Annotated in this window: 78 protein-coding genes and 2 tRNA genes; 65 read left to right on the top strand and 15 right to left on the bottom strand. The window is 48.7% G+C overall.

The window, feature by feature from the left end; all coding sequences use genetic code 11:
* Nucleotides 1-180: 180 nt before the first annotated feature.
* A complete protein-coding gene (gene pta / locus HMPREF9069_RS01785; RefSeq protein WP_035438058.1) occupies nucleotides 181-1,158 on the bottom strand; it encodes a phosphate acetyltransferase in 978 nt (325 codons plus the stop codon).
* A 220-nt stretch (nucleotides 1,159-1,378) separates the two neighbouring features.
* Between pta and glf the strand changes: the two genes are divergently transcribed.
* From glf to HMPREF9069_RS01760, 5 genes are all read left to right on the top strand, one after another.
* On the top strand, nucleotides 1,379-2,581 hold the full coding sequence (gene glf, locus HMPREF9069_RS01780) for a UDP-galactopyranose mutase (RefSeq protein ID WP_021625393.1): 1,203 nt from the start codon (nucleotides 1,379-1,381) through the stop codon (nucleotides 2,579-2,581).
* Nucleotides 2,582-2,634: 53 nt separating this feature from the next.
* Nucleotides 2,635-3,669 (top strand): glycosyltransferase family 2 protein, encoded by a 1,035-nt coding sequence (locus tag HMPREF9069_RS01775; RefSeq protein ID WP_021625392.1) that lies wholly within the window; start codon nucleotides 2,635-2,637, stop codon nucleotides 3,667-3,669.
* 146 nt (nucleotides 3,670-3,815) lie between these two features.
* Entirely contained in the window at nucleotides 3,816-4,001 is a 186-nt protein-coding gene (locus tag HMPREF9069_RS01770) for a ferredoxin (protein WP_035438055.1), read from the top strand.
* 109 nt (nucleotides 4,002-4,110) lie between these two features.
* A complete protein-coding gene (locus HMPREF9069_RS01765; protein ID WP_021625389.1) occupies nucleotides 4,111-4,728 on the top strand; it encodes a Maf family protein in 618 nt (205 codons plus the stop codon).
* 11 nt (nucleotides 4,729-4,739) lie between these two features.
* Nucleotides 4,740-5,756 carry a P1 family peptidase gene (locus HMPREF9069_RS01760; protein ID WP_051317752.1) on the top strand — a complete coding sequence of 339 codons (1,017 nt, stop codon included), beginning with the start codon at nucleotides 4,740-4,742 and terminating at the stop codon, nucleotides 5,754-5,756.
* A gap of 68 nt (nucleotides 5,757-5,824) precedes the next feature.
* On the opposite strand, the gene HMPREF9069_RS01755 is transcribed toward HMPREF9069_RS01760, so the two are convergent.
* Together HMPREF9069_RS01755 and HMPREF9069_RS01750 are read right to left on the bottom strand one after the other, a co-directional pair.
* Entirely contained in the window at nucleotides 5,825-7,369 is a 1,545-nt protein-coding gene (locus HMPREF9069_RS01755) for a flotillin family protein (protein WP_021625387.1), read from the bottom strand.
* 229 nt (nucleotides 7,370-7,598) lie between these two features.
* A complete protein-coding gene (locus HMPREF9069_RS01750; RefSeq protein ID WP_021625386.1) occupies nucleotides 7,599-8,006 on the bottom strand; it encodes a GNAT family N-acetyltransferase in 408 nt (135 codons plus the stop codon).
* Nucleotides 8,007-8,300: 294 nt separating this feature from the next.
* Between HMPREF9069_RS01750 and HMPREF9069_RS01745 the strand changes: the two genes are divergently transcribed.
* Both HMPREF9069_RS01745 and HMPREF9069_RS01740 read left to right on the top strand, forming a co-directional pair.
* Nucleotides 8,301-10,121: an NAD(P)-binding protein gene (locus HMPREF9069_RS01745; RefSeq protein WP_035438052.1), complete on the top strand. Its 1,821-nt coding sequence runs from the start codon at nucleotides 8,301-8,303 to the stop codon at nucleotides 10,119-10,121.
* Entirely contained in the window at nucleotides 10,115-11,845 is a 1,731-nt protein-coding gene (locus HMPREF9069_RS01740; protein ID WP_021625383.1) for a [FeFe] hydrogenase, group A, read from the top strand. The genes HMPREF9069_RS01745 and HMPREF9069_RS01740 overlap by 7 nt, the downstream gene beginning before the upstream one ends.
* 233 nt (nucleotides 11,846-12,078) lie before the next feature.
* Here HMPREF9069_RS01740 and HMPREF9069_RS09745 read toward each other — a convergent pair whose 3' ends face one another.
* From HMPREF9069_RS09745 to ppk1, 4 genes are all read right to left on the bottom strand, one after another.
* A complete protein-coding gene (locus HMPREF9069_RS09745) occupies nucleotides 12,079-12,261 on the bottom strand; it encodes an LD-carboxypeptidase (RefSeq protein WP_021625382.1) in 183 nt (60 codons plus the stop codon).
* A 60-nt stretch (nucleotides 12,262-12,321) separates the two neighbouring features.
* Nucleotides 12,322-12,759 carry a GNAT family N-acetyltransferase gene (locus HMPREF9069_RS01735; protein WP_021625381.1) on the bottom strand — a complete coding sequence of 146 codons (438 nt, stop codon included), beginning with the start codon at nucleotides 12,757-12,759 and terminating at the stop codon, nucleotides 12,322-12,324.
* 567 nt (nucleotides 12,760-13,326) lie between these two features.
* The gene (rlmD, locus tag HMPREF9069_RS01730) at nucleotides 13,327-14,658 is read right to left on the bottom strand and encodes a 23S rRNA (uracil(1939)-C(5))-methyltransferase RlmD (protein ID WP_021625379.1); all 1,332 of its coding nucleotides are present in this window, start codon (nucleotides 14,656-14,658) and stop codon (nucleotides 13,327-13,329) included.
* Nucleotides 14,655-17,093, bottom strand: a complete 2,439-nt coding sequence (gene ppk1 / locus HMPREF9069_RS01725) for a polyphosphate kinase 1 (protein WP_021625378.1) — start codon at nucleotides 17,091-17,093, stop codon at nucleotides 14,655-14,657. The genes rlmD and ppk1 overlap by 4 nt, the downstream gene beginning before the upstream one ends.
* 594 nt (nucleotides 17,094-17,687) lie before the next feature.
* Here ppk1 and arcA point away from each other — a divergent pair.
* The 5 genes from arcA (at nucleotide 17,688) to trpS (ending at nucleotide 23,655) form a co-directional block, all read left to right on the top strand.
* Nucleotides 17,688-18,941, top strand: a complete 1,254-nt coding sequence (arcA, locus tag HMPREF9069_RS01720; protein ID WP_035438049.1) for an arginine deiminase — start codon at nucleotides 17,688-17,690, stop codon at nucleotides 18,939-18,941.
* A 94-nt stretch (nucleotides 18,942-19,035) separates the two neighbouring features.
* On the top strand, nucleotides 19,036-20,028 hold the full coding sequence (argF, locus tag HMPREF9069_RS01715) for an ornithine carbamoyltransferase (RefSeq protein WP_021625375.1): 993 nt from the start codon (nucleotides 19,036-19,038) through the stop codon (nucleotides 20,026-20,028).
* Nucleotides 20,029-20,424: 396 nt separating this feature from the next.
* Nucleotides 20,425-21,894, top strand: a complete 1,470-nt coding sequence (locus HMPREF9069_RS01710) for a YfcC family protein (RefSeq protein ID WP_021625374.1) — start codon at nucleotides 20,425-20,427, stop codon at nucleotides 21,892-21,894.
* Between the two features lie 112 nt (nucleotides 21,895-22,006).
* A complete protein-coding gene (locus tag HMPREF9069_RS01705; RefSeq protein WP_021625373.1) occupies nucleotides 22,007-22,492 on the top strand; it encodes a hypothetical protein in 486 nt (161 codons plus the stop codon).
* 107 nt (nucleotides 22,493-22,599) lie between these two features.
* Nucleotides 22,600-23,655, top strand: a complete 1,056-nt coding sequence (gene trpS / locus HMPREF9069_RS01700; protein WP_021625372.1) for a tryptophan--tRNA ligase — start codon at nucleotides 22,600-22,602, stop codon at nucleotides 23,653-23,655.
* Between the two features lie 30 nt (nucleotides 23,656-23,685).
* On the opposite strand, the gene HMPREF9069_RS01695 is transcribed toward trpS, so the two are convergent.
* Nucleotides 23,686-24,261, bottom strand: coding sequence for a M48 family metallopeptidase (locus tag HMPREF9069_RS01695; RefSeq protein ID WP_021625371.1), 576 nt, complete (start codon nucleotides 24,259-24,261; stop codon nucleotides 23,686-23,688).
* A gap of 77 nt (nucleotides 24,262-24,338) precedes the next feature.
* Between HMPREF9069_RS01695 and HMPREF9069_RS08760 the strand changes: the two genes are divergently transcribed.
* Nucleotides 24,339-24,938 carry a 5-formyltetrahydrofolate cyclo-ligase family protein gene (locus HMPREF9069_RS08760; RefSeq protein WP_021625370.1) on the top strand — a complete coding sequence of 200 codons (600 nt, stop codon included), beginning with the start codon at nucleotides 24,339-24,341 and terminating at the stop codon, nucleotides 24,936-24,938.
* A 271-nt stretch (nucleotides 24,939-25,209) separates the two neighbouring features.
* Here HMPREF9069_RS08760 and aroQ read toward each other — a convergent pair whose 3' ends face one another.
* The 5 genes from aroQ to aroA all read right to left on the bottom strand — a co-directional run bounded on the left by aroQ (nucleotide 25,210) and on the right by aroA (nucleotide 31,283).
* Nucleotides 25,210-26,220 carry a type II 3-dehydroquinate dehydratase gene (gene aroQ / locus HMPREF9069_RS08975; RefSeq protein ID WP_084170277.1) on the bottom strand — a complete coding sequence of 337 codons (1,011 nt, stop codon included), beginning with the start codon at nucleotides 26,218-26,220 and terminating at the stop codon, nucleotides 25,210-25,212.
* 135 nt (nucleotides 26,221-26,355) lie between these two features.
* Entirely contained in the window at nucleotides 26,356-27,642 is a 1,287-nt protein-coding gene (locus tag HMPREF9069_RS01680; RefSeq protein ID WP_021625368.1) for a shikimate kinase, read from the bottom strand.
* Nucleotides 27,642-28,787, bottom strand: coding sequence for a bifunctional chorismate mutase/prephenate dehydratase (locus HMPREF9069_RS01675; RefSeq protein ID WP_021625367.1), 1,146 nt, complete (start codon nucleotides 28,785-28,787; stop codon nucleotides 27,642-27,644). The genes HMPREF9069_RS01680 and HMPREF9069_RS01675 overlap by 1 nt, the downstream gene beginning before the upstream one ends.
* Before the next feature lie 47 nt (nucleotides 28,788-28,834).
* Nucleotides 28,835-29,971: a chorismate synthase gene (gene aroC, locus HMPREF9069_RS01670; protein ID WP_021625366.1), complete on the bottom strand. Its 1,137-nt coding sequence runs from the start codon at nucleotides 29,969-29,971 to the stop codon at nucleotides 28,835-28,837.
* Entirely contained in the window at nucleotides 29,961-31,283 is a 1,323-nt protein-coding gene (gene aroA, locus HMPREF9069_RS01665; RefSeq protein ID WP_021625365.1) for a 3-phosphoshikimate 1-carboxyvinyltransferase, read from the bottom strand. The genes aroC and aroA overlap by 11 nt, the downstream gene beginning before the upstream one ends.
* 182 nt (nucleotides 31,284-31,465) lie before the next feature.
* Between aroA and aroF the strand changes: the two genes are divergently transcribed.
* Genes aroF through aroB form a run of 3 tightly spaced genes read left to right on the top strand, consistent with a single transcriptional unit; the run spans nucleotide 31,466 to nucleotide 34,523 of the window.
* Nucleotides 31,466-32,560 (top strand): 3-deoxy-7-phosphoheptulonate synthase, encoded by a 1,095-nt coding sequence (gene aroF, locus HMPREF9069_RS01660; protein ID WP_084170276.1) that lies wholly within the window; start codon nucleotides 31,466-31,468, stop codon nucleotides 32,558-32,560.
* On the top strand, nucleotides 32,547-33,443 hold the full coding sequence (locus tag HMPREF9069_RS01655) for a prephenate dehydrogenase (RefSeq protein ID WP_021625363.1): 897 nt from the start codon (nucleotides 32,547-32,549) through the stop codon (nucleotides 33,441-33,443). Before aroF ends, HMPREF9069_RS01655 begins: the two co-directional genes overlap by 14 nt.
* Before the next feature lie 12 nt (nucleotides 33,444-33,455).
* Entirely contained in the window at nucleotides 33,456-34,523 is a 1,068-nt protein-coding gene (aroB, locus tag HMPREF9069_RS01650; RefSeq protein ID WP_021625362.1) for a 3-dehydroquinate synthase, read from the top strand.
* Nucleotides 34,524-34,586: 63 nt separating this feature from the next.
* Here aroB and HMPREF9069_RS01645 read toward each other — a convergent pair.
* Nucleotides 34,587-34,663 (bottom strand) — tRNA-Arg (locus HMPREF9069_RS01645).
* A 67-nt stretch (nucleotides 34,664-34,730) separates the two neighbouring features.
* Between HMPREF9069_RS01645 and HMPREF9069_RS01640 the strand changes: the two genes are divergently transcribed.
* The 21 genes from HMPREF9069_RS01640 to rsfS all read left to right on the top strand — a co-directional run bounded on the left by HMPREF9069_RS01640 (nucleotide 34,731) and on the right by rsfS (nucleotide 59,041).
* Complete coding sequence (locus HMPREF9069_RS01640) at nucleotides 34,731-37,166, top strand: HAD-IC family P-type ATPase (RefSeq protein WP_232204022.1); 2,436 nt, start codon at nucleotides 34,731-34,733, stop codon at nucleotides 37,164-37,166.
* Nucleotides 37,102-39,846 (top strand): aconitate hydratase AcnA, encoded by a 2,745-nt coding sequence (gene acnA / locus HMPREF9069_RS01635; RefSeq protein WP_021625360.1) that lies wholly within the window; start codon nucleotides 37,102-37,104, stop codon nucleotides 39,844-39,846. The genes HMPREF9069_RS01640 and acnA overlap by 65 nt, the downstream gene beginning before the upstream one ends.
* 62 nt (nucleotides 39,847-39,908) lie before the next feature.
* Entirely contained in the window at nucleotides 39,909-40,937 is a 1,029-nt protein-coding gene (locus HMPREF9069_RS01630; protein WP_035438045.1) for a zinc ribbon domain-containing protein, read from the top strand.
* Between the two features lie 134 nt (nucleotides 40,938-41,071).
* Nucleotides 41,072-41,614: a peptidylprolyl isomerase gene (locus HMPREF9069_RS01625; protein ID WP_021625358.1), complete on the top strand. Its 543-nt coding sequence runs from the start codon at nucleotides 41,072-41,074 to the stop codon at nucleotides 41,612-41,614.
* A gap of 64 nt (nucleotides 41,615-41,678) precedes the next feature.
* Nucleotides 41,679-43,163, top strand: a complete 1,485-nt coding sequence (locus HMPREF9069_RS01620) for a tetratricopeptide repeat protein (RefSeq protein WP_021625357.1) — start codon at nucleotides 41,679-41,681, stop codon at nucleotides 43,161-43,163.
* 19 nt (nucleotides 43,164-43,182) lie between these two features.
* Nucleotides 43,183-44,235, top strand: coding sequence for a rod shape-determining protein (locus HMPREF9069_RS01615; protein ID WP_021625356.1), 1,053 nt, complete (start codon nucleotides 43,183-43,185; stop codon nucleotides 44,233-44,235).
* Between the two features lie 11 nt (nucleotides 44,236-44,246).
* Nucleotides 44,247-45,266: a rod shape-determining protein MreC gene (gene mreC / locus HMPREF9069_RS01610; RefSeq protein WP_021625355.1), complete on the top strand. Its 1,020-nt coding sequence runs from the start codon at nucleotides 44,247-44,249 to the stop codon at nucleotides 45,264-45,266.
* A gap of 6 nt (nucleotides 45,267-45,272) precedes the next feature.
* Nucleotides 45,273-45,848, top strand: coding sequence for a rod shape-determining protein MreD (gene mreD, locus HMPREF9069_RS01605; RefSeq protein ID WP_021625354.1), 576 nt, complete (start codon nucleotides 45,273-45,275; stop codon nucleotides 45,846-45,848).
* Between the two features lie 8 nt (nucleotides 45,849-45,856).
* The gene (gene mrdA, locus HMPREF9069_RS01600; protein ID WP_021625353.1) at nucleotides 45,857-47,887 is read left to right on the top strand and encodes a penicillin-binding protein 2; all 2,031 of its coding nucleotides are present in this window, start codon (nucleotides 45,857-45,859) and stop codon (nucleotides 47,885-47,887) included.
* A 1-nt stretch (nucleotide 47,888) separates the two neighbouring features.
* Nucleotides 47,889-49,097, top strand: a complete 1,209-nt coding sequence (locus HMPREF9069_RS01595; RefSeq protein ID WP_021625352.1) for an FtsW/RodA/SpoVE family cell cycle protein — start codon at nucleotides 47,889-47,891, stop codon at nucleotides 49,095-49,097.
* An 86-nt stretch (nucleotides 49,098-49,183) separates the two neighbouring features.
* Entirely contained in the window at nucleotides 49,184-50,173 is a 990-nt protein-coding gene (locus HMPREF9069_RS01590; protein ID WP_021625351.1) for a hypothetical protein, read from the top strand.
* 211 nt (nucleotides 50,174-50,384) lie between these two features.
* Nucleotides 50,385-50,693 carry a 50S ribosomal protein L21 gene (rplU, locus tag HMPREF9069_RS01585; RefSeq protein ID WP_035438120.1) on the top strand — a complete coding sequence of 103 codons (309 nt, stop codon included), beginning with the start codon at nucleotides 50,385-50,387 and terminating at the stop codon, nucleotides 50,691-50,693.
* A gap of 46 nt (nucleotides 50,694-50,739) precedes the next feature.
* A complete protein-coding gene (gene rpmA / locus HMPREF9069_RS01580; protein WP_021625348.1) occupies nucleotides 50,740-50,991 on the top strand; it encodes a 50S ribosomal protein L27 in 252 nt (83 codons plus the stop codon).
* A 368-nt stretch (nucleotides 50,992-51,359) separates the two neighbouring features.
* Nucleotides 51,360-51,929, top strand: a complete 570-nt coding sequence (locus HMPREF9069_RS01575; protein WP_035438041.1) for a tryptophan transporter — start codon at nucleotides 51,360-51,362, stop codon at nucleotides 51,927-51,929.
* 41 nt (nucleotides 51,930-51,970) lie between these two features.
* Complete coding sequence (locus HMPREF9069_RS01570) at nucleotides 51,971-53,788, top strand: ABC transporter ATP-binding protein (protein ID WP_084170274.1); 1,818 nt, start codon at nucleotides 51,971-51,973, stop codon at nucleotides 53,786-53,788.
* Nucleotides 53,789-54,535, top strand: coding sequence for an energy-coupling factor transporter transmembrane component T family protein (locus HMPREF9069_RS01565; protein WP_021625345.1), 747 nt, complete (start codon nucleotides 53,789-53,791; stop codon nucleotides 54,533-54,535). It begins immediately after the preceding gene.
* A gap of 117 nt (nucleotides 54,536-54,652) precedes the next feature.
* Nucleotides 54,653-56,023, top strand: a complete 1,371-nt coding sequence (gene obgE, locus HMPREF9069_RS01560) for a GTPase ObgE (protein ID WP_035438116.1) — start codon at nucleotides 54,653-54,655, stop codon at nucleotides 56,021-56,023.
* On the top strand, nucleotides 55,998-57,137 hold the full coding sequence (gene proB, locus HMPREF9069_RS01555; RefSeq protein WP_232204021.1) for a glutamate 5-kinase: 1,140 nt from the start codon (nucleotides 55,998-56,000) through the stop codon (nucleotides 57,135-57,137). The genes obgE and proB overlap by 26 nt, the downstream gene beginning before the upstream one ends.
* A gap of 118 nt (nucleotides 57,138-57,255) precedes the next feature.
* Nucleotides 57,256-57,990: a nicotinate-nucleotide adenylyltransferase gene (gene nadD, locus HMPREF9069_RS01550; protein ID WP_051317756.1), complete on the top strand. Its 735-nt coding sequence runs from the start codon at nucleotides 57,256-57,258 to the stop codon at nucleotides 57,988-57,990.
* Nucleotides 57,987-58,622 carry a bis(5'-nucleosyl)-tetraphosphatase (symmetrical) YqeK gene (yqeK, locus tag HMPREF9069_RS01545; protein WP_021625341.1) on the top strand — a complete coding sequence of 212 codons (636 nt, stop codon included), beginning with the start codon at nucleotides 57,987-57,989 and terminating at the stop codon, nucleotides 58,620-58,622. Before nadD ends, yqeK begins: the two co-directional genes overlap by 4 nt.
* Nucleotides 58,623-58,648: 26 nt before the next feature.
* On the top strand, nucleotides 58,649-59,041 hold the full coding sequence (gene rsfS / locus HMPREF9069_RS01540) for a ribosome silencing factor (protein WP_021625340.1): 393 nt from the start codon (nucleotides 58,649-58,651) through the stop codon (nucleotides 59,039-59,041).
* 9 nt (nucleotides 59,042-59,050) lie between these two features.
* On the opposite strand, the gene dinB is transcribed toward rsfS, so the two are convergent.
* A complete protein-coding gene (gene dinB, locus HMPREF9069_RS01535) occupies nucleotides 59,051-60,325 on the bottom strand; it encodes a DNA polymerase IV (protein WP_156894134.1) in 1,275 nt (424 codons plus the stop codon).
* A gap of 270 nt (nucleotides 60,326-60,595) precedes the next feature.
* Between dinB and rpsP the strand changes: the two genes are divergently transcribed.
* The 28 genes from rpsP (at nucleotide 60,596) to HMPREF9069_RS01395 (ending at nucleotide 88,232) form a co-directional block, all read left to right on the top strand.
* Nucleotides 60,596-60,913 (top strand): 30S ribosomal protein S16, encoded by a 318-nt coding sequence (gene rpsP / locus HMPREF9069_RS01530; protein WP_035098157.1) that lies wholly within the window; start codon nucleotides 60,596-60,598, stop codon nucleotides 60,911-60,913.
* Between the two features lie 3 nt (nucleotides 60,914-60,916).
* On the top strand, nucleotides 60,917-61,234 hold the full coding sequence (locus HMPREF9069_RS01525) for a KH domain-containing protein (RefSeq protein ID WP_021625337.1): 318 nt from the start codon (nucleotides 60,917-60,919) through the stop codon (nucleotides 61,232-61,234).
* Nucleotides 61,235-61,411: 177 nt separating this feature from the next.
* A complete protein-coding gene (locus HMPREF9069_RS01520) occupies nucleotides 61,412-61,747 on the top strand; it encodes a ribosome maturation factor RimM (RefSeq protein ID WP_232204020.1) in 336 nt (111 codons plus the stop codon).
* A 12-nt stretch (nucleotides 61,748-61,759) separates the two neighbouring features.
* Entirely contained in the window at nucleotides 61,760-62,467 is a 708-nt protein-coding gene (gene trmD / locus HMPREF9069_RS01515; RefSeq protein WP_035438107.1) for a tRNA (guanosine(37)-N1)-methyltransferase TrmD, read from the top strand.
* Nucleotide 62,468: 1 nt separating this feature from the next.
* Nucleotides 62,469-63,017 carry a signal peptidase I gene (gene lepB / locus HMPREF9069_RS01510; RefSeq protein WP_021625334.1) on the top strand — a complete coding sequence of 183 codons (549 nt, stop codon included), beginning with the start codon at nucleotides 62,469-62,471 and terminating at the stop codon, nucleotides 63,015-63,017.
* A gap of 92 nt (nucleotides 63,018-63,109) precedes the next feature.
* Nucleotides 63,110-64,015: a glycine--tRNA ligase subunit alpha gene (locus tag HMPREF9069_RS01505; protein WP_021625333.1), complete on the top strand. Its 906-nt coding sequence runs from the start codon at nucleotides 63,110-63,112 to the stop codon at nucleotides 64,013-64,015.
* A complete protein-coding gene (gene glyS, locus HMPREF9069_RS01500) occupies nucleotides 64,016-66,112 on the top strand; it encodes a glycine--tRNA ligase subunit beta (protein ID WP_021625332.1) in 2,097 nt (698 codons plus the stop codon).
* Nucleotides 66,113-66,180: 68 nt separating this feature from the next.
* Nucleotides 66,181-66,585, top strand: a complete 405-nt coding sequence (locus HMPREF9069_RS01495; RefSeq protein ID WP_021625331.1) for a kinase/pyrophosphorylase — start codon at nucleotides 66,181-66,183, stop codon at nucleotides 66,583-66,585.
* 184 nt (nucleotides 66,586-66,769) lie between these two features.
* Nucleotides 66,770-69,499, top strand: coding sequence for a pyruvate, phosphate dikinase (ppdK, locus tag HMPREF9069_RS01490; protein ID WP_021625330.1), 2,730 nt, complete (start codon nucleotides 66,770-66,772; stop codon nucleotides 69,497-69,499).
* Between the two features lie 213 nt (nucleotides 69,500-69,712).
* Nucleotides 69,713-70,057: a 50S ribosomal protein L19 gene (gene rplS / locus HMPREF9069_RS01485; protein ID WP_035438037.1), complete on the top strand. Its 345-nt coding sequence runs from the start codon at nucleotides 69,713-69,715 to the stop codon at nucleotides 70,055-70,057.
* 100 nt (nucleotides 70,058-70,157) lie between these two features.
* Nucleotides 70,158-70,943, top strand: coding sequence for a ribonuclease HII (gene rnhB, locus HMPREF9069_RS01480; protein ID WP_021625328.1), 786 nt, complete (start codon nucleotides 70,158-70,160; stop codon nucleotides 70,941-70,943).
* Between the two features lie 174 nt (nucleotides 70,944-71,117).
* Nucleotides 71,118-71,531, top strand: a complete 414-nt coding sequence (locus tag HMPREF9069_RS01475) for a YraN family protein (protein ID WP_021625326.1) — start codon at nucleotides 71,118-71,120, stop codon at nucleotides 71,529-71,531.
* Nucleotide 71,532: 1 nt separating this feature from the next.
* Nucleotides 71,533-73,026, top strand: a complete 1,494-nt coding sequence (locus HMPREF9069_RS01470) for a YifB family Mg chelatase-like AAA ATPase (protein ID WP_035438035.1) — start codon at nucleotides 71,533-71,535, stop codon at nucleotides 73,024-73,026.
* Between the two features lie 12 nt (nucleotides 73,027-73,038).
* Complete coding sequence (locus HMPREF9069_RS01465) at nucleotides 73,039-73,947, top strand: DNA-processing protein DprA (protein ID WP_021625324.1); 909 nt, start codon at nucleotides 73,039-73,041, stop codon at nucleotides 73,945-73,947.
* Between the two features lie 39 nt (nucleotides 73,948-73,986).
* Entirely contained in the window at nucleotides 73,987-75,372 is a 1,386-nt protein-coding gene (gene trmFO / locus HMPREF9069_RS01460; protein ID WP_021625323.1) for a methylenetetrahydrofolate--tRNA-(uracil(54)-C(5))-methyltransferase (FADH(2)-oxidizing) TrmFO, read from the top strand.
* The gene (locus HMPREF9069_RS01455) at nucleotides 75,369-76,319 is read left to right on the top strand and encodes a tyrosine recombinase XerC (protein WP_021625322.1); all 951 of its coding nucleotides are present in this window, start codon (nucleotides 75,369-75,371) and stop codon (nucleotides 76,317-76,319) included. Before trmFO ends, HMPREF9069_RS01455 begins: the two co-directional genes overlap by 4 nt.
* A 213-nt stretch (nucleotides 76,320-76,532) precedes the next feature.
* Nucleotides 76,533-77,300: a 30S ribosomal protein S2 gene (gene rpsB, locus HMPREF9069_RS01450; RefSeq protein ID WP_021625321.1), complete on the top strand. Its 768-nt coding sequence runs from the start codon at nucleotides 76,533-76,535 to the stop codon at nucleotides 77,298-77,300.
* Nucleotides 77,301-77,340: 40 nt separating this feature from the next.
* Nucleotides 77,341-78,213 (top strand): translation elongation factor Ts, encoded by an 873-nt coding sequence (gene tsf / locus HMPREF9069_RS01445; protein WP_021625320.1) that lies wholly within the window; start codon nucleotides 77,341-77,343, stop codon nucleotides 78,211-78,213.
* Between the two features lie 134 nt (nucleotides 78,214-78,347).
* On the top strand, nucleotides 78,348-79,076 hold the full coding sequence (pyrH, locus tag HMPREF9069_RS01440) for a UMP kinase (protein WP_021625319.1): 729 nt from the start codon (nucleotides 78,348-78,350) through the stop codon (nucleotides 79,074-79,076).
* Entirely contained in the window at nucleotides 79,073-79,627 is a 555-nt protein-coding gene (gene frr / locus HMPREF9069_RS01435; RefSeq protein WP_021625318.1) for a ribosome recycling factor, read from the top strand. The genes pyrH and frr overlap by 4 nt, the downstream gene beginning before the upstream one ends.
* The gene (gene uppS / locus HMPREF9069_RS01430) at nucleotides 79,628-80,413 is read left to right on the top strand and encodes an undecaprenyl pyrophosphate synthase (protein WP_021625317.1); all 786 of its coding nucleotides are present in this window, start codon (nucleotides 79,628-79,630) and stop codon (nucleotides 80,411-80,413) included.
* The gene (locus tag HMPREF9069_RS01425; protein WP_021625316.1) at nucleotides 80,410-81,369 is read left to right on the top strand and encodes a phosphatidate cytidylyltransferase; all 960 of its coding nucleotides are present in this window, start codon (nucleotides 80,410-80,412) and stop codon (nucleotides 81,367-81,369) included. Before uppS ends, HMPREF9069_RS01425 begins: the two co-directional genes overlap by 4 nt.
* Nucleotides 81,366-82,565: a 1-deoxy-D-xylulose-5-phosphate reductoisomerase gene (gene dxr / locus HMPREF9069_RS01420; protein WP_021625315.1), complete on the top strand. Its 1,200-nt coding sequence runs from the start codon at nucleotides 81,366-81,368 to the stop codon at nucleotides 82,563-82,565. Before HMPREF9069_RS01425 ends, dxr begins: the two co-directional genes overlap by 4 nt.
* Nucleotides 82,565-83,920, top strand: coding sequence for a M50 family metallopeptidase (locus HMPREF9069_RS01415; protein WP_021625314.1), 1,356 nt, complete (start codon nucleotides 82,565-82,567; stop codon nucleotides 83,918-83,920). Before dxr ends, HMPREF9069_RS01415 begins: the two co-directional genes overlap by 1 nt.
* Before the next feature lie 32 nt (nucleotides 83,921-83,952).
* Nucleotides 83,953-85,029 carry a flavodoxin-dependent (E)-4-hydroxy-3-methylbut-2-enyl-diphosphate synthase gene (gene ispG, locus HMPREF9069_RS01410; RefSeq protein ID WP_021625313.1) on the top strand — a complete coding sequence of 359 codons (1,077 nt, stop codon included), beginning with the start codon at nucleotides 83,953-83,955 and terminating at the stop codon, nucleotides 85,027-85,029.
* 44 nt (nucleotides 85,030-85,073) lie between these two features.
* On the top strand, nucleotides 85,074-86,801 hold the full coding sequence (locus HMPREF9069_RS01405) for a proline--tRNA ligase (protein WP_021625312.1): 1,728 nt from the start codon (nucleotides 85,074-85,076) through the stop codon (nucleotides 86,799-86,801).
* A 105-nt stretch (nucleotides 86,802-86,906) separates the two neighbouring features.
* Nucleotides 86,907-86,982 (top strand) — tRNA-Ala (locus tag HMPREF9069_RS01400).
* A gap of 275 nt (nucleotides 86,983-87,257) precedes the next feature.
* Nucleotides 87,258-88,232: an ATP-binding protein gene (locus HMPREF9069_RS01395; protein WP_035438032.1), complete on the top strand. Its 975-nt coding sequence runs from the start codon at nucleotides 87,258-87,260 to the stop codon at nucleotides 88,230-88,232.
* Nucleotides 88,233-88,247: the final 15 nt, after the last annotated feature.

Here is an 88,247-nt window from a genome sequence, read left to right as displayed (position 1 = left end):
TGTGGAAGCAGAGCGACGGTTTTGAACCGTCTGCGGAGGGTGGGGCAGTATGAACCGTCTGCGGGGAATGAAGCCATGCACCCGCATGCTTTGAGCAAAGAAAAACGGGTCGCAGCTGGAACGGCGACCCGTTGAGCTGTGACCCATTAGTGTGTAGCACACAGCAAAATTGATGTGAACTTACGCCATTTGTTGAGCTTGGACAGCGGTAATGGCGACAACACCAACGATGTCCTCAGCACTGCAGCCACGGGATAGGTCGTTGACAGGCTTAGCAATGCCCTGCAGGATGGGACCGTAGGCCCCGGCCTTGCCCAGACGCTGCACCAGCTTGTAGCCAATGTTGCCCGACTGCAGGTCGGGGAAGATAAGGACGTTCGCATTGCCTGCGACGGTCGAGCTAGGAGCCTTGAGGTCTGCTACAGACTGTACCAACGCTGCGTCAAGCTGGAGTTCACCATCGGCCGCAAGTTCAGGAGCCTTTTCGTTTACAAGCTTAATGGCCTCTCGCACCTTGTCAGCAGAATCGCCCTTGGCAGAGCCCTTGGTGGAGTAGGAAAGCAGTGCAACCTTGGCCTCGCTACCCATGAATGCCTTCCAGCTGGCGGCAGAAGCGATAGCAATCTCAGAAAGCTGGTCGGCGTCAGGATCAATGTTGAGACCAATATCAGAGAAGATAAAATTGCCATCTTGTCCGAATTCGCAATCAGGCACACACACAACCATAAAGCCCGACACAAGCTTGGCACCAGGAGCGGTCTTTAGGATTTGCAAAGCAGGACGCAGAGTATTGGCGGTGGAATGACATGCGCCAGAAACCAAGCCGTCAGCATCACCCATCTTGACCATCATGGTGCCAAAATAGGTAGCATCCTTAACCTGCTCACGTGCCTGCTCGATGGTAACGCCCTTCTTGGCGCGAATCTCGGCAAACTTTTGTGCATAAGCCTCTGCACGCGTGTCAGAGGTAGGATCTACAACAACGGCACCAGGAACATCGATTTCTGCAGGATTACCGAGAATGACCAGATTTGCTAGGTCTTCGGCAACAATCTGTTTTGCTGCCTCAATAGTACGAGGATCTTCACCTTCTGGTAGCACAATGGTTTTTTTATCAGCTGCAGCAGCTGCTTTCATGCGTGCAAGGAAGTCGCTCATGCATCTCTCCTTTTTCTTTGTGAGAAAATTTCTCACCTTGCCCGGCATTGCTTGGTCATTTGATGCCTTTCTAGGTCATTATAGAGGCCTTGGCGTCATGCGTGGTAAACTCTCGAATAATGTTGAATCAGACAGTTTGGCACGGTTGTGCCATAGATAGTGATTTCTTAGGAGAAATCACTAGAGAAGCGCGGGGAAGTTACCCGCGCAGGAGGATGACATGAGCATACAGATGGGCCTACCCGCTGGCTTTAATGGCAGTACTTACGATGCAATTATTGTCGGCGCAGGGTATGCGGGTGCCGTGTGTGCACGCCGACTTGCTGAGCAGTCTGGCTTTAAGGTGGCAGTACTAGAGCGCCGCCCGCACATTGCAGGTAATGCCTACGACCGCATTGACGAGGCTGGTGTACTTATTCATGAGTACGGTCCCCACATTTATCACACCACTGATGAACGAGGCTTCGATTTCCTGTCGCGCTTTACCGACTGGACCGATTACCAGCACAAGGTGCTTGCCAATATTCATGGCACTCTCATGCCTGTGCCTTTCAATCACAAGTCTCTAAAGCTTGCCTTTGGCGAGGAGAAAGGCGAACACCTCTACCAAAAGCTCGTGGCAACCTTTGGCGAAAACAAAAAGGTTCCCATTATGCAACTTCGAGAGGCAAATGACCCCGAACTGTCTGAGGTTGCAGACTATGTTTATGAGAACGTCTTTTTGCACTATACGATGAAGCAGTGGGGCAAAACTCCTGCCGAGATTGACCCCGCTATTACTGGCCGAGTTCCTGTTTTTGTGGGCGACGATGACCGCTACTTCCCAACTGCTCCCCATCAGGGTGAACCCGTTGATGGCTATACCGCCCTTTTTGAGCGTATGCTCGACCACGATCTTATCGAGGTATATCTCAACGTTGATGCTCGCGATGTACTCTCTGTGTCTGAGACGCGCGTACAAGTTTGTGGTGTTCCCTATGGGGGCGAGGTTATCTACACGGGCCCTCTAGATGAACTTTTCAATATGGATTTGGGTCCTCTTCCGTATCGCTCTCTCGATATGCGCTTTGAGACCCTAGATATCGATCAGTTCCAGCCTGTAGGTACCGTTAACTACACCACAAGCGAAGACTTTACTCGCATTACTGAGTTTAAAAATCTTACTGGTCAGGTGCTACCTGGCAAGACAACCATCATGCGCGAATATCCCATGCCTTACGAGCCGGGTGGCAATCAGACGCCTTACTACGCTATTCTTGAGGAGCAAAACATCGAACTCTACAAGGCTTACCGCGCAAGAGTTGAGGGTCTGCTTAACTTCCACGTGGTAGGTCGCCTAGCAGAGTATCGTTACTATGATATGGACGGTGTTGTTAGCTCTGCTTTGGCACTTTCGGACGAGATTATTAAGGCAAATCACTAAGGTGAGAAGGCCCTCAAATAGGGCCTTTTATTAGCGAGAATAGGTTTTATTGCATGCAAAAGACCATCAGTTTTGGCATTCCGTGTTACAACTCCTCCGAGTACATGGATCACTGCATCAGTTCAATCCTCGAAGGCTCTGGATATGCCGATGACGTTGAGGTCATCATTGTTGATGACGGTTCGACCAAAGATGATACCTTCGCCAAGGCTCAGGATTGGGAGCGCCATTATCCCAATCTTGTAAAAGCTGTTCACCAAGAAAATGGCGGCCATGGTATTGCTGTTCTTAAGGGTTTGAGCAATGCAACGGGCGTGTATTACAAGGTCGTCGACTCTGACGACTGGCTGGATGGCGACGCCTTGCAGGCTCTGCTTGCCAAGCTTCGTCATTTCATTGAGTTTGATACTCGTGTAGACCTCGTTATTAGCAATTACGTCTATGAGCACGTTGAGGATGGCAAGCAGATTGTTATCGACTACCGTCGTGCAGTGCCTCGTGGAAAGATTTTTACTTGGGACAAGATTGGCCACTTTAATATGTCCCAGAATCTGTTGATGCACTCTTTGTGCTATCGCACAGATATTCTGCGTGATGGTGGCATACCTATGCCCGCTCATACCTTTTATGTGGACAACATCTATGCTTATGTACCCTTGCCTCGCTGCAAGACGCTTTATTACCTTGATGTTGACCTCTATCGCTACTTCATTGGTCGTGATGACCAATCTGTTAGTGAGAAAGTTATGATTGGCAGGATTGATCAGCAGCTACGTATTACTCGCATCATGATGTATGCCTATCATCTCTATGATGATGTTGAGCCAGTAGAGTTGCGTAGCTATATGCTGGGATATTTCCAACTCATGATGGGTGTCAGCTCGATTTTCTCCAAGCTTTCTGAAAAGCCTGATGCTCAAAAGAATCTCGATGAGTTGTGGGAGGAGCTGCGCCAATATGACCATCGCATGTATGTACGTTGTCGCCACGGTCTTATTGGTGAATCAATGAATCTGCCTGGTGATATGGGCAAAAAGGTTTCTGTTGGACTCTATCGCGCAGCGCAAAAGCTGGTTAAGTTTAATTAAGCTCTAGCGTAGTCTTCATCTTGCTGGTAGTATCTCGACCAGTCACGTGAGTGCGTACAAAGACTACTAGCCTTACGCGTACAAACGTGTAAAAATGTAGTAACGCTTGGATAAGGGGTTCAAGCGCGAAAGTGAGAGGATTTATCATGAAGGCATCTGTTTCCGAGGATTGCATCGGCTGCGGCATGTGCGAGGGTACTTGCCCCGACGTATTCGAAGTTGGCGACGACGGTCTTGCCCATGTCATCGTTGACGAGGTTTCTGCTGACGTCGAGGATGACGCAAAGCAGGCTGCTGAGGATTGCCCTGTTGAGGCCATCACTGTCGAGTAGTGATTGTTAGCCCAATCTGCAATCTCAGATTGTCCAGCGTAGAGGCCGGCTCCTTTGGGGGTCGGCCTTTGTTATAGGGTTTGGACGAAGATAGGGAAGGGGATATATCGTGATACTCGCTTCAGCATCACCCCGTCGAGCAGAACTACTGCAGGCCGAGGGGTTCCAATTTGAGACACATCCCGCCTGGACAGATGAAACGCGTGCTCCAGGAGAAGACCCTGTCTCATACGTACGTCGTCTCGCCAGAGCAAAAGCTTGGGCTGCACACAATGACAACCCTCAGCTGGCTCAAGGGGAAACTCTCATAGCTGCTGATACTATCGTCTGGACTGATGATGGCCTAGTATTGGGAAAGCCGAAAGACGCTGACGAGGCTCGTCAAATGCTGCATTTGCTGTCTGGTCGCAAGCACTTGGTGACTACAGGTGTTTGCATCTTGATTGATGGCAATCCCATGGCAGGATGTATCTCTGAGACCACCTTTGATGAGACAACTTCGGTTGGCTTTTATGAGTTGAGCGATGAGGAAATAGAATGGTATATTTCCACGGGTGAGCCTTTTGATAAGGCTGGCGCTTATGGCATTCAAGGTCGTGGACGCAGGTTGGTGAGCGGCATTTGTGGTGATTTTTATAACGTAGTTGGCCTGCCAATAGCCCATCTTATCCGCGAGCTCGATCGCATCCACTCAAATATTGATAACGTTTCTTGTTATTGGTTTTAGGAGGAAGTCTCGTGCAGCAGATTAGTTCCATCACTCAAATTCCCGGTATCTATGCTGGTCATGCAACGCTTGCTGAGGCAGGGACAGGATGTACGGTTATCGTGTGCCCTGCAGGTGCTACGGGTGGTGTTGATGTGCGAGGAGGGGCTCCTGCTACACGAGAGACTGATTTGTTGCGGCCTGAAGAGACGGTTCAGACCTTGGATGCTGTGGTGCTCTCTGGTGGCTCTGCATATGGCCTCGCGGCGAGTTGTGGTGTCGCAGAAGAGCTAGAGCACCGCAGAATCGGTGTCAATGTTGGAGTGGGTGTTGTACCCATAGTGAGCTCTGCTTGTCTTTTTGATCTAGCCTGTGGGCGCTCTGATGTACGTCCTGGTGTCGCAGAAGGTGCTGCTGCTGTTCGTGCTGCTTTTGAGCATGCAGAAGAGCCACTTGAACGGGGAAATGTGGGTGCAGGTACGGGATGTACGATTGGTAAAGTAGCTGGCCCTACTCGTAGTATGAAGTCTGGACTAGGGGAGGCGGTAGAGCGGGCAGGAGAGCTCATTTGCGGAGCGGTTTCGGCAGTTAATGCTGCAGGAGATATTTGGGACCCTGATACTCATAAGCCGATTGCCGGTGTGCTTAACGAGGATGGGACAGGGCTTGCTTCGACTGTCGAGCTGGTACTTCAGATGCAGCGTGAGTCAGATTTTGCTCGCTCGCATGGTGTCCCGCGCACTAATACCACTATTAGCTGTGTTGTCACAAATGCACGTCTTAGTAAAGCTGAGGCAACAAAAGTGGCACAGATGGCAGCCGACGGCTATGCTCATGCTATCAAGCCTACGCACACCACCAATGACGGTGACACTATCTTTGTGATGGCAACCGGTGAGGCAGAAGCTCCTGTTGATATGGTAGGTATACTTTCTGCGCAGGCCATCGCACATGCCATTGTCGATGGTGTTCGTAGCGCTCAGAGTGCCTATGGAGTTATCTCTGCAGCTGAGTTAAGACAAAATCTGTCGCAAAACCCATCTTTATAAAAAACAGGTATCCGCACCGCAGTGAAGATACCTGTTTATAAGTAAAGACCAAAAGGCCTGTCGCACTACTAGCTTGATTGCTTTTCTGATGTATTGGAAGCTTTCTTGGCAACCTCAGCTACCGTAGCCGCAGAGTTTGCATCAAGAGAAATATTGCGATTGACCTTGGCATCATAGGTATCAGCACGCATGACATCCGCAAGGTCTACACCTGTGACAGACTGCACCATATCAAAGGCAGCCTTGATAGATTGGGGAGCGATACTTGTTACGCCTGCTGCTGGTGACCCCTCACTGTCTGTGTTGCCTACTGTGGAGTAGATATTGATAGCATCGATACCCTCGATAGGTTTGGATGCAGCAGCAATAATGTCGGGAAGAAGTCCGATAATTTGCTGGGCAAGTGCTGCTTGGCCATACTTGCGCAAAGCCTCTGCTTTTTTATCCATGGCTTCTGCCTCAGCGATGCCCTTTGCCTTGGCCGCCTCTGCCTCTGCCTCGCCCTTGGCACGTACCGCATCTGCTTCTGCAAGGCCACGCATACGTGTTGCTTCGGCATCTGCCTGTGCCTGTGCTTTAATCTGCTCGGCCTTCTTTTGAGCAGTATAGAGTTCAGCTTCCGCCTGACGCTGTTGTTGTGCAAGATCTGCTTGTGCACGCTGCTCTACAGCATAACGATCTGCATCGGCTTGCTTTTTGACGGTTGCATCAAGCTCTTGCTCTCTGACGGTGACTTCCTTTGCCTTGAGCTCTGCTTCACGGTCAGCTTTTGCAATTTCAGCATTAACTTGCTCGGTATTGATTTCTTTCTGCTGCTTTTGTGCCTCAATGCCCATGGCTGCGTCTGCCTTGGCGGCTGCAGTGTCAGCTTCGGTCTTAAGAGCAGCTTGCTTAAGTGCAAGAGCATTGTTTTGCTCTGCAATTGCGGTTTCGGATGCAATACGGGCATCATTTGCAACTTTGTTAGCCTCGGCGCGGGCAACAGCAATCTCTTTTTCGGCATTGGCCTTGGAAATTTGCGCATTTTGCTGGATAGCAACGGTGTTGGCAATACCTAGATTTTCAATGACACCGAGCCCCGCATCATCAATGTTTTGAATATTGAACGAAACGATTTCAAGACCCATACGTTGCATGTCGGCACTGGCGTTTTCCTGAACCTTCGCCGCAAAAGCTTTACGGTCGTTCATGATCTCGACAAGACGCATGCCACCGATAATCTCGCGTAAATTACCTTCAAGTACGTTCACAACCATTTCGTTGATATAGTCGGAATCGCGATTGAGGAAGTTTTCTGCGGCGCGTGAGATAGCATCAGGTTCATTTGCGATTTTTACAACTGCGACAGAATCAACCATGATGTTGATGTAATCGAGTGTAGGGATGGTTTTTGTGGTTTTTACGTCTACCGAGAGCATTTTGAGCGACAGGCGGTCAACACGCTGTAGGTAGGGGATACGTACACTCGATTTACCGGTAAGGTAACGCGGCTGTTTGCCAAAACCCGAGATGATGTATACCTGATCGGGTGGTGCTTTAACATATCCTGTTGCCAGGATGACTATCAGCAGCACAACCAATGCTCCGATGAGAATGACCTGTAATAGCTCCATGAACTCCTCCTTCTAGGTACGGAATGCTGTCAAGTGTACACGTAAATCTTGAGTGCATATCCCGTGTTTGAAGCAATGATACCTGTTACATTTTTGCGTTACGCATTTTTTACTATTTGCAAATGGTTCAGGTTTCGCCATTTGCAAATGGTTCAAGCTTCGAGGTAGACGGCAATAAACTCGCAGGAAAAAATCTGCAGAATTTCGAAGGATGAACCATCTATAGAACCTAGCCGACAATTTGTTCAAGACAGCGGTACTGAGTAGTCATGCCCTGCGCTGCATAAAATTGCTCTGCTTGAGTGTTGCCTGCCCATACATGAAGGGTGACATTGTAGTAACCATGAGTTTTGGCAAAATCTAAGACTTGCTGGTAGAGTGCTCTGCCTACATGCTGTCCGCGACAAAGTTCATCTACACACAAGTCATCTAGATACAAGGTCTTGACGGCGGTTCTAAGAGGGTCGTTCATTGCTTGCTCTGTTTGACAGAAAGCGTAGCCAAGCACAATGTCTTTATCATTTACTGCAACAAAGATGGGATTTTCTAAGTCATCCAGCATGCTTTCAAGTTGACGCTTTGAATATTTGGTTGTAGGACCTTTAAAAAGGTCGGGTCGCGCTTTGTGATGCACCATATTGACTTGGACAAGCGATCGTTACTGTTTTTATCATGCTCTGTCCTTTTTAGTAATTGGACTAACTTGAATGCATTTCATAAATCCACAGTAGTCATAGGTCTCTCCAGACGCGTCACATGCTATCTCCCAAGTTTTGGTTCCACGTCCGGTCGGTGACCGACATTTACCCAAATTCTACGTTTTGTGTATATATGACCCACGTTTTATCCCTTAAGATTATATGCAAGGGCTCGCGGGAGGGGAGAGGAACCTGCGTCTGCGGGCTGCAACCCTCTGGGAGAGGATAATCGAATGGCTAGGCTTCATGTCATGGAGCGCAGCCAGGCTCAGGTCGTCATGGATGGTCTCCATGAGGCGGTAGGCAAGCGACTCGCTGTGAGTTCGCTTGCACCATGTCCTGTGGAGTTTACTGCGGCCTTTGTCGGCATGTGCGCTATCCAGAGCTGCGGCAAGTGCACTCCCTGTCGTGTCGGTCTTGGTGTCCTCAAGGAGCTCATGGAGGACGTCCTTGCCGGTAGGGGAGACGAGCATACGCTCGAGCTCATCGAGAGAACTGCCCGCACTATCTATCTGTCGAGCGATTGCGCCATCGGGTACGAGGCTGGCGAGATGGCGCTCACAGCCATTCGCGGCTTCCGCGATGACTTTGAGTACCACATTGCTCACAAGGCCTGCGGCTTTGTCCAGAGCCAGCGTGTCCCCTGTGTGTCGGGCTGCCCAGCAGGCGTCGACATCCCTGGCTACATTGCCTTGGTCGAGGCTGGTCGCAACACCGACGCCGTGCGCCTCATCCGCAAGGACAACCCACTGCCCCTCGTTTGCGGCCTCGTCTGCGAGCATCCTTGCGAGATGTACTGCCGTCGCGGCATGGTTGACGATCCCATGAACATCCGCGGCATCAAGCGCTTCGCGACCGACCATATGGAAAGTGACTACACGCCTAGCCACGCCGACCCCACGGGCAAGCGCGTGGCCGTTATCGGCGGCGGCCCTGCGGGTCTCTCTGCCGCCTACTACCTAGCTCTCATGGGGCACAAGCCCACAATCTTCGAGGCCCGCCGCAAGCTTGGCGGCATGCTGCGTTACGGCATTCCAGCATACCGCCTGCCGCGCGAGCGCCTCGACTCCGAGATTCAGTGGCTGGTCGATCAGGGCATCAAGGTGCACCTGGACACTCCTGTCACTGACCTTGAGTCGCTCAGGCGCGACTACGATGCTGTGTATATCGCGATCGGCGCTCACAGCGATAACAAGCTCGGACTTGAGGGTGAGGACGCCGAAGGCGTCATCTCCGCCGTGCAAATGCTGCGTTCCATCGGCGATGATGAACTTCCCGATTTTACGGGCAAGCGCGTGTGCGTCGTGGGAGGTGGCAATGTTGCCATGGACTGCGCACGCTCTGCCGTCCGCTGCGGTGCCGAGAAGGTCACCATCGTCTACCGTCGTCGCGTTGCCGATATGACGGCACAGGACGAGGAGATTGTGGGTGCCAAGGAAGAGGGCTGCGAGCTCCTTGAGCTGCATGCGCCTCTGCGTATCGCCACTGATGACAACCGCGTCTCTGGTCTCGTCGTGCAGCCTCAGATCATTGGCGGTCCCAAGTGGGGTCGTCCCGCGCCGCGCAATGCGCAGGCCGACGAGGTCTGTGTCCCCTGCGAGCGCGTTATCGTTGCCATCGGTCAGAAGATCGACTCAGACGCCTTTGCTGCTCAGGGTGTGGTCACCAACAGGGGTAAGATTGTAACCGACTCCCTCGGTAGCATCGAAGGCTTCGAGGGCGTCTTCTCGGGCGGTGACTGCCAGACAGGCCCCGCCACGGTCATCCGTGCCATCAACGCTGGCAAGGTTGCTGCAGCCAACATCGACCATTACCTTGGCTTCGACCATCGCATCGAAGCCAACGTCGAGATTCCCGATGTTCAGTTTAAGGGCAAGGTCAGCTGTGCCCGCTGCGAGCTCAAGTTCCGCGAGGCTGTGGAACGCAAGGACGATTTCGATGAAATCGAGGATGGGTTCACGTCCGAAGAGGCTGTGCAGGAGGCCTCTAGGTGCCTGCGCTGCGACCACTTCGGCTTTGGCGCGTTCCGCGGAGGGAGGTTCACGCAATGGTAACCGTCACCATAGATGGCCGTGAGATTCGCGTGCCCGAGCGCACTACCATTCTTGACGCTGCGCATGAGGCGGGCATCGAGATACCCACGCTCTGCTACCTCAAGGACGTTAACGAGATAGGTGCCTGCCGTGTCTGTGTGGTTGAAGTCGAAGGTATCGACCAGCTCGTTGCCTCGTGCAACAACTGCGCACTCGACGGCATGGTCGTTCATACTGATACTCCTAAGGTCCGTCAGGCTCGCAAGGTCAACACTGAGCTGCTCCTCTCGCAGCACGACTCCGAGTGTACGAGTTGCGTTCGTTCCGGTAACTGCTCACTGCAGTCGTTTGCCAACGACCTCGGTCTCGTGGGGCTTCCCTATGAGAAGCATCTACCCGACATTGAGTGGGACCAGAACTTCCCCCTCATCCGTAACAACGACAAGTGCATCAACTGCTTGCGCTGCATACAGATCTGCGACAGGGTGCAAGACTGCCACGTGTGGGATCTCGCCAATCGAGCGGCTCACACCTCGGTCAATGTTATCGGCGGCCTGCCAATCGACTCTGTCGCCTGTGCACTCTGCGGTCAGTGCATCACGCACTGTCCTACGGGTGCACTACGTGAACGCGATGACACCGACCGCGTCTGGGAGGCACTGGAAGACCCCGACATCACCACCATCGTTCAGATTGCACCCTCCGTGCGCACCGCCTGGGGCGACCACTGGGGCATGTCAAACAAGGAGGCCACTGTCGAGCGCCTCGTTGCCTGTCTCAGACCGATGGGCTTTGACTATATCATCAATACCGACTTCTCCGCCGACCTTACTATCATGGAAGAGGGCACAGAACTGCTCGAGCGCCTCAAGGAAGGTCCGCACGACCATCCCATGTTCACGAGCTGCTGTCCAGGCTGGGTACGCTATGTCAAGTCACACTATCCTGAGCTCGTCGATGATGTATCGACGTCCAAGTCGCCGCAGCAGATGTTCGGTGCAATCATCAAGAGTTACTACGCCGAGAAACTCGGCGTCGATCCGCACAAGATCTTCTCGATTTCCATCATGCCCTGCGTGGCCAAGAAGTCCGAGTGTGCGCTGCCCACGATGAACGACGCATGCGGTGATCCTGACGTGGACGTGGTTCTCACGGTTCGTGAAGTCGACCGCATGATTCGCTCAGAGCACATCGACCCGCGCAGGCTTGAGGATGAGCCTTTCGATGAGCCGCTCGGCGAGGGTACGGGCGCTGGCATCATCTTCGGTGCCACGGGTGGCGTCATGGAGGCCGCATTGCGCACTGCGTCCTTCCTCGTTACAGGCAGCGCTCCCGAGACCGACGTCTTCAAGGACGTTCGTGGCCTTGACGGGTGGAAGGAGGCTACCTACAACCTTGCTGGAACGCCGTTGCGCGTCGCTGTGGTAAGCGGCCTCGCCAACGCCGGGCGTCTCTGCGAGGCGATTCTCGCGGGTTCCGTGTCCTACGACTTCGTCGAGGTTATGGCCTGTCCCGGCGGCTGTGTTGGTGGCGGCGGTCAGCCTATTCACGACGGTCAGGAGCGTCAGAGGCTTCTGGGTGACGTGCTTTATGGTCTCGATCGCGTCGCTAAGTATCGCAATTCCTATGAGAACCCTGCGATTACGACCGTATACGCGGAGTACCTAGGCGAGCCACTCTCCAAGCGCGCCGAGGAGCTTCTCCATACGAATCAGCATGCTTGGATCATGCCTGGCGAGGAGTAGAGAGCGTCTCATAATCGCTAGCTAGCGGAGGACCCCATGCCTTGCCACGGGGTCCTCGTCGGCGAAGCGGAAATAAATTGCAAAGGTCGGCCGACCCTAAAGAAGGGCAACGGCGACAGACCGCCCAACAGTAGTAACAACGAACGGCGAGGAGTCAGCAGAGGCCATAGTACCAGTGAAACTGGGAAGGGCTGAACCGAAGTTGGAGGGAGCGACAGCAATACCTCTGATTGTCATAACCGTTCATCCTCTCTTTGTGCCATTGCGCTTTTTGTCTTGCTTGCGCGAAGGTGAACCATTGTTGTGTCTGAGAAGCCAAGAAAAACTTTATCAGAGGCAGCGGATTCCAATTCGTTATGTTCAAAGAGATAGGGAAGCAGGTGATAAGTATCGTCACCGCCGATCGCACAATTCATGCTTTACAAACGATTTCCCAATTACTCCGCTTGAAAGGCTCACGATCGTTACTGTTTTTATCATGCTCTGTCCTTTTTAGTAATTGGACTAACTTGAATGCATTTCATAAATCCACAGCAACCCAATTCTGAAAGCTTATGAAATCCCATTGACTGATAGAAGGCGATGGTCTTTTCAGTGCTATCTGTTGCCAGTGCTATTTGGCGTACATTGCTATAGCGACTAAGCACCGCTTTGACTAATGCTGAGCCGATTCCTTGTCGTTGTTTTTCAGGGAAAACCAAAATATCTTGGATAAACACAATCGTAAAGCCGTCTCCGACAGCCCTGATGATGCCGAGTAACTCATCGCTTTCATAGGCAGCTAAGACCAGCAAAGAATGTGCAAAACCATTTCGAAGAGCGGTGGGATTTTCTGTATATGCTGTCCATCCCACAGCCTTATAAAGCGCCAATATTTCGTTTTCACGATAAGTTGTATATTCTCTTATCTCCATTCGTAATTCCTCAAATTCCAATCTCTTTGTTAGACCAGATTTGACACATAAAGAAAAAGGTTTGTTCAATAAAGGGGTATATGTAGCTAGGCTTATAAATAATGATATATTGTAAACGCTTTCTCGCAGATTAAGCTGACTTTATACGCTTAACCAATCAATCGTGAACCCTTTCGGATGTTGTAGCTCCGCGCTGTAACGGTTCACAATGTGCCCTTTTTACCCGCAGGCGGTTCACGATGCACCCTTTTGCCCACATCGGGTTCAATAGGCACCCTTGGAAGAAAATTTACCTGCACTTTCTTGAGCCGTTTGGTACGGTTTTGAACCGTCTGCAATAAATGGAAGACGGGGGGTTCAAAAGGCACCCTTGCGGTAATTTTTACCTGGGATGGAGCTGATGAATCGTGCACCCTTTTCTTATGTTGTAGCTCCGCACCGCAACACGTCTCTTTTACTTTCTAGTTTTTATTCTGAGCATATATGCCATAGCTACAGTATGAATAGTTGCCCTTTCATTTGCATTGCAGCCTGTAGACGCGCAATGTTTTAAGGGCTTTTGGGCTTCTAGGCAGTCTGTCTTGACAATAAGCAAACCGTCTCGACGTGGTAAGTCTGGGGGAAGAGGTCAACAGGGGTAATGTGCAGCGGCTGGTAGTTACCTAGTGCGCGGAAACGTGCAAGGTCACGTGCAAGCGTTGCTGGATCGCAGCTTACATACGCAATGCGACGGGCGCGCTGTTCTGAGAGCTGCTTTACCACATCCTCAGCAAGCCCAGCACGTGGTGGATCAACAACAATCAAGTTTGCATCGCTATCAGGAAACTCTCGACCAGCATCTCCGCCAATAACATCAACGTTTTGTAACTGTGCATTATCAAGATTACGACGGAGATCACGAACAGCAGGCCCAGATGCTTCTACAGCAGAGACAAATTCGCATCGCTTTGCAAGGGGTAGGGTAAAGGTGCCCGCACCGCAGTACAGATCCATTGCCTCTTCGTCTGGCTGAGGATCAAGTCCTGCAAGTACCAGCTCAATCAAGCGTTCTGCTCCTAAGGTATTAACCTGAAAAAATGAAGGAGCAGAAAGAGCCATACGCTGACCTGCAATACGCTCGGTCCAATGACCCTTACCAGAAAGCACTTCTACACCAGTGACGCGGCGCGCTTTTTTTGGTCCTTTGGTGAGTACCCGTACAACAGAGCTTGCATGCGTGGCGTCACCGAGGACTTTTGCAACTTGAGCGCGGGGAAAAGCACCTGGTTCTCCCCAGAGTGCAATTTCAATATCTTTAGTATGCAGTGCTACACGAATACCAACTCGTTCGAGGCCAAGTTCATTGGTACTACCGAGATAGCCCAAGGCGCCTGATACTGCTTTGACAAGTTTTGCATGCTTGTCTTGCAAAAGTGGGCACGAATCGACTTTGATGACTGACCCATCTATTGCATGCATGCCTATAACAAGACGACCTTTTTGTCGGCTTACGGCGAGTTCCACTTTGTTGCGATATCCCCAGTCGGCAGAAGGACGCTCGCAGTTTGCAACCAAGGACTCAGCTGTTGCCATCTCAAAGTGTCCGATGCGAACGAGTGCATCCACAACAGAAGAGCGCTTTGCTTCAAGTTGGGCATCTTTTGCAAGAACCCCCCAAGGGCAACCGCCACATATACTTGCATAAGGACAGATAGGAGCGACGCGTTTTTTAGATGGCTCGACAATATGCTTGACTCTGCCTTTTGAAAAGCTTGAGCCATCTTGTACGATTTCAACCTCAGCAATATCACCAGGAACAGCCCCGGCAACAAAAATGGTCTTTCCTTCTGGAGTGTGAGCGATTGCGTCAGCTCCATAGGCCATACGCTCTATTTGCAGTGTGAGCACTAAATATGTCATCTCCTCAAGCCAAACAAGGTGGCAATGCCTTCACCAATCAAGTGGAACGCTTGGCTCATGCGCCCGCGTGGGATCTCAGGTTTCTCGGCGATTATCTCATTTTCGTCCGTTTTGCTACTCATATTGGCAGTGTTGGCATCCTGTACTTTGGGTTCAGATGTAGGGGAAGATATACGAGTAGTCTCTCCCACAGAAGGACCTTTACCATCGGCGCTCTGAATGCGATGACGTTTGGCCGTGGCCTGAGCATCAGCTGACGCTCGGGCGCGTTCACTGGCAAGTGCGCATAGTCTTTCCTGAGAGTTAACGAGTAACTCACCTTCACCCAGTTCAATCTTTTGCCAGATGCCATCTGAGGTGAGCTGGCGAGCCTTGGTGTTATCGGCAAGCTGGAGATCCATGTATTCTTTGACCATCTGACGACAGCGTGGATCAAGCACAGGATAGGCAATCTCAACGCGACGTTCGGTATTGCGTGTCATCATGTCGGCAGAGGAGAGATAGATGGTATCCATCTCGGATCCAAAGGCGTAGACACGGGCATGTTCAAGGAAGCGCCCTACAATCTGGCGCACGACCAATCCATCTGTTTTGCCTGGGACGCCTGCTTTGATACAGCAAATACCACGGACGATGAGCGTCACTTGAACACCCGCTTCGCAGGCTTCCGAAATCTTATCAATGACATCACGGTCAGTTAGCGAGTTCATCTTCATGAGAACTGCTGCTTCATGACCACTTTTGGCGCGATGAATCTCGCGATCAAGGCCACTCATCACCAAAGGCTTGAGACGGGTAGGTGCCACGCCAAGATAGCGGTAACTTCCATGCAGATTACCTAACGAAAGGTTGCGGAAAAATACATTGCCATCTTCACCAATGCCCTCATGTGCTGTAAGTAGCATAAAGTCGGAGTACAGACCCGCTGTCTTCTCATTGAAATTGCCTGTACCAAGGCAGGTGATTCGCTTTATTTCACCCTGTTGGTGGTAGGTAATCTGGCAAATCTTAGAGTGCACCTTAAAACCTTCTTGACCGTAAATTACGGTGCAACCCGCATCTTCAAGGCGTTCTGCCCAAGCAATATTGTTTGCCTCGTCAAAACGCGCGCGCAGCTCCATTAACACGGTGACATCTTTGTTATTTTCGGATGCCGCAATCAAAGATTCGCACAGCTTAGAGAGTTTGGCTACGCGGTAAAGCGTAATTTTAATCTGGATACAGTCATCATCTGATGACGCTTCATGGATAAGTTGTAGCAGCGGATCCATTGACTCATAAGGATAAAAGAGCAGGATATCGTTAGCTTCAACCTGTGGACGAATGGGTTTTGACATATCAACCATTGAGGAAGGCTGAGGCGAGAAGGGATTATACAGTAGCGTCGCTCGCGAATCTACAGGTAGGTGCAACTCAAGCGAGAAGATATAGCCTAAATCTAGAGGCATATTAACGCGGAAGACGCGCTTGCGGGGCAGTTCTGTCTCGCTGAGGATAAATTTCTCCAAATCTTTGGGAAGTTGTCCCTGGACTTGCAAGCGCACTGGTTGCAAACGCTGGCGTAGCTTGAGCACGCGTTTCATGTGCTGACGATAGTCTTCTTCTTCACCGACACCTTCGCCATCAGGATCGATATCGGCATTGCGTGTTAGACGAATGACCGCAGAAGCAGTTGGTAGGTAATTGCCAAAGAGTCCATCTAGGCGAGTACGAATTACATCTTCGATGAGGGTGTAACGCCATACTTCTTGCGTGCTTGGTAGGGGAATCACACGGGGGAGTGACGCGGGCACTTCAATAATGCCCAGCATTCCCGACTCATCAGGTCCATTGAGTGAGCAGGTCACATAAAGCTGCATATTGCGTAGATTGGGGAAGGGATGGCGAGGATCGACAATTTGCGGCGAGATGATAGGTGCAATATGTGTGTCAAAATATTTGGAGGCAACAACCTTGTCAGCATCGTTCATGGTTTCACAGCTCGCACGTTCAAGACCGCGATGAGAAAGTTGTGACTCAATAGTCTCCAGTGCCTTTTCTTGCTTTTCAATGTAACTGGGAAGTACTGTAAAGATGGCTCGAAGCTGTTCGGCGGGAGTTTGGTTGGATTTGTTATCTGTAGGCTGATGTTTGAGTAGATTCAAATCAGAAAGACCACCGATGCGAATCATAAACCACTCATCAAGGTTCGAGCCAAAGATGGATACGAATTTCAGTCGTTCAAAAAGAGGGACAGTTTCATCTAACGCTTCGTCAAGCACACGGTCATCAAAGCGTAGCCAGCTGATCTCGCGGTTTTGCGTATACGAAAAGTCATGTTTTGGTGATTGGATTTTATCCTTTTGAGAAGAATTCTTCGGGGTAGCAGTTTCCTTTGTAGTCTTTGCCGACTTTTCAGGATTTTTGCCTTGTGTGGCTGTAACTTTGTCCGCCATAAACGAGCCCCCATTTCTCACTTACTCAATAGACTTTATTTTATCAGCTGCTTGAGTTAGCTGGCTGTGTTCGAGCAATATAAAATGCCGCGGGGGTACTGTTTTTTGTCAGTGGAGTACGTCAGCGAAGCATTTTAAAATTTGTTGGAAATTTGGCTAAAAATTTGCTTTAGAAAAAGTTTTTTTAGAGATGTTTATATGTCAAATGCATTCTCTAAAATAAGAATAAAAATCTATATTTAGTAAATAAACTGTATATTACATGACTGTTACATCACTCTCTCAAATTCTAGAAGAAAAGCCAAATAAAAAGCAGCCCAAATGAAATAATCAAGAAATAATGGTGACTTTATGCAGGTAATCAGGGAAGAATTGTGAATATAACCATCTAAATTTGTCACAAATAACCGCTCAACGAAAAAATAATACCGTTCCCCCGTGAACAAATTTATAGCTATCGAAATTAAAAACTATTGGATATAGTTAGGAATTGTAATGCAGCGGCTTGCGACTTTAGATATAAAACTGCGATGCCGATGTGATGTTTCTATTCAAGTTGTGCCAGAAGACTGGCACAAAGGAGTGGGAGGAATCATGCCTAAGGGACTTAACGTCCACAGCGAGATTGGTGCCCTCAAAAAGGTACTGCTCCACCGTCCTGGCGAGGAACTGCTCAACCTGCCGCCCGACGAGCTCGGTCGTCTGCTTTTTGACGACGTGCCTTTCCTCGAGGTAGCTCAGGAGGAGCACGATCGCTTTGCAGAGATTCTGCGTGAGCAGGGCGCTGAGGTTTTGTACCTCGAGAAGCTCGTTGCTGAGGCTCTTGATGCAGCAGGCACTCGTGAGGAGTTCACCAACCAGTGGCTCGACGAGTCTGGTCTTCGTGGCAGGCACACCCGTGCAGTTGTCAAGGAGTTCATGGATTCCATTGAGGATACCCAGGCCTTCGTAGAGAAGTCCATCGCTGGTATTCGTAAGAACGAGCTCGAGCTTCCGACTCGTTCCAGCAACCTGCTTGCTGACCTCGTTGGTGCAGATCAGGACAGCGAGTCTGATCTCCTGATTGACCCCATGCCCAACACCTACTTTACTCGTGACCCCTTTGCAATTGTTGGTCACGGCGTTAACCTCAACCACATGTACTCTGTCACTCGTAATCGCGAGACTTTGTATGGTAAGTACATCTTCCGCGATCACCCTGAGTACAAAGAGTCTCCCCTGTGGTATCGTCGCGATTCTGCTTACCACACCGAGGGTGGCGATGTTCTCAACATCAACGCTCACACCTTGGCAATCGGTATCTCTCAGCGTACGCAGGCTGCCGCCATTGACGCTTTGGCACAGCACATGTTCTGGGAGAAGGCAGACCAGTGCGAGATTGACACCATCTACGCATTCAACATCCCCGTGTCTCGTGCCTTCATGCACCTTGATACCGTCTTTACCCAGATTGATGTTGACAAGTTCACCATTCACCCAGGCATCATGGGTACCCTGCAGGTCTTCAAGCTCACCAAGGGCGCTTCTGAGGGCGAGATTGCTATCGAGGAAATGAACGACACCCTCGAGCACGTTCTGGCAAAGGCTATGGGTCTGGATACCGTCCAGCTCATCAAGTGCGGTGGCGGCGATCCCGTCGCAGCAGCTCGTGAGCAGTGGAACGATGGTTCCAACACCCTCGCAGTTGCACCTGGCAAGATTTGCGTTTACCAGCGCAACACCGTTACCAACGATGTTCTGTACAAGGAAGGTCTCGACCTCCTCGTTGTTCCCTCCGCAGAGCTTTCCCGCGGCCGTGGCGGCCCCCGTTGCATGTCCATGCCCTTCTGGCGTGAGGACCTCGTGTAGGCGGCGCTTAAAAAGTAATACCCAAAGGGCAGGTCTTACCTGCCCTTTGGCTTGTAGGTCAGATATAGAAAAATTTTTATGAAAGGAACGAATTATGGCCATTTCTTTGTCCGGCCGCAATTTCCTTAAGCTGCTTGACTACACCCCTGCTGAGATCAACTACCTTCTTGATCTGGCTGCTCAGTTCAAGAACATGAAGCGCGCTGGCATCCCTCACCGTTACCTTGAGGGCAAGAACATCGTTCTTATTTTCCAGAAGACCTCTACTCGCACCCGTTGCGCATTTGAGGTTGGCGCTTATGACCTTGGCATGGGCGTTACTTATCTGGATCCTAACAGCTCTCAGATGGGCCACAAAGAGTCCACTGAGGACACCGCCCGTGTTCTCGGCCGTATGTTTGATGGTATTGAGTACCGCGGCTTTGCTCAGGATCAGGTTGAGGAGATTGCAGAGAAGTCTGGCGTTCCTACCTGGAATGGTCTGACCGATAAGTTCCACCCCACCCAGATGCTCGCTGACATCCTCACCATGAAGGAAGAGTTTGGTGACATCCGCGGCAAGAAGCTCACCTTCTTTGGTGATGCTCGCAACAATGTTGCTAACTCCCTGATGGTTGTTTGCGCCAAACTCGGCATCAACTTCTGCGCTTGCGGTCCTGAGGAGCGTATGCCGGATGCTGATCTTGTTGCTACCTGCCGCGAGATTGCTGCTGAGAACGGCTGCGAGATTGTTCTGACCGAGGATCCCCACGAGGGCGCCAAGAACTGCGATTGCCTCTACACCGACATTTGGGTTTCCATGGGCGAGTCCTATGACCTGTTTGGTGAGCGCATCAAGCTTCTGACTCCTTACCGTGTTACCAAGGAGCTCATGGCTGAGGCTAACCCCAACGCTATCTTTGAGCACTGCCTTCCTTCCTTCCACGACACCAACACCACCCATGGCAAGGAGGTTGCCGAGGAGTTTGGTATCACCGAGATGGAGGTTACTGACGAGGTCTTCGAGGGCCGTCAGTCTCGTGTCTTTGACGAGGCAGAGAACCGTATGCACACCATCAAGGCTGTTATGTACGCAACCCTGAAGTAAGTTCTTGCTCTATATAAAGCAATGCACCTCCTTGGATTTTGAATCCAAGGAGGTTTTTGTTGCTACTATAATTTTTCTATTTTGTCAAGTAACAATTTTTTTACGGCGACTTTTGTATTCTCAAAATATTGCAAATTTTAGTTGAATAAAACATAAGGATGGGAACTCTTTTTATGTTTATTCTTCTAAAACATGCAGGTTATTCATGCTCAAATTCGGTGAGTGCGGCTGAAGTTATCCAAAATAGATAATCGAATATTTTCACCGACAAATTGCCTACGCTCACCATTGTGATGGAGTTGTGATATCTTAGTTTCGCTAACATTACACACGTTCTGGTGTGTGATTTGCACAAGTTTTGTTGGAGCGCCTGCGGGCGCAAGGAAAGGAGTTGGAATGGCTGAGGCAACTAAGCCAAAGAAGAAGAGGGAGATGCTAACTTCGTTTAGTATCATTTACATCCTCATGATTGCTGTTGTGGCAATCTCATGGCTGCTCAATGGCCAGGCTACCGGCGCTTTGACCGAAGATGGCGCAAAGGAGCTTGTCACGGGTGCTTCTCTCGGCACGTTCACCATGGCATCCGTTAATGGTTTCGGCGATGCTATGTCCGTCTGCCTCTTTGTTATGGTGCTGGGCGGCTTCCTCGGCATCGTTAACAAGACCAACGCACTTAACGTTGGTATTACCAACCTTGTTAAAAAGATGCATGGCAAGGAGCTTATTCTTATCCCTCTCTTGATGCTTCTCTTTGCTGTACTGGGTTCTACCTATGGCTTCTGCGAGGAGACCGTCGGTTTCTACATCCTGCTTGCTGCAACCATGATGGCTGCAGGCTTTGACCCCATGACTGGTGTCATGATGATTCTTTTGGGTGCTGGTGTTGGTTGCCTCGGCTCCACCGTCAACCCCTTCGCAGTGGGTGCAGCTGTTGACGCACTCAGCGCTGAGAGTGTTGGTATTGCTGTTGATCAAAGTATTACCATTGCGCTCGGTCTTATCCTCCTCATTGCTACTTGGGCAGTTTCTTCTTTCATCGTTGTCCAGTATGCCAAGAAGGTTCGCAAGGATCCTTCCGCAACCATCATGTCTGACGCTGAGCTCGAGGCTGCTCGCGAAGCTTACGGTAACAACATTGCTGAGGTTGGCGATACGCAGCTTACTGGCAAGCAGAAGGCAGTTCTTTGGATTTTTGCTATCTCCTTCCTTATCATGATCCTCGGCTTTGTACCTTGGGGCAGCTTCGGTATTACTTTCTTTGAATCTTGGTCTGGCTTCCTGACCGACCTTCCTTTGGGTGAGTGGTACTTTGCAGAGTCCACCACTTGGTTCCTTCTCATGGCCATCGTCATTGGTGTTGTCTATGGCTTCTCTGAGCACGAGATTGTGGACACCTTTATGTCCGGTGCTGGCGAAATGATGTCCGTTGTCTTGATCATTGCTGTTGCTCGCGGCGTCACCATGATCATGAACGCAACCAACCTCTCCAACTATGTTTTGAACAATGCTTCTGCAGCACTGGAGGGCACCTCTGGTCCTGTCTTGGCTATCGGCAGCTACCTGCTTTACTTCCTGCTTTCCTTCCTGATTCCTTCGACTTCTGGTATGGCTGGCGTTTCCATGCCCATCATGGGGCCCTTGGCCGCCAATCTTGGATTCAACCCTGCAGTCATGATCATGGTCTTCTCCGCTGCTTCCGGTGTTGTCAACCTGATTACCCCGACCTCTGCAGCAATCATGGGTGGCCTTGCTCTTGCTCGTGTTGAGTACTCCACTTGGTTCAAGTTTGCCATCAAGCTTGTCGGCATTCTGTCCGTGGTTTGCGTGATTATTCTTGCTATCGCTATGACAGTGATTCCTGCATAAGTTTTTACGCAACAATTGTTAGACAAGAAGGACTCCTGGTTTCAGGAGTCCTTCTCTTATGTCACAATCTTGAGCGTTGGCTAGTTCTCATACTTTGAATGGATAAATCTTTATGTTTCCTCAATCTCAAGACCTAACCAAGGTTTCGTCGCGTGTCGCTTTAGCCGCTGGTGCGATTTCTGTTATTGCTACGCTCGTGACCGTTATGCATCCTGACAGCTTTGCGGTAGTTTCAGGTAAGTCTGCAAGTATTGGCAACATTGTTTTGCTTGTTGCTTTAGTACAGCTTGCTTTGGGTGTAGTGGGGGAGTTGCGATACCGCTCTCGAGCGCGCATAGATTATCATCCGTCTTTGGGGAAAGGCGTTGCATCTGGTGCCTTTGCCTTTGTTTGTCTTGCTCTTGATTATGTGTTTGTAAGTTCGTTTTATTCAGCGGCTTTTGGCACTACGCTTAAACCTGTGGGTTCAGCCGAGCTCTTTCATATCTTTGCGCTTATTGGATTTGTTGATGCACTCTTTACCCTTTTGCTAGGGGCAGCTCATGCAATTGCGGCGATTCTTGTCTTGCGTGAGGAAGCTGCGGAGTTTGATGACTAAAGACCTTTTGGTCAAAGCTTTTGTCCAAGCATTACGTTTTTGACTATCCAGCCGCTGGGATGTATAGCCTATGATAGAGAGCGTTAACGAGATTAGAGGAGGCTTTGATGCCCAACGAGGGAAGTTATGAAGCAGCGCTGAGGCGTAGCAACCAAATTCAGGCAGATCTTGCCGATGGCAAAACCGAAGCGTATACCATGCTTACTGGCGATCGTCCTACGGGTCGTCTGCATATGGGTCATTATTTTGGCACTCTGATTGAGCGGGTACGCTTACAAAATATGGGCGTTAAGTCCAATGTCATTATTGCGGACTATCAGGTCATTACCGATCGCGACAATACTGAGCATATCCAGGATAATGTCTACAACATGGTGATGGATTATCTTGCTTGTGGCATTGATCCTGCAAAGACCATGATTTTTACCCACTCAGCAGTGCCTGCAGCCAATCAGCTGATGCTGCCTTTTCTCTCCTTAGTTTCTGAGGCCGAGCTTGAACGTAACCCTACGGTTAAAGCCGAGCAGGAAGCCAGTGGACATGCGCTTACAGGTTTGCTTTTGACTTATCCCGTGCACCAAGCCTGCGATATTTTGTTCTGCAAGGGCAATATCGTTCCTGTTGGTCGTGATCAGCTGCCTCATATTGAGGTAACAAGTAAAATTGCTCGTCGTTTTAACGACCGTTATCACTGTAATGTGTTTCCTGAGGTCTCGGGTCTGCTTACCTCTACCCCCTTGCTTCCTGGTCTAGATGGTCGCAAGATGAGCAAGTCTTATGGCAATGCGATTTCTTTGTGCATGACGGCAGAAGAAACCGCAAAGCTTATCAAGAAGTCCAAGACTGACTCCGATCGCAATATTACCTTTGATCCTGAGAATCGTCCTGGTGTCTCTGCTCTGCTTACCACAGCAGGCATTTGCACAGGCCGCGATCCCAAGGAGATTGCAGAAGAGATTGGTATGGGTGGCGGCGGCGCGCTTAAACGTTACGTTACCGAGGCGGTTAACGGCTATTTTGCACCAATTCGTGAGAAGCGTCGTGAGTATGAGCAGGACCTTGATTACATCAAAGATGTATTACACGATGGCAATAGACGCGCCAACGAGGTCGCTCAGGCCACGCTTGCCGAGGTGCAAGAGGCGATGGGTATGGTTTACTAAATCCAGCTTGTGTGGCGGTATTTTGCTTTTTTAACGGCGGGGTGGATGCGTGTTGAGATAAATACGCGCCTCCCGCCATTTTGGATAGACACTTTCCATCAGTGCATAAAATTCGCTATTGTGTGAGCGTATCCTTAGATGACAAAGTTCATGCACTACAACAGATTCAAGACAGAATTTGGGCAGATGTGCAAGCTCGGTGTTTATGGTGATTTTGCCGCTTCCTACGTTGCAAGATCCCCAGCGGCTGATCATATAACGGGTGCGCCAGTCAGTACACTGTACCTTAAGTATAGGCTCGTATTTTGCAAAAAGAGCAGGTAAGAGCCGCGAGAGTATTTCCTTATCGCGAGCGATTTCTTCTTTGCTAGGTTTGTTTGCAGAAGTCTTTTGTTTCGTTTTGAGTACAGTATTTTTAATCCAATCTAGATGGTCGAGAATAAAAGCATCAACTTGAGCTGGGCGTACGCTTGACGGTACAGAAAGACGTACGCTGGCATCAGGTCGTATTCGAAGGTTGAATTTTTTTACTTCTCCGCTTACGATGAGCACATCGATACCATCAAAGGTCTTATGCGAATACTTAGGTGTATAAGAACGTGGCATGAGTTTATCTCCAACGTATGTGAAAGCTTTTGCTATGATTTTTAGACTTACACTGTAGCGCAGTAGAGGGGAAATGCATGGCAAGCTCAAATGGAGCAGATGCAAGTAAGACTGCACTTGAAGCAAGTTATCTGCGTGCATTACCGACTCCTGTTATCAGCAGTACCACAGACAATGAAGGCGCACTTGAGTTGTTAAGCAAACTTGATTTGTGGACTCGTGCGCAGGTAGTGTTGCTACCTGTAGGTGACCAAGGCGGTATCTCTATGACAGCCCTAGCCACGCGAGCTTTTGCTGCTGGTAAGCGTGTGGGACTTTGCTTGGATTGCAATGGTGTTGCCGACTGTATTGAGATCTTTGCTGAAGTAGAGCTTGACGTTACAGAACGTACGATTCCCGAGGCATCTAGCTGCCGTGCCGAAGGTGATACGTTGGGCTTCAGCTGTAGCGAGCTTGTAGAGTCGCTCTGTATCGTACCTGGGCTGGTGTTTGATGGCCAAGGTTACCGCGTCGGCGAAGATGACGATAAACTCGATGAGTTTCTTACCTTCTATCCTGGTCACAAGCTCGCTCTTGTCCGCTCGATGCAGGTCTCAAGTAACCCTTTGCCACATGAAGACAAAACAATCGCTGTTGACTACCTCATCACCGAAAATGCTATTTGGCGCTGCGGTTAGTTTCTTCTCCGCAGCGGGTCTACAACACGTTTTTCTGCTCCACAGGCGGTTCACGACGCACCTTTTCGCTTGCGCTCTCTTCGCAGACGGTTCAATAAGCACCCTTTTACCTACATCGGGTTCAATATGCGCCCTCGCGACAATTTTTATCTGGGGTTTCTCGAGCCATTTGGTACGGTTTTGAACCGTTTGCGGGGGTTTGAGACGGTATTGAACCATCTGCAGAGGCTGTATAGGACGTGACGACTACAGGCTATAGAGAAAATGGCGACTACAGGTTGCAAGCAGTGATATTAAGATGAGCGGCCATATCCCTAATGGCTTTGGCGTAACCCTCGATACCTAAGCCCACAATAGACTCAAAGCATGCGTCGCGCACGTAAGAAATCTGCCTAAAGGCTTCACGCTTGTCTACCTCAGAAATATGCACCTCAATAGTGGGAATACCAACCGCACGCAGGGCATCAAGCAAAGCAATTGAAGTGTGTGTCAGAGCCCCTGGATTGATGATGATGCCGTCATAAACCTGATAGGCATCTTGGATGCGGTCAACAATATCGCCCTCATGGTTGGACTGAAAACACGAGCAAGTACTAAAGCCAACTTCACTCGCTACAGCCTTGCAAAGGGTTAGCAAATCATCGTAGCTGCTATGACCATAAATATCAGGTTCGCGAATACCAAGCATATTGATATTGGGTCCGTTGATGATAAGAAGTCTGTAGTCTTGAGTATGGATACTCTCATCCTCAGAATCATCAGCAGCGCTTACTTCGTTTGACTTTTCTTGCATGGCGTCTGCTTCGCCCGTCTTATCTTGCTCAAAAAGTTGGCTGAGTCCTGCCAAATCATCAACATCAGCATTAACATGACTCAAAAGATGCACACCATCAGATAAAGCGGCATCGTTGGCGCGCGATTGTGCTTCGTAAGAGCGCTGACGAGAAGGACTAATACGCACACGTAGATTAGATGCTAAAGGAGATGTACCCACTACAGTATCTGCATCTTCAGGATTAAGGCCAGTGAGCCCAACAAAGGAGTTATAAACATCGCGAACAAGACGTGGTCCAAAAACCACCTCAAGACCATCAGAGCCTCGCGAAGCCAAGCCAAGTACACCAGGGATGGATTCCAGCTCTTCATCGTCAACTTCTTCAGGATTGACGATACGCAGCCTGAGTCGCGTCATGCACAAAGAGTTAGAGCGGACATTTTCTTTGCCGCCTACACTCGAAAGTACTGATTCTGCGATTGACGAAGGCGAAGCTTCGGCTGCCATAAGACTCTATCCTCCTTGAAGTTGCGAAACTTCAGTATAGGAAAGATTCTGCTCTACATATAGCTTTTCCAAAGCTCAAACGGTGAGTGGCAGCTTGCTTAGGCAAAAAAAGAAATTAATTGAGCAAATCAATTTCTATGTCGTTTGGGTTTTGAGGAAGTCAATAATAGCGCATGCATCACCTGCAGGAGAGCCAGTGCCTGCAACAATTGTATCCGCCCAGCTACGATAGAGATCCATGCGTTCCTCCGCGAGCTGCTCTAGCCCTTTGGACTGTGAGAGGGGTCTGCCCCTGGTGGAAAGCTGTTCAAGAGGGCGATCCAGCATCACGATAAGTCCATTTTGGTGAAGCAAATCATAGTTGTCTTTGCGTACAACTACACCGCCACCACAGGAGATAACAAGACCCGACTTGCTTGCATAATCTGCAAGTATTTGGGATTCAGCGTCGCGAAAAGCAGCTTCGCCATGTGCGCTGATAAAGTCTGCAGCGCTGGTATCTTCTTTTATTCTAAAAGCCGCATCAAGGTCAATAAAAGGACGATGTAATTCGCGCGCTAAAAGATTGCCTGTACTTGTCTTGCCAACTCCTGGCATGCCAATTAAGCAGATATTGGTCATAGAGCAGCGCAATTCACGCTCAATCACTTCAACGGTCTCCAGTGAATGCGTTGTGCTCAAGAAAAGCTCAGATGAAAGAGCTGCCTGAGCAACAAGCATGGCAAGTCCAGACTCAAAAGGAATGCCGAGACGTTCTGCTTGTAAACAAAGACCTGTGCGTGCAGGGTTGTAGACAACATCAATGACTCCTCGCAAGTGGCTGAGCTTTGCCAGTTTCGCCTTGCTAAGAGGACTTGCTGGACAGTCGGGATACATACCTACAGGCGTCGTATTGATGAGAAGTCCAGCATCTGCATGACGTGTGACAAGCGTGTCATAGTTATCGTCACTATAACGAGAGATTACACTGACATGGGCTCCAAATTCCTTCAGAGCGGCTTGCACCGCTTGACTTGCGCCACCAGATCCCAGAACGACAACAGGCAAATGAGAAAGTAGTCGAACTCCGTCCGCGCCCCAGTGACGTTCACAAAAGCGTTTGAGCATCCAAGCAAAGCCACCCACATCGCTATTATCAGCAAAAATACCGCCATCACTACGTTTGACCAAGGTGTTGGCGGCTCCTATGCGTTGTGCACGTTCACTTACCTCATCAGCCAGTGCAAAAGCATTGACCTTGTAAGGAATGGTGACATTGAGCCCCTGCCATGCGCCATGGCGAATAAAGTCTCTAACCTCTTCTGGCTCGCGTTCAAAAAGCGCATAGGGAGTCGAACCTAGCATCTTGTGGATGCGAGGTGACCAGCTATGCCCAAGTTTGCGACCAAGTAGGCCAAAGCGAGCGTCGGAGGCTTCAGCCATCAGATGACCTCGCTGTAACTTCCGAGATAGCGCATGTCTTCGCAGACATTGCCCAGGGTGGACATGAGCTGTGTAAATTCAGGAGCCACTACGGGACAATCCACATCAAAGTAAAACATGAATTCAAAGTCCTTGCCTGGAATAGGTCGACTCTCAAGTTTAATGATGTTGATATCGAGGGCATAAAACTTAGCAAGCACTTTGAAAAGAGCGCCAGGTTCATTACCAACAACAAGCATCAAAGAACTGCGGTCTGCACTAGGATAGATTGTGAGTTTTTTTGTGATACAAGCAAAGCGGGTGTAGTTGTCATCGCGATCCTGCACTGCTTGTGCAAGGGGAACTAAACCATAAAGTTCTGCGCAAGCACGTGATGCAAGAGCAGCAACATCACTGCGTTCGGAATTAGCAACCAGTTTGGAGGCAACGGCGGTATTCTCAACCACATGTACCTGAGCATTAGGTAGTGATTGCAAGAAGCCCATGCTCTGAGCAACCGCTTGCTCATGGCTATATATCTCGCGAATATCCTCAAGTTTAGTGCCTGGTTTGGCAAGAAGATTGTGATCAACCTTAAGGCGGCAGGTGCGTACGATATGGAAGTCATACTGCATCATAAGGTCGTAGACTTCATTCACCGATCCTGCACTGCTGTTTTCAATGGGCAGTACACCATAGTCAGAAAATCCCTGGTCAACCGCACGAAAAACACCATCAAAGGTATCGAAGTAGCTGATGTTGGCATGCTTGAACAGGCGGTCAGTTGCAATTTGCGAATAAGCCCCCTCAACGCCTTGGCAGGCAACAAATGCATCGCGAGGGAAAAGCTCAGGAGACTCTTTGATAGCTTTATTAATGTTTGAAACTACCTGATTGCTGCGACCCAAAGAACTAGTTTGACGTGAGCGAGAAGCTTCCATAAGCAAAGACATCAGTACTTGGACATAGGCCTGCTGGTCCTCGGGCACCTTGGCTGCAGCATTGACAAGTATTTGGTGTTCGCGATTGCGGTCAAAAACGGGAAGCTTGTGCTCACCTTTATAAGCCGCGACCTCATTGGCAACATCCATGCGTTCTTTGAAGAGCTCAAGAATGTCATTATCGATACGGTCAATATGCTTACGTATTTCTGAAATATCTGCCACGATCGTTCTGCTTTCTCTCAGTAGACGTTATTTGTTCCTTTTGTAGTTTAAAAGTAATGCTCATCATCTGCGCCACAGGGAGGCCAAGCAAGCCAAGAATCCAAGATAGCAAGAGCACATGCGGACTCTGCTACAGGTACAGCGCGTGGGGCTATGCAGGGGTCGTGTCTGCCATGTACACGAAGAACAGTCTCCTCATTGCGTATGAGATCAACCGAGTGTTGTTCTTGCGCGATTGAAGAAGTGGGTTTGACTGCCATGCGCCACAAGAGGGGAGCGCCACTTGTAATGCCTCCCAAATTTCCGCCTGCATCGTTTTTGGCAGGATATACCTTGCCATCAACAATTACATAGGGGTCATTGTGCTCGCTGCCAAGCATCCTTGCGGTGGCAAAACCCGCACCAAATTCCAGACCCTTTACTGCGGGAATTCCAAAGACAATACGCGCAATGGTCGATTCAATCCCGTCAAACATTGGCGAGCCGATGCCTGCAGGGAGTCCTGTGGCAACGCATTCCACAATACCACCTACAGAATCGCAAGCTTTTCTTGTCTCTTCGATGCGGGCCTGCATCTCTTCTGCTGCTTGGTCACTAAGTACGGGAAACTTTCGGCCATCTTTTAATGTATGCATTTGTGCTGCGAGCGCCTCTGCATCAGCAATAGATCCTCGGGCAAGAAATGCCTCATCGGTCACGCCTGCACATTCGCTTAGGTGAGCGGCGATGCAAATGTCACGCTCGGACAAAAGTTGCATTGCAATACCACCTGCTGCACAAAGTGGTGCGGTGAGGCGACCTGAGAAGTGTCCTCCACCAGAGACATCCTGTTCGCCGTGCCATTTTTGTTGAGCAGTCCAATCGGCATGGCTAGGGCGGGGTACTCGTTTAAGTTCCTCATAATCGCTAGGACGCGTGTTGGTGTTTTGAATAACAAGCGCCAGCGGTGCTCCTGAGGTATTACCAGCAGGGTTGAGACCAGACAGAATAGATACGGCATCTGCCTCTTTGCGAGGCGTTGACCAGCGTGCTTGGCCAGGTGAGCGGCGCATCATATGCTGGGCGAGCGCTTCTAGATTGATATGGTGGCCCGAAGGTAGGCCTTCGATGACGCAACCAATAGCAGGTGAATGAGACTGGCCAAATATTGTGACACGCAAGGCGCTGCCAAAACTAGAGGGCATTTATGACCTCCTGAGCTTGTGCTTTGCCACCTAGTAGGGCAAAGTCTTCAAAAAAGTGGGGATAGGATTTAGCAACACAGTCTGCTCCGTGGATGAGCGTATCTCCTGTGCATTGGGTTGCCAAAATAGCTGCCATCATTGCAATGCGATGGTCTCCTGCAGCGTCTACAACCCCACCCGTAAGAGCTGTGCCTCCACTGATAAGCAAATCATCGGTTTCGATGCGAGCTTGTGCCCCAAGTGCTTGAAGTGTTGCACTTACGGTTTGCAGTCGATCGGATTCTTTGAGGCGTAGACGACCTGCATTGGCAAGGCGTGTGGTGCCCGTAGCACATGCGCCAAGTACAGCCAGCGGTGGTACAAGATCGGGACAATTTGAAACATCAATACGAATACCTTGTAGGGAAGCAGGACCTACGGTTGCGGTATTGTTGCCACGAACAACTTGCGCGCCAAAAAGTGAAAGGGCTGCCAAGATAACGCGGTCTCCTTGAGCACTGCTAAGGTTGAGTTGTTTGACTGAAATAGGTTTCTTGCCAATAGCAGCTGCTACCAGCCAAAAAGCAGCGTTAGACCAGTCGCCTTCCACCGTGACCGTCTCAGGTGCTGTTAGCTGTGTTCCTCGCCCAAAAACACGATAAGTGCGATAGCTACCATCAGCGAGCTGTTTGTGTCCAGCTTCGCATTCCACTCCAAATAAGCTCAGTGCGTTAAGGGTTAAGCGGACGTAGGGCTCAGATTGGAAGGGCTCGCTTACTAATATCTCCGTTGTGCCTTTGAGCAGGGGAGCAGCGAGTAAAAGTCCTGTCACATACTGTGAAGAAACATTGCCTGGTAACGTATAGTTTCCTGGTTGAAGCTGTCCTGTTAGTTCAAGTGGCCAGTTGCCAAATTCAGAAAGATTGCAACCATGTGAGCAAAGCGCGTCTGTAAGTTGAGCGAGGGGACGTTGTGCTAAACGACCCCTTCCCGTAAAGCTTGCCCCTGCACCAAGCGCTGCTGCTACAGGTAACATAAAGCGCAGAGTAGAACCGGACTCTCCGCAGTCGAGTTTTGCTTGTGCATGTGGCTCGAACCTTGATGTCTTTGGGATGGGGACTACGCGAAATCCTGTTTTGGTATGTGTGATATGTGCACCAAGTGCTTTGAGGCAAGCGATAGTGGCATCAATATCTTGCGAGCTGCTGCTGCAGTCGATATTGCAGGTCTTATCAGCAAATGCAGCCAAGATAAGCAGTCGATGAGCGACTGATTTGGAAGCAATAGAGTTAACCTTGCCACCAAGACTTCCTGGGCTAATGAGTATATCCACGCATGAACTCCGAAATCTCGTTACTTTTCTTACATAGTTATTGTAAGGAGTGGAGAATTCAAGAGATATAAATGCGTCGCAGTAGTTACCAACTAGTCATTTGAAAATATTTATTTTTGTTGCGCTGTTACCATGTACCACGACTAAATATTTTGAACCTGGGACAAAGGAGGATGGCCCCTATGATTGCCATCGTTAAAAAAACGGCTACCAAAGAACAGTTGGACCATTTCATTCAATGGATTGAGGGTCGTGGGTACAAGGCAAATGTCAGTCAGGGTCAAAATGAAACCATTGTTGGCATTATTGGCGATACCACACAAATTGATCCATTTTTGCTTGAAAGTATGGACATCATTGAGCAGGTCCAGCGTGTGTCTGAACCTTTCAAAAAGGCCAATCGTAAGTTTCATCCCAATGACACCATTGTTGATTGTGGTCGAGGCGTATTGATTGGTGGCGGTCATTTTCAAGTTATGGCTGGACCTTGTTCAGTTGAAGGAATGAACCTGATTGAGATTGCGCGTGCAGTCAAAGAGGCTGGGGCTACGATGTTGCGTGGAGGCGCATACAAGCCTCGCACGAGTCCCTATGCTTACCAAGGTATGGGTGAAGAAGGACTTGACCTCTTGCTTGAGGCGGCAGAAGAAACCAATATGCCTATTGTTACTGAGGTTATGGATCCTCGCGATGTTCAACTTTTTGTGGACAAAAAGATTAATGTCATGCAGATTGGTGCTCGAAATGCGCAGAATTTCCCGTTGCTGCGTGAAGTGGGCAAAACCAACATCCCCATCCTGCTTAAGCGTGGAATTGCCGGTATGGTAGATGAGTTGCTGATGGCTGCAGAGTACATCATGAGTGAGGGAAATCAGAACGTTATTCTGTGCGAGCGTGGCATCCGCAGCTTTGAGACGCGTACTCGTAATACCTTTGATGTAAATGCAATTCCTGTACTACACAAACTGACTCACTTGCCTGTGGTGGGTGATCCCAGTCATGCGACGGGCCATACACGTTACGTGAGTCCTATTGCATACGCGGCAACTGCTGCGGGCGCTGATGGTCTAGAAATCGAAGTCCACAATCATCCCTCGCTCGCATGGTCTGATGGTGCGCAGGCATTAACTCCTGAGATGTTTGCCGAGGCTATGAAGCGCATTGCTTTGATTCGTCAGGCAATTACTGCAGACCTTGATTATGAGGAGGCGCCACTGCCTGGCTCAATGGATGCAAAAAATCTTGCTACTGAGAGGGAAGAGGATGCCACAGCCTAGCCGAGATGAATCCAGTGCATTGAATTTTGTTCCAGGGCGTGTTGGTATCGTTGGCCTTGGTCTGATGGGAGGCTCTTTTGCCAAAGCCCTCCATGAGGGTGGACGCGAGGTCTTTGCTTGGAATCGCACACATTCAACTCTCGAGTTAGCGATGATTGATACGGTTGCAGGTGAACTCAACGACGAGTCCATCCCCAGCTGTGAACTCTTGATTTTGGCGGGTTATCCTGCCGCAGCGATTGAGTGGTTACAAGAGAAAGCCCCGCTTATTTCAACGGGCGCTATTGTGATTGACACGGTGGGAGTTAAGCGTACAGTTTGTGAAAGCTGCTTTCCGATGGCAAAAAAATATAGTTTTGCTTTTGTGGGCTGTCACCCTATGGCGGGTACTCAGTACTCTGGTTATGCACATTCACGCGCCTCAATGTTTCGCGGTGCTCCTATGGTTGTGGTACCTCCTGAGCATATGGATGACATTGAGCGTGTAAATATTCTGGAGCGACTCAAGCGACTTCTAGAGCCAGCGGGCTTTGGTAGCTGGATGCTTGCTACTGCTGCCTATCATGATGAGATGATTGCTTATACCAGCCAGCTTGCGCATGTGGTGTCTAATGCTTATGTCAAAAGTCCTACTGCCCGCCATCACAAGGGTTTCTCGGCTGGTTCATACCGTGATTTAACGCGTGTGGCACGTTTGAATCCAGGTATGTGGACAGAACTCTTTTTGGATAATGCAGATAATTTAAGTACAGAACTAGAGCTTTTGATTGGCAATTTGCAGCAGTACAAAGATGCACTTGATAAGCATGATGAGCAAAAACTCTTTGATCTTTTAGCGGAAGGCGACCGCCTGAAGCGTGAGGCGGAGTCGCGCTCTGCTTAGAGGAGAAAACTGATGAAAAGCGTTTCGGTGAATACGGCATCGCGTAGCTATGAAGTGCATGTAGGAAGTGACATTTTAGATTCTTTGGGTTCTGTAGTGCGTACTTCTGTTGGCGGCCAAAAAGCCATGCTCGTCTCGGATAGCAATGTATACCCCTTGTATGGTAGGCAAACATATAACGCGCTTAATGCTGCAGCTTACGAAGTAAAAACTGCCATCATCCCTGCAGGTGAGCAATCCAAAAATATGACAGTCCTCGCAGGTCTGCTTGAAAATATTGCCGCTGCTGGCCTCACTCGAGATGATGTTGTGGTGGCGTTGGGCGGTGGTGTCGTAGGCGATTTGGCTGGCTTTGCTGCTGCCTGTTATATGCGCGGTTGTGCGGTAGTACAGGTGCCCACTTCATTACTTGCTATGGTTGATTCCTCTGTTGGTGGCAAGACAGCAGTGGACCTTGCGGCAGGTAAAAATCTTGCGGGTGCATTTTGGCAACCATCTGCAGTTATTGCTGATGTCACATGCCTATCAACTCTATCGCCCGAGCTATTCTCTGATTCTATCGGTGAGATTATCAAGTATGGAGTACTTTGTGACCCAAAGCTTTTTGCTTCTCTTGAAGAGAGACCACTGACGTTGGATGATCCTCAGCGCACCATTGAGCTTGTGAGTCGTTGTGTTGAGATTAAACGTGATGTAGTGGATGCAGACGAACGCGAAGCAGGACTTCGTCAGACCCTTAATTTGGGTCACACAATAGGCCATGCTATTGAAGCAGAAAGCAGGTATCACCTGGGTCATGGTAGCTGCGTTGCTGCAGGTCTTTGCTGTATGGCCCGTGCTGATGCAGCTCTTGGGCTCTGCGATATTGACACCAGCAAACGTATTAGTAGGCTCTGTGCTGCGCATGGACTACCTACTACGACAGCGCTTGATGTTGATTGTCTCTATCGGCGATCTTTAGCGGATAAAAAACGTCACGGCAATCACATCAATCTCGTGCGTATACATGCTATTGGAGAGGTTATAGTCGAGCGCGTCAGCCTTGAGAAATATCGTCAAATTCTGGATTTGTGTCGCTAAAGTCTTATTTTTTTGAAATAAAAGTCCGTAGAAGTTTATGCTCCTACGGACTCATTTTGTGTCTGGTGCCCTCTGTGGGATTCGAACCCGCGGCCTTCTGCTCCGGAGGCAGACGCTCTAATCCACTGAGCTAAGAGGGCGAACATTTGGCATTATAGTTAATCGCTCTAGGATAGGGCAAGATGGGTGGCTTTGAGAGGGGGAACGTTGGCGTTTTCCGATAACTATACGGGCCTTAGTGGAGCTGAGGTAGCAAAGCGTAAGGCGCAGGGTAAATCAAATGTCGACACTGATGTCAAAACAAAAACCATTTCGCAAATCATCAGCGAGCATACCCTTACCTTCTTTAATGGCATAAACCTAGTGATTGCGCTTCTGGTGCTTACTACAGGTTATTTTCGCAATCTCTTGTTTGTTACAACTCCTCTCATTAATCTTTTTATTGGCGTTATTCAAGAGATTCGAGCAAAACGTCAGGTTGATAGACTGCAGCTCTTAACTGCCTCAGATGTGCATGTACGGCGCGATGGCAAAGACCAGCTTATTTCCTCTTCAGAACTTGTGCTTGATGATGTGATTGTTCTTGCCCATGGACAGCAGGTGCCCGCAGATTCTTTGGTGCTTGCAGGTGCTGCGACAATGAATGAAAGTTTATTGACGGGTGAGTCTGAGCCTGTATCAAAACATGTTGGTGACGAGATTCTCTCGGGTTCATTCGTTGACTCGGGATCTCTTGTATGTCGCGTTAATAAGGTAGGCAAGGATGGTTATGCTGCTCGTATCAATGCGGAGGCAAAATACGTTAAGCCTATACGCTCTGAAATTAAAAACGTTGTTGAATCTGTTGTCCGTCTAGGTGGCTACATGCTGATTCCTCTGGGGATCGCGCTCTTTATTCGTACATCTATGACGGGAGCCGAGCTTAATCATGCGATTTTGACCTCTGTGTCTGCAGTTATCGCAATGATTCCTCAAGGTCTTGTACTGTTGACTTCGACGGTATTAGCCGTCGCAACTACGCGTTTGGGTCAGCATCAGGTGCTTGTGCAGCAGGCATATTGCATTGAGACACTTGCTCGTGTTGATGCGCTTTGTTTGGACAAGACGGGCACTATTACCACAGGTGGCATGATTGTCGACCAAGTTGTAGGTGCTGATGATGGTGAACAACTTCGCCAACAAACACTCACAGCAATTTCTACCATTGCTCATGCAAGTGAGGATGATGCAAACGAAACTGCTACCGCTATCTTGAATTTTGTTAAAACACAACAGATTGCAGCGCTGGATGTTGTGCGTGCGATTCCTTTTTCTTCTCGGCGTAAATATTCAGGTTGTATTTGTTCTGAGGGACAAGCACTCGTAATGGGTGCGGCACAATTTGTACTTGGCGATGAGTTTTCCTCTGTAGAGACCAAACTTCGTTCTTTTGGCGAGCTAGCTCGTGTATTGATTGTGGCACGTGTTGAGGACTTTGACGAAGAGGCTGTATTTGTTGGCAAACCTCAACTCCTTGGCTTTGTGAGTATCCAAGACGAGCTCCGTGCTAGCGCAAAGGAGACGATGGAATACTTTATCCAACAAGGAGTCAATCTCCGTGTAATTTCGGGCGATGATCCTGTAACGGTCTCCGCCATTGCTCGCACAGCGGGTGTTCCTCAGGCAGACAAATGGATTGATACTTCAACGCTCACAGACAAAAAAGCTATTGCACAGGCTGTGAAGGATTGTCGAGTCTTTGGTCGTGTGACCCCCGAAATAAAGCGTGAATTGGTTATTGCACTCAAAAACCAAGGTCATACGGTTGCTATGACGGGCGATGGAGTTAACGATATCTTGGCGTTGCGTGAAGCGGACTGTTCGGTCGCTATGGCTTCGGGTTCTGCTGCTGCTCGCAATGTCGCCGAAATTGTCCTTGCTGATGATGATTTTGCTCATATGCCTGAGGTTGTTGCTGAAGGGCGTCGTTCTATCAATAATCTTCAGCGCTCTGCTTCTCTGTTTTTGGTAAAGACGGTCTATGCTGCAGTCCTGGCTTTTATTTGCGTATTTTTGCCACCATACCCCTTTATTCCCATACAGGCCTCGCTCTTGTCGGGCATCGTTATTGGACTTCCAAGCTTGGTACTTGCACTGGAACCCAATCATGAGCTTGTAACAGGATCTTTCCTTGAGCACGTGCTTAGTCGTTCGCTACCTGCATCTTTGGCGATTGTCGTAGCTCTTTTTGCCGAGATTTTGGCTGGACGTGCGCTTGGTTGGTCTTTTGGATTGGTATCAACAGCGTGCACTTATTTGGTTGCCATCATAGGCATTATGTTGGTATGGCGCATTTCACTGCCGCTTAATGCGCTCAGAAGGACTCTTCTTGGAGTCATGATCTGTTCACTTCTGATTGCAGTGTTATTTTTCTCCAAGTTCTTCTCAATTGAGGATTTATCGCTTGGAGGTTACATCTTTTGCGCGATTGTAGCTTTGCTGTCAATTGGGATATTCAAGCATAGTTATGATTGGCTAAGTGGGCCTGCGCTTGATGCCGGGTTCCTTAAAGGTGCAGTTGCTCGGGTGGAGGCATTGAATGTTAGACGTGACAAGCGACGCGCAGCTCGGCAAGAAGCTTTGCGCGACCGATTTGAAAGTTGATATTAGCTCTGAGAGCTTTGTGCAGGCGGTGCACAAGGCGAGAGAGGGCTTAGAGCTTGTTGTTGGTCAAAAGAAGTTCCGTGCATATAAAGTCGCAGAAATTCCTGGGGCAGATAAGCTTCCCCGTGCCTTATGTATTTTGCTAGAAAACTGCGTACGTCGTGCCAAAGATGACGATGAGGCAGCTCTTTTGGCAGGCCGTATCATCTCGGCGGGGCTTGAAGGCGCCAAAGGTGCTGAGATTCCTTTCATGCCCGCTCGCGTGCTCTTTCAGGATTTTACGGGTGTACCTGTTTTTGTGGACTTTGCTGCTATGCGTGATGCTATGGCAGCCCGCGGCGGCAATCCAGAGCGTGTGAGCCCGCGTATTCCTTGTACCTTGGTCATTGACCATTCGGTCATTGCTGATGAGGCAGGTACATCCGACTCTGCACGTAATAATCGTCTCAAGGAAGCAGAGCGCAATCGTGAACGCTTTGCTTTCCTTAAGTGGTCAGCAGAATCCTTTGACAATGTGCGTATAGTTCCTCCAGGAGAGGGGATTTGCCATCAGCTCAACATGGAACGTTTCTGCGAGATTGTCTCTACTGACGCTCTTGCTAAAGAAGCAGTTCCCGTTGCATGTTTTGATAGTCTAGTTGGTACAGACTCCCATACCACCACGGCAAATGGTCTAGGTGTTCTTGGATGGGGTGTTGGTGGTATAGAGGCTGAGGCTGCCGCTTTAGGTCAGCCGATAAGTATGTTGGTACCTCCTGTGGTCGAACTCAAACTTACAGGTAGACTGCCACAAGGTATCAGCGGTATGGATTTAGCGCTTACGGTGTGCGAGCGACTGCGCGCAGAGGGTGTTGTGGGTAGTCTTGTAGAGGTCACTGGTGATGGTGTGGGTACGTTAAGCGCTACCCAACGTGCCTGTGTTGCCAATATGACTCCTGAGTACGGAGCTACAACTACACTCTTCCCAGCAGACAAGCGTACGATGGATTATCTCTGGCTTACAGGCCGCTCAGAAGAGCAAATCAGCCTCATTGAAAGATATCTTGATTTGCAAGGTATGCTGGGCGAATCTTTTGATCGTGTGTATGCCAAGACAATTGAGATGAGTCTTGCCGAAGTACAGCAGAGTTTAGCTGGACCTTCAAGACCACATCGCCGTGTAGTACCCGCAGAGCTTGTCACGCGTTTTGAAGAGGGTGTTGTTGCTCACGGTCATAAGCCTGATGAGATTTTTGATATCCAACTGAAGGGACATAGTTATCAGATTGGTCATGGTGCTGTTGCGATTGCTGCTATCACAAGCTGTACTACAGCAACTGACCCCGCCATGATGGTTCAGGCTGGTCTTCTTGCAAAGGCGGCAGTTGATAAGGGTTTACATACTGCTCCTTGGGTCAAGACTATTTTGGCTCCAGGCAGTCATGCGGCAGCGATGATTCTTGATCGTGCAGGTCTTTCTGAAAGTCTTGAGCAGCTAGGCTTTGCTGTGTGTGGCTTTGGCTGCATGAGTTGTATTGGTAACTCAGGTCCTATTGCTGCTCCTCTTCACGATGTCGCAGACCAAGTTGAGCTTGCAAGCGTGCTTTCAGGTAATCGTAATTTTGATGGGCGTATCTCTCCTGACGTAGCGCAAAACTTCCTCATGGAGCCAGCGCTGGTGATTGCATATGCGCTAACCGGTACGGTTAATTGTGATTTGACGTCGACACCAGTAGGACATACTGCTGATGGTACGCCCATCATGCTTTCTGAGTTGATGCCAAGCGATGATGAGGTAACTCAGATCTTGGCAACAGTGCTGACTCCTGAGCTTTACGAAGAAGGCGGCATAGGACTGCTGAGTGGCTATCCTGAATGGGTTTCTATCCCTTCAAGCTCTTCTGCTACCTTCGGTTGGGATTCTTCGTCTACCTATGTACGTCGTCCCAGCTATTTTGAAGATGCACGGGCAGGGAAGAGCATCAAGATCCAAGGTGCTCGCGCACTTGCCTTGTTAGGTGATTTTGTAACAACAGACCATATTTCGCCAGCAGGAAGCATTGCGAGTGATGGTCCCGCTGCATGCTATTTAATCGAGCGTGGTACGAGCGAGGACAACTTTAATACTTTTGGTAGTCGCCGTGGTAATCATGAGCTTATGATGCGTGGTACATTTGCCAACGTAAAGCTCATCAACAAGCTTGCTGCTGGTAAGACGGGTGGCTGGACGCGCAACTTTGTTGATGGCTCGCTCACTAGTATCTTTGATGCTGCTATGGACTATCGTAGCAAGCAAATTCCTCTCGTTATCATAGCGGGCAAGATGTATGGCTCGGGATCTAGTCGCGATTGGGCTGCAAAAGGTCCTGCCTTGTTGGGTGTTCGTGCGGTACTTGCAGAAAGTTTTGAACGCATCCATCGTTCTAACCTTGTGCAAATGGGTGTTATCCCTCTACAGTTTGTTGAGGGTCAAAATGCTGAAACACTAGGCCTTGATGGCAGTGAAGAGTTTGATTTGTCCGAAATTAAACTTGAACAACTTATAGGTGGCGATACAAGCTGTAAGGTCTGTGCCCACAAAGCCAATGGCGACAGTGTGCATTTTGAGTGTGTGGTACGTATTGATACGCCAACTGAGGCAGATTTTGTACGAGCAGGGGGTATCTTGCCCTATGTGCTCAATGATTTGAGTGAGGCATAAGTGCGCAAACAGTCTGGTCTATGTTAGGATTGCGCATCTATGAATGAGAAAGGAGGAGGTCTGTGATTTGTCCACATTGCGGTTCGCATATTTCTGATGATGTATTGCGTTGTCCTGCTTGTCATGGCGACTTGGGCATGACCACGCGACTTCCTCGTCTTGAGCAAAGGTGGTGTGCCAATTGTGGTGCGCTGGTTCCTTTAGGTGCTGACCGGTGTTCTGCGTGCGGTACCCCTGTACCTGTCAATCTTCATCTGCAGAGCAATATATCTACAGCTAACAAAGAGATTTTAAAAAAAGCCGAAGAAGAACGGAAAGCCCGTGAGGAAAAGAGTTTGGAGGAAGGGGAGACCCATGCAATGCCGCGTATCGAAAGCGCGGTTCCTGCAAATCCTGAGGCTTACGACCCTTTAAATAAACATGATAATTTCCCACGTGCTCGTGTAGCGTTGGTAGCAGCTCTAGCGTCATTGCTTGTGGTGGGTGGTACGGTACTTTATATCACTCATCCTTGGAATGCTGAGGCTTTTGCCACCAAAGCAAAGGTACCTGCGGATACGTCTATGGCGGGATTTCCTGGCAAAAAAAATGCGTTAAGTCAAGATAAGGCATCTGGCTCTGATGCAGAAAAAACAGTGCTTTCTGCCGATGAACTGACGTACCAAAAGCTCATGGCAGTTTACAAGCAGTACAAAAGCTATGAAGAGGAGCTCGAAAAAAGCGAAACCCTGCTAAAAGAAAAGGGCACGATGGGCAGTGCTGACGAACGTAAAGCAGGTCATGATAGCCAAGAGGAGCTTGCCATTCATCTGGATAATACCATCAAATCATTAGACGAGATTGATATCACAACTGGTACCTATGCTCAGGATGTATCTAACTTTAAAACTTTAGGTTCGTGGTTGCGTAACTGGTCTGATGATCTCCGTAAATGTTGGAAGAAGTCTGCCGAACTTGACAATGCAGAGGGTAGAGATGATGAGGTCTTTGCTGCAATTAATGAGCATACCGACTCAAGTGGCAAGAATACCTTCCGCTCACACTTTGATTCGAATTATTCTGCCTGGAAGCCAACAAAACCTGCTCAGTAAATCTGAGCTTATGGTTTATTCTTAACTATAACTTGGCGTCTGCCGAATATGTGAAACGCGGCTTGCGCTGGTAAACTCGTACAGATATGTTTAATGCTGCTGGCAACATGCCGTAGTGAGAGGTGAGCAGACACATGGGTTTCTTCTCTGATCCGCTCTATGAGCCTGAATATAAGGTCGTAGGCGATGAGATTGCTACGATCGATACTAATAAGGGTGCAATTCGCGTGCGTCTTGATGGTGCGGGCGCGCCTATTCATGTAGCAAACTTTTGCGAGTTGGCTTCGGCTGGTTTTTATGATGGTCTAAAGTTCCACCGCTATGTTCCTGGTTTTGTTATCCAAGGCGGTTGTCCCAATACGCGCGATATGTCTGCTGCTGATGTTGCTGCAGGCAAGATTGGCCCTGATGGCATGCCTGGTACAGGTGGTCCTGGCTATCGTATCAAACAGGAATTTACGACCAATCCTCGCAATTCCCATGATGATGGCGCTCTTGCTATGGCGCGTTCTCAGTCGCCTGATTCAGCAGGTTCTCAATTCTATTTCTGCCTAGGCGCTCAGCATGGGCTAGACTCTGGTTACACTGTCTTTGGCCAGACAATTGAGGGTCTTGAGATTGAGCAATCTCTGCGTGCAGGCGATATTATTAATTCAATTCGCATTGAGCATGCGTAAGCCTAAGTAAGTGCCTGAGCGTGGTTGGCTGAACTAGGCTCAAGAATGATAGGAGCGTCCCAGAGTGAATACACAAGCGTTTGAAGCGGGAAACGAAGCATACAAACAGGCAAACTTTGGTGTTGCAGCAGAGCTATTTGCTCAGGCAAAAGGTCCTGGTGAGGTGTCTGGTCAGATTGACCACCTTCTTGGTAACTGCTACATGCGTCTTGCTCGCTATGACGAGGCTGCAGTTTCTTATGCCGATGCCCTTCGTGACTCCAACTATGGTCACGCGGGCGCACTCGCCTGCAATCGCGGCCGCGCCTTGCTTGCCGCAGGTCGTCCTCAGGAAGCTATTGCTTCTTTGACAATGGCGACTAAAGATGGCAGTTATGCTACACCTTACAAGGCTTATATGGCTTTGGGTGACGCCTATCTGCAGGTGGGCGATGCGCGCGATGGTGGCGTTGCTTATCGCAATGCCGCAATTGACGAGTCCAACCCCAAGCCTTCTTCAGCCCTGACCAAGCTAGGCTCTTGCTTTATGAAGTTAGGTCGTGCGGCAGATGCTATCGAGGCATATCGTACTGCCCTTGATTTTGCGACTGCTGACGACAATCAAAATAAGATTTACGCCTCTATGGGTCTTGCCTATGTAGCGGCAAATCGTATGTCCGAAGCTGCCGATGCTTTTGGTCGCGCTACCACTGATGGTCGCTATCAGCTAACACCCGAGGAGCGCATCTCCGCAGATGCCGCACAGCGCGCATTAAGTGCCCAGACAGGTAATGGTCCTTCTGAGACAGATGCACTTTTGGCTGCTGCGGGATATGGCTCTCAAAGTGTGAGCGCAGGCGTTGATCCGCTTGATCCATTGGGCAAGTCTGGTGAATTTATTCCTTCGCCTGAGGATACGGGATTCTTTTCTCTTGATGAAGAAGAAGTTGTAAAGCAAGATAAAAAGATTCGTCGCAAGCACAAGCATGGTGGCCTTAAAGTCTTCTTTATTATCTTCTTCATTTTGGTACTTCTTTTGGGCGCAGCTGCCTTTGCGTATTGGAAAGGCTATGGCTGGCCTATGCAGGCTGATGTCACTACCAGCCTTTTTGAGAAGGCAAATGAAGGTGCTGACTACTCTGGTCTTGTGTCTCCCAAGCTGACCGACGATGCTCGCAAGCAGCTTGACCAAAATCTTCCTGCAGGTGTGAAGTCGGTCACAGCTGTTACTCAAGAACAGTCCATGAGTACTTCCAAAGTGCTTGTTGATGTCAAACTGCAAGATGGTGGTTCGCTGGCATATACTGCAACCCTTGTTCGTGAAGGTATTGGTTGGAAGGTTGCCAAGATAGAATTGCAATCTCCTTCAACTGGCGGTAGCGATGCTAAACTTGAGACTGATACTTCGCAGTCTGATAATGCGGATAAGACTGATACAAGTACAACTCAGTCTACCGATAATGCTGCCACCCAAAGCAACACTGCCACCGACACTCAAAATACTTCCGAGCAGAACGCTCAAAACAACACTCAAAGTACCGATTCAAACACCCAGACGTCCCAGAACTAGCAGGTAGAAGGCAGGGAAGATGTCGATTCTCGATACACTCTTCGGAGAGTATAGCGGTGATCTTGCAATTGACCTTGGAACAGCAAATACGTTGGTTGCTGTTCGCGGTCAAGGTATCGTAATTAATGAGCCCTCCGTTGTCGCTATCGATAAAAGTGAGGATAGAGTGCTGGCAGTCGGCGCTGATGCAAAGCGCATGATTGGTCGTACTCCTGGTTCTATCATTGCTGAGCGCCCACTCAAGGACGGCGTTATTGCTGACTTTGATGTAACTGAAGTTATGCTTCGTTATTTCATCGAGAAAGCTCGCGGTTCTCAATCTAGGCAGTACCCTTGGTCACCTCGTCCCCGTGTTGTTGTCTGTGTGCCTTCCGGTGTAACTTCCGTCGAGAAGCGCGCTGTTTTTGAGGCCACTATCCAGGCTGGTGCTCGTCAGGCATATTTAATCGAAGAGCCTATGGCTGCCGCTATTGGTGCTGATTTACCCATTGAAGATCCAACGGGATCCATGGTTGTTGATATTGGTGGCGGCACTACTGAGGTTGCTGTTATTGCTATGGGTGGCATCGTTGTATCTCAGTCGATTCGTACTGCTGGTGATGAGTTTGACCAGGTTATCCTTGAGCACGTACGTGATGCATACAATCTTTCCATTGGTGAGCGTACGGCAGAGGACATCAAGATTAAGGTTGGCTCTGCTGCACCCTTGGCAGAGGAATTGGATGTTGAGGTCAATGGCCGTGATGTTATGAGCGGTCTACCCAAGGCTGTACGCATTGAAAGCGAGGAAATTCGACGCGCTCTTGACAAGCCCTTGGACGATGTTACCAAGGCAGTTAAGGATGCTTTGGATATAACTCCTCCTGACCTTGCGAGTGACCTGATGTATTACGGAATCCTCCTGACTGGTGGCGGTGGTTTGCTGCGCGGTCTTGATCAACGTTTGCGTGATGAGACCGGTGTGCCCGTCAACGTGAGTCCTACTGCACTCGAAAACGTCGTTAACGGCTGTGCCAAGGTCCTTGAGGCCAATGCATTGACGGGTGGCTTCGTACAGAGTGCGGGTCAGTAGGAGGCTATAACATGCCTCGTCATTCACTCGGCGGACTTGGTACGCCTGCTCAACTGCGTAAGCGCAGTGTTAATAATGGCTTGCGAGTTGCAGTCGTGTGCGTTGTGCTTTCCGTGGTATTTTTTACTTTAGGAAATCGCGAAGCAGGAAAAGGTCCTCTCAATAGTATCCGTGGTGGCTTTCAGGTGATTACGACTCCTGTGAAGGTATTGGGTGCTGCCGTTACGGCACCTTTTCAAGGTTTGGGAAATATCTTTGCCAACCTTACTTCGAGTCAGGAAACACTCTCTGAGCTCAAGACTCGCAACGAAAAGTTGACCGCTCGTAACGCTGAGCTTGAAGAAGCTCAGCAAACGGCAAAACGTCTACAGAAGCTCTTGGACTTACAGGATTCCTACAATCTCAAGTCTACGGCAGCGCGTATTATTGCTGGTTCTACTGACTCTTGGAGTTCTACAGTTACCATTGATAAAGGTACGCTTGCGGGTCTTGCAGTAGGTATGCCTGTTACTGATGCTGCAGGTATTATTGGCCAGACTATCGCTTGTGGTCCTACGTCTTCGACCGTGCGCCTGCTTACTGATGAGGGCTCTAGTGTGGCAGCAATGCTTCAAGGTACTCGTGTTCAAGGCATGCTTAATGGTTCTGCCGATGGCACCCTACATCTCACTTTGATTGGTACTGATCAAAAAGTTGAAGTAGGAGATATGGTAGTTACCAGTGGATTGGGCGGTGTTTTCCCCAAAGGTCTACCTCTAGGGCGCGTGTATAACGTCAATCGTACAACAGGAGCGCTTTATCTAGATATCCAGGTTTCTACCCTTTCTTCTACGGAGAATTTTGAAGAAGTATTGGTGGTTACCTCGCTTACCGAAGGACAAGAAGCTACAGAAGAAGAAATTGCAGCTGCCGATAAACAAGATTCAAAGCAAGTAAAAGGTGTCAACAACAGTTCCGGTAGTGACAGTTCTGCTTCGGGTAGTAGCGACAGCTCTGATGGTTCTGACAACTCATCCTCGGGAGGGGAGTAGGCAGCCATGCAAATACGTGACAAAAATAAAAATCGCCGCTCCTTTGGTGTTTTGGCGCTGATTTGCATTTTGCTTCAGCTGGCCTTGGCTCCCAATATTGGTATCGGAGATGGACGCGCAAATATTGCCATGGTATTTGCTGGAATTGTCTCTTTATCTGTTGGTGGTGGAGCTGGTGTGCTTGTTAGTTTTGCTGCCGGCGTGTTTTATGACCTATCTACCACAGGACCCTTTGGTTTGATGGCTTTCTTGCTTACCGTGATGAGTTATGCCCTAGGATCCGAAGAGCGTAATAGGCTGTCTGATGAACCTGCTGAAAGTACCACTGCTTTTGCTGCTAGCTCGTTGGTGGCCACCTTGGTATATCACTTAACCATGCTTTTTATTGGTGTTTCCAAGTCTTTTGTTGATGCCATAGTGTTGAGAACGCTGCCGACTTTTTTGCTGACACTAATAGTTTTTGCTATTTTTGCTCATTTCTTAAATTTGGGGTCTGGTAATTCTGCCATGAAAACAGCGCGTAAAGCTGGACTTGCAGGCAAACGCCGTGGTGGTGGTCATTACGACCTAGGAAAGCTGTAGGCAAAGCTATGAGTATGACCGCGGTCATTGTAGTCATCTGCTTGCTCATCGCTCTTGCCCTTATTGTCATTTTTTTGATATTTGGGCGAGGGGAATCACGCTTTACCTTTGATATCGGTGGTGCAGCACCTCGCGCAACAGGTGGTGCTGGCAACTCATCAGATACTGGTTTTCGTGAGCGTTTGGGTGGGCTAGGTATTTTTTCGGGCACAGTAATTGCTGCACTTTGGGTCAAGCTTTGGTCCATGCAACTCCTCTCTACCAATACTTATAGTCAGCAGGCTGAATCCAATCGCACCCGTACCATTTCGACCCCAGCTCCGCGTGGACGCATTTTGGATCGCAATGGCAATGAGCTCGTTACCAATAGGTCTTCTTTGACAGTTACTGCTTCGTCGGTAGTTGCAGACGATCAGCTAGAGTGCCAGCTTCTTGGCAACCTTATTGGTATGCCTTGGCATGCAGTGCGTCGCAAAATTCAAGATACGACCGATGGCGCACAAAGCATGCGCACCGTTGCTTCTGACGTTTCTCGCCATACTGTGGCTTATATTGAAGAGCGTCCGTATCTTTTTCATGATGTCACGGTTGAACAGCGTACGGTACGTCTTTATCCCCATGGCAGTCTTGCCGCTCATGTTGTTGGCTATACGGGCACCATATCTGCTGAGCAGCTCAAAAATGCCAAAGAAAAAAGTACAGGTGGTAATGCTGACTATCAGTCGGGAGATACGGTAGGTCAGGCTGGTGTTGAGTATCAGTATGAGACTGTCTTGCAAGGTATTCGCGGTGAAAAAACCGTGTACGTCAACGCAGATGGCAAGGTGCTTGATCATGTCAGCACCGTTGATCCCCAGCCTGGCTCTGACGTGATGCTGACTTTGGATATCGATGTCCAAAAGGCTGCTGAAGAGGCTTTACAAAAGATTATAAAAAAGCTTTCAAAGCCTGAAAACGAAGATCGTATTGCAGGCTGTGTCGTCTGCATGGATGTCACTAATGGTGAGATTATTGCTATGGCAAGTGAGCCAACATTTTCACCCAATATTTTTGTCGGCGGTATCTCTGCTTCCGACTGGGAAGAACTTGGTAAGGAAGAAAGTGACAATCCTCTACTCAATCGCGCCGTAACTGGTCAGTATCCTTCTGCCTCCACCATTAAACCGCTCTCTGCCTTGGCAGCGCTGGACAATCAACTTGCAACTCAAAGCTCTACCTATAATTGCACAGGCTATTGGACTGGTTTTGGCAAAGATTATGGTCAGTACTGCTGGAACCATGACGGTCATGGCATTATGTCCATTGAGACGGGCATAGTTTTTTCCTGTGACGTCGTTTTTTATGAGATTGGCAAAGCAATCTTTTATTCCAAGACCCCCGAAGCTTTGCAAGATAAATATCGTTCTTGGGGCTTAGGCAAAGCGACAGGTATTGATTTGCCTAGCGAATCCGTGGGACGTGTACCTGATGCAAAATGGAAATGGAACTACTTTAGCTCAGCGGATGACAATGCGCGTAGCTGGCAAGGAGGCGACAATACCAACCTTGCTATAGGTCAGGGCGACCTGTTGGTAACACCGTTGCAGATGAGTTGTGTTTATGCTGGTCTGGCGAATGGTGGATACTGGTTTACTCCACATGTGCTTAAAAGTGTTATGTCGCGTGAGGGTTCCGGATCAGTTATCGATTACAAAGCAAAAGATCCCAAAAAGGTCAAGGAAAGCGATACGAACTTTGATTTGATACATAGGGCACTCAAAGGTGTTGTCTATGATGAATCTGAAGCTCAGGCATCCCATTTCACCAATATGTCTGTGCGTGTTGCGGGCAAAACTGGTACTGCAGAGTCTGGCCATGATCAGCCTCATGGTTGGTTTATTTCCTATGTTCCTGCAGATAAGCCCAAGTATGTTGTTGCATCATGCTTGGAATATGCAGGTTTTGGTAGCGCTTCGGCTCTTTATGTTGTTCGTGACGTACTTGGTGCTATCTATGGTCAACCCGATACATCTGAGCAAGAAGTAGAGGGGGATAGATAACATGGCAGATAAATCTTCTTTTTTTGAGCATGTCCGCTCACTTTTTGACAAGCAAAGTATCTCATCTACAAAAAAAGGTCGCCTTGCAGGGCCTTTGAGTAGCTTCTATCTAGGCGGACTTGTGCCTGTATTACTGTTAGTATGCTACGGCACCATAATCATCTGGTCTGCTTCTCGTACTATCGCTGATGTCTCTTTTCCTCGACATCTGCTAGGTATCATGATGGGTTTTGCGTTGGCGCTTGCCATTTGGCGTAGTGACTATCGCGTGATGCAGTCATCTTCGATTGTGCTTTTTGTCATCATCGTTGGACTGATTTTGTTACCCAATGTCCCCGGCTTTGGCATTTCTGCCAAGGGTATGACAGGCTGGGTCAAAATACCCTTGGTAGGTTTGCGTTTCCAGCCTTCAGAAATTGTCAAAGTGCTCACAATTTTTTTGATGGCAGGTCTTGGTGCAGAATACAATGGCAAGATTGATACTCTGCGGGACTATTTTAAGATTTGCGGTGTACTTGCTGCTATTTTTGCCATTTTGATTATTCAGGACCTTGGTACGGGCCTCATTGTTTTTGTTGTAGGTGCCTCCATCATCATTATGTCTGGCGCCAAGAAGAGTTGGGTGCTCATTACCATTGGTTTGGTGGTGGCTGTTGCTGCATTGGTTGTTGGTCTCTCATTGGCTGACAATGTTCCGCGCGCTCTCAAACTGCTTAAGGCTTATCAGCTCAAACGTCTGCTTGTCTTTGTTGATCCTTCGGTAGATCCTGCTGGCGATGGCTATAACCTGCTACAGGCAAAAATCGCAGTTGGTTCGGGTGGCCTATTTGGCAAAGGTATCGGCAATGCGAGTCAGGCTTGGTCGGGCTTTTTGCCTGAGGCACATACTGACTTTGTTTTTGCTCTTTTGGCTGAAGAGTTTGGTTTTATGGGGGCAACTTTGCTTTTAGCTCTCTTTGGTTGGGCAATATTTTCTACGATTTGGCTTGCGCGTCGTTTTGAATCGCCTTATGCAAAATTGTTGCTTGCAGGTATTGCCACAATGTGGACTTTTCAGCTCTTGCAAAATGTGGGTATGTGCATCGGAGTTATGCCTATTACTGGCATTCCTTTGCCGTTTATTAGTTTTGGTTCATCTTCGATGGTTGTACAGCTATCCGCTGCAGGCATTATTCAATCTATTTGGCACCATCGACCAAAAGCTGCATAGGTAAATAAATAAGACGCATCTATCATGGCACCTGTTTTTCTTGACGTTAAAATGGAAAAGAAAAACAGGGTAGAGGAGAAACTGGCATGGCAAAGAAAGCTTTTTCGCTATCGCGCGTGCTTGAGCTTTTAAATGAGAGCAAAAGCTCTGATGAGCAGCGCTGTGCACCTACACATACTTTGGTAATAATCGATATGTCTGCTCCTCGTGAGGTGGCACTTGAACTCAAACGACTGCTCAGTGCCGAGCAGTCAAGTGCTGAATTAAGCATCAAAGAACTTGAATATGGTGTGGGCGGCACGCTGGTGCCTGACCTTGCTATTTTTGTTGTGGGGAGTCAACTTGCTCTTGTCGCCAAAGAAGCAAAGCGTTTGGCAGAAGCTGGGGTTCCCTGCGCTTTGATTGCGGAAAGTAGTCTGGATTTGCCGTCTTTTGACAATTTGGACGAAAGCTTCAAAGACTTACTGACACCTATTGCAGTTTCCAACATTGCCGACCTTGCAAAGCCCTTAGCTCAGTGGATGGTAGAGGCTAGCGATAAAGCCGTGGCCTTTGCTGCATCTTATAGTTTTTGTAGACAGACACTCATTGATTCGCTGATCCTGCTTTGCGCTGCTCAAAATGCCGCGGTTGGCGCTGTGGATATTATCCATGGCTCAGATTTCCCCATCATGACCGTCAACCAGATCAAATTAGCCTTAAGCATCGCTGCTGCATCTGGCCGTTCTTTATCGCCTTCTTTTTTGATAGATACAGCTTTGGTTTTGGCTTGCGGGCTAAGTTGGCGCCAGATTGCTCGTTCGATGAGCAATATTTTGCCTATAGGCAATTGGTTGGGGAGAGGAGCCATGGGATTTGCAGGTACCATGGCGACAGCTCAGCTTTTGGAAGCTCAAAATGATGGAAGCCTTGCTCGTGCTGCAGCTATGCTTAAAGACAAGCTACTTACGCAACGTGCCGCAGTCAAAGAGGCTCAGCAGAGCCGTACTGCTGTCAAGCGTATAGCCTCGGTACTCTCCAGCAGTGATGCCGCTGCGCATACATCTGGCACTACTGGCTATATAAGCTATCGCTAAATCGGACGTCAAATCGCAATATCTTGGGGCAAATAGGCTATATTTGGTGTTAGTCTTGTGGATGCGATAAAGAGCTTGCTCCAATTGGCCAAGCTGTATATCCTAACTAAAGGCGTCCGCTGTGTCTCTGACGGTTTTTCCGTTGACGATGCAGGTCGACGCCTGTATTATGGATAGCTGTTGCACTATTCCAGCATCGAAGGGTTCTCACATGTACGCAATCGTTACGACTGGTGGCAAGCAGTATAAGGTTGCCGAGGGCGACGTCATTGACGTCGAAAAGCTCAACGCGCAGCCTGGCGACAAGGTCAGCCTCGACGTCCTGATGCTTGCTGACGACGCAAAAACCGTTGTCGCTCCTGCTGAGCTCGAGGGTAAAAAGGTTACCGCTGAAGTGGTCGATCAGCATAAGGGCAAGAAGGTTATTGTCTTCAAGCTCCACAAGCGCAAGCGTTATCACCGTACCAAGGGTCACAGGCAGCAGCTTACGCGCCTGCAGATTACTTCTATCCCCGCGTAGGCTCGCGCTATTCCCATTAGTTTTTTCGAGTAAGGCAGGTAGTACTATGGCACATAAAAAGGGCCAAGCGTCTTCGCGCAATGGTCGCGATTCCAACGCTCAGCGTCTTGGTACCAAGATTTTTGGTGGTCAGACAATTAAGACTGGTCAGATTATTGTTCGTCAGCGTGGCACGCACATTACTCCTGGTACAGGCGTTGGTCGTGGCAAGGATGACACGCTGTTTGCACTGCAGGATGGCACCGTGCAGTTTGTTAAGGGTGCCAAGCACGTCGTTAACGTTGTGCCTGCTGAGTAGAGTGCAAGTTGTATGATCAAACCCCATCGCTATTGCGGTGGGGTTTTGTCTATGTGTTTGGCTGTATTGCTTGAACACTTTGTTTCAAGTCATAAACGTATGTGAAATGAGACTCAATCTAAGCTTGGTCTTTGATATAGTCCCAGCAACATGAAATCGAGTGAAGAAAGGAGTTTGACCATGATGACTCAGATAAGCACTTCTAAGGACATGAACTGGTGGTGGCGTAGCTGGTCTTCGTTTGGTCGACTCTAGGTCGCTTGCTGCCACATGACTTGTGCAGACGACTTCCGGGTTGACCGGGAGCCGTTTTTTTGTGTCGTTCAATCTAAATTTGACTATCAAAGCTTATGTTAGGAGAAACTCTCATGGAAAATTCGAAGTCTACTGCCGCTAAAGTCCGCACCATCAAAAGTACTCATGCACAGTCGGGCAAACTCGATGTTGGTTCTTTAGTTCTCGTAGCTATCCTTCTCGCTGCAGGCTTTATTCTCAATGCAACAGTGGGCGGCATGCTCGCTATTACAGGTATCAAGCCCGAGTTTTGTATTGCTGCATATTGCTTGGCTATCCTGCTGCTTAAGCCGACCCTGCCTCAAGCCATAATCTTTGGCATTCTCGCAGCTACCGTCATTCAAATTACTACTTCTATTCCTGGTGTTGAATATGTTGCGGATATTCCTGGTGCAGCTGTAGCCTTTTTGTTAGTCAATAAATTTGCAGATGACAAGACACCTGTATATCTTCCTTTTATATTGGGTTTTGTAACTACTTTGGTTTCTGGTCTTATTTTTGCTTGTATTGCAACCGTCATCGTGCTTAAAGGTGCCTTTGCCTCCATGCTGCCCCTATTAATTGTTGTGCTGGGTACTGCGGTGGGCAATGGCTTGGTAGTAGGTGGTCTTTACCCCGCTTTGCGTAAGGTTATCTCTCGTTAGTTTGTATCAAGGATGCTGTCATCCTTTGAAAGGGGTTTGTAGTGTCAGTATGTACGGCATGCGATTCGACTGCCATACCAGTTATTCAGTTGTCTCACGTATCTTTTGCTTTTGAAGATACAACACAAAAAAATAACTCCCTACATTTGCGCCCCTATGCGTTACATGATGTAAGTGTTGACATCAATGAAGGTGACTTCGTAGGTATCATTGGTCCTTCTGGAGCGGGTAAAACCACCCTTACTTCGGTGCTATCGGGTGCGGTACCTCATCATTTTAAAGGTGAGTTCAGAGGTGCTTGTTTGGTAGCGGGCATTGATACCTGCGAAGTCGAGCTTACAGATGTCTCTCAGATTGTTGGTAGCGTCTTGCAGGACATTGATGCACAGATGGTTTCTGCAAACGTAGAAGATGAGTTGCTTTATGGTCTTGAAAACTTTGGTGTTGATCATGAGCAAATAATGCAGCGCGTATCTGAGGCGCTTGAAGCAGTAGGCGTCTCCGATTTGCTTCGTCGTGATATTGCGACTCTTTCTGGGGGACAAAAGCAAAAGGTTGCAATTGCGGCAATTTTGGCTTTGCAACCTCGTGTATTGGTTTTGGACGAGCCTACGGCAGCGCTAGATCCTCTTTCATCACGTCAGGTATTTGATACGCTTCGTCTACTCAATCAAACTCAAGGAATTACTGTGGTAGTGGTGGAGCAAAAAGTTGCTCTGCTTGCTGAATATTGTCAGCGTATGCTCGTACTTTCCGAAGGAACTGTTGCCCTTGATGGTAGCCCCGCAGACGTCTTGACTCACCGTCAAGAACTCAAATTCATTGGTGTTGATTCTCCACGCGTTACCCGTGTTTCAAACAAGCTGCATGCAAAGCATTTGCTTGATGAAAGCTGTTCTTTTTTGACTACGGATGCTGCATTTACTGGTATTAAGAATTTAATCGCTGATAATAAAGCTCCTCGCATGGCTGATTTTGAGCCCAGAAGGAGCGAAGATGCGTTTGTAGTACAACGCGAACTTGACACCAAGGCCAAGCAACAGGCAGTTTTGTCCTTTGACCATGTAAGTTTTTCCTATGGTCCTCATGCTGCTTCGGTGCGAGATATTGATTTTAAGGTGCATCCTGGTGAGCTGCTTGCCATTATTGGTCAAAATGGTGCAGGTAAAACTACCCTTACCAAACTCATGAATGGTCTTCTCAAGCCCTCTGCAGGTAGGGTGAGCATCTGTGGTTTGGATACATCCGTAGCTCGTACGAGCCAGATTGCACGTCATGTCTCGACGCTTTTTCAAGATCCCGATCATCAGATTTGCAAAGAAACTGTCCTCGATGAGGTGGCTTTTTCCTTGGAATTACTAGGCGTTGATACACAAATAGCCCATTCTCGAGCAGCACAAACGATTAAACGTTTTTCCTTGCCAGCTGATGTAGCTCCGTTTTCGCTTTCACGTGGTCAGCGGCAGATTGTGGCTCTTGCCAGTGTAATCGTAACGCGCCCACAGTTACTCATTTTGGATGAGCCTACTAGTGGTCTTGATTATCAAGAGTGTATGGTAGTCATGAGAGCGGTCAAAGAGGCGCGTGAGCAGGGCTGTGCCATTGTGATGGTGTGTCATGACATGGAAGTTGTCTATGACTTTGCAAGTCGTATTATTGTCATGTCTGATGGCTTTAATCGTGCTGACGGCAATCCAGTTGAACTTTTTGAGAATTCTGAGCTTATGAAGCAAGCTTCTGTGGCACCGCCGCAGATTCTTGGTCTTTCTAGCAAGTTGGCAGCAGATGGCTATATTGCCTATGAAAGTCTCTCTGAGGTAAGCGATATTGTGACTATTACGGAAGGTCTGGTGAGATAGATGGCAGGTCTTCTGAAATACTCTGAAGGTACAACTCTGCTTCATCGAGCTAATCCTCTTTCCAAGGTTTTATTGGCGCTTTGCATTTGTGTGGCTGTTTTTTTAGCGCCTCATCCATTTGTATTGATGGGCATCATTGGTGTGGAAGTCCTCATAGGCCTCTATGCGGGTATTGGCAGAGAGACTCTAAGCCTACTCTCTGGTCTTTTGGGTTTGGGCTTGGTCATGTGCTTGGTTCAGGTGCTTATTATTCGAGATGGTACGGCTATTTTTTTGTTTGTGACAGACCGAGGTCTTTCCACAGGTGTATTAGTTGCTTTGCGCCTAGTAGCTTTTGCCATCCCCCTGGTACAAATGCTCACTCTGACTCGGCTTACTGACCTTGCAAATGCTGCGGTTGAAGTGCTGCATGTTCCGTATCGTTACGCCTTTACCATTACCACTGCTCTTCGTTTTGTGCCGATTTTTGCGGATGAGATGAACAAAATCGTTGAAGCTCAGACTGCCCGTGGTGTCTCTTTTGATGAAGGTGGCATTTTTAGACGTCTACGTCTGATGCTGCCGCTTGCAGCACCGCTGTTGATTTCTTCGGTTGCCAAAGCTGATGATACGGCACTTGCAGCAGAGGAAAGAGGCTTTTATTTGCGTACTCGTTCCTCTTCCTACAAGCGCTATCCTTTTGGAGCAGCTGACATTGTTGTATTTGCTGTAGGTATTTTAATTGTGGCTGCTTCCATCATTTTGTAAGGATGAATTTTTACCTTAGCCCAGCTAGGTATAGGCATGGTGTCCCTTGGGCATGCTGGGTTTGTTACCATAGAAGCAGCAATCAAGGAGGAGACTTTGGGCGTGAGCTTCACTGATATGTCGAGAATCTGCGTTAAGGGCGGAGATGGTGGTGCTGGCTGCATGTCATTCCGTCGCGAGGCGCACGTACCTAAGGGTGGACCTGATGGAGGAGATGGCGGTCGTGGTGGAGATGTGGTGCTTGTCTCTGATCCCCGTATCTCATCTTTGATTGATTATCGTTTCAAGCATCATTTCAAAGCAGAACGCGGTACTCATGGTCAGGGAGCACGCCGCCATGGTAAGGATGGCAGTGATCTTGAACTGCATGTACCGTTAGGAACGGTGGTACGAGAGCTTGATGCCGAGACTATGGAGCCATGTTTTGAGATTGCTGATCTTGTTGCTCCTGGGGAGCGTGTCATTGTAGGTCCTGGTGGTCACGGCGGTTGTGGCAATATTCATTTTGTAAGCTCTGTACGTCGTGCGCCTGCCTTTGCAGAAAAAGGTGTACCTGCACGGGAGCATTGGATTGAGCTTGAGATGAAGCTTTTAGCCGATGCAGCCCTGGTTGGCATGCCATCAGTAGGGAAGAGTTCTATTATTGCGCGCATCTCAGCCGCTCGTCCCAAAATTGCTGACTACCCCTTTACAACACTTGTTCCTAATCTGGGGGTAGCACGCGCGCAAGACGGGTCATCTTTTGTCGTTGCGGATGTTCCCGGCCTTATTGAGGGCGCTGCTGAAGGCAGGGGTTTGGGTCATGAATTCCTTCGTCATATTGAACGAACAGCCTTATTGCTTCATGTGGTTGATGCTACAGGTGGTTTTGAGGGACGCGACCCTGTTGAGGACTACAAGGCCATTAATGCAGAGCTTGCTGCATATGCTGAGGAGCTTGTCTGTCGCCCTCAGATTGTTGTTGCCAACAAATGTGACCTACCTGGTACCGAAGACGCTATCGCTCGCCTAAGGGCGGCAGCCACAGCCGATGGCAAGCCTTTCTTTGCTGTGTCAGCAGCTACAGGTGAAGGATTAAACTCCCTCGTTGCTGCCTGTGCGACACGTGTTGCAAGTCTTAGATCTGCTATTAAGGTGGGGGAGTCTGCCGAAGAGCTTAATGCACGTCTAGAAGAAGAACGTCGCCGTCGTGAAGCAGCTATCCACATCACGCGCGAAGAACGCCATGTCTGGCGTATTACAGGTGACTCTGTTGAACGCATGATTGTGCAGACCGACTGGGAAAACGAAGAGGCTGTTTCGTTTATGCAGCATCGCATGCAGCGTATTGGCTTGTTTGACCGTCTAGAAAAGGCGGGGGTTCAGGAAGGTGATGAGGTACGCATTTTGGGTTTTGCCTTTGATTATGAGGGTGCCCGCAATGCTGGGTCTGCCTCTGAGGAAGAGTTCTTAGAGGACGTACATGACGAGGATTTTGCCGATGCCTAATGTCATACCTGCGGGTGGAACTATTGTTGTCAAGCTTGGTTCGTCAACGCTTGTAGATAAAAATTTTCGTATCGACACCTCTTTTGTGCGTCAGCTTTGTGACCAAATAGCTGAGCTTGAACATCAAGGTATCAACGTTATTCTTGTTTCCTCAGGCGCTGTTGCCGCAGGTCTTGATAAGCTGGGCTTTGAAAGACGACCCAAAGATATAGCTTTGCTGCAAGCGTGTGCTGCTGCTGGGCAGGTTGCTCTTACTGAGGCTTACGGTGAGGTTTTGGAAGAGCATGGCATTGCTTGTGGCCAGGTGTTGCTTACCCGGCGAGATATGATGGACAGAGTAGGCTATCTCAACGCACGCACAACTCTGCGTAGCCTTATTGAGCTTGGTGCGGTGCCCGTTGTTAATGAAAACGATACGGTATCTGTAGCTGAATTTACCTTTGGTGACAATGACACGCTGGGCGCCATCGTAGCCACCTTGGTGCCAGCAGATTTGTACATCATTTTGTCTGATGTGAATGGGCTATATACTGCCGATCCTTCGACACACCCTGAAGCGACGCTTATCCATCATGTGAGCCATATTGATGCTCGCATCAGTGCAATGGCGTCAGGTTCGGGCGGCTCTATTGGTACGGGTGGCATGGCAACCAAACTTCGAGCTGCTCGTGCTGCGATGGCGGCAGGCATTCCCACGCTTGTGTGTCGAGGACGTATGCCACATATTTTGCTTAGTGCAGTATTGGGCAAGGAAATTGGTACGCGTTTTGAATCTGCCACTGCAAACCATGAGGATTCACGCAAGCTATGGATTGGGCTTGCTGAACCTGCTCGCGGGCAAATTACTCTAGATGAGGGGGCCTGCAAAGCTGTACTCGAACAAGGTGGGTCAATTCTTCCTGTTGGCATTACCCAAAGTGAAGGGAGCTATGCCGAAGGTGATGTTTTGAGTGTGCTTGGTCCCGATGGCAGTCTTATCGGTCGCGGCGTGAGCCGTTATAGCAGTGAAGATATGACCCGCGTACAAGGTTTACGCCTTGAGATTATTGGACGTTTCTTGCCTGAAAAGGCATCTACCCCTGCAATTCACCGAGATGAATTGCTTGTTTTTTAGCAAGAGGGATAGCTAGACTCAATGAGCGGAGAGGAGAACCCTCGAAATGCCTTTGCGAGAGCCTGATGACGGTAGTGGTGTCCTGAGTCCTGCGCATATCGCGAGTCAAAAATTGCGTATGCGCACACCTGCTTGTGGCGACTTACCACTTTTGGGTACCGATCCAAAAAAGCAGTATCGTCTTGGTATTATGGGTGGCACTTTTGACCCCATTCATCATGGACACCTTGTTTGTGCTGAGACCGCTTTTGATGCGCTCAATCTTGATGTCGTAGTCTTTATGCCTGCAGGTTCTCCCGCGTTCAAACAGCATGTTCACGTTTCTTCGGGTGAAGACCGCTATGCTATGACTCTGCTTGCCACCTCAGATAACCCACATTTTATGGCGAGCCGCTTTGAGGTAGACCGTGAGGGTGTGACTTATACAGCTGAAACTCTTCGTTTGCTGAGATCAATTTATCCAAACAACGTTGAGCTTTTCTTTATTACGGGAGCAGATGCTATTGCCGATATAGTGCGTTGGAGAGATGCGGGAAGCATTGCAGATCTGGCTCATCTAGTAGGTGCTACTCGTCCAGGTTATGACTTGAGGCATGCACAAGCTGCAATCGAAGAGTCTCCTTATGACTTCCGAGTAACCTACCTTGAAGTACCAGCATTGGCAATTTCCTCAAGTTATCTGCGTAAGCGTGTTGAAGAAGGTCAGAGTCTACGGTATCTTACGCCGGATACTGTTACTGGCTATATTCACAAACATGAGCTGTATGGAGCACATTCTTTGAGTTATGGATCGGTGATGGGACTGGAAAAAACTCGTGTACATGATGGGGTTACAGGGGAAGTGTCTGCATGAGTGAAATTCAAGTTTGCCACAAAATCAATGAAGGTCTTGATGCTGAACAAATCGCAGAGCTTGCAAAGCTACGCGCTGCCTTGCGTGAGCATATGGCTGCTATCAAACCCAAGAGGTATGCTCATTCACTTTCTGTAGCTGCTGAAGCAGGACGTTTGGCGCATATCTATGGTGTTAGTCCATATCTTGCACAAGCAGCGGGTATATTGCATGATTGGGATAAGGTTCTCAACTTAGATGAGCAATTACAGCATGCTCAGGCTGCCAATATTGATATGGGCGTTGAGCTTTCCTTGGTGGGAAATCTTTTGCATGGCTTAACTGCAGCTCACGATTTGCCTGCCAAGTTTCCTGAACTTCCTTCCGAAATATGGCAAGCTATTGCTCGTCATACCACAGGAGCTCAGGATATGACGCCTCTTGATATGGTGCTATTTATTGCTGATGGTATTGAGCCTTTGCGTCCTGCAAGTCCAGGAATCGAGCGTACGCGCTCGCTTGTGGGAAAAGTTTCACTTGATGAGCTCTATTGGGAGTCGTTTATTGGTGGTGTAGTCTACGTGTTGGAGGGTAGACACTACCTTTATCCGGGTACCCTAGAGTTATACAACAGCTATGTCCTTAAGCACTAAGGAAGTCCTCAAGAAAGGTTAGCTACATGGCAGTTACACCCCTCGAACTCGTACACGTTGCTGCAATCGCCGCAGATGATAAAAAAGCTCAGGATATTGTCATTATCGATCTTGAAAATGAGACCGATATGTGTGACTACTTCTTGATTTGTACAGCCTCTAGCAAGGCACAAGCTGATGCAGTGCTCGAGGCAATTGAGGAAAAGGTAAAGAAGAATTGCCAGGAAGCTCCCTTATCTGTTGAAGGTAAAGCAGGTTCTGGCTGGACTTTGATGGATTATGGTGCAGTAGTTATTCATGTCTTTAGACCTGAAGCACGTGAGTACTTCCGTATTGAATGCCTTTGGGGAGATGCTCCGCGGGTGAATTTTGGTTTAGAGGGTCAGGCAGAGCTAGATTCTAGCGATAAAAACAAATAGGCTACAGGCTTATCTAGAGCGACCTTTTTCGTCGAGCTCGCCATGTAGGCGCAAATCGTGTCCATAAGCAATAACTGAATTTCCAAAACGTGATTTTAGTTCGTCAGTGGTAAGAGCAAGGCGACGTAGGTCATGTTTTTTCTTGGCAAGGCGTTGGCTCTCTTCCATATCAAGTTCCGTCTCAAAGAGACTGAGCTGTTGAGATTTGCTTGCTCCAAAATTGCTTATACCCACACCTACAAGACGTACAGCGCTCCCTTCATGCCAAATCTGCTCGAGAAGTTCGAGTGCTACATGGGCAAATTCGTGCTCATCATCTGTGGGCCTGTCAAGTTGACGCTGAATAGTACGGCTTTTATTGAAGGCAAACTTGAGCTTTAAGGTTAGTTCGCTACCTTTAAGCCCCTTTTTTCTTAGGCGTGTACCAGTGAGCGCGGCTACGTGCAAAACTGCGGCATGAATATCTTTTTTATCGCATAGATCATGGGCAAACGTACGCTCAGAAGAAACTGACTTTGGAACCTCATGTATGGCCCGTTCCGCGACGATACTTTGTTCTTTGCCCGCTGCGCGTTCTATGAGACGAGGTCCATAACTTCCCATCATGCGTCTGAGTTGCTGTGGATCTGCTTGGGCAAGTTGCCCCAAAGTTTTTATATGTAGCGATTGCAGTCTTGCTTCCGCTGCGCTTCCGATACCACTCATAGCACGTACGGGCAGAGGTGCCAAAAAGAGAGCTTCTGTACCTGGAGGCACAATGGTGAGTCCACGGGGTTTTTCTCGCTCAGAAGCGATTTTGGCTATGGTTTTATTAATGCCAAGCCCGATCGAGCAGCTAATTCCAAGCTTCTCCACACGATTTTGAATTCGCCGACAAATAACAATGGGATTTTCTGCGGCATAACGACCAGGTGTTATATCAAAAAAAGCTTCATCAATAGAAACTTGTTCTACTAGGGGAGTTTCATCAACAAGAATATTCATGACAGCTGCAGATAACGCGCGATATCGCGAGAAATGACCTTCAGTCCAGATTGCTTGGGGGCAAAGACGTTCTGCCTGGAAACTAGGCATAGCAGAATGAATGCCAAATTTACGCGCTTCATAGGAAGCGGTCGAAACGACGCCACGACGCTTTGAAGAACCCCCAACAATAAGGGGTTTACCTCGCCACTCTGGGTGATCAAGCTGCTCGACCGAGGCAAAGAAAGCATCAAGATCAAGTAAACCGATTGCTCGTCCTGACCAAGAAATTACCGTTATGTCATCTTTTGCATTCTCCATAGTTGTCATTATAGGTAAGTAGCAGGACAGCTCATTTGTTCTAGATGCCTGCGCAATAAGCTGAAGTTTTGCTTGTTTGAAAATTCAAAAAAACATTGATAAATTTGTTCTTAGAGCTGTTTGAGAGTTGCTTTTACATGGATTTTGTCTCTAAGATACAAAAACTGCACCTTGCACCAAACGCTAAGAGTCGTATAGTAGGAGAGCATTTGTGTGGCAAAGCGACACAACTACTACTACCACGGTGTCGCTCGTCTGAAGGAGTTTTCATTGGCAGTCAAGATTCGTTTGGCCCGTCACGGTGCCAAGAAGCGTCCCTATTATCGTGTTGTCGTCGCTGATGGCCGTATGCCTCGCGATGGTCGTTATATTGAGGAGGTTGGTCGTTATAATCCTTTGACCACCCCTAAGACCATTCAGCTTGACCTTGAGAAGATTGATGAGTGGGTTGCTAAGGGTGCTCAGCCCAGCTCTACCGTCTCTCACCTGATGGACATCGTGCGTACTGGTGCTCCCGCACCCGAGAAGAAGGCCAAGCTTTCTAAGAAGGCTCAGGCCAAGGCAGCAGCAGCTCAGGACGAGGAGTAAGCCATGGCCGGCGAATTCGCCGACGTCACTGAGGAGACTATCGACGTAGTCGAGGAGATTCAGGACGACGAGGAGCTCGCCTCGGACAAGGTTGCAGATCTCGTGGAGTATATCGTGTGCGGTTTGGTAGCCGATCAAGATAGTGTTTCTTTGGATGTTACCGACCGTGAGGGCAGCGCACTTATTGAGGTGAGCTGCGCCGAAGAAGATGCCGGCCGTATCATTGGTCGTCGTGGTCGCACGATTAAGGCCATTCGCACGCTTGCTCGTGCTCTTGGTTCACGTGTGGGTACTTCTGTCGAGGTAGAGGTTGTAGGTTAGGTGTCCATGGCGCGCAAACATTGGCGCTTGGTCGCAGGTATAACAAAGACACATGGCAAAGGTGGGGAGGTCGTAGCGGCTCCGGTCGCTGGGCTTCCCCCCTTGTTATACGACGGTATGCATGTGGCTTGTGTTCCACCTGTGCTCAAGCGAGATAGGTTTCATCGGATAAATCATGTGACCAACGCAGGTTCAGGTCAGCTGATTTCGTTATCCGATGTCACAAGTATTTCTGATGCTCAAGCCTTGGTAGGTCATTCTCTTTTAGCTCCTGTAGAAGAGTTGCCTGCGGATTTAGGTCCTGCTTTGGATGAACTGATGGGTCGTCAAGTGATGGACCGCACGTATGGTGAACTGGGACGCATCTCTGAGATTATGGTAGGTCCTGCCAATGATGTTTGGGTTGTGCGTCAAGGCAACAAAGAAGTGTTGATTCCTGCTATTGATGAGTTCATTGACGAGTTGCCTGCTCAAGGCGTTATTCGTGTTAATTTGCCTGATGGACTCGTTTAGGGAGGAGAGACTGTGCATATTGAAACACTTTCCGTCTTTCCTGAAGTCTTTGAACCTTATATGAGTGCCTCCATTATGGGCCGCGCACAGGATAAAGGAATCTTGAGCTTTAAAGCTTACAATCTGCGTGATTGGACGCATGATAGGCATCACACAGTGGATGATGCACCTTTTGGTGGCGGCCAGGGTATGCTTATGAAGCCTCAACCCATCTTTGATGCAGTGCGTGATCTTAAATCCCGTAGCTTGTTTTTGCCATATGTGGTTTTCTTTTCACCTTGCGGAAGGCGTTTTGATGAGTCTTGCGCACAACGCCTTGCCAAAAAAGAGCATCTGTTGTTTGTTTGTGGTCGTTATGAGGGTATGGACGAACGTTGTTATGAACTGGCAGATGAGATTATCTCCCTTGGTGATTATGTACTTACGGGTGGGGAGCTTGCGGCTATGGTCGTGAGTGATGCGGTAGTGCGTTTATTACCAGGTGTTTTAGGTGATGAGAATAGCGCGAAGGATGAGTCTTTCTCGGATGGTTTGTTGGAATATGCCCAATATACTCGGCCCGCTGATTTTGAAGGTAGAAAAGTGCCTGAAGTTTTGCTCTCAGGCAATCATGCAGAAATTGCAAAATGGCGAGCTCAAAGTGCGTTGGAACGTACCCAAAAGTGGCGTCCCGATTTGCTAGAAGACGCTTCTTTAGCGCTTCAGAAGGGGAGAGCGTAGTATGGAAAAACGTGGTATTCCCAATTGGCTGCAATGGGTGTTGGTCTTTGTTATTGCTATTGGGGCCAGTTTGCTGATACGCCGTTATGTGGTTGAGTTTTATGAAGTACCGTCAGGTTCGATGCTTCAAACAATCCAGCAAGGGGATCACCTGATAGGTGAGAAAGTTAGCCTATGGACAAATGAGCCTCAGGTGGGTCAAATCGTAACTTTTAACGATATTAAAGGCACAGGCGATACGCTTATTAAACGCATCATTGCGGGTCCTGGTCAAACCGTTGATATCAAGGATAACGCAGTTTGGGTTGATGGTAAAAAGCTTGATGAACCCTATACTTCGGGGACTCCCACTTTACCTTTAAGCGATACTTGGGTTGCAGGTGGAATTAGTTATCCCCTTACCGTTCCTGAAGGACAGGTTTGGGTTATGGGGGACAATCGTACAGATTCTCTTGACTCGCGTTATTTTGGACCCATCCCTATGAGTTCCATCACTTCTGAGGCGGTATGGATTTATTGGCCGCTCAACCGCTGGGGTGCCTTAAAGTAGACACGCAGTTTTTATGAGCTGCAACTGATGTGACAAGAAAATCAAGGTATGGTTTTGCCGTACAAAGAAGTTAACGAGAGGAAAGCAGGACTATGAGTACTACTCCACTAAGCTTCCAAGATATGATCTTGGCCCTTGAACATTATTGGGCAGATCAGGGTTGTACGGTTATGCAACCTTACGATAGCGAGGTTGGTGCTGGTACCTTTCATACCGCCACTTTGCTACGTAGCTTGGGGCCCGCTGCTTGGCGCACCTGCTATCCGCAGCCTTGCCGCCGTCCTGCTGATGGACGTTATGGTGAGAATCCCAATCGTATGCAGCATTACTATCAATTCCAGGTAGTACTCAAGCCTAGCCCTGCTGATTCTCAGGAGCTATATTTGGGATCGCTTACAGCAATTGGCCTTGACCCTGCAGAGCATGACGTCCGTTTTGTTGAGGATGACTGGGAAAGTCCTACGCTAGGTGCTTGGGGCTTGGGTTGGGAAGTCTGGATGGATGGCATGGAGGTTACTCAATTTACCTACTTCCAACAGGTGGGTGGTATTGAAGTTGACCCTGTTCCCGTTGAGATTGCCTATGGCCTTGAGCGTATTGCTATGTATGCCCAACAGGTTGATTCGGTTTATGACTTGGTATGGAGTTGGCTGCCTGACGGCACTGCTATCAAATACGGTGATGTCTTCCTTGAAAATGAGCGTGAGTTTTCGGCATACAACTTTGAGGTTGCCGATGTTCCTATGATGAGACAGAAATTTGATGACTACGAGAGGGAATGCCACGCCTGCCTTGACCGCAAGTTGCCGCTTCCTGGCTATGACTGCGTTATGAAGTGCAGCCATGCCTTTAATCTGCTTGACTCTCGTGGAGCACTGTCTGCTGTTGAGCGTGCAAACTATATTCTTCGCGTGCGCACACTTGCCAAAGCCTGCTGCGAGTCATATTTGGCAGAGGTTGCAAGCAAGTCTGATGCAGAAAAGAAGGAGGTGGCCTAAATGGCTGATAAGAAGGATTTTCTTCTCGAAATTGGTACTGAGGAAATGCCGTCCGCCCCTCTTTCCAACGCCGTTGCTCAGCTGGGAAAACTAGTGGACGAAGGTCTTGATGAGCTTGGGTTGTCTCACGGCAAGGTACGTATTATCTCGACGCCGCGTCGACTAGCTGCTCTGGTGGCAGACGTTGCTTGTGCTACCGAGGAGCGCAATGAGTCTCGTCGTGGACCCGCTGCACGCATTGCCTTTGATGCAGAGGGCAATCCTACCAAAGCAGCTCTTGGATTTGCTCGTAAACAAGGCGTGAATGCTGAGCAGCTGAGGCGGCATGTAGATGCCGATGGCAACGAGTATGTCTTTGCCGAGATTCACGAAGAATCTCGTCCGGCAGAGCCTCTGCTGACCCAACTATGTGAGCACATCATCTCGCATCTTGAATGGCCTAACTACCGTAGTCAGCGCTGGGGTTCTGAGCACGTGAGCTTTGTGCGTCCAGTTCGCTGGATTTGCGCTCTTCTGGGTAGTGAAGTTATAGATGTAACTTATGGTGACGTGACAAGCAGTAATACAACCCGTGGTCATCGCGTGTTAGGTGCGGGCGAGCATGTAGTCGCCGAGCCCAAGCTTTACGAAGATGTTCTGCGCTCTGCTTGTGTACTTGGTGAAGAAGAGCGTACAGCGGTTATTCGTAAGGGTATTGCTCAAATTGAAGCTGAGCGTGGTGGCGCACATGTTGATACGCCTCGCGCTACTTTCCAAGAGGTTGTCAACCTTTGTGAGTGGCCCTCGGTTATTGTGGGTAAGTTTGATGAGGAGTTTCTTGCTGTTCCTCATGAGATTATCTGTGAGTCCATGCTTTCCAATCAACGTTATTTCCCTATTTATGACAAGAATGGCAAACTTACCTGCGAGTTTGTTGTTGTTAGCAATGCTGACCCTCGCTGTGCTGCAACGGTTATCGATGGTAATGAGCGTGTGGTTAGGGCTCGTCTTGACGATGCAAAGTTCTTCTATGATGAGGACCTTAAGGTTCCGATGGATGAATTTGTTGAGCGTTTGAGCCAAGTTGTCTTCCAAGAGAAGCTAGGTAGCATGCGTCAAAAGGTTGAGCGTATGGAAGCTCTTGCTTTGGCAGCTGCACATCAGTTGGATGCTAATGAAGAACTGGCGCAGAAGGCACAACGCGCTGCACATCTTGCCAAGGCAGACCTTGTGAGCCAAGCAGTTATTGAGTTTACAAGTCAGCAAGGTGTTATGGGCGGCTACTACGCTGAGGCAGCGGGGGAGCCTGTTGATATTGCTGATGCAATTCGTGAACACTATCGTCCTCGTTTTGCAGGCGACAAATTGCCTTCTGGTGTTGTTGGGCAGCTTGTGGCATTGGCTGACAAAATTGATACCGCTTGTGGCATGTTTGCCATTGGTGAGCCGCCCACAGGCTCTGCAGACCCCTTTGCCGTGCGTCGTGCAGCAATTGGCGTGATTGCTATTCTTAAGGTTTTGCCCAAGCTTGAGCTTCGCAAACTTATTCATTGTGCGCTTTCTAGCCTTGCTGCACAGGGTATTAGTTTTGATGTGGCTGAAGTTGAGACGGATGTTGTCAAGTTTTTTGCAGGTCGTCTTGCTGCTATGGCCAAAAAAGATGGTATTGCTCCAGACACCATTGATGCTGTTTCTGCGGTAGGTGTAATTGACCCTGCGGAATTCTTTGCTCGCGCTCATGCTCTTGATGAGGCGCGTTCAAGCCAGCCTGAACTTTTTGATGATTTGGCGGTGGCATACGCCCGTGCTGCGCATCTTGCTGACAAGAATTTGGGTATTGAAGTTGACGAAACTTTACTTACTGAATCCGAATCTGTCTTGCTCCAAGCTTGTTGTGAAGGTGAACAGAATGTGGAGAAAGCGTTGGCTTCAGGTGACTATGAGGGGGCTTGTCGCTCTCTCGCGGCATTAAGAGAGCCCATCGACCGATTCTTTGATGACGTACTTGTCATGGACGAGGACACTAAGTTAAGGGAGAATAGGCTTCGGCTGTTAAACCGCTTTGCAAATGTCTTCGCAGACGTGGCGGATATCGGAGTACTTTCCCGCAAACGCTAGGTATGCACGCATTGTCATGTGTACAAAGTCGGACACAAAGGTCCGGTTTGAGAGGAAGGAACGCATTCATGCCTGAGGACTTCATCGGTGAGGAGATTGGGGAAGAGCCCCTTCCCGTCGTATTCGTTCTCTCTGACGCTCGCGGCAAGACTGCGGTCGGCGTCGTAGAGGCTGCGGCTGACCAGTTTGAGGATGGCGCGATTGTTGTTAAGCAGCTGGGCAATGTAAACAATGTTGAGATGGTTTGTGACTACCTTGACAAGAATCGCGAAGAGGATACACCTACGGCTGTTTTCCACACGATCGCTGATAAGAATCTTCGCCGTGATATTAGGCGCGAGCTCGACAGTAGGGGTATTCCTTCTGTTGACTTGCTCGGTCCTTCCATCACGGTTATTGCTAGCCTTACGGGTTCTGAGCCCGCAAGTATCAGTGGTCATCGTGCAGAAATTTCTGTGCAAGAGCTCGCATAACCTGCTCATATTGTGAAAAATTGAGCTAGACAGCAGGCCAATATTTCCTCGTAGTGCGGAAATGATGGTCTGTATGTCTGGCTTTATTAATTTGAATTCAGCTTAAGTGCTGGATTGCGCTATCATGCTGTTGTTGGTACAGGGGTAGCTTTGGCTGCCCAAAGCAACGAATCAAGGAGTGCGTATGGCTGAAAAGCACGTGTACCGGTTCGGCTTTGACGAAAACGGTAAGAATGTGACTGAGGTCGCAGGCGAGACCGTCGACAAGGCAAAGTGGATTACTGGTGGTAAGGGTGCAAACCTCGCCGAGATGGCCAATATTGGTCTTCCTGTTCCCCCAGGATTTTCTATTTCCTGCCAGACTTGTGTTGAGTATTCTGGCGCAGGCAATGTTTGGCCTGAAGGTGTACTCGACGAGATTGACGAGTACCGTAAGGATCTCGAGAAGCGTATGGGCAAGAAGCTCGGTGACGCTGAGGATCCTCTGCTGGTTTCAGTGCGTTCCGGCGCTCCTTTCTCCATGCCTGGCATGATGGATACGGTTTTGAACCTTGGTCTGAATGATGACTCTGTTCAGGGTCTTATCAAGCAGACTGACAATCCCCGTTTTGCTTACGACTCCTACCGTCGTTTTGTCCAGATGTTCTCTGACGTAGTTATGGGCGTTTCTGGTCAGCTCTTCGAGGATGCCATCAATGCCAAGAAGGCCGAGAAGGGCGTTAAGCTTGATACTGAGCTCGATGCTGATGACCTTAAAGAGCTTGTTGCTACGTTCAAGCAGATTTTTGCTGATAACGTTGATGTCGAGAAGTATCCTGAGATTGAGGTTGACGGCAAGGCTGTTTTCCCCCACGACCCCATCCTGCAGCTCCGTCTTGCCGAGCAGGCAGTCTTTGGTTCTTGGAATACCGAGCGCGCCATCCTTTACCGTAAGCAGAACAAGATTCCCGATGAGCTTGGTACTGCTGTCAACGTGCAGGTCATGGCCTTTGGTAACAAGGGCAACACCTCTGCTACTGGCGTTGCATTTACCCGCAACCCTGCTGATGGTACCAATGAGCGCTACGGTGACTTCCTAGTCAATGCTCAGGGCGAGGACGTTGTTGCTGGTATTCGTAACACTGAGCCTATCGCCGATCTTCCTCATGTCCCCGGTCTTGAGGAGGCAGGCAAGGAACTCTTCCGTGTCTTCGAGATTCTTGAGGATCACTACGCCGACATGATGGACCTCGAGTTCACCATTGAGCAGGGCAAGCTTTGGATGCTGCAGACTCGTGTTGGCAAGCGTACTGCTCTGTCTGCACTTCGTGTTGCTATCCAGATGGTTGAAGAGGGCCGTATCGACAAGAAGACCGCTGTTTCCCGCGTTGCTCCCGATCAGCTTGATCAGCTGCTCCACCCTCAGTTTGACTCCAAGGCAAAGTATGATGTCGTTGCTAAGGGTATGAACGCTTCTCCTGGTGCAGCCGTAGGCGCTGTCGTCTTCTCCTCTGCTGACGCTGTTGCTTATAAAGAAGCTGGCAAGCCCTGTGTTCTCGTTCGCTGGGAGACCACTCCCGATGACCTTGCCGGTATGGTTGCCGCTGAGGGCATCTTGACCTCCCATGGTGGCAAGACCTCTCACGCAGCAGTTATTGCTCGTGGTATGGGTGCACCATGCGTATGTGGTTGCGAGTCCCTCCAGATTGATGTCGCCAAGAAGGAAGCTACCATTGCTGGTACCGACATCGTTTTGAAGGAAGGCGACGTCATCTCCATTGATGGCTCCACGGGTAATATCATCCTCGGTGCCGTTGAGTTGGTTCGCCCCGAGCTCGCTGGTGACCTAGGTACCATCCTCGAGTGGGCTGACGAGATTTCTAATGACGAGTCCCTTGGTCGCGTCTTCAAGGTTCGCGCCAATGCTGACAACCCTGCTGACGCAAAGCTCTCCCGTGAGTTTGGTGCAACTGGTATCGGTCTTGACCGTACCGAGCACATGTTCTTGGGTGACCGCAAGCAGCTTATTCAGTCCTTTATCCTTGCCGAGGATCAGGCAACCAAGGACGAGGCTATTGCCAAGCTGTATGAGGCTCAGATTGGCGACTTCTACGAGATGTTCAAGGCCATGGATGGTCTACCTGTCATCGTGCGTCTGCTTGATCCCCCCCTGCATGAGTTCTTGGAGTCCCCGCGTGAGCTTGAGGTGTCTCTCGCACGCGCTGAGGCAAAGGGCGAGGATGTCAGCGAGGGTAAAGCTCTCCTTAAGAAGCTTGACAGCTATCAGGAAGCCAACCCCATGCTTGGCCTGCGTGGTTGCCGTCTGGGCATCGTCTATCCCGAGCTCAATGATATGCAGACCCGTGCAATCGCCACCGCTATGGCTCAGCTCAAGAAGGAGGGGCTCGATCCTCAGCCTGAGATCATGATTCCTCTTGTCTCTCTTGAGACCGAGCTCGAGCAGGTTCGCGCTCAGGTTGAGGCTCAAATCAAGGCTGTGAGCGAGGCAGAGGGTGTCGAGCTCTCCATCCCCGTTGGCACCATGATTGAGATTCCTCGCGCTGCTGTCATCGCTGATGACATTGCAAAGCATGCCGACTTCTTCTCCTTCGGCACCAATGACCTCACTCAGATGGGCTTTGGCTTCTCTCGTGACGACGTTGAGTCTGCTTTTGTTCCTCAGTATCTTGACCGTAAGATTCTCAAGTCCAACCCCTTCGAGACACTCGATCCTGGCATTGCTAAGCTCGTTAAGCTTGGTGTTGAGGGCGGTCATGAGGGCAATCCTGACATTGTTTGTGGTGTCTGCGGCGAGACCGGTGGTGACCCTGAGTCTATTCACATGTACTACAAGCTCGGCTTAGATTATGTCTCTTGCTCGCCCTACCGTGTGCCTATTGCACGCCTTGCGGCAGCACAAGCCAAGCTTGACTAGTTTGATTTTTGCATCAAACTGATTTTGGGAGGAGCCTCTCGGGGCTCCTCTTTTTTGTGAAATTGCACGTAGCTTATGTGATACGGCAGACAAAAACCTTTATTGGTACTTGTAAGGGGCTTGATAAACGCTTAAAATGACTCACAGTGTGTAAACATGCCATGTGCCGTGCTTGAGTTGGCGGCACCTCTGGACGAGAAGACAGGAAGTTTCATGGACTACATCAAGGCGATTGAGCGTCAGCAGATTCGTGAGGATATCCCCACCGTCATCGTTGGCGATAACGTCAAGGTGCATTACCGCATTAAGGAAGGCGAGCGCGAGCGTCTGCAGGTCTTCCAGGGTGATGTTATTCGCATTAGTGGCGAAGGTGCTCGCGAGACCTTTACGGTTCGTAAGCTTAGCTTTGGCATTGGTGTTGAGCGTACATTCCCCATGCACTCTCCCAAGATTGCAAAGCTCGAAGTTGTTCGTCATGGTCAAGTACACCGTGCAAAGCTGTACTTCCTCCGCGATCGCGTTGGCAAGGCTGCTCGTCTTCGCGAGAAGCGTATCTAGTTTTAGTGCAACAAAAAGAGTGCTTCAGCCGTCCTTCGGGGCGGCTTTTTTGTGCTATGGGCTTGCTGTGCTACATTTTATTTGAATAAAATGAGGGAGGATGTCTGTGGAGCATGCTGCGACAGCACGAGAGATAGCGGGGCTTTTTAAAACTGCCTCTCATGATGAACTAGATGACTTGATTTCTCGCTACGCAGAAGATCCGAGGAGTCAGGTGCAACAAGCGGTAAAAAGTGCACGTAGGCGTCAAGAACATTTCTTGCAGGAATGCAGCCGTGTGCAGGGGATGTATCGCCTGCAGAGAGAACTTGGTGGCTCAGGCATCATTGTGGGTGTAGATGAGGTGGGTAGAGGCGCAATAGCAGGACCTTTGACCGTGGCAGCAGTGGTATTGCCAGATGAGCCAGAGATTTTGGGTGTTAATGACTCCAAACAACTGAGTCCCCAGCAGAGACGCGAGCTTGCTTTACGAATTCAGACCGTGGCAGTTTCTATAGGTATTTCCCATATACCTGCTGATGTAATCGATAAACAGGGTATGGCAGCTTCGCTTAGACAAGCAATGAGTGAAGCTATTGTTGATACAGGGGTTGAACCAGACTCTGTTTTGATTGATGGAAATCCCGTTCATGCTCATCCCAAGGAGCGTACGATTGTTAAAGGCGATGCAAAGATTGCCTCAATTGCCGCAGCCTCGATTGTTGCCAAAGTGACACGAGATCAACTGATGATTGAGTATGGCAAAAGTTATCCTGAATACAACTTTGCTTCTTGTAAAGGCTATGGTTCTGCAGAACATATTGCCGCAATTAAGCGATTTGGACTCACACCTCTTCATCGTGTAAGTTTTTGCAGCAACTTTGTGGAAATGCCATCGCTTTTTTAAGAATATTTTTGTGCCACACTTTTGCGATTCTTGTCAGTTGAGATATTACTGCTGGACTGCCTTGTTATGCAGCTGCAATTGCAAGACTGCTTGCAGCTGAAGGTCAGCTTGGTAACAAGCAAAATCCAAGTTGCTTTCTTCAAAGTCTTATGAGGGACCGAGAAGGGAGAAATTTTGGAAGCAGCAGAGCGTGAAAAACCAATTTCAGAGTTGACTTCAAAGGAGCTAGGTCATCTAGGTGAGTGCTTAGCTTGTCGTTATTTAGAAAAAACTATTGGCCTAAAAATTGTAGAGCGTAATTGGATTTGTTCTGCTGGAGAGGCAGATATCGTTGCGATTGATGATAAGAAGCATATTCACCTCGTTGAGGTGAAAACACGATATACCACCAAGGAAGCTTCAGCGATATATCCTGAAGAGGCAGTTAATCAGGCCAAGCAACATCGCTATCGCGATATTGCGCTGATGTATCTCAGCGCTCATTCTCTTGAGACACAGGTGTATTTTAGCGTGCTTGCACTTAACGTATATGGTCAGCACAACGCCCATGTACGCTACATTCCCCATGCTTATGTGTGGGATGAATAAAATGGCAACACAGTCTCGATTTGCAGTACATACAGCAGTTATTAGGGGAGCCGAAGCTCTTCCTGTAACCGTAGAGGTATCTCTTGCTGCTGGAATTCCTGGGATGACCATTGTTGGTATGCCTGATTCCGCAGTCTTGGAAGCGCGGCCACGCGTGCGCTGTGCTTGTAAGGCATCTGCCTATGAATTGCCACGACTCCATATTACGGTCAATCTTGCTCCTGGAGAACTGAAAAAGCGGGGGAGTGGTTTGGATTTACCTATAGCGGTAGCAACTCTTGCTGCTACCGGACAAATTCCCCATACAGATCTAGATAACTGCCTTTTTGTGGGGGAACTCGCATTGGATGGTGGGGTAGCTGCTGTACGAGGAATGGTCGCTTATGCGCTTCTTGCCAATGAAATGGGTTTGGAGTTGATATCGGGGGCAGGAGAGGCTTTACCAGCAAATTTGGCATCACATATGAAGGTACTCACAAGCTTGAACCAGCTTAAACAGGGGGTGGACCGATTAGCTTATGACAAGCAAACTCAGTTTTTAGAAACCCCAAAGCTGTCAAATAGCCTTGATTTTGCCGATGTTATAGACCAAGAGATAGCCAAACGTGCTTTTTGCTTGGCTGCTACAGGCGGCCATGGTTTACTCATGGTGGGCCCTCCTGGGGCAGGGAAAACCATGCTTGCCAAGCGCCTACCCACTATACTCCCAAGCTTAGCTGCGGAAGAACAGACAGAGGTGCTGCTTATTCATTCCTTGGCAGGAGAACCCCTAGCTGAGGGTTTTCAAATGATTCGCCCTTTTAGATTACCTCATCATTCTATTTCATATGCAGGCATGGTGGGTGGTGGCAGACCTGTTATGCCTGGCGAGGTATCGTTAGCCCATCATGGCATTTTGTTTTTGGACGAGCTGCCAGAATTTGCTCCAGCTACCCTGCAAGCCTTACGCCAGCCCCTTGAAGATAAAGAAGTGCGTATTGTTCGCGTAGATGGTATTTATAGATTTCCCTGTGCCTTTCAATTAGTTGCTGCTGCCAACCCATGTCCCTGTGGTTATCTGGGTGATTTAGGGCATGTATGTACCTGTAGTCCTGGGCAAATCACTCGCTACCAAGGACGTATTGGCGGCCCTTTAATGGATCGTATTGATTTGCAGGTTAATGTGACACGACCTAAGGAATCGCGCGTTATTCAAGGGGAGTTAGGTACAAGTTCTACTCAGATGAAAGAGATTGTCTGTCAAGCTCGAGAGTTTTGCGCATGGAGAGTTGCACGTAATGAAAAATTGCATACAAGCAGCCTCGCTGAAATTGCCGCACTCGATCTTAAAGCTCAAAACACCTTGGAAGATATTGCTCGAAGAAAGTCTTTTGGAGGTAGAGCTATTTCACGAGTTGTAAGAGTAGCAAGGACAATTGCAGATTTGGACTGTCGGGATGAAGTAAACAGTACTGACATTATCGAAGCATGTTCGTATCGTACGATGAGTTCATAGAGAGGCAAAAGTATGTATACAAGTCATGAATTGCACTTAGGAGATGAAGCATATCCCACAGAATTAGAATTGTTAGAAAAGCCTCCAGATACTCTTTATGTGTATGGTGACCTAGATGTATTAGCAGAACGAAAACTCTCTGTAGTGGGTGCCCGGCAGGCAACTCCTTATGGTATTGCAGCTTCACGCATGGCAGGACGTGTTGCCGCTGAGTGCGGACTTTGCGTAGTTTCTGGTGGTGCACGTGGTTGCGATAGTGCCGCGGCACGTGCAGCTCTTGCCGCTGGTGGAAAGACCATAGTGGTCTGTGGAACAGGTGCCGATCTTGTGTATCCAGACAGTTCACGTGACGTCTTTGAGGGGGCCCTAGCCCAGGGTGGTGCGATAGTTTCTATGGAGTGTTGGGGTCGACCTCCCAAACGTTGGGCTTTTCCTAAACGTAATCAGCTCATTGCAGCTTTAGGAGAGGTTTTGTTTGTGTGTGAGGCAGGTGTTCGTTCGGGGACTACTAGTACAGCCGAGGTTGCGACAAATTTAGGACGAAGAGTTTATGCAGTACCTGGCTCAATTTTTTCGCCCCAATCAGTTGGTACGAATCGCCTTATTGCCGATGGTGCCGCAATGGTATGCAGTGAGCAAGATTTAGAAGCCATGATTGCTCTTGATTTTGGCTGTCTCCGCGCCTGGACAGGACAAATACCTGCAGAGGAGGGGAGAGTGCTGTCTGCTCTCATTGCCTCTGCTACGCGACCTGATGAGCTGGCTACGACTTTAGGCATGGATCCCCTCACGCTTTTGCGGACACTTTCTGAGTATGAGACCAAAAATATTGTTGAGCGACTTCCTGATGGTCGTTATGCTCCTACTGCTGACTATTTGAATACACGCGCTAGAATTGGACAAAATACAGGTCACCTATGACCGTTTTTCGATGAGCCTTCTTTGATTGGTTGATCCTATATGGCAGTAGTTGTTGATATTGTTGGCGGAGGTCTTGCAGGTAGTGAGTGTGCGTTGACACTTGCGCGTCGTGGTATCGCTGTGAGGCTTTATGAGATGCGTCCTCAAGTGCTATCTCCTGCACACAGAACGTCAGATTTTGCTGAGCTTGTTTGTTCCAACTCTCTTAAATCTCTTCGAGCTGATAGTGCGGCGGGGTTGCTCAAACGTGAACTCGTGCTCATGGGTTCTGCCTTGATTGAACTTGCCCTTAAAGCAAGCGTACCAGCAGGTGGAGCGCTTGCAGTTGATAGGGAGCAATTCTCGCAGCTAGTCAATGCTGCCATTGAAGCTGAGCCTCTTATTGAAGTTGTTCGCAAAGAAGTAACGAATCTTCCGAAGGGCTATGCAGTTATTGCTGCAGGTCCTCTTTGCTCACAGTCACTCTTTGAGGCACTTTCAGAAAAGCTTGGGGCAAGTCGTATGTCGTTTTATGATGCGGCCGCTCCTATTGTTGATGCGGAGTCTCTTGATAAAGAAATTATTTTTAGTCAGTCACGTTATGAAGAAGCAGGTAGTGGTGATTATCTCAACTGTCCTTTAAACAAAAAAGAATACGAGCAGCTTGTAGGAGAGCTTATCTCAGCCAAACGTGTGATTGCTCGCGATTTTGAACAAAAGGATCTCTTTAGTGCCTGTCAGCCTATTGAAGAAGTAGCCCGTAGTGGTATTGACTCCTTGAGGTTTGGAGCGCTTAAACCTGTAGGTTTGACCGATCCTCGCACAGGTCATCGCCCTTGGGCAGCAGTTCAGTTACGTGCGGAGAACGTCAATAAAACTGCTTATAACCTTGTAGGTTTTCAGACCAACCTTAACTGGGGTGAGCAAAAACGAATATTTCGTCTTATACCAGGTCTTGAACATGCAGAGTTTTTCCGTTATGGCGTTATGCATAGAAATAGTTTTGTGGACAGTCCACATGTGCTAGAACGCGGTTTTTGCGTACCTGGAACCCAAATTCGTCTTGCAGGGCAGATTACGGGTACCGAGGGCTATACCGAGGCGATTGCTTCGGGTCTGTTTGCGGCACTCAATACCTATGCAGCCCTTAAAGGCCTTGCAGCTCCAGAGTTGCCACCAACCGCAGCATTTGGTTCGTTGGTACACTACGCTTCAGATCCCTTTTGTGTTGATTACCAGCCCATGCATGTTAATTTTGGCATCGTACCTCCATTGGATGGTCCGCGTCTCAAAAAGCGAGAACGCTATGCTGCATATGCCAAACGTGCAAAAACAGATATGGAAGTCTTTGTACAAAATCGACAAGACCTTTTTGGTAAGTATGCAGGTACATGGCCTGATACAAACTGGGAAAATGCCTCTGTGGAAGGTCATGAGGACGCATGAATTCTATAGACGCTCAGAAAGAACAGCAAGGGCAGCAAGATTTTTCAGTATTGGTCAAGCAGTACCTAACCTATCTTAAAGACGTTCGCAATCTTTCTGTTCATACACTACGTGCTTATCAAGGTGATTTGGAAGCATACTGTGCCTGGCTTGAGCGTCAGCAGATTGATGGACTTGAAGTCTCTCACCGTCAAATTCGTTCTTGGCTTGCCGAGCAGGTACGTGCGCGCTATGCCCCATCTACCATTGACCGGAGGCTTTCTGCTATCCGCGATATATATCGTTGGCTTGTGAGAGAGGGTTTTACCGAAAAAGATTGTGCTGCAGCTGTTGCGAGTCCTAAAAGAGCAAAGACTTTGCCTCATACGCTTGATGCTGCTTCAGTAGAAAAACTTCTTGCTGCTTGTGATCTCAGCAGTAGTGAGGGAATACGTGACCGTGCTTATTTAGAATTATTAGCGGCGACAGGGGGACGTATCTCAGAAATATCTGCCCTTAATATATCTGACATCGATTTGGATCTTAAACAAGCTCGTCTTTTTGGAAAAGGTTCCAAGGAACGTATCGTTCCACTTTATCCTGAAGCTATTAAGCGTTTGCTTGACTATTATCAATTCGCGCGTCCAGCGCTGTTAGCAAAGGCGAAAGTACAAAGCGATGCTGATAGGCAGGCGGTATTTATCTCTACACGTGGTAAGCGTATGAGTGCAGATGCGTTGAGGGTACGTTTTTCGCACTATATCAAGCTGGCAGGTCTTGATCCTTCACTTACGCCTCATGCTATGCGCCACTCATATGCTACAGAGCTGCTTTCAGGGGGAGCAGATATACGTTCTGTTCAAGAACTTTTGGGGCATGCGGATCTTTCCACGACTCAAATTTATACACATCTTTCAATAGATCGTCTCAAAGAGGCGGCTCGCCAGGCACATCCAAGGGCAGATTAGTTGCGGATTTGGGCGCCTTGTGATGGCAAAATTGCTCTCAATGTGAGCTTGGTGCTGCTTAGCTAAGCTGTTATACTGTCTAATTGCTGTGCGTCCGCACAGTATATTTCACACGCGTGGCCACCCAAAAGCCATGGTGCCTAGGCTACAGCCATAACCTAGGTGGCTTAAGGGGATGACACCACGCGGAGGATCAACCAATGGAGGTTAAAGATGGCTAAGATTACTATTCAGACCTTACTTGATGCAGGTTGCCACTATGGTCACCAGACCCGTCGCTGGAACCCAAAGATGAAGCCTTATATCTTTGGTGAGCGCAATGGCATCTACATTCTCGATCTAAAGCAAACCCTTTTTGACGCTGACAAAGCCTATACCTTCCTCAAGGAGACTGCTGCTAAGGGTGGCAATGTTTTGTTTGTTGGTACCAAGAAGCAGGCTCAGGAGCCTATTTCTACTCAAGCTGCTCGCGCTGGTATGCCCTACATCAATCAGCGCTGGCTTGGTGGCATGCTCACCAACTTTGTAACCATGCGTTCTCGTATTGATCGTATGGAACAGCTCGAGGCTATGGTTGAGACTGGTGACATGGCTCGTCGTGGCAAGAAAGAGCAGGCCGTGCTTACCAAGGAGCTCGAGAAACTGCAGCGTAACCTTGGTGGTGTTCGTGATATGCGCGCCCTGCCTCAGGCACTCTTTGTTGTTGATACTAAGCGCGAGGAGATTGCCATCAAGGAGGCCAACCGTCTTCACATCCCCGTTGTTGGTCTTCTTGATACCAACTCTGACCCTGACGTGATTGATTACGGCATTCCTGCAAACGATGATGCTATTCGTTCCGTTGATTTGATGTGCCAGCTTGCTGCTGATGCAGTTCTTGCTGGTTCTGGCAAGGAGCAAATGACTGCTGCTGAGATGGCAGGCGAAGATGCCGCTTCCGTTGAGGCTGAGATGGCCACCGAAGCTCCTGCTGCAGAGTAATTCAGACCAACCAACAAATAGACCCTTAAAGGAGGTCACCATGGCACAGATTACCGCTGCTCTTGTTAAGCAGCTCCGCGAGATGACAAACTCCCCGATGATGGAGTGCAAAAAGGCTCTTGTGAAAGCTGATGGCGATATTGAGCGCGCAATTGACGTTCTTCGTGAGATGGGTGTAGCCAAGGCAGTAAAGCGTTCTGGTCGTGCTACCAATGAGGGTACTGTTGCTACGTACGTGTCCGAGGATGGCAAGACTGGTGCACTGCTTGAGCTTACCTGCGAAACCGACTTTGTGGGCACCAACCCCAAGTTTACTGGCTTTGCTGCCGATCTTGCCAAGGTCGTTGCTGAAAACGACCCTGCAGATGTCGATGCACTTAAGGCTTGCGCAATGGGCGAGGGTACCGTTGAGTCCGAGCTTACCGAGATGATTCATGTCATCGGCGAGAACATGAAGATTGTTCGTTTTAAGCGTATGACTTCCACGTGCGCTCTTGCTAGCTATATCCATCTTGGTGGCAAGCTTGCAGACCTTGTGTCCTTCTCTTTTGCTAAAGCAGAGACTGCTGCAAATGAGGATTTCAAAGCTTTTGCGCATGACGTTGCCATGCAGGTTGTTGCTGCCGACCCTGTTGCTGCACGCCGTGAGGATGTTCCCGCCGACCTGCTTGAACGTGAGAAAACCATTTATGCTGCACAGGCCGCTGAGTCTGGTAAGCCTGAGTTTGTTCAGCAAAAGATGATCGAGGGTCGTGTTAACAAGTATTACAAGGAAAACGTCCTTACCGAGCAAGTCTTTATCAAGGATTCTGATGTCACCATCAGTGAGCTTGCAAAGAAGGTTTCCAAGGCCGCAGATGATACCATCGAGATTCTCGGCTTTGAGAGATATGCTTTTGGTGAGACTGAGTAAGCTTTTATACACGTTAGGGGGCCGGCGCAAGTCGGCCCTTTTTTTATGCAACGAGACTCTACCGCCCACCTATGGGAAATGCGTTAGCTTTAATAACTTTGTTAAAATGTCGTACCAGGATACGAGGAGGTCATATGTCTGAATATAAATATGACAGGGTGCTGCTCAAACTCTCTGGAGAAGCACTGATGGGTTCAAAGGAATTTGGCATTGACCCAAGTGTTCCTGAGCGTATTGCTCGCGATATAAAACCTGCTTATGAGGCTGGTGTTGATATTGCCATCGTGGTTGGTGGCGGCAATATTTTTCGCGGTCTTACGGGTGCTGCGGCTGGCATGGATCGCGCTCAGGGCGACAATATGGGCATGCTTGCCACGGTTATAAATTCGCTGGCTCTCCAGGACACTTTTGAAAAGGCTGGTATGGATTGCCGTGTGATGAGTGCTATCGAGATGCGCTCTGTAGCTGAAACCTATATCAGACGCCGTGCTATTCGTCATTTAGAAAAAGGTAGGATTACGATTTTTGCTGCTGGTACAGGTAATCCATATTTCACCACTGATACTGCAGCTGCACTGCGTGCTTGTGAGATTGGTGCCGACGTTTTGATGAAGGCTACCAAGGTAGATGGTATCTACGACCAAGATCCCGTCTCGCATCCGGAAGCGATTAAGTTTGACACCATCAGCTACAACGAGGTTCTTACCCGTGACCTCAAAGTTATGGACGCCACTGCCACGGCGCTCTGCCATGATAATCACATGCCAATTATGGTTTTTAGCCTCGACGAAGAGGGTGTTTTTGACCGTGCCCTCCGCGGCGAGCCTGTAGGAACTACCGTTATCGAGGAGGACGCACAATGAGTGAGTTTACCGATTATGCCAACAAGCACATGGACAGGTGCATTGACAGTCTTGTAACTGGCTTTGCAAAGGTGCGCACGGGCAGGGCAAACCCCCACGTGCTTGATCCAATTAAGGTTGATTATTATGGTCAGCCAACGCCTGTTACACAGGTAGCAGCCGTAAAGGTTCCTGAGGCGTCTCTCCTTGTCGTGGAACCTTGGGATAAGAGTGCGCTGCATGCTATTGTTAAGGCCATTGAGGCTTCGGATTTGGGTATCACCCCTAACGAGGATGGTGTAGCAATACGTCTTCCTTTCCCTAAGCCGACCGAAGAGCGTCGTCGCGAGCTTTCAAAAGACTGCAGCAAACTTGCTGAAGAAGCGAAAATTGCTATCCGTAATGCGCGCCGTGATGCTAATACTCGTGTTGATCGTGCTCAAAAAGAGGATGACTTGCCCGAGGATGAAGCCAATCGCACTAAGAAAGCTATTCAAAAACTCACTGATGATTACACTAGAAAAGTCGACGAGCTGCTTAAGGCCAAGACTGCTGAAGTGATGGAGATCTAAGTGGAGCGTGACGAAGCAAAGCTTCGTGCCTATTACGGTGATGCTCCTTCCGATATCAATCTTGATGATGTTGACTTAACTCGTATTCCAAGTCATGTCTCCATCATCATGGATGGTAATGGACGTTGGGCACAGGCGCGAGGTTTAGATCGTACAAAGGGCCATGTGGCAGGCGTTGATTCCTTACGCGAGGCAGTTACTACTAGCGTGCGTTTGGGTTTTGATGTCCTGTCGGTCTATGCTTTTTCTACTGAAAATTGGCGTCGACCTCAACGCGAAGTTGATCTCTTGATGCATCTATTTGCAACAACTTTGGTTAAAGAACTTCCTTTATTCCATCAAGAGAATGTACGACTGCGTTTTTTTGGCGATCTTGAAGCATTACCTCGTGAGACGTATAAGGTGTTCCAAAAAGGTCTTGCAGAAACAGCTGATCACACAGGTATGACCTTTGCTTTGGCAGTGAATTATGGTTCGCGTGCTGAGATTGTTCGCGCTGCTCGTCTTTTGGCTCAAGACGTAGAGAATGGCAAGCTTTCTGCAGATGATATCGATAACGATATGTTTGCCTCGCGACTATATACTGCAGGTCTTCCTGATCCCGAACTTCTTATTCGTAGCTCAGGTGAGAAACGCCTGTCAAACTATCTGCTATGGCAGCTAGCCTATACCGAGTTTTATGTAACAGATACCTATTGGCCTGATTTTACGCGTTGGGACATGCTAAGGGCAATTCATGCGTTCCAAAATCGCAGCAGGCGCTTTGGGGGAGTGGTTAATAAGTGAGTAGCGAAGACAACTCCAATACAAACAAGCAAAGTAATACTCGCAATCGTGGCATTGACGCGGGTATTGCTCGTCTTGAGGCACATCGCAAGTCAACTGCGTCTTCGCGTGCAGAAGGCAAGCTTCGTGGACAGATAGCGCGCGGTAATGCTGAAAAGGTGTTGCAACGCACATTGTCTGGTGCTATCTATGCAATTACCATTCTCGTCTGCTTGTATTTGGGCACAATTCCTACTGCTGTCATTGTTGCTTTAATGGCATGGCTTTGTTGTTCCGAGTTTTTTCGCATGGTACGTATGGCGGGTCGTATGCCCAATGAACTTATTGGTCTTACGGCAGCCGCCCTTTTTCCGCTGGTACCTTTGACTGGTAAGTATTCATATCTAGTATTGGCAGTTTTTTTGCTTATTATGGCGAATGCTATTTGGTATGTGTTGACGCCACGCGCAACAGCAGCAGATGTTGCACTGTCAGTCTTTGGACCCATTTACACCTCGCTCATGTATGCCAGCATTGTCGCTATTCGTTGCGTTGACCCTGGCAATACAGGAGCTTTTTTTACGTTTGCTGTTATGGGTTCGGTATGGCTCAACGATGCTCTTGCTTATTTTGTGGGATCACGCTTTGGCAAGCATAAGCTAGCCCCCCAGATTTCTCCCAAGAAATCTATCGAAGGTTTTTGGGGCGGTATGGTCGGCGGTATTGTTCCTTGGATTATCCTTGCAATCCTACATGTTCGCGGTATGCATTTTGGACTAGCAATTGCTGTAGGGTTGCTTGTCTGTATTTCTGCTGTTGTGGGAGATTTATTTGAATCGCGCATCAAACGCGGCGTTGGCGTTAAAGATTCAGGAAATATTATTCCCGGGCATGGGGGAATGCTCGATAGAGCTGATTCCATGCTTTTTGCGGGAACTGTTGCTTGGGCCGCCTTGTTGTTAGGAGGCATTTTGTGAGTATCTTTGAAGATACATTACCCAAGAATCCTCGTCCGCGCCCACTGCGTGTAGCAGTTTTGGGCGCGTCGGGTTCTATTGGAACTCAAACTTTAGATGTTTGTCGACAGCACGCTGATAAATTGCGGATTGTTGCACTTTCGGTATGGTCTGCAACTGACAAACTTGTCTCGGCAGCGCGTGAATTTGGCGTTAAATACGTAGGTATAGGCGATAGATCTCATGCACATGATGGCGTACTTGATGGCCTGCCTGTAGGCTGTCAAATCTTTTCAGATGATGACGCTTCAACAGAACTCGCTATTCTTTCTGAAGTTGATTGTGTCGTGTCGGCTGTAGTTGGATTTGCAGGCATTCGTTGTGGATATGAAGCACTTAAGGCAAAAAAAATTCTTGCTTATGCCAATAAAGAGTCTATTGTTTGTGGCGGAGACCTTTTAATGCCTCTCGCAGGGCCAGGTCAGCTTATTCCTGTTGATTCTGAGCATAGCGCTATCTTCCAATGCTTGGTAGGTGAGCGTACGCGCGATATACATTGCCTATGGCTTACTTGTTCAGGAGGTCCTTTTTATGGCAAAAAACGTGAAGAGTTAGCAGGTGTAAAAGCTGCAGATGCTTTAGCACACCCCACGTGGGCTATGGGACCTAAGATTACGATTGATTCGGCTACACTTGCCAATAAGGGTCTTGAAGTACTTGAAGCGCATCAGCTTTTTGAGGTCTCGATTGATCAGGTGCGTGTACTTATTCAGCAACAAAGTCGTATTCACTCGATGGTAGAGTTCAGCGATGGTGTTGTCATGGCTCAGCTTGGACCGTCTGATATGCGTCTACCCATCCAATATGCACTAAGCTATCCTGAGCGCTGGGAAACTCCTGCTCCTCGTATTGACTGGTGTAGTGTTCCGGCCATGAGCTTTGGTGAAGCTGATGAGGATACTTTTGGTTGCCTCGCTTTGGCAAAACGTGCAGGCAAGCAGGGTGGCACTGCTCCTTGCATTATGAATGCAGCCAATGAAATAGCGAATCTCGCTTTTCGTCAGGGTCGCTGTGGTTTCCTTGATATCGAGCATATTATCCGCTCCGTTATGGATGAGATGGATAGTAGCGTTGTTGAAAGTATCGAGCAACTTGTCACTATCGATGCAGAAGCTCGCAGGCGTGCCACAAATATTCTTGAGAGGTGTGGCGCTTAATGGGAGCTGTATCTGCGGCATTTTGGGGACTTCTTATTCTCTCTGTACTTGTGACTGTCCATGAGGCAGGGCATTTTCTTGCAGCACGAGCCTGTGGTATGCGTGTCACAGAGTTTTATTTGGGTATGCCCAGCCGCTTTCACTTGGCAAAGAAGTCAAAAAAATATGGCACAGAATTTGGTGTTACTCCACTGTTATTAGGTGGTTATACCAGGATTTGTGGTATGGAAAATTCTGGTGATAAACATTTATCTGAAGTTTTTGCTTATGTGCAAAAGCAAGGTCGTACTGACTCAGCTCAGATTGCCGATGCCCTTGCCATCGATGAAGAAGAAGTTGAAGCCAATCTGAACATTTTATTTGATTGGGCCGCTCTTCGTGATTGTGGCATGCTCGAGCAGGGTGAAAAAAGCGTATTGGTCGCAAGTACGCTTGCTCGTGATCCTCAAATGCTTACTGAATATGATCGTGGACACAACTTTGAGCTTAAAGGTAGTACAGCAGAAGGGGAGGCACGTCCTCTTGTCGATGCAAAGGCAGCTCTTGAGTTTGAACGTGCTCGTACCTACGATGGGAAGGGCTTCTTTAAGCGTTTCTTCTGTCTTATTGCAGGTCCCGCAGTCAATATTGTTTTGGCCTTTTTGGTTGTTGTGGGTGTTTCCATGGCAACAGGCTTTGAGGTCGCATCTGGTACCAATGAAATTGGGGGTGTGACCAGTGATAGCTTGGCACAAAAAGCTGGCCTTAAGGCGGGCGATAAAATTACCGCGATTGATGATATCGCAGTACAAAATTGGCCAGAGATTGTCGATGCTCTAGGCAAAGAGTTTAAAAATCCTCAGCCTTTTGAGTTGAGCTATGAACGTGCTGGCAAGCAACAAAAAACCACTATCGATTTGCCACGTGATGGAAGTGTCAAGTTGATTGGTATTGCTGCTAAGACCGTGCATATCTATCCCAATTTTTTTGAAGCATCGCATATGGCTTGGTCGTATGTCCAGATAATTGCAGACTCTGCTGCACGCCTTATCATGCCCCAGCACACAGTTGAAGTGCTCTCTCAGTCATCCTCAGTAGTTGGCATTTCGGTTATGGCATCTGAAGCAGCACATTCTGGTATTCACAGCTTGCTCATGTTTGCTGCGTTAATTTCAATGTCTTTAGGCTTTATGAATCTGTTGCCCATTCCCCCTTTGGATGGTGGCAAGATTTTGATTGAAATAATTCAGGCAATTATTAAGAGACCTTTATCCCTCAAGGCAAAGGCTATTTTGAGCTATATCGGGCTTGCGTTGTTGCTGGCACTATTTGTCTTTGCTGTTGGTAATGACGTTTTTCATTTCATCATTCACTAATATCACAGCTTAGATGTTTAAAGGGGAGAGGTATGAGTGGTGAGCTTCCTCATAACAAGACACGTCGAGTCATGGTGGGCTCTGTTGCGGTTGGCGCTGGTGCACCTGTATCGGTGCAGTCAATGTGCAATACAAAAACAGATGATGCAAAGGCCACACTTCAGCAAATTGATGAGTTTGCAACAGCAGGGTGTGAAATTGTGCGCGTAACTTTGCCATATGCTGCAGCCATTCCTGCATTTGAACGTATCTGTGCGGAGAGTTCTTTGCCTGTAGTGGCAGATATCCACTTTGACTACAAGCTTGCTATTGCAGCTATTCATGCTGGAGCAGCTGCTATTCGCATTAACCCGGGCAATATTGGTTCTTTTGATCGCGTTGATGCAGTCATTGATGAGGCAGGTACTGCTGGTACTGCAATTCGTATTGGTGTCAACGCAGGCTCTCTGGATAGGGAAGTAGACGCTCGAGAGGATTTGAATCTACCTCAGAAGCTTGTCGAAAGTGCTGTGAGCTTTTCTCAGCATTTTGAAGAGCGTGGTTTTAACAATTTTGTGCTTTCAGCAAAAGTCCATGGAGTACCCGAAACCATTGAAGTCAATCGTATGCTCTCGCAAGCGCTGCCTGAAGTGCCTCTGCATATTGGTGTGACCGAAGCAGGTACTGCTCGTCAAGGCACAGTCAAAAGCGCTATAGCACTGGGAACTCTGCTTGCCGAAGGTATCGGTGACACAATGCGTGTTTCTTTGACAGCAAATCCTGTAGAGGAAGTACGTGTGGGTTGGGATATCCTTTCTTCGTTGGGAATTCGTCGTCTTCATCCTGAGCTTGTGAGCTGCCCTACCTGTGGTCGCACTCAAGTCAATCTTATTGAGATTGCTCGCAAAGTTGAGGATCGTCTGCAGACATTACGCATACCCATTTCTGTAGCAGTTATGGGTTGTGTGGTGAACGGTCCGGGAGAGGCGCGCAGCGCTGATATTGGTGTTGCTTGCGGTAGGGGAACAGCGATGCTGTTTGCCAAAGGTGAACCCATCCGCAAAGTAGCTGAAAAAGATATTGTCGAAGAGCTGTTTGCTGAAATTGCCCAACGCTGGCCCGAAGCTTAAGGCTAGTATGGGTGAGCTTATGTTTTGAACGGAAGGATTTTTGGATGATGAACTACATGAGGATGTCGCGCCTCTATGCTCCGACTCTCAAGGAAGATCCTACAGAGGCTGAGCTTGCGAGTCATCGACTCCTTTTGCGTGCAGGTATGATTCGCAAAGAAGCTGCAGGGCTTTATGCGTATTTGCCCCTTGCTTGGCGCTCTATCCGCAAGATTGAAAATATCTGTCGCGAAGAGCAGGAGGCAATCAACTCCCAAGAGATGATGGCGCCTATTCTGACTGACGCTGAACTTTGGCATCAGTCTGGCCGCTGGGACGCTTATGGTCCGGAGCTCATGCGTTTTTCAGACCGCCACGACCGTGAATTTGCCCTTGGTCCCACTCATGAGGAGACTTTTACCGACTTGGTGCGTAGCGAGCTTCGTAGCTACAAGCAGTTGCCTGTAACACTCTATCAGATTCAGGATAAATTTCGTGATGAGTTACGTCCTCGCTTTGGTTTGATGCGCGGCCGCGAGTTCATCATGAAAGACGGTTATTCTTTCTCAGCTACCCAAGAGTCGCTACAAGAGTGTTATGACGAGCAGAAAAACGCCTATGCGCGCTTCTGTGCGCGTTGTGGTTTGCGTGCGCTGCCTGTAGCTGCTGACTCTGGCCAAATCGGTGGTGATACCTCCGTTGAGTATATGGCATTGGCTGATGCGGGCGAAGCTGCGCTTGTCTATTGCGATGAATGTGGTTTTGCAGCTGATACGGAGGCTGCAACAGCTCACTGTGAAGTAATTGATGATGCTGTGGCTGAGTTAACGCATATTGAGACACCTGATATCTCGAGTATTGCAGATTTAGCTACTTTTCTTGGAGTACCCGAGGCGCAAACTCGCAAAGCAATTGCTCTCATTGATAGTGATGGTAAACCTTGGATTGTTATGGTTCCTGGTGACCATGAGATAAATGATGTCAAAACTAGTCATGTCTTTGGTGAGTATCATCTTATGACTGATGAGGAACTTGAGCTTGCTGGTCTTCAGAAAGGCTTTATGGGACCAGTAAATGTGCCTGAAGGCGTTTTTGTGGCTGCAGATATAGCACTTAAAAATTCGGCATCTTGGCTTGTGGGCGCTAACGAGACGGGTTACCATTTGCGCTCTGCTCAGCTGGGCCGTGATTTTGAGATTAACCAGTGGGTTGATGTGATTACAGCCAAAGCTGGAGACACATGTCCCAATTGCGGGCACGTGCTTTCGGGAGCTCGTGGTATTGAGTGTGGGCAAGTATTCCAACTAGGTACCAAGTATTCTGAGGCGATGGGAGCTACGTTTACTGATGCCGATGGCAAAGAAAAGCCACTTATTATGGGTTGCTATGGTATCGGTATTTCTCGCACGCTTGCAGCAGTAGTTGAACAACATCACGATGAAGCAGGTATTGTATGGCCTGTTTCTGTTGCTCCTTATGAGGTCGAGGTTGTCTCTCTAGATGCCAAGGGCGAGGTTTTTGAGGCTGCAGAGAATGTAGCTACCAAGCTTGCTGATGCGGGTCTGGATGTTTTGCTTGATGATCGCAAAGAGCGCCCTGGAGTCAAATTTGCCGAAGCAGATTTGATGGGATTCCCTTGGCAGGTAGTTATTGGTAAGCGCGGTCTTAAGACAGGTATGGCTGAGGTGAAGTGTCGCGCAACGGGAAAACGTCAGGATATTGCGTTAGATGAGCTTGTGGTCTGGCTGGGTGAGCAGATTGTTCCTGCGCGTATGGGTCTTTTGGCCAAGTAGTATGGAATTTCAGGAATCTGTAGCGTCAAGCAATCGCAAAATTTTTTTGAAAGATTGCTTGACGTGAATTTCTGCTCTGCTATAGTTACTAACGCACCAACGCACGGGGATATAGCTCAGCTGGGAGAGCGCATGACTGGCAGTCATGAGGTCAGGGGTTCGATCCCCCTTATCTCCACCACGAATTCGCAGGTCAGAGCCGAAGCTCTGACCTTGTTTCTTGCCGAAGTGACACAGAGTGACAGAAAAATGATGAAATTTTTTGAAGCTGGTCAAAAATGTGGCTTTGCGAGATGTTTTCAATAAGGTGTAGGATGATGTCATAAGCTTTCCTTTCTTGTTTGTTAGGTGGCTTGCAGACTCCCCGTGCATCCGTCAAGGTTTCGGGGGAGCCTATTTTTATAAATCTGCCTTTAATCGCTTAAATGATCTTGCATCTGATGGATGGAGAGCGTGATGAACGTAATTACTATTGGGACTGGGAGCAAAGCAATAGACCGCTTTCCCGCATATGATGCTTGTTCTGAGTTTGATATGCCAAAAAATGCATCTGAAGGAGTTGACGTAGACTGGCAATATGCGACCTTTGTCCCAATTTCAAAAATTGCTGCAATTGCTGCTGTACAGCTTTGTGGGGAAACGAATGGCGCGCGGCAAAGATATAATTTTCCTCCCGATAATGCCAACGGCTATTTTTCAAGAATAAATTATTACCGTGTCCTTAATATTGCACATAAAGAAGACTTCACTCGTCACAGTCCATCCGGCAGATTTGTTCCATTGTCACGTGTTCCTATTAATGAACTAACAGCTGATGTAAACGGTATTGCATCTCAGTTGCGAGATGTCATAATTTCTCACTTGCAAATTAGCCAAAGTCTAGGTGATACGTTAGATCTCTCGTTTGGCGAGATGATTGACAACATCATCCAGCATTCGCGAGCTAATTCAGACGGTATAGTTGGAGCGCAGTATTACTCGGAGGACCACTATATCGAGGTTTGTGTGGCTGACTGTGGGGTTGGAATAGCTAAGTCAATGGGTGACAACCCGCTTTATGCAGGACTCTCCGACAGAGAACTTGTTTCAAAGGCGTTCCAAGTCGATACGGGAGAATGGTTTGGTGTTGCACCAGCCGGCTCAAATAAAGTAAGCGGCGGGAAGGGGTTATCTTTTGCCGCCAACCTTGCGAAGGTTACAGGCGGTCACTTGTGGGTTATTACAAGGAATGTGGCCCTACATATCACCAGTGATGGTGAAGAAGTACTCAATGGACTTTTTTATCCAGGGACATTCATTATATTAAGGGTTCCCGAAACATGCGATGTAATACGTGCCTGCGACTTGTCCTTGCCAGGAGGCAATGGCGTCGTGAGGTGGGAAGTCGGAGAGGGGTCATATACCGAACTTGAAGATGATATTTTATGGTAAACGAATTGAGAATTC

The sequence above is a fragment of the Atopobium sp. oral taxon 810 str. F0209 genome (assembly GCF_000466405.1).
GTDB lineage: Bacteria > Actinomycetota > Coriobacteriia > Coriobacteriales > Atopobiaceae > Olegusella.
The sequence above is the reverse complement of the archived record's forward strand: the minus strand, read 5'-3'. Positions and strand labels throughout refer to the sequence as shown.

Bases quoted from the DNA above. Each gene is read 5' to 3' on its own strand.
- pta (WP_035438058.1), bottom strand. From the start codon at position 1,158: ATGAGCGACTTCCTTGCACGCATGAAAGCAGCTGCTGCAGCTGATAAA.
- glf (WP_021625393.1), top strand. From the start codon at position 1,379: ATGAGCATACAGATGGGCCTACCCGCTGGCTTTAATGGCAGTACTTAC.
- HMPREF9069_RS01775 (WP_021625392.1), top strand. From the start codon at position 2,635: ATGCAAAAGACCATCAGTTTTGGCATTCCGTGTTACAACTCCTCCGAG.
- HMPREF9069_RS01770 (WP_035438055.1), top strand. From the start codon at position 3,816: ATGAAGGCATCTGTTTCCGAGGATTGCATCGGCTGCGGCATGTGCGAG.
- HMPREF9069_RS01755 (WP_021625387.1), bottom strand. From the start codon at position 7,369: ATGGAGCTATTACAGGTCATTCTCATCGGAGCATTGGTTGTGCTGCTG.
- HMPREF9069_RS01750 (WP_021625386.1), bottom strand. From the start codon at position 8,006: ATGGTGCATCACAAAGCGCGACCCGACCTTTTTAAAGGTCCTACAACC.
- HMPREF9069_RS01745 (WP_035438052.1), top strand. From the start codon at position 8,301: ATGGCTAGGCTTCATGTCATGGAGCGCAGCCAGGCTCAGGTCGTCATG.
- HMPREF9069_RS01740 (WP_021625383.1), top strand. From the start codon at position 10,115: ATGGTAACCGTCACCATAGATGGCCGTGAGATTCGCGTGCCCGAGCGC.
- HMPREF9069_RS09745 (WP_021625382.1), bottom strand. From the start codon at position 12,261: ATGAATTGTGCGATCGGCGGTGACGATACTTATCACCTGCTTCCCTAT.
- HMPREF9069_RS01735 (WP_021625381.1), bottom strand. From the start codon at position 12,759: ATGGAGATAAGAGAATATACAACTTATCGTGAAAACGAAATATTGGCG.
- rlmD (WP_021625379.1), bottom strand. From the start codon at position 14,658: ATGACATATTTAGTGCTCACACTGCAAATAGAGCGTATGGCCTATGGA.
- ppk1 (WP_021625378.1), bottom strand. From the start codon at position 17,093: ATGGCGGACAAAGTTACAGCCACACAAGGCAAAAATCCTGAAAAGTCG.
- arcA (WP_035438049.1), top strand. From the start codon at position 17,688: ATGCCTAAGGGACTTAACGTCCACAGCGAGATTGGTGCCCTCAAAAAG.
- argF (WP_021625375.1), top strand. From the start codon at position 19,036: ATGGCCATTTCTTTGTCCGGCCGCAATTTCCTTAAGCTGCTTGACTAC.
- HMPREF9069_RS01710 (WP_021625374.1), top strand. From the start codon at position 20,425: ATGGCTGAGGCAACTAAGCCAAAGAAGAAGAGGGAGATGCTAACTTCG.
- HMPREF9069_RS01705 (WP_021625373.1), top strand. From the start codon at position 22,007: ATGTTTCCTCAATCTCAAGACCTAACCAAGGTTTCGTCGCGTGTCGCT.
- trpS (WP_021625372.1), top strand. From the start codon at position 22,600: ATGCCCAACGAGGGAAGTTATGAAGCAGCGCTGAGGCGTAGCAACCAA.
- HMPREF9069_RS01695 (WP_021625371.1), bottom strand. From the start codon at position 24,261: ATGCCACGTTCTTATACACCTAAGTATTCGCATAAGACCTTTGATGGT.
- HMPREF9069_RS08760 (WP_021625370.1), top strand. From the start codon at position 24,339: ATGGCAAGCTCAAATGGAGCAGATGCAAGTAAGACTGCACTTGAAGCA.
- aroQ (WP_084170277.1), bottom strand. From the start codon at position 26,220: ATGGCAGCCGAAGCTTCGCCTTCGTCAATCGCAGAATCAGTACTTTCG.
- HMPREF9069_RS01680 (WP_021625368.1), bottom strand. From the start codon at position 27,642: ATGGCTGAAGCCTCCGACGCTCGCTTTGGCCTACTTGGTCGCAAACTT.
- aroC (WP_021625366.1), bottom strand. From the start codon at position 29,971: ATGCCCTCTAGTTTTGGCAGCGCCTTGCGTGTCACAATATTTGGCCAG.
- aroF (WP_084170276.1), top strand. From the start codon at position 31,466: ATGATTGCCATCGTTAAAAAAACGGCTACCAAAGAACAGTTGGACCAT.
- HMPREF9069_RS01655 (WP_021625363.1), top strand. From the start codon at position 32,547: ATGCCACAGCCTAGCCGAGATGAATCCAGTGCATTGAATTTTGTTCCA.
- aroB (WP_021625362.1), top strand. From the start codon at position 33,456: ATGAAAAGCGTTTCGGTGAATACGGCATCGCGTAGCTATGAAGTGCAT.
- acnA (WP_021625360.1), top strand. From the start codon at position 37,102: ATGTTAGACGTGACAAGCGACGCGCAGCTCGGCAAGAAGCTTTGCGCG.
- HMPREF9069_RS01625 (WP_021625358.1), top strand. From the start codon at position 41,072: ATGGGTTTCTTCTCTGATCCGCTCTATGAGCCTGAATATAAGGTCGTA.
- HMPREF9069_RS01615 (WP_021625356.1), top strand. From the start codon at position 43,183: ATGTCGATTCTCGATACACTCTTCGGAGAGTATAGCGGTGATCTTGCA.
- mreC (WP_021625355.1), top strand. From the start codon at position 44,247: ATGCCTCGTCATTCACTCGGCGGACTTGGTACGCCTGCTCAACTGCGT.
- mreD (WP_021625354.1), top strand. From the start codon at position 45,273: ATGCAAATACGTGACAAAAATAAAAATCGCCGCTCCTTTGGTGTTTTG.
- mrdA (WP_021625353.1), top strand. From the start codon at position 45,857: ATGAGTATGACCGCGGTCATTGTAGTCATCTGCTTGCTCATCGCTCTT.
- HMPREF9069_RS01595 (WP_021625352.1), top strand. From the start codon at position 47,889: ATGGCAGATAAATCTTCTTTTTTTGAGCATGTCCGCTCACTTTTTGAC.
- HMPREF9069_RS01590 (WP_021625351.1), top strand. From the start codon at position 49,184: ATGGCAAAGAAAGCTTTTTCGCTATCGCGCGTGCTTGAGCTTTTAAAT.
- rplU (WP_035438120.1), top strand. From the start codon at position 50,385: ATGTACGCAATCGTTACGACTGGTGGCAAGCAGTATAAGGTTGCCGAG.
- rpmA (WP_021625348.1), top strand. From the start codon at position 50,740: ATGGCACATAAAAAGGGCCAAGCGTCTTCGCGCAATGGTCGCGATTCC.
- HMPREF9069_RS01575 (WP_035438041.1), top strand. From the start codon at position 51,360: ATGGAAAATTCGAAGTCTACTGCCGCTAAAGTCCGCACCATCAAAAGT.
- HMPREF9069_RS01565 (WP_021625345.1), top strand. From the start codon at position 53,789: ATGGCAGGTCTTCTGAAATACTCTGAAGGTACAACTCTGCTTCATCGA.
- obgE (WP_035438116.1), top strand. From the start codon at position 54,653: ATGTCGAGAATCTGCGTTAAGGGCGGAGATGGTGGTGCTGGCTGCATG.
- proB (WP_232204021.1), top strand. From the start codon at position 55,998: ATGACGAGGATTTTGCCGATGCCTAATGTCATACCTGCGGGTGGAACT.
- nadD (WP_051317756.1), top strand. From the start codon at position 57,256: ATGCGCACACCTGCTTGTGGCGACTTACCACTTTTGGGTACCGATCCA.
- yqeK (WP_021625341.1), top strand. From the start codon at position 57,987: ATGAGTGAAATTCAAGTTTGCCACAAAATCAATGAAGGTCTTGATGCT.
- rsfS (WP_021625340.1), top strand. From the start codon at position 58,649: ATGGCAGTTACACCCCTCGAACTCGTACACGTTGCTGCAATCGCCGCA.
- dinB (WP_156894134.1), bottom strand. From the start codon at position 60,325: ATGGAGAATGCAAAAGATGACATAACGGTAATTTCTTGGTCAGGACGA.
- HMPREF9069_RS01525 (WP_021625337.1), top strand. From the start codon at position 60,917: ATGGCCGGCGAATTCGCCGACGTCACTGAGGAGACTATCGACGTAGTC.
- lepB (WP_021625334.1), top strand. From the start codon at position 62,469: ATGGAAAAACGTGGTATTCCCAATTGGCTGCAATGGGTGTTGGTCTTT.
- HMPREF9069_RS01505 (WP_021625333.1), top strand. From the start codon at position 63,110: ATGAGTACTACTCCACTAAGCTTCCAAGATATGATCTTGGCCCTTGAA.
- glyS (WP_021625332.1), top strand. From the start codon at position 64,016: ATGGCTGATAAGAAGGATTTTCTTCTCGAAATTGGTACTGAGGAAATG.
- HMPREF9069_RS01495 (WP_021625331.1), top strand. From the start codon at position 66,181: ATGCCTGAGGACTTCATCGGTGAGGAGATTGGGGAAGAGCCCCTTCCC.
- ppdK (WP_021625330.1), top strand. From the start codon at position 66,770: ATGGCTGAAAAGCACGTGTACCGGTTCGGCTTTGACGAAAACGGTAAG.
- rplS (WP_035438037.1), top strand. From the start codon at position 69,713: ATGGACTACATCAAGGCGATTGAGCGTCAGCAGATTCGTGAGGATATC.
- rnhB (WP_021625328.1), top strand. From the start codon at position 70,158: ATGTCTGTGGAGCATGCTGCGACAGCACGAGAGATAGCGGGGCTTTTT.
- HMPREF9069_RS01470 (WP_035438035.1), top strand. From the start codon at position 71,533: ATGGCAACACAGTCTCGATTTGCAGTACATACAGCAGTTATTAGGGGA.
- HMPREF9069_RS01465 (WP_021625324.1), top strand. From the start codon at position 73,039: ATGTATACAAGTCATGAATTGCACTTAGGAGATGAAGCATATCCCACA.
- trmFO (WP_021625323.1), top strand. From the start codon at position 73,987: ATGGCAGTAGTTGTTGATATTGTTGGCGGAGGTCTTGCAGGTAGTGAG.
- HMPREF9069_RS01455 (WP_021625322.1), top strand. From the start codon at position 75,369: ATGAATTCTATAGACGCTCAGAAAGAACAGCAAGGGCAGCAAGATTTT.
- rpsB (WP_021625321.1), top strand. From the start codon at position 76,533: ATGGCTAAGATTACTATTCAGACCTTACTTGATGCAGGTTGCCACTAT.
- tsf (WP_021625320.1), top strand. From the start codon at position 77,341: ATGGCACAGATTACCGCTGCTCTTGTTAAGCAGCTCCGCGAGATGACA.
- pyrH (WP_021625319.1), top strand. From the start codon at position 78,348: ATGTCTGAATATAAATATGACAGGGTGCTGCTCAAACTCTCTGGAGAA.
- frr (WP_021625318.1), top strand. From the start codon at position 79,073: ATGAGTGAGTTTACCGATTATGCCAACAAGCACATGGACAGGTGCATT.
- HMPREF9069_RS01415 (WP_021625314.1), top strand. From the start codon at position 82,565: ATGGGAGCTGTATCTGCGGCATTTTGGGGACTTCTTATTCTCTCTGTA.
- ispG (WP_021625313.1), top strand. From the start codon at position 83,953: ATGAGTGGTGAGCTTCCTCATAACAAGACACGTCGAGTCATGGTGGGC.
- HMPREF9069_RS01405 (WP_021625312.1), top strand. From the start codon at position 85,074: ATGATGAACTACATGAGGATGTCGCGCCTCTATGCTCCGACTCTCAAG.
- HMPREF9069_RS01395 (WP_035438032.1), top strand. From the start codon at position 87,258: ATGAACGTAATTACTATTGGGACTGGGAGCAAAGCAATAGACCGCTTT.